The sequence below is a fragment of the Halobacteriovorax sp. genome (genome assembly GCF_048381875.1).
Lineage (GTDB): Bacteria > Bdellovibrionota > Bacteriovoracia > Bacteriovoracales > Bacteriovoracaceae > Halobacteriovorax_A > Halobacteriovorax_A vibrionivorans.
The window spans coordinates 690,956-806,298 of record NZ_JBLXBP010000002.1; the positions used below are offsets into that span (position 1 = coordinate 690,956).

The window sequence follows — 115,343 nt, forward strand, 5'->3', positions numbered from 1 at the left end:
CTGTTAAACCTGAAGCACCAAATAATTTGGCCATCAAAATCTCACGAGCAAAGCCCAGAACGCGACTTGAGAGAGTCGCCATGGCCATTTTTATAGAAGATAATAAAAAATTCTTTCGGTGTTCAGTTGTCATTACAATATTTTGCACCACCCTCTATGACTTAACAAGTTGCCAATGAATGCAATATTTTCTAATCTTGTGGCCATGAGAACAGACATGGAAAAAACAATCAATCACATCAAGACTAAAAGTGCTGTAAACTGGGATGAATACTTCATGCTTCAAGCAATCATGGCCAGTTATAAGAGTAAGGATCCGGCCACAAAAGTTGGATGTGTCTTTGTTGATGATAATAATCATCAAATAACTTTTGGTTACAACGGATTTGTTGCAGGGATTGATGAGTCGAAACTTCCATGGGGAAAAGAGAGAACAGTACCTCTTGAGCATCAAAAATATGGCTACGTTGTTCATGCGGAAGCAAATGCTATCCTTCACTCTAACCGCCCACTCGCTAATACAACTTGCTACGTGACACTCTTTCCATGTCATGAATGTGCCAAGCTACTTGCCTCTTCAAAGATCAAGGAAGTCGTATACTTACAAGATAAGCATGCTGGATCAGAAACAAATCGCATCGCTCGTCGCATCTTTGACCTGACGGGAGTCACTTATCGTCAGCTTGAACTTGGAGAACATGTTCTAGACTCACTCATAGCACACTTTACAGACGCCTTTTACCGCGACTAGAACGTTGCACAATTTTCAGTAAATTCCTAGACAAGTTTGACTAATGAAACTATAGTAAGCCCGTTCAGACAAATGGAGAATACTATGGTTTTATCGAAGGCAAAGAAAGGCGCAAGCGTAAAGATACTATCTTTTAGCAACGAGCTTAAGCACAAAACAATAATGACTGGTTTAGGTATCCTACCTGGTGATTCAGTTTATATTGTTGCTCCTTCATTTCTTGGCTCTCCTTTAACTCTAAGATTAACAGATGGTGAAACAGTTGCTCTTCGTCTAAGTGAAGCAAGCTTCATTAACGTAGAGGAAATGCAATAATGAAAAAGACGCTACTTATAGGGCCAGCAAACTCTGGAAAATCTGCCATCTTCAATATGCTCTCAGGAGCAAATAGAAAAGTTGCAAATTACAATGGTATTACTGTTGATACTGCAACAGCGGGACTTATTTCAAACTCTCGTCATGAAGAACAGCTTGCTATTGTCGACCTTCCAGGGATCTATTCTCTAGTTCCTTCATCAATTGATGAAGCCGTTACAACTTCAACTCTAATTGGAAGAAATAACCAAGTAACAGAGTTTCACGATGTTGTTTGCGTTGTGGACTGTGCACGTCTAGACTCTTCTCTTTCATTAACTCTTGCTATGAAGGATCTCTTCGGTGGAAAGATAAAAGTTATCTTTAATAAGATTGATCTTGATATCGCAAAGAATTATGACTTTGATAAAATTGGTCAGCACCTTGGTGTTCCTTATTTAAAGTTCTCAACAATGAGAGATAGCAGTGCCACTGTCGATCAATTCATAAGAGAAAATGCATCAGCTTCTGTATTAACTCCAGTTAATAAAATTCAACTTTCAAATGAATCAACAGAGTACAATCCTTTTAGTGTTAACTTTGAGGAAGAAGAACATATTCAACTAGAAAATGAAGTTGCAGCTCTTTCAAATATTGAAAAGTATCAAAGAGAAGCACGTGATCTAAAAGCATCATATGCAATAGGAAAGAATAAAGGACTAATTCAATTATCAAATAAGATTGACCATATTGTTCTTCATCCAATTCTAGGTGGAGTTATCTTCCTGGCCGTTTTCTATTTAATCTTTCACTCAATCTATACTTGGTCAGGTCCAGCAATGGATCTCATCGATGGTGGCGTGGGAGCTTTTGGTGAATACGTAAGTTCAATACTTCCTCCAGGCATGCTCAATAGCTTTATTGTTGATGGTGTTATCGCTGGAGTTGGTGGGGTTATTATCTTCCTACCACAGATTATGATCCTCTTCTTCTTACTAAGCCTTTTAGAACAAAGTGGATATATTTCTCGTGCTTCAATTATTACTGACCGTGCAATGTCATACTTTGGACTAAATGGAAAAGCATTCCTTCCTTACCTTTCTGGATTTGCTTGTTCTGTACCTGCAATTATGGCAACGAGAACAATCTCAGATAAGAAGGAACGTCTTGCAACACTTATGACGATTCCTCTTATTACTTGTTCAGCAAGACTGCCTGTTTATATTCTTTTAATCGGAACTTTTGTTCCAGAGAAAACAATATTTGGAATCTTCAATTCACAGGCACTTTCATTCTTCTTCCTATATTTCCTAGGAAGTTTTGTGGCCTTAATTATTGCAAAGATATTTAGACTAACTCTTTATAAAGGTAGTACGACTTCATTTATTATTGAACTACCACTCTATCAACTTCCAACTCTTAAGCCGGCTTTTAAGGCCATGACTTTTAAAGGGAAAATTTTCTTGAAAAAAGCAGGAACGATTATCCTTGGGCTTTCAATGGTAATTTGGTTTCTTTCAACATTTCCAAAACCAGCGGAACAACTACTTGTTGGAAAAACTGATGCAGAAGTTGCTTCGATCTCACTTGAGCATTCAACGATTGGGCAATTTGGAAAACTAATTGAGCCAGTAATTAAACCACTTGGATATAATTGGAAAATGGGTGTCGGTATTACTGTTGCTATGGGGGCCAGAGAATTATTTGTTTCTACACTTGGAACAATCTATGCTCTTGGTGATGTCGATGAAGAGTCCACAACTCTTAGACAGCGCCTACAATCAGAGATCGATCCAGTCACTAATAAACCAGTTTTTAATACGGCCGTAGCTTGGTCACTATTAATCTTCTTTGCCTTTGCCATGCAGTGTATTTCAACACTTGGTATTGTTAAAAGAGAAACAGACGGTTGGGGACATGTCTTTCTCATGTTCGGTTACATGACAGTTCTGGCCTACGGTGGTGCATTCATCACATATCACATTTTAATTTAATTACATTCATATATTCTCACGGCATCGGATAATAAAATTCCGATGTCCAGAGGATCTCTTTCCAATATAACTGAAACCATTGTATCTGGTTCAACACTTTGTTTGCCAAGTGGATACCAACCACCTTTTCCTGATTTCATATTATAATTGATTAACCTTGAGAAGATCTCTATATCCTCTTGAAAGACAGTCACTTTAGCATTGGAGAGACCGCCAATAGTTGTCACTCGATAAATATCAATACAGTAATTTCTATTTTTAGGAATGAAGCTATAAATAGCGTATGCGTATTCATCCTCACTCATTCGCACCGTGCTTTCTTGATAGCCTTTAAGATTACTCTCCTGCCAATCACCATATTCACGATACCCATCATTACTAGTAAATGATTTCTCATCCATTCCTTTGGCAAAGATCACCGCTTCTTTATTCACGTTAACATATTTTCTTCCCTGACAATCTTCATTCTCTTCTAGACGAGAGAAGCGAACTTCATCAGCTCGTAATTTTTTGAGATCTTCAATACCTTTATAAACAATGACCTTAGCTTCTTGTTCATTGGTAAATGTAAACTCGCCAAGAGGATACCAGCCTTTGCGATCCGTCGGTAATGACATATTCACGCTGGCCACTCCAATTTGTTCAGTTCCATCAAAGATATCCACAAATGCACTTTCGGTTGCATCAGGAGATGTTACTCGATAAAGCCATATACAATAAGTCGAATCACCTAGTTGATCTGTTAGATAAATACTTTGTGCCGTTGGGTCTACTGAATAGCGAGAAATACTGCCTCCGGAGCCACGAAGTTCATCCTGAAACCATGCTCCTTCCTGAATAAAGCCATCTGTATCCTCTTTAGAATTATCATTTGTAATGTCAAAGTAATTTCCAATAGTGAGGCTTTCAACACCTTCAACATAGGTACTGGCCGGAGAGCGATCAACTGCCATTGCACCTTCATTAGTTTTCACAACTTCTGAACTTGTTGTTCTAAGATTATGTCCTCTTCCAAGACAAGCGATGAGAACAATTAATGAAATTGGAATAAGAGAATAAGTGAACAATTTTCTAAATTTTGACATATGTGCCTCTGTAGCGTTGTTCTACACACATCTTATCAGCTATTTAGAAAAATTCTAAAATGAAGTTCAGTAAAGATACTCAAGAATTTTTAAGATCACAATATTGTCTGATAGATCTCGTAACTTTCATCATCAAAGCAACAAAAGATCACATCATCAAAAGAATCGATTCCATCAAAACTCTTTACAGCAGAAGTTGCTGTAATGGCCGCTTCAATCTTAGGGTAACCAAAGATCCCTGTAGAGATACATGGAAAAGCAATGGACTTACACTCATTTTCTTGGGCAAGTGAGAGTGCATAGATATAACATTTTTCAAGTAGTGCTGACTCACCGTTATTGCCACCTTCCCATTTAGGACCGACAGCGTGGATGATAAATTCAGCAGGAATATTAAATGCCTTTGTTAAGCGGGCCTCCCCTACAGGGCAACCTCCCATTTCACTTAATTCCTTTTCTAACTCCTCACCGCAAGCTGCGTGAATAGCGCCATCAACACCACCACCGGCCTTGAGTTCAGAGTTTGCGGCATTAACAATAACGTCCACATCTAGAGTTGTAATATCGGCTTTAATAACTTGAATATTTTTCATAAGAGATTTCTAGCATGAATAAAATTAGATTTCATCGTAAAACTTCAAAATTGTACGAGCATACCAATATTTACGATCCCCTGGCTCCCCATTATAGTCCACTAACGCTTGATAATAATTATCCATTAGGTCTTGCTCATAATTCTTGGCCAAAAAGACCTTTAAAAGAATCATGCCGTAGACGATAGAAAGCTGAACATCTTCTAAGAATAATTCTTTCTGATTGCTCCAGCCACGCTCTCTCAACCAAAGCTGCTGCCACTGATCAGTGCAATTTCCAATAATATCGTTTAAATAATTAGTATTGCGAGAATTCGCATATCGCGGGCCTCTCTCCCCTAGTTGGTCAGAGACTTCTTGGGCACCAATAGAAGTAAATTGTGTTAATCCCACTGCTCCGGTGTGGGAAATGGCCGTCATATCAAAATTTGACTCCATTCTCATGAGGGCCACAAAAAGCTTTGCATCCACTTTAAAACACTCAGCAAGAGTGATTGTTTCATAAGCAATCTGAATCACTTGCTCAGTGGGAACTGCTGGATTTTCAGAAAGCATATAAGTGAGAAAATCATTAGGATTGTATTGTTTCTCAATTCGGTAATCCTTAATTAGCTTTTCGTGGTCCACGAAGTATCCCTCTGGAATTGCGGCCACGGCACTTAGTGTTAATAGGCTTAATATAAGTATTTCTAATAATTTTCGCATTTAATAATTATTTCTAATGAAAAACTAAAAGGCAACTTACAAAAAGTTGCCAATAATAGGGTTACATGTAGTGGCCAACGTTCTATAATCGCAGCACAACTAAGAAAACTTCAAAAAGCTATGGAGGCCTTTGTGAAACCATTTATTGTCGTATGTGACGGAATGGATGCTGACGTATTTGCATCATTACAAGCTGTAAGTGAATTTGACGTACATCCAAAAGCAAAATTAACTCAAGATGAGATTAAAGAACTTCTTCCAAAAGCAAGCGCTCTTGTTATCCGCTCTGCTACAAAGGTTCAAGAAGAATACTTAGAGCTAGCACCAAATCTTAAGTACGTTATTCGTGCTGGAGCTGGTACAGATAATATCGATAAAGTTAAATGTGGTGAGCGTGGGGTAAAAGTTTCTAACACTCCAGGTGCAAATAATAACTCGGCAGCGGAGCACGCCGTTGCTCTTATGATGACTGTTCTTAGACATACTGCTGCAGCAGATGCCACAATGAAAAACGGTGGTTGGGACAAATCAAAGTACACAGGAAATGAGCTAACAAATAAGAAAGTTGGTATCGTTGGTTTTGGTCAAATTGGAAAGATCGTTGCTAAAAGACTTCAAGGTTTTGAACCAGAAGTTAAATTCTTTGATCCATTTTGTGAATCAAGTGATCTAGCATACGTATCAAAGGCCCAATCAGTAGAAGAAATTTTTGAAACTTGTGACATCATTACACTTCATACTCCTCTAATGGAAGAGACGAAAGGAATGATCAACAAGGACTTATTTAATAAAATGCAGTCTCATGCTATTTTAGTTAATGCTTCTCGCGGAGGAATTGTTAACGAGGAAGACCTTGTTAGTGCTCTTAAAGAAGGTAAGCTAAAAGCAGCTGGCTTTGATGTATTTGCAACAGAGCCACTTGAAGAAGACTCTCCCCTACGCCAAATCCCAAATCTCGTATTAACTCCTCACCTAGGTGCTGCAACAGATGAAGCACAATTAAGAGTTGGAGAAATGGCAGTAAATCAACTTAAAGAATACTTTTTAAATGATAATTTACTACACGAGGTTAAAGCTTAATTATGAAATCACTTGCGATTATTGGTTCTCAATGGGGAGATGAAGGAAAAGGAAAAATCACTGATCTACTTGGATTAAAATGCGATGTTGTTGTTCGCTACCAAGGAGGAAACAACGCTGGTCACACGATCATTGTTGGTGAAAAGAAAGTGGTACTACACTTGATTCCTTCAGGAATTTTACACGATCACTGTGTCTCAGTTATTGGCCATGGTGTTGTTCTAGATCCAGAAGCATTCTCTAAAGAAATAGAAAATGTTAAAAACTCTGGTCTAACTGTTACTCCTGAGAAACTTAAGATTTCTTCGAATACCTCTGTTATCACTTTTTATAACCGTCTTCTTGACGGGCAACGTGAGGCCAAAGGTCCAGTAAAAATCGGAACAACAGGAAAAGGAATTGGCCCAGCTTATGAAGATAAAATTTCAAGAAAAGGGATCAAAGTAAAAGACCTTTTCGACAAAGAAGTTTTAACTGAAAAGCTAAAGGCAAACCTTTTAGAAAAAGAAACTCTTTTCACTAAATTATATGAGTGTGAATACCCAAGTGTTGAAGAAGAAGTAGAAAGACTTATGAGTCTTGCTAAAGAACTTGAACCATTTGTTTGCGATACATTTAGCTTCCTTGATGAAGCAAAGCGCGCTGGTAAGAAGATTCTTTTTGAAGGCGCACAAGGTGTTCTTCTTGATATCGACTTTGGTTCATATCCATTTGTTACATCATCTTCAACTGCTTATGCAGGAATTTACTCTGGAGCGGGACTTCCAGGTGGTACCGTTGAAGAAGTTCTAGGGATTACAAAAGCCTACACTACTAGAGTTGGAGAAGGTCCATTCCCTACTGAATTATTTGATCAAATGGGTGAAGATATTCAAACTAAAGGTGGAGAATTTGGAGCGACAACAGGACGTAAGAGAAGATGTGGATGGCTTGACCTTCCTCTTCTAAAATACTCTGTTAAATGCTCAAACTTAACTTCCATTGCGCTGACTAAGCTTGATGTTCTAAGTGAGATGGGACCACTTCAAGTTTGTACAGGATATGAGTACGAAGGACGTACAATCGATTGTGCCTATCCAGGAATTGATCTTTCAAAAGTTAAACCAATTCTTAAAGAAGTTGCTGGTTTTAACGATGACTTCAAAGGTGAGCTTTCAAAAGAAGTAAAAGATTATATCGCACTAATTGAAGAGGCGATTGAAATCCCAGTTGGAATCATTGCCTTCGGTCCAGAAAGATCTGAAATTAAATTTCTAAAAGAATACTTCTAATTAATCATTCAAAATAAAAAAGACTTTTGGCCTAGGTTCTACCTAGGCCTTTCTATCTTGAACGTTGTTTTGGGAGATGGCCGTTGCAGACTACCATCATTGAGGCGAGCGCCCTATTCAGAGCAACTCATTGGCGTGTGTGATATAGGTTCTATCGCATCTTTTCTAGAGCGATGTATTTTCTTACTTTCTTAGTCAAAAGGTCTTTGTGCCATACCGGAGAGAGAGAGATGATCGAAATGGCACAAAGCTTTTGTACTCGTCGATAGGGACTTTCTCAGGGAGGGACAAGTTGAGATAAGCACAAGGTGTAAGAGGAGTTTTAAAAGCAGAACAAAATAAAGCTTACTTCCTTTTGCGTTCCCTATCGACAAGATTAGAATACGCAAAAGTTGATATGCATTTGTTCAACTATTGTTAGGAATCGGTTTTAAATTGTTAAAAAATTGTCAAAAGTGCCGTGAGCGGCGCAGCAATCACAGTAACTCTGCAAAAACCTTATTGTCTTTAAATTCTTTAAGCTGCACTTGATGAATTTGGTTCTTCAAATCTCCATCATGAGAAACTTTTACGCGAATAAAGTTGGATGTATAACCTTCCCAAAGTCCGTTCTTATCTTTCTTTTCAAAAAGAACGTTAGAAGTTTCACCAATAGAGTCTTCAGAGAACATATTAAGCTTAGCATCGCCTAACATCATCAGAGTCTTTACTCGACTCTTCTTTACTGGATGTTGGATATGGTCTTCCATACGTGCTGCAACCGTATTCTTTCTCTTAGAGTATGGGAACACATGAAAGTGTGTAATTGGTAATTCTTTTAAGAGGTTAAAAGTATCTTGAAATTGCTCATCTGTTTCACCAGGAAAACCACAAATAACATCGGCCCCAATCCCAGCATTTGGAAAACGTTCAATGATCTTATTTATAATGCGACGATAATCTTCCACAAGATACTTACGCTTCATCTTTGTGAGGATCTCATCATTTCCACTTTGCATAGGAACATGAAAGTGATCAAGAAACTTAGGTGAAGAGGCCATATAATCAAGAAGCTCATCTGTGATAGTATTTGGCTCAACACTTCCAAGGCGAATTCTCTCTAGGCCTTCAAGTGCATTTAACTCTTTCAAAAGATCCAGAAGTTTTTCACCTGACGTTGTTTCGTATTCACCAATATTAACACCAGTGAGAACAATTTCTTTAAATCCTTGAGCAATAACACTCTTTGCTTCTTCAATCGCCTGAGCGATTGAGACGGCCTTAGAGCGTCCACGAGCAAAAGGAATAATACAGAATGAACAAACGTAATTACACCCGTCCTGAATCTTTAGAAACGCTCTCGTGTGACCTTCTTCTTTTGAAGTTGCCGCACCAAAGAAATCCTTAGATTTATCAATATGAATGGTATCGGTTTCATCTTCACTTAAATAATCAAAGACTTTATATTTCTCACTCGTTCCAAGAACAAGATCAACACCAGTCATTTTAGCAATGCGTGGGGCATCCATTTGGGCGTAACAGCCAGCGACGACAATCTTTCCATCAGGAGAAGCTCGATGGGCCTTGCGAATTAAGTTGCGGCACGTAGAGTCCGCACCATCCGTTACTGTACATGTATTAATAAAAGTAACATCAGCACTATCACCAAATTCAACAACCTCATATCCACGCTCAACAAAGCCTTGAGAAATTGTTCCCGTCTCTGAAAAATTTAAACGACATCCTAAAGTGTGGAATGCCACTTTTTTTTGTGAATTATTATCTGTTGAATTTACTTCTGTCGTCACTGAAGTCTACCTTTATAAAGTCCTGTATTAATCGGCTTAAAATAGACTATTTCGGCTTTCGTGACAAGTTAGGCGATAAAAAATACCATGAGTAAATAAATTTAACTTCCTAAAAAAATTACCATTTTTCTTAACTTTTTTGAAAATCAGCATTGACTTCTGAACCAAGAACACTTATATTCTATCTCACCAAAACACAGATGGTCTCTTAGCTCAGTTGGTTAGAGCATCTCCCTTTTAAGGAGAGGGTCCTGCGTTCGAGTCGCAGAGAGATCACCATTTTGGTTTCCAAATCCGGGAAATAAGTTAGCGCTCCCATCGTCTAGCCCGGTCTAGGACACCGCCTTTTCACGGCGGTAACAGGGGTTCGAATCCCCTTGGGAGTACCAGTTTTATATTAGGCCAGATCTTAGATCTGGCCTTTTATATTTTAAGGCCCTATTTATCTGGGGATTCGAACTTTCACTAAATTTATATTTCCCAACTACTAGCTTTGATCCGAAATCACGCGAGCTACGCTCTTTGATTTCTTAAGGCACATTCATCTGTGCTTCAAAACTGCCCTTTGGGGCACTTTTGCCGCACGATGCCCCTTGGGAGTACCAGTTTTATATTAGGCCAGATCTTAGATCTGGCCTTTTATATTTTAAGGCCCTATTTTTCATTCAACCTCTAATTCATCAAATAAAATAACTAGACTAACCATTTCTTTAGAAGATATGTTCGTGAAAAAGTCACTAATAGATCATATGGAGGGGATATGAGATTTCTAGGTTTATTTTTCATCTTAATAACATTAAGCACTCAAGCATTTAATCTACCAGTTGTTGGAATTGGTAGATCGGGAAAAAAACATGAAGCCTATGAGGCCATGATTTCTTGGTGTGATAAAAATAAAGGTCAAATGGATGGTTATATTTGTCGTCGTGTAAGTAGTGAGGCCCACTGCTCATACAACACTTATGTATGCTCAGGGATTTGTATTGTTGGTGAAGAAGCATTAACAGAAGAGGCCCTAAGAGACTTTCAATTTTAATTGAAAACATTTCAATACTTTAGCACTATCAGGTACGAGATTGCGTATAAGAAGTTGCGATACGCGTCTCGTCCTGAAGCTGTATACCCGCTCTATCAGGGGTCTTCAAAGTAACAAAAACTGCATAAATATTTGTCATAACCCTGTTTAAATTACAAAAAGCACGTACCATACTGTGAATAAATACTATATATTGTATAATTAATACTATTTATTAAGGGGTGTACTAAATAGTATGCAAGCGAAAGACTACTTCCATTTGAATCAAAAATATCGTGAGTTCTTTCAAATGCACGTTTTGGCAGCAGTGATGATGATTATCATCTATATTGCCTTCTCATATTTTAATATTGAGCCTCACCTTTTAAAGGCCTTGAATCTTCTTATTCCATTTAATTTATTAATGGCATTTTGTTTTCATAAGAAATACTTTAAAAACCACTTAACGGGCTTCTTTTTTTTCACCGTTGTTGTCGAAAGTTTAATGTGGACTATTTACCCACGTTTGGCCGGATACACTCCAGCCAGCTCTTTTTGTTATATTGCTGCCATTATTATTTTGGCCTTTCATCTTCAGCATACAAATATAAAGTACTGTCTCCTGCACTTTCTTATTATTTCATTTAATAATTTTATGCTTGATGATCCCAATCTCGTATTAATTACATTTCTTCATATATTCATTACAACTGTGAGTTCAATCCAATCGATTATTTTTAGAAATAACGCTACTGAAATTCTACATAAAAAAGAATTCCACAAGAATATTTTAAATCTCAAAAGCTACTTCGCTCATAACTTATTAAATCCCATCAATAATATATTGAATGTCTTTTCTTCTGGGATTAAAGATCGAAAGAAAATAGAAGAAAGCCTAATTAAAAATAGCTCTCGTATCGAAGATTTTTTAGACGAAGACTTCGATGACGTTGACCACCTACTCGACTATCAAGTTGATATTTTCAACATTCCAATTTTCAATAACTTTAAGAAGTCTTCGATTATAGTCATCTTATCGATTTGTTTATTCTATATGCTCTATACAATTGATATCCATGCATCGATTTCAAATATCTCATATACTGGCCTAGCAATCGTTATAAACTTTCTAGTTTTTGCCTTTCATCTTTATAAGACAAAGAATCACTACTCTATTCAGAAAGTAAGTTTCTTTTATCTGCTGATAGCACAAATTCTTTTTTCAGCTAAATATTACTTCAGCCATGAGTCTGCTGTCTCACTCTCTCTACTATTGAGTAGCCTTCTATTTACAATAGTCTTAGCGGCCAATACTCGAGAGAAGTATATTTATATTTTATCGACAACGGCTTGCCTTCTCTCTCTTGTCACTGCAGATACAACACATATTATTATGTTTATTTCCTTTATCATTTACTTTACGAAAGTCGTCCTAGGATTCTATTTTAAGCATGAAATTATAAATGCAAGAATTAAAGACCTTGTTAAACAAGAAATATCTTTTGAATACTCAAATAAAATAGAGAAAAACCTAATTCCACTTTTTAGAAACCTTAAAAAAGATATTGATAACTTTATTATGAATAGTAGTGATAATCTCGATACAGAGGTTTTAAAAAGTGCACAGAGCCTCACCGAAGCGGTCTATATACTTAATCAAACAGACGAAAATGGCCAAACAGATTTCAGAAATTAATTAGATAGAGACTTTGCTAATTCAATGGCCTCTTGTACTTCATTGCCTTTAAAGCCTCGTTTTTCAATATAGCGTCGAAAAAAGCCACTCGCCTTTGCCACTAAAGTCTTGCGCTTAGGAATGACAACTAACTCAGCTCGATCTTCGAGGCCATTTAAGATCTCATCCACAACTTCTTCAACAGTGATCATTTTCCAAGGGCCTTCTTTATTTCCCCCCCATAATTTGTGCCCCACAGGATCACTCGTTACATTATCCATTAATGGAGAAGGAAAGAAAGTTGGATGATAGCTTCCAACATCGACTCCGAGATGTTTTACTTCTAATCTAATACTATTGCATACAGCGAGCATTCCGGCCTTACTAGCAGCATATGATGCCTGCAAAGGACAATGAACAAATGAGGCCATCGAGCAAATTGCAGCGAGGTAGCCCTTGCTTTCTTCAATATACGAAAGTGCAGCCTTAAATGTTCTCCATGAACCATTTAAATTTATATCGATAACTCTTGAGAAGTCTCTTTCATCAGTTGTCGTCATTGGTGCCATTTGAGTTATACCAGCATTAGCAATAACAATATCAATCTGTCCGTAATGATCGTTAACTTTGGCCATTGCTTTTTTAATCGATTCGTAATCTGTTATATCAACTTCTAATCCTAAGGCGTTGAGCTCACTGGCCTGCTTATTAACTTGCTCGACATCAAAGTCCATTAATGCAAGCTTAGCTCCTCGCTTTTCTAATTCAAGACTCAAGGCCTTTCCTAGTCCTCCAGTTGTACCGGTAATAGCAATGACTTTGTTTTTAAGATTACTTTTCATGATTATTCTAGATTGTCTTTAATGATCTCTCCTTTGCTCCTTTATAACATGTCATAAAAGGTAGGGTTTATAACTTGTAAATATGACAGTGTTCATCTTAATTAGGTAAGGACCATTTGCCGACAATAAGAATCAAGTATTAAGAACATCCTTCCTACATTGAGATTCGGGAAATTATTAGTGGTAAACTTTTCTAGTGAGGATATTATCAATACTATTCCTATTTGTAATTTCTCCTTTATCTTTGGCCCAAAGTAAACGCGCCAATGAGCTTTCTATTAAATTTGATAATGATGCTGCCTTTGAAACAGATAAGTACTACTCCAATGGAATTGAACTTATGTATAAAAGGAGGTTTGGTGGTCAAAGCTCATTATCAAAGTTTCGTCTTGGAGTTGCCCACAAGATCTTCACTCCAGAAGCAACTCTGAGTACAGCTGTTGTCGAAGGAGACCATCCATATACAGGATTACTCTATGGAATCTTTGGATTTAGCCACGTCAATAATAGCTATTATCTAAGGGCCGATCTCTGGTATGGAAAACAAGGCCCAGATGCAAAGGCCGGATCACTTCAAAATCTCTTTCATCGTATGACACCATCATCTCAAGTAAATGGATGGCAAAATCAAACAAGTAATCAAACATTTTATAATGGTGAGTTTAAGATTATAAAAATTAATCGAGGTCCCATTTTTGAATTCTCTCCCTGGCTACAAGGGCACACGGGTGGGCTTCTTAGAGATGTAGAACTTGGCCTTAAGATGGCCATCCATCTTGGTTTTCTTGAATTCTTTACAAATGGATCTGTTGTAAATAATTACTTCAATGCCATTTTACAAGGCTCAAAGAAGCAAGATTCTACTTATGTAATTGCCAGCGAGGATATGAATGATATCTACTATAAGGCCGATGCAGGATTTCACCTTCTCCTACAATCATTTCGTCTAACTTTAAAAGTGAATTATTATAGCGCTCAATTTGAAGGAGCAAAAGATCATACCTACGCGACTTTAGAGACAGCTTTCTACTTTTAATCTCTAAGAATTGAGTAATATTTCATATCCCAAAACTTATTGCGATGATAAATCTCACGTCTTAATGTTCCCTCATAGGTCATTCCAAGCTTTTGCATAACCCTCTCACTTGCAAGGTTTTCAGACTTACATCGGCATTGAATTCGCTCGATATCAAAGTGCTCAAAGCAATACTCAATAACAGCATCTGCCGCTTCTACAATTATCCCTTGTCCCCAGTACTCATCATTTAGGACATAGGCCAATTCCATACTCTTATTCTTCGTTGATACCCAAAAGCATCCTACACAACCAATCAACTTTCCCTCACCTTTTAAAGTAATGGCAAAAGGCTCGGGAACTCCTTGCTCGTAATTTGAAAATGCATATTTTTCGATGAAGTCGATACTATCCTGGACAGATTCATGAGGCTCCCAAAGGGTGTATTTTGATATATGTGGCTTCTTGCCATATTCGAAAATGGCATCTTGGTCACTTAGTCTAATTTCTCTAAGCTCAAGTCGTTTTGTTTCAATTTTTGGTGGATGCCACATTTTTACCCTCCCCAGGAGATTCACTAAATATCAGATTTTATTATAAAGACAAAAAATTTACATAGGAAGTGCATTTTTCTATTGTGCGAAATTTGAGACAGGAATATTATATAACCTAGATATATAAATAAGGTATATATCTTGAGTATATACTAATAACTTATGAGGAAATTAATGATGAAAAAGCTTAGCCTACTGTTACTCCTATCTTTGATGTTCAACACTTCTTTAACGTTTGCACAAGAAGATTGGTCAGACTCAACAAGTGAGACTGAAACAGCAACAGAATATGAAAGTTCTGATAATGCACCAGCAACTGATTGCTCGGCGACTGATGATTGTGTAGATACTTCGTCAGAAGAATCATCTGCACTTGGATCAGAGACAACGTCCGATGACTCTGATCTAGAAGTCGAATATTAAACCCTTTTCGCAGCGGCCATAGTGGTCGCTGCCTTCGTTTACTAACCAGCTTTATCGTGTATATAATATGCTTGTGAAAGACTTAGCATTTTCAAGAATACTTTTAGATATTATGCCCTTTATTGTTCGCTCAATTAGAGACGAAGTTAAGGCCGTGGCATCTCCACGTATTTCCTATCCACAATTTAGGGCCTTATCAAATATCGGTCGCGGACTGACGACAGTGGGTGAATTGGCCGAACATCATGGGATTAGCCAACCCGCCATGACAAAGACCATCAATATTCTTGTTGATGAAGGACTTGTTACAAAGAAGAAGTCAGTTGAAGATGGAAGACTAACACTATTAAGCTTAAGCACTAAGGGCCAGGGACTTTACAATGAGGTTTGGTCAGAAGTTCAAGAAAAGATCTCAGTAAAGCTTAAAGACTTTCCTATAAAAAATAGGAAGATGATGGTTTCAAATCTTGAGAAATTAAAAAGTATTATTAGTTAGGACTTTTGAAATCGATTGATATAAGTACAATGCTTACAGAACTCCTCAACTCTCTTATTATTATCAAAGCCTTTTCTCATTGCTATTGCTCTGTCTGACTTTAATATACCAGCAAGGTCTTGTTCAAATGCATTTCCTAGTGGAATCTGACATTCCTTATCCAGACAACAAGGTACGACTGTACCGTCAGCATGAATTCCAATATGTGATTTAAGAGCATGGCAACGTCCGATCTCTCCTTGATTTGGAAGATCCCAAGACGGCCAGTCAAAATGCGTATCAAAATGAAGGTAGACACGATTCCAAATTCTCTTACTTTTAATTGATTCAACTTGTGTACGACGATTTACTTCAATATCGTAAAAGCGCTCAAGAATCTGGAAAACTTCTTCATTTTCTTCCATAATCTGCTCATTTCGACCGAGATTCCAAAGTCGATAATTCACATATGTCTCAGGTGAGACTTCATTTAACTCACGAGAGAAATCAAGAATAGGACGCAAGTAAGTGTAGAAATCGCGATTGGGGAAATTATCTTTATAACTTTGTATTGAAAAGTTTATTTGCCTAAGAACCTTGCTTTTTAGAAGGATCTCTTTTCGATTGGCAATCACCACACCATTAGTCGTTATCTGAACAGGTACGTTATTTTCTTCACATATCTCCATCATCTTAACAAAGTTAGGATGGGCCAGCGGCTCCCCCATTAAATGAAGACATACTTGTTTCGCCAAAGGCTTTGCTTGCTTTAGAACCTTTTCAAAATCCTCAGGGCCCATGACTTTATTATCACGTTCCACCACTGGACAGAATGAGCACTGCAAATTGCAAATATTTGAAATTTCGATAAAGATTCTGTCTAACATAATCCATTTCTAACACGCTTCATCATGGCATGTCATGCTTTTTGACGAATGGCATATAGCACTCGATAATTATTATATTCAACAAAACTTAGGGAGTTCAAAATGAAGCAATTTCTATTGGTATTAGCTATTTTTATAAGCTCGGTATCGGCCCAAGCAAGCCTTGATCAATTCTGTAAATCAAAGAAAGGCGATACTGGTCACTATAAGAATGGTGATAACTACTATATCTACAAAGGAGCTTTTCTCTATAAATTTGAAGAAGATCAAATTAGATTGATCTTTTCAAAATATGAAATCCGGTCAGTAAGAGAATACGATGATAAGATCTATATCCTTACTCCAGACTATGTTTTTGTCCACCGTCTCGGTGACTATGAATTCGTCACAAGTTTTCCAACTACCGATCAGCAAATGACAAAGAAGCATCAAACGGCTCAAGATATGGCAATACTCAATGATAAACTCTTTATCGCTCACGGCTCACTTGGCCTAATAAAGATTGACCTTCTTGGAAATAGCATCGAATCAAATCATCAATTTGACCTACCTCACGAAAGAGGACAAGTATCAACAGCAACAGGAATTGATACTTATAATGGAAGACTTTTTGTGATGCTCGATAATGTTACTTACAACTTCTCAACAAAGAAAAGGGCCTATGAAGGACTGGTTATCTTAGACGAAAATATGAATCAACAAAGAGTTGTTCCAATTCGTCAAAATAGAGAAGCACTACATATGCCAAAGGCCATTATTTCTGGCGGATTCCTTATTTCAAGAAATATGCAAAACCTATATTTTTATAAATTAAGTGAATTAGACCGAGTCAGAACACTCTGGCCCAAGCGTAGACTTTACGACTTTGCAGGAGTGGATTTAGACTCAAATCCTTGGATATCAAATGGACAAGTATATGGATGCTTTAATCGATATGATGGAAAAGGTTTTGAATACATGCACAGAGAATTTCAATTATAAAATAAGAAAGCCTAGCATTTGCTAGGCTCTCCTCTCTTATGAGAATAAAGTTTTATTTAACAAATTCAATATGTCCTTCATTAATTCTCTCCAATTCCTCATCTAAATTAGGAACAGAAAGTTTTAATTTAATATAGGCATCAATTTCTCTATCTCCAAGAAGAGCATTTAAGTCTTCTCCATTAACAACATTTTCATTAATCATATTTCTGATAAGATCACGTAGCCCCGCAAGACCTTCAACATCACCTCTTTCAACCATTTGTTCAATTTGTTCTCTTTCTTTTCTATTGAAATCAAATAAGTGTGAGATTCCAGTTGTTGCTTGTGAAACTAGGTAGAAAGCAGCACCAATCCCTTCTGTAGTTAACGAAATACCATTTCCAGTATACTGTGTACCTTTTTCAAGATTGTCAGCACCAACTAGGAATGTTGTTAGTTCAGAAGATTCTTCACTGGCCTTAGCAATAAGTTCAAGTGCCTCTTCTGTTGCCATTGAAGAAATATCAATTGGCTTCTCGAGTACTTTTGAAAGGAATTCATTTAAGTCCGTTAAAAGCTCTGATCCTTTTGTTGTCGCTTCTAAAGCTAGTTCTACAATTCTCTCAATTCGTGAAAGACGTGTTGCCTTCGATAATAGCTTTGCAACTTCTTCTGTTGCCATCGATGTAATATCAATAGGCTTCTCTAATACTCTTGATAAGAATTCATTAATATTTGTCAGTAGCTCTGATCCTTCTGTTGTACCTTGATAAGCAAGGTCTAGAATATGATCTAGAACCTCACCAGTTTTCTCTAAGCTTGGCTCTAGGAAAATATAGATTTTTCTTGAAGCTTGAAGGCCGGCCTTTGTAGCATCTCCAGATACTTCAAAAACCATCGCAATTCCATCGGCAGTGAAACGGAATACTGGTTTTGAGACTTCAGATATTTTAATAACTTGTTTAGCAATTTGTTCAGATGTACGGTAAGAAGACTGAAGACTCTTTGAAATTAAAGCTTCAAGTTGTTCACCAGTAATATCTGCGACTTCAACTGTTTTATCAATTGAGCTTTTTCCGGCATCATATAATGCCTCTGATACTTTTGAAGAAGCACCTAGAGATGCATCTCTCATTTCAACTGCGTTTGCTTGAAGTGCTATTAATGTAAGCAATACTGCTGCTGTCATCTTTTTCATTTCTATCCTCTCTGTGTATATGTATGTTTTGTTATTTTGTCTTATAAATGGGAGCCTAAAATGGCCCCCCAATAGGAATGATTATTTAATTCCGTATACTTGTTTAAGATTTTCTTCTAAGTTAGGAACTGTAAGCTTAAGCTTGATATAAGCATCTACTGCATTGTCATCAAGTAGAGCATTAAGATCTTCACCATTTGCGATATTTTCGTTGATATTGTGTCTGATTAGATCACGAAGACCTGCTAGACCTTCAACATCACCTCTTTCAACCATTTGCTCAATTTGCTCTCTTTCTTTTCTGTTGAAATCAAATAATTGAGAGATACCAGTTGTCGCTTGAGAAACTAGGTAAAATGCTGCTCCAATTCCGTTAGAAGTTAGAGAAATTCCCTCTCCAGTATACTCAATACCTTTTTCAAGATTTTCAGCACCTAGTAAGAACTCAGAAACCTTAGTTGACTGCTCACTTGCTTTTTCAACTAGCTTTGCAATTTCTTCTAAAGTCATTGTTGTAATATCTAGTGGCTTTTCAAAAACCTCTGATAGGAATCTATTAATATCAGTAATTAGTTCAGATGCTTCTGATGTTCCTTCAAATGCAAGTTCGATGATTTCCATTAAGAATTCACCAGTTTGCTCAAGAGTTGGCTCAAGAAAAATATAGATTTTCTTTGAAACATCAAGACCTGCCTTCGTTGCATCTCCAGATACTTCAAATACCATTGCAAGACCTTTACCAGTTAAACGGAAAGCTGGCTTAGATACTTCTGATAGCTTAACGATCTGTTTAGCGATCGTCTCTGAAGCTCTGTAAGATGACTGTAGATTCTTAGAAATAAAAGCCTCTAATTGTTCACCTGTAAAATCAGCTACTTTAACTGTTTCATCTGTAGCACTTTTTCCTGCATCATAAATAGCTTCTGAAACTTTTGAAGAAGCACCAAGAGATGCATCTCTCATTTCAACTGCGTTTGCTTGAAGTGCGATTAGTGTAAGAAGTGCTGTTGCTGTCATTTTTTTCATTTTGTTCTCCTTTTTTTGTTTTTTGTATTTGTTAAATTATTGGTTTGAATAAATCTTCATTGACATAATTCGTGATTCGTTTCTTATATTTCTAATTAAATCTAGTACTCTTGCTAAATCTTGTACTTCATCTTCATAGTTTGCTTTAACATCTTCTAATAACTGGTTCTCCATCTCTTCTAATTCGTGGGCCTTTGTATTGTGACGTTCAAAGTCTGAGTCCTTAACAACTAGTGGAATTCCATAATCATGGTCATTTGGTTTAACTCTTGTTGATTTACGAAGCTCATTCCATCTGTTGATCCTTTTCCCAAGTTCAGTCTCTTCTTCCATATTCTTATCTAGGAAGTTACCAACTTCTTCATCAATATAAGCTTGCTTAATCTTAAAGATTGCACCTGTTAGAATTGAAAGATTCTTTAAACCCTGCTCAACATCTCTAGTTTCGCCAGCAAGTTTTAACTCTTCATATTTTTCAAATAAGCGATCAACATCAAATTCTTCTAAGATGTCTTTAATAAACTTTTCACGCTTAATCTTTTTATAGCGGTGGTGGTGCTGAGGACCAACTCTTCTGCGATATACTTTGTAGTCAGATTCTTCCATTCCAAATAATGACTTCTTAACATGTTTTAAAAGGTCGATATCACTTGGAAAGAACATTCCTTGCTCTTGGGCCTTTTCAAGGTCATCTAAATCTTCCTCATTTGAAAACTTACTTTCAGTAAACTTATCTAATAGTGAGTAAGGCAGAATTACTCTTTCATGTGCAAAGTCACTACTAGGGAAAGCTGCTTGAAATAATTCATTTGATTCTGAAGCACAATTGTTAGTGATAAACTTATAATCACCTTCGTACTCCCAATATGTTTCTAGAACTTTATGGATAAAGTCACGTTTCTCTTCTTTTGATAAATAGATAGGTTGGCTAATTAGGTCTCTTAACTCTCCACCATTGTACTCATTAAGTACTTCTGGAAATGAAAGCATAAATAATACTGAATCATATCCACCAAAGACACCTTTTAACATGTCACTTTTAATATCTGAAACGTTGGCACGATAAGATAGAACAACATGGTATAATTTATCTTTTAGACAGTTCTCATCGACCTTCTTTCTAAAAGGAGCACAAAGAACAATTCTAAACATTGAGTGACCAAAACCAGAAATTACAGAGTCACCTTTTGAAGCAAGTAAGTAATCAACACGATAAACACGATCTGGGTTTATATCTCTTACTGTTTTAAGATCGTCTAAAACAATCTTAGAATAGATTTCACAATTATTATCTTCAAATGGCCTGTGATTTAATAACTCACTATAGAACTTATAATAACTTGGTCTTTTACACTTATAGTCCTTATCCATTAAAAAGAATTCAAAGTTAACAGCATTATGCTCGTCTAGATTTTCATATTCGTACGAGTCTGCTGATCTCTTATTTGAAAGATTCTTTGTTTTCTTTTTAAAGAATCCCTTCTTCCAATTTGCTAATTTAAAAAATGAATGTAGTCCACTAATCGACTTTCTATTTCTCTCTTGTGAAAGTACAGCACGACATTCTGAAGACACATGATTGCGATCTTCTTTTTCTCTTTCACAAATACGTGCCTTTGATTTATGCTCGTCCGTTCTGACATATTTTAAGTCATAGAGGTGGGCAAGTTCATGTAGAATAGTTGCCTGGGCTTTACGAAGATAATTTCGATGACCACAGTTAAATTGAACTGTGTCTTCTTCATTGTTGATAATCTCGTTTATAAATAGAGAAGATATTTTTATTTCATCGCGATTAAAGAAACTTACTTTTCCATACTTAATCCCAGCTGCATCATCACAACGATTTGTAGGAAATTTTGAAAAGGCTTCATTCTCTTTAAATTTCGTAAAGGTAATTTCAACTGCTTCACCAATGGCATCGCGAACCGTGGCCGGAACTTTCTCATCAACATTAGATAGGAATCTTTCAATATTAGGAACTAGGTCTTTTGGGACACTCTTCTTATTAAGCTTAAACACTGGCCCACTATAAGAGAAAGCCACTGTTGTTAATAAAGTAGTCACTAAGTACTTAAAAGTTTGTTGTTTCATAACATTCCTTAAACAGTTGTCTAAAACTTGTTCAGCTTGAGATAGTTAACTAGCTGAATCTCGTTCTCATTTGTTTGTTTGGAATATTATGTTGCAACCACTGTGCCAAAACTGATTTTGTTCAGTGTTTAATAGTTATTCACCCCACTTTCAATATCTTCGATATTTTCTCCGCATATACGCAATGGAGCCTGACCATTATAGCTAAGAGGAATTGTCTCCAGTAGAGTCCCCACAGCATCATCTTCATCCAGATAGCCTCGACATTCTATTGAGTTATTTCCATAAGTAATAACTTTATAGGAATAGAAGCTGGCAGGAGCCCTTTCACTTAGCTCTGGAGTTTCTTGAATACACGAGAAAAGTATTATCAGTAATATTATCCACTTTGATTTGTTCATAAGGAGCATATCGGTCTAATTCGAATGGTGAGGAGTTAAGAAAAAATGAAAAGGGAGCTTGTGGCCCCCTTTAAAAAAATCTGAATCGCTAAAAGTTACCTGTATTCGAACCTGAACCAAAGCCTTGACTTGAGTTTGCGCTGGCCTCTGAACTAGCAGAGCTAGAACCTAGTCCACCTAAAAGGTGTCGAGAAGTGAAACGTATATAATCAATACTTTCTTCTGCACCAAATGAAGAAGTGTAAGCATGAAAGCTTGATAGGAAGTGGTGCCAAAGCATTCTTCTAAAACCTTCCTCTTCTTCTGTTCGAATAATTATTCCTGCACTTCTAAAAAGCGGTTGAACCCATCCCCAATAGAGATCAATAATCTGAGGAGTTAATCGTGCTCCAACTGAGTCCTTATCTGAGACATTCTTTGTGTTGTATGCCAAAGACAAGAATTCATCCGCTATATTCTTATGAATCATTAACTCTTGGAAGACCTCTTTGTAATTTGCTGTGAGGTTATCTGCATTTGACATCGACTCATCAACCTTGAATGGCCGTTGAGTAATTGCCGCGTTCAGATTCTCTCGAAATAAACTAAAGATAACGTCTTCTTTCGACTTAAAGTAATTATAGTAAGTTCCAATTCCCAATCCACACACCTGGGCCAATTCTCGCATTCCTACTTCATCGACCCCTTTTTGAGTAAATAATTCCATTGAGTTTTTTAGAATCATTTCTCTTGTTCGTTGTTTTTTAATCTCACGTAATCCTGCCATAACACCTCCTTCATGGTCAGCGTCGAACTAGCAGCTCCCGAGCGATTCAGTCGAGAACTCTTTCTATATTGATCATAGTCGATAGATGAATGACGCTCATCTTAATTAAGTTAAAAGATGGTAATTCATTGGTAAAAATTTAGTCAGAACACCTTCATATTTACGAAGTCGAGCTTTTTACCTATAATTTGCGAATGAAATTCCTACTTAAATTAGTTCCGACATTAGTCTCTTGGTATTTACGATTTGTCAGACTGACTTCTAAGATCACTGTTTTGAATAAAGAAAATCTTGAAAAGGCCAAGAGCATGAGCAAGCATGGCAATTATGCTCTCGCTGCTTGGCATGAACACTATCCTACAAGTGTAATTAGTGAGATTGATACAGGTATGATTGTCATGGCCTCTAAATCAAAAGATGGAACACTTGCAGCAGATACTGTTATGAAATTAGGCTTTACTCCAACGCGAGGAAGTTCATCACGAGGCGGTGCCCAGGCCCTCGAGTCCATGATCAGTCAAATTTCGCAAACTAGTCTTTGCGCTGCAATTACGGTGGATGGGCCGCGAGGACCTCGCCACAAACCAAAACGAGGAATAGTTCACGTTAGTCACGAATGTGAAATACCAATACTTCCAATTCAATGTGTTTCCAGTAGACATATCTGCTTTGAAAAAAGCTGGGATAAGACGAAGCTTCCAAAGCCATTTGGTCATATCTACATCAATTACGGTGAACCTTTTTTCGCAAAGGGTCTAAATAAAGAAGACCTCATTAAGTATTCTGAGCAGATTGTCGCATCGCAAGAGCTACTAACTAAAGAAAATCGTCTATACGTCGACTTCTAAATACCTAAATATACGTAATTAAATCAGAGTTTTTGATGAATTAAGTCGTGAAATTATGTGTCGGAAGTGGTAGAAATTTAAGTTAGTATTAAGAGTTCAATAAGAATACATTATATAAATACTTATTAAATATCAGAAAGTGAGATGTTATGGCAGAAAAGTTGCTTGAAATTAAAAACCTAACAGTTGAATTTCAAACTGAAGATGAATCAGTAAAGGCCGTCAAAAGCCTCAACCTATCAATTCCAAAAGGAAAAACTGTTGGACTTGTTGGTGAGTCAGGGTCTGGTAAATCTGTTACTTCCCTTGCAATCATGGGCCTAATCCCTAATCCTCCAGGTCGTATCAGCGAAGGTGAAATCCTTTATCATGGTGAAGACCTAACAAAAGTTTCAAATGAAAGACTTAGACAACTTCGTGGAAATAAGATCGCAATGATCTTCCAAGAGCCTATGACTTCATTAAACCCAGTTTTTACAACTGGTAACCAAATTGATGAAGTACTAATGCTTCACCAAGGGATGAATAAAGAAGAAGCTCGCAAGAGAACAATCGAATTATACGAAGAAGTTGGTATTCCGGAGCCTAGAGAATCAGTAAATAAATATCCTCACCAAATGTCAGGTGGTCAAAAGCAACGTGTAATGATTGCAATGGCAATGGCATGTGAGCCAGAACTTCTAATTTGTGATGAGCCTACAACAGCTCTTGACGTTACAATCCAAAAGCAAGTTCTTGAACTAATGTTTGATCTACAAAGAAAGCACGGAATGAGTATGCTATTCATTACTCACGACCTTGCTGTTATTGCAGACATTGCAGATGAAGTTGCCGTAATGTTTAGAGGTGATCTTGTTGAGCAAAACACTACGAAAGCACTATTTGAAAATCCACAACACCCATATACAAAAGGGCTTCTAGCTTGTCGTCCAAGTCTTGATGAAAACCCAGTTAGACTTCTAACTGTTGATGACTTCTTAAATGCAAAAGAAGATATTGATGTTTCATCACTTGAGATGAAGAAGCCAAGAGCAATTAGCGAAACAGAAAACCCAGTACTTCTTGAAATCAAAAACTTCAATAAGCACTTTCCAATTAAAGGTGGAATCTTTGGGCGTACTGTTGATTGGTTCAAGGCCGTTGATGATGTAAGTCTTCAGGTTAGAAAAGGTCGTACCCTAGGACTTGTTGGTGAGTCTGGTTGTGGAAAGACTACTCTTGGGCGTTCAATTCTTAGACTTCTGGAGCCAACAGCTGGTGAAGTTATCTATGATGGAATTAACGTTACAAACTTAAATAAAAAAGAAATGAGAGAAATTAGAGAGAGAATGCAAATCATTTTCCAAGATCCATACTCATCTCTTAATCCACGTATGACTATTGGTGATATTATTACTGAGCCAATGGTAATTCACGGTATTGGTTCAACAAAGAGAGAAAGATATGATGTTGCGGCCGACCTTCTTGAAAAAGTTGGTCTTAAAGGTGATCACCTTAACCGTTACCCACACGAGTTCTCTGGTGGACAACGTCAAAGAATTTGTATCGCACGTGCCCTATCACTTAAGCCAGAATTTATCATCTGTGATGAGTCTGTATCAGCACTAGACGTATCAGTTCAGGCACAAGTACTTAACCTACTTCAAGACCTTCAAGATGAGCTAGGTCTTACATATATCTTCATTTCACACGACCTATCTGTTGTTAAGTATATCTCAGATGAAATTGGTGTTATGAACAAAGGTCAAATTGTAGAATATGGTCCAGCTGAAGAAGTTTACCATAATCCAAAAGACGAATACACGAAGAAGCTTCTTAGCGCGATCCCTAGAGGGGTTCCGAAAGAGCTACTTCAAGAATAAAAGAAAGTTAAAGTTTAGTTCATAAAAAGAAAGGAGGCACAATGCCTCCTTTTTTTTATTGAGACATTTCGTATATAATAAGTTGATGGAGGTTATATATGCCAGTCATTCAATCTGAATATCAATGTCATCAATCTCTTAAGAATGGCCATATTCAAACATTGATTCCATTCTTTATCCGATGGGGTAAGCCACATGAGCTCCTCACTCGTACCTTAACAACTCCCGATGGAGACTTCTTACGCTATTACGTCTCCAAAGCAGAAAATCCATTAAATCATGTCATTATCATTAGTCATGGCCTAGAAGGCAACGGTCGAGATCGCTATATCATCGATATGAAGAAGAAGTTTACGGCCCAAGGTTATGATGTCATTTCATGGGATATGCGATCTTGTGGAGGAAAGCTCAATCGTACAAAAAAGTTTTATAACGCTAAGGACTTTAAAGACCTCGAATTTTTAATTGAAAATATTGCTGATGACTATGAGAAAGTTTCTTTAATGGGAATTAGTCTTGGTGGGGCGATTACAACAAATTACTTAGGAAGAAATTGCGATAACGTTCATCCTAAAGTCTATCGTGCCTTTATTCTTTCCTCACCACTTGATTTAAATGCAAGTAATAAGAAATTGAGAACTGAATTTTCGCGATTTATCTATCGCCATGCATTTGTCTACTCAATGAGAAAGAAGGTTATTGAAAAAGCCAAGGTAATGGATCTTCCTGTGGATCTAAATAAAGTAAGAAAGATTAAACATATTGATGAGTTTGATGACTATGTAACAGCTCCATTATATGGCTATCGAAATGGCGAGGATTATCGCTCTCAAGCCTCACCACTTGCCCATTTAGAAAAAATAAAAATACCATTTTATATTCTGAATGCTTATGATGATCCATTTCTATCAAAGGAAAGCTATCCCTTTAAATTGGCCAAAGAAAAAGAAAATATATTTCTTGAAGTGCCAAAACATGGTGGGCACGTGGGGTTTGTGAAGTCTTTTCGAGATGAGTACTACTGGTATGAATTGAGAATCTTAGAATTTTTAAAAATGAAAATATAAAAAAAGCCTCCATAATGGAGGCTTTTGTAACTAATTTTTTACTTCTTAAATTTCACTTCGTATTCTGCTGTCGCTCCTCTATAACCATAAACTTTTATATAATAAGCTTTACTTGTTGAAACACGTAATCTTACTCGTTCATCATCTGTTGAAGACTGCTTGCGGCTTACAACTTTAAATGATCCACCTACTTTCTTATAGACAACGAAGTCTAAGTCACCTTGAGCATGAGAGAACTTGATTTCAAAATCCAATACCTCACCTGCTTTCATTTCTACTTTATAAAAATCCATCTCTTGTGAGCTTTCGATTTCAGCTTTAAATGAATCTCCCGACTCTAATTTTGCAGCTGTTTCAAATGTATTATTATCTTGTGATGGAGTTGTTGAACCATCATCACTACTATCACCACTATCAGCTAAGACTGAAGGAAAGTTTGCTTGCATATGAGGTACAATTTTACTCATTGGTACTGCGGCATTCTTGATGCCTCGCCCAGTCCATCCTCCTCCGTAACCAGCATGGTGGATAGCAAAGACCTTATCTGAGTCAGCGTTAAATACTGGTGATCCTGATGAGCCGCCTAAAGTATCAGCATCATAGAATACATCTGTTTCAACTCCGACAACCTTTCCTTCTGATACTTTCTTATTCCAGTTACAATTGTAATCAGAATAGTAGTCACAATTTTGTTGGATGATATAGATACTATCTCCTTCAACAGCTTGAGTTGTCTCTAAAGTAACTTTTCCATATCTCTGTCCAGGACTTCCTTCACATTTAACTAAGGCATAATCTAAAGTTACATCATTTCCGATAAACTCATTACACTTAACCTCTGCATATTCTGACTCAGGCACTCCTTTCTCATGCTTCATAAATACTTTCATCCCAACAACATCTGATGCACTTCCAACACAGTGCTCATTAGTCATTAGAACATCATCTGAAACAAAGAAGCCTGTACATCTTCCACCATTTGCAAATTGCACATCGGCCACGGCCTTCGAATTCTTTCTGATCTCCGATTCAGAATCAAAAGTCGTAACTTCTACCCAATCAACTTCTCCTACAATAATTGATCCCGTCATTGAAGTTGCATTACCTGCAGGAACTGAATCTCCACATGAGACCGTTAAAAATGTGGACATTACGACTAAAAAAACCATGTAACCTTTCACTGACATACCCTCTCCTCAAATCTTCCTGTTTGAACTCACTCCAGATTCCCCTAATGAATCTGTTGATTAGGTAAGTTATAGAAAAATTGAGGCTAAATAAGAATGGCCATGGAGTTTCAGGAGGTTAAAAAGGCCCAAAGTTAAGCAAATGTAAGAAAACTCACATATATTACACCCACTACACATAAGAAATAGGTGCAAAATGATCCCTCTATGAGGGATTTAATCAATTGGAACTATTTCAACATCTGTATTTTTGTAACTTTTTAACTCTTTTGGAATAAGTTTTAAGATAGTTTCTTCAATTGCATCAATTACTTTCTCTTTATAGAAGATACGACTATAGGCAATAGAAACTTCACGCGTCGGCACTGGTTGCTTAAATGGACGAACCATTTTCTTGCGTGCACCAGTTATATCTTGGACATCAAGATGAGGAATAATAGTGTAACCACTATCCTTTGCCACAAGATTCTTTATCGTCTCTAAAGAACCACTTTCAAAATGCTGAAAGCCTTTTACTTTCTTACATAGATTTAAAACTTGGCCTCTAAGACAATGACCTTCTTGTAGAAGCCAAAGGCCATCTTTATCAAGGTCTGAAAAGTCTAATTGGGTCTTGTGGTAAAGTTCATGATCTTTTGAAATGAAACCATATAGTGGCTCATAAAATAATACTCTTTCAATAATCTGATTATTATGAAGCGGAGTGACTAGAAGACCAGCATCAAGCTCATCACGGTCTAATTTATCAATAATTTCTTCAGTTGTTCGCTCTTCAATAATGAGATCAACTTTAGGAAACTCTTTCATAAAACGACTTAAAAAAAGAGGAACGAGATATGGTGCAAGAGTCGGGATAACACCTAATTTAAACTCACCTTCAATTCCAACGATTGGATCACTGGCAATATCTTTTAATTTTTTAAACTCTCTTGTAACAACTCTTGCTTGAGTAATAAAGATCTCACCTTCAATTGTTGGTACAATAGGATTCTTAGAGCGATCAAATATAACAAAACCCAAACTATCTTCGAGCTTCTGGATTTGCATACTTAAAGTTGGTTGTGAAACATGGCATTCTTCAGAAGCTTTTCTGAAGTGGCGGTGTTTATCAACAGCAAGTACGTATTCCAGTTGTGTTATTGTCATAACAAAAAGTCTCCGAAAGAGTTGATTTATAGAATCTATATTATATCATACTTCCATAAGCGGAGCCTATATGCAAAATAAAATTAATCTCTTAGAGAGCCTCTCTACTTTAGATTTATTTATCTTTTTTTCAATACTTGGAATTACAATAGCAAGTGTAATCTACGGTCAGTACCGTATGAATAAAACAAATGAAAAGGAAACTTTTCTCGACCTCTTAATTATGGGAAGACGATTAACACTTCCTCTTTTTATCGCAACTTTAGTAGCAACTTGGTACGGAGGGATTTTTGGGGTTACTGAAATCGCCTTTAATCAGGGGATTTACAACTTTGTTACTCAAGGGGTGTTTTGGTATGTCGCCTATATTATCTTCGCTCTATTTCTTATTCATAAAATTGAACCATATCGTGCCGTAACACTTCCAGACCTGGTAGGAAAAATGTTTGGGCCAAAGTCTGCAAAGATCACAGCAATCTTTAACTTCTTCAATGTTATTCCTATTGCATATGCAATTAGTTTAGGGATTTTTATTCAGCTACTCTTTGGAGGCAGCTTATTTGCCAATACAGCAATAGGCGTAAGCTTTGTTGTTCTCTATTCAATGTGGGGAGGACTTCGCTCCGTTGTTTACTCAGACTTAATTCAGTTCTTTGTAATGTGTGCAGCAGTCTTACTTGTTCTCGTTTTTTCAATATTTGAATTTGGTGGAATAAGCTTTTTGAAGGCCAATCTCCCTGAAAGCTACTGGAGCTTAACCGGTAAGAACTCACTTGCAACGACATTTGTCTGGGGATTCATTGCTCTTTCAACTTTAGTTGATCCAAACTTTTATCAAAGATGTTTTTCTGCTGTTAATGGAAAGGTTTCTAAAAAAGGTATACTTATCTCAACTGCTATTTGGTTTTGCTTTGATATTTGTACAACATTCGGTGCAATGTATGCCAAGGCCGTCATTCCAAATACAGAAAGCTCACAAGCATACTTAACTTATGCCGTACAAATTCTTCCTCACGGACTTAAAGGTTTTTTACTTGCAGGAATTATTGCAACAATTCTATCAACTCTGGACTCATATCTATTTATAGCAGGTACAAATTTAGCTTACGATCTAGCGCCAAAAAAACTTCGCGGTCGGGTTTGGATTCACCATTTTGGTGTTATTTTTGTTGGCGTATTAACAGTAATTATGTCCGTTTATTTTCAAGGAAATATAAAATCTGTTTGGAAAACATTAGGCTCTTTTTCTGCCTCGTGTCTACTGCTTCCAGTCATGTTTGGACACCTATTTCCAAAGAAAATCTCCGACAACCAATTTGTGACGGCATGTATAGCGGGAGTCATCACTACTGCAACGTGGCGACATATACCAAAAACTGGCTTCTACCAAAATATAGATGAGCTGTATATGGGTATTTTTGCAACTAGTCTAACACTGATTTCTTACCACCTAATTAGGGATAAAAAACTGGTCGGATAACTGTCAAAATTGTATCCTAGGGACTTAATTTTATATGCTTTTAAGTATGATTTTAAGTCAAAGGAATACATATGTCGGAAACAAAAACTGATAAGGCGCAAGTGGACGCGCAAAAAATTCAAAAGGCCCTTGATTATCACTCAATGGGTAAACCAGGTAAAATTGAAGTTATTTCAACGAAGCCATGTTTAACTGCTTCGGATCTAACTAAAGCATACTCACCAGGTGTTGCTCATCCATGTCTAGAAATTGCAAAAAACCCAGATGATGTTTACAAGTACACTGCAAAAGGAAACCTTGTTGCTGTTGTATCAAATGGTTCAGCGGTTTTAGGTCTTGGAAATATTGGACCTGCAGCAGGTAAGCCAGTAATGGAAGGTAAAGGTATTCTATTCAAGCGTTTTGCCGACATCGATGTATTCGACATTGAAGTAGATGAGACTTCTGTTGAAGGAATGGTAAACGTTGTAAAATCACTTGAACCAACTTTTGGTGGGATCAACCTAGAAGACATCAAAGCTCCAGAGTGTTTTGAAATTGAAAAACAACTAATAGAAAAAATGGATATTCCAGTATTCCATGATGACCAACACGGGACTGCAATTATTGCAGCAGCTGGTTTCATCAATGCCCTTGAATTATCTGGAAAGAAAATCGAAGATGTAAAAGTTGTCTTCTCTGGTGCAGGTGCCGCTTCAATGGCATGTGCAAATATCTTCTTCGCTCTTGGTGTAAAAAACGAAAACTTGATGATGACAGACTCTCGCGGTGTTATCTACAAGGGCCGTAAAGACGGAATGAACGAATACAAAGAAAAGTACGCAATTGATACCGATGCAAGAACGCTTGGCGATGCCATGAATAATGCTGATGTATTTATTGGTTGTTCAGCAAAAGGTGTTTTAACAAAAGACATGGTTAAAACAATGGCCTCTAATCCAATTATCTTTGCAATGGCCAATCCAGACCCAGAAATTCTTCCAAGTGAAGTTGAAGAAGTTCGCGATGACGCTATTATGGCAACGGGACGCTCAGACTTCCCTAACCAAGTTAATAATGTTCTAGGTTTCCCTTCAATCTTTAGAGGGGCCCTTGATGTTCGCGCTAAGAAAATTAATGAAGAGATGAAACTAGCTGCTGTCTATGCTCTAGCAAATCTTGCAAAAGAAGAAGTTCCTGATGAAGTTAAATTAGCTTATCAAGGTGAAGACTTTAAATATGGAAGAAATTACATCATTCCAAAACCATTTGACACAAGAGTTCTCACAAAGCTTGCACCAGCAGTTGCAAAAGCAGCAATGGATACAGGTGTTGCAAGAACAAATATTACAGATCTTCAAGAGTATTCAGAGCACCTAGCAAGTCGTCTATCGGCATCTGGTGCATTTATGAAAACTGTTCGTGATCGTCTTGCTTCACAAATTAAAGCTCGTGATGGAAAGAAAATTAAGATGGTATTTGCAGAAGGTGTTAATACGAGAATTCTTCATGTTGCTAAAACACTAGCAGAAGGTGATGCAATTCAACCAATCCTTCTTGGTCACCCAGATGATATTAGAGCTAAGATTAAATCACTCAACCTTGATGATGTTCTTGATGATAGCATCGAAATTATTCGCCCACGTAAAGCTCCAAATTTCAAAGAGTTCTACACTGAATATTGTGAAATGAAACAAAGAGAAGGTGTCTCTCTAAATGCAGCTGAAGACTTAATGATCCAAGAGAATTACTATGGATCAATGATGGTTAAAAAAGGTCTAGCAGATACATTTATTGCTGGTCCAAGTCTTAACTATAGTGACTGTCTAAAGCCTGCTTTAAGCGTAATCGGTGCACAGCCAGGAAAGAAAGCAGCCGGTGTCTTTATTCTAGTATTTAAAGACCGTGTTCTATTCCTAGCAGACACTACAGTTCAACCTGATCCTTCAGCAGAAGATCTTGTGGAGATTGCAAAGTCGACTCAGCACTTATACAAGTCTTTAATGAGAAGAGAGCCAAGAATTGCATTCTTAAGTTACTCTAACTTTGGTGACTCAAAACTTCCTGATGCAAGAAAAATGAAAAACGCAACGAAGATGGCAAAAGAGAAGTACCCTGAATTAATTATTGAAGGGGAAATGCAGGCCGACGTTGCAGTTAATGAAAATATTATGAATCACCTATTTGATTTCAGTAAGCTTGGTGGTTCTGCAGATATCCTAATCTTCCCAGAACTTAACTCAGCAAATATTTCATATAAGTTACTTGCACAATTAAGTGAAGCTTCAGCAATTGGGCCAATTCTTGCTCCAATGAATCAAACAGTTAATATCATTCAAAGAACTGCTTCGATTAAAGAAATTGTTGACTCTTGTCGCTTAACAGCTCTAAGAGCACTTGAAGAACCGAAACACTAATAAAAGGATCTAATATGAGTTTTAAAAAGAATATAATCTCAACAGATAAAGCACCAAGTGCAGTAGGTACTTACTCACAGGGTGTCGAATTCAATGGCGTTTTCTACTTTTCAGGACAAATTGGAATTGATCCAGCTGACGGAATTCTTAAAGAAGGATTTGTTCCACAGCTTGATCAAATCATGAAAAATATAGACGGCCTTTTAGAGTCTCAAGAGCTTACAAGAGAAAATATTATTAAAACGACAATCTTCGTTACAGATCTTGCAAACTTCGGTGAAGTAAATGCTGCTTATGAAAAGTATTTTACAGCGCCGTATCCAGCAAGAAGCTGTGTACAAGCAGCAGCTCTTCCAAAGGATGCAGTTGTTGAAATTGAAGTTATTGCTGCAAAAAACTAGTTTAATATATGTTTGATAAGAAGTATGTATTCGAGACCACAGAAACAAGATTTTGGAGAAAGGCAACTAGCCTTTTCTTCAAAGTCTTATTTGTTTTCCTCGGATACTCTCTTCTTTCTTATATCCTCATACTCTACTCACAAAACGAAAACGTAAAAACGAAAGAGACTTTCTTTAAAAAAAGGCCTGACCTTATCGCCGTCTTCACTGGTGATCGCGGACGAATTCAAGAGGCCATAAAACTAGCTAAAGAATACAATCAAGAAAATATTTTGATCTCAGGTGTTCACACAAATAATAATGTAAATATCCTAGTTAGAACTCATGATATAACAGATGAAATTAATCATGACTTTCTTGATATTGATTATAATGCAAGAAATACCCTGGAAAACGTTCTTGAGACACTACAGGCCTTACGTAAGAAGAGTAATATTGAAACTGTTTTAATCGTTTCTCACGATTATCACATCCTTAGAATCAAATCGATTCTAAACTACAGAAGAAGAGAAACTGATAATTACCAATTCTATTACTGGGGGGTCAAGTCTGATCTCGCATCTTTTAGAAGTCTAAAAATCATCTACAAAGAAGTATTTAAATACTTCAGAACACTTACTTACTTAGCTCTTGCAAGTAAAGATTAAAAAATACAAAGGGAGGAATAATGAATATCGTTCCATCAATTATGGCAACTAAGAAAAGTGCCGCAAAAAACCTACGTTCAACAGTAACAAAAGTTTATCTTCTAACTACTGAAGCTCTTAAAGACAGTAAAATTACTCATTCAGAAAGTATTCCAGAATGGATTATTGAGAGAATTGGAGATGAGAAAGAAGTTAGTATCCTTGGTAGTGAAGGACCAATTATCTTTAAGGTTATCGACACTCAAAGCCAAGAAGATCAACACTATAACCTCATTGCTGACAGCAATTACTCTATTGCCAGAGAGGCCCTAGGCTCTCTTGTTGGAAGCATTAAGAAAGAGCGCTCTAAGAAAGTTGAAATCAATTTCTTTGGACTAGATGAAGAAATGGTAACTGGTGCAATCGTTGGTTTAGAACTTGCACTATATCGTTACAACGAAGAGTTAAGTCATGGTTCAATTACATTCCTAGATGATGGGAAGAAAGTTAAAAAATCAATTGCTGATAAAGCACTGGCCATTGCTCAGTCAATTAATACAGCAAGACACCTAGTAAACCTTCCAGCAAACTTACTTAACCCAGTAACTTATACAAATGCTGTAAAGAAACACTTTGCAAAGTCTTCAACAATGAAAGTCGTTGTCTACGATGAAAAGAAGCTAGAAAAAGAAAAGTGCGGTCTAATCCTAAGTGTTGGACAAGCTGCTGCAAATCCTCCAAGAATTGTTCATTTAAAATATAGGCCAACAGGAGCAAAGGGAAAACCTACTGCAATCGTTGGAAAAGGTATCACTTTTGATAGTGGTGGACTTAATGTTAAAAGTGGCGCAGGTATGGGTGTTATGAAAAAAGACATGGGTGGATCAGCAACAGTTATGGGTTTTGCTACATGGCTTGAGAATTCAGGAGTTAAAAAGAAAGTTGATATCTATCTAGCTCTTGCAGAAAATGCAATAAATGAGCACGCTTCACGTCCAGGAGATATCTACACTTCTCGTAATGGACTTAAAGTTGAAATTGGAAACACTGATGCAGAAGGAAGACTAGCTCTTGCAGATGCCATGGATATTGCAATCACTCAAAAAGAAAAACCTGAAGTACTTATCGACTTCGCGACTCTTACAGGTGCAGCAAAAGTTTCAATGGGTGATTTTGTTACAAGCATGTTTGCAAATGATGATGAACTCGCTGATAAGCTTTTAAGAGCATCACAAGCAAATGGTGACCTTTCGTGGCGTATGCCTCTTTACCGCCCATATTATAAAGGATTCAAATCGAATTTTGCAGATATGAATAATATGTCTAAGGTTAAAGGTGGCTCAATTGGTGCTGCTCTTTTCTTAGAAAAGTTCATTGGTGATACAAAGTGGGCACACTTTGATATCTTCGGTTGGACATCAGGATTTAGGCCATCACTTGTTCAACAAGGTGGATCTGGTCAAGGTGTTGAAACGCTAATTGGATATTTTAAAAATTAATTAAATGAGAGGGGCTTTCCCATTGCTCCTGAAACAACAAAGCCGGGCTTGAACCCGGCTTGTTGAATATAAATTTCATTTTATTGCGATGGGAGCTAGCATAGCGAACTATAGACTGGCTTTGGCCAGTCAATTTCGCTATCCTCTAGTAACAGAAATTACGGCATCTAAGGCCTCAAGACCCGAGATGGTCTTTAAAAGTTCAGAATAATCTTTTACTTCAATTTCAAAAACTAAACTTCCCTTTCTATCTTGCGTTGACCTTGCAACAGCAGAGCGAATATTAACCCCTAAGTTACCAAGCTCTTTTGAGATCATCGAAAGAATACCTGGGCGATCATGTGTTAGAACTCTGATATTTACAGGATGCTTAAAGCTGAAATTCTCATTCCATTCTACAGCTATTTGTCTTCCAACATCACCAACATCATAACGTGTACAATCTGAGCGGTGAATTGTAATCCCTCGTCCTCTAGTGATATAACCAATAATTGGATCACCTGGAATTGGATTACAACAACGGGCCATTCTAACCATTAAATCATCAAGGCCATCAACGATAACCGCATTATCTTTATGGGCACGTCTCTTTGCCGTTTTAGAAATTGTCGTAGAAAGAGTATCAATCTCTTTTTTCTTTGTTTCGTCTTTATCGTGATCATCTTTTAGGCCAGGAATACATTCAATAACCTTATCAACGTGAAGCTTACCTGCTCCAACGTTATTGTAGATTTCACTGAAAGTTTTTATATTAGAAAGCTTCTCTTTTGCATTATCTAATTCATTTCTTTTAAGAACCGCTTTTAAGCTTGTTCCTAGAACTTTAAATGCTTTATCTAAAGTTTCTTTACCAACTTCAATATTTCTTTCACGTTCAGCTTTTAAAAGATAAGATTTGATCTTGGCCTTAGCCTTTGATGATCTTACAATATTAAGCCAGTCTTTATTTGGTGTTTGAGTCTTAGAAGTTAGAATCTCAATTGTATCCCCAGACCTTAGAGAATATTTTAGAGGAACCATTCTTCCGTTTACTTTTGCACCAACACAGCGATTTCCGATATCAGTGTGTACACGATAAGCAAAATCTAGTGGAGTTGCATTGTCTTGAAGTTCAAAAACATCACCATTTGGAGTAAAGACAAAGACTCCACCGACATCTAAGTCGTTTTTAACATGTGACATGAATTCAGAACTATTATCTGTATCTTTATTATACTCAAGAAGTTCTTGTACCCAATCAAGCTTAGTTTTACCTGATGAGACACCCTCTTTGTACTTCCAGTGGGCCGCAATCCCTCGTTCAGCAACTTCGTGCATTTCCTGGGTACGAATTTGAATTTCAATTCTCTCAGCCTTAGGCCCGACAACTGTCGTGTGAAGTGACTGATAGTTATTCACTTTTGGAATAGCGATATAATCTTTAAAACGACCAGGAATTGGAGTAAAGGCCGAGTGAATAATCCCAAGGGCCTTATAACATTCAGTGATATTATTTACGATAATTCTAAAAGCAAGGATATCGTGGATTTGTTCAAAGTCGACACCACGAGAAACCATCTTCTTATAAATTGAATAAAAGTGCTTTGAGCGTCCTGTAATATCGGCCCTTACAGAATACTCAAATAGCTTTTCTGTAACAACACCTATCGTTTCACCAATATAATTTTCACGTTCAGACTTCTTCATCGCAACTTTTTCAGCTAAGCGATAATATACATCTGGATGTAAATAGCGAAGACAGATATCTTCAAGTTCAATCTTAACTGAGTTAATACCGAGTCTTGAAGCTAATGGAACATAAATATCCAGAGTTTCTTCAGCTATTCTTTTTTGCTTTTCTTCACGCACATATTGAAGTGTTTTCATATTGTGCATTCTATCTGCAAGCTTAACAATAATAACCCTTAAGTCCTGGGCCATTGCTACAACCATCTTACGAAAGTTTTCTGCTTGAGATTGTTCCTTTGACTTAAATTTCATTTTTGAAATCTTTGTCAGGCCAACAACAATTTGTGCAATCTCTGTCGTAAACTCTTTTTCAATCTCTTCTGGTGTTACATTACAATCCTCTACAACATCGTGTAAAAGACCTGCAATGATAGTATCCAAATCCATGTGTAACTTAACTAAAGTCGCTGCTACATTTAATGGGTGAATAATATACTTTTCACCAGAGCTTCGCATTTGCCCTTCATGTGATTTTTCAGCAAAGAGATACGCTTTTCTCAATAGAGTAAAGTTCGCATCGGGATAATAGGCTTCGACACGTCGACAAAGTTCATCAATATTTAATTCACGCTCGTGAGTGAAATCAAGTTGCTGGTACATTTATCTAAGGATTCCTTCAAAAATATCTTTTAAGTCTAAATATGCTTTTTCTAATTCGTCATTTACGACAAGATAGTCATAGTCATCTTTACGAAGTAATTCTCTCTTCGCATTTTCAAGACGAATATTAAGACTCTCCTCTGTCTCAGTCCCTCTACCTCTTAGCCTATTTTCTAAAGCTTCAACGCTAGGAGGAGCAATAAAGATTACTCTTGCGCGATCTCCAAAGTATTCTTTAAAAGAATCAGTTCCTTGAATATCAAGATCAAAAAGTAAGTTGTGACCTTTTGAAATCTCATCTTCAACAAACTTCTTTGAAGTACCATAATAATTCCCGTGAACCTTGGCCCATTCTAGAAATTCATCATTTTCTTTACGATCAAGAAACTCTTGTTCTGAGATGAAATTATAATGTTGTCCATTTATTTCACCTTCTCGTGCTTTACGAGTTGTAAAAGACACAGATTCAAGTAAATCAAGAAACTCCGCTTTAATTCTCTTTATAAGCGTCGATTTACCTGAGCCCGATGGAGCAACAATTACGATTATCTTTCCTTTATTCATCATATTACTCGAGGTTTAATCCTTGTTCACGAATCTTCTCAAGTTGAACCTTCATTTGAACAACGGCTTCAGAGATCTCTTGTATCGTTGACTTCGAGCCAGTTGTATTTGTTTCTCGGTTCAACTCTTGAACTAAGAAGTCCAGTTGACGTCCAACTTCTCCACCTTTAGATAGAATATCATTTAACTTCGTCAGGTGGGCATTAATTCGGTTAATTTCTTCGTGAATATCCATTTTCTCAAGATAGAAGATTACTTCCTGCATAAAGCGAGGCTCATCTGTAGGCATTGAAGTTTTGTATTCTTCAAACTTCTTTTCTAATCTTTCTTTTACTGTATCTTGAAATTCTTGAGATTTATCTGTGACTACCTTAAAAAAACTTTCATATGCTTGTTGGTGTTTTTCAATTACACTCAGCATCTTCTGGCCTTCGCTTCGACGTGACTCTTTTAAATTTTCAATCGCCAAATCTAGCGCTTCTAAGGCATAGCTCGACATTTTTTCAATAGAAGACTCATCCACTTCTTTCATGAATTCATTTCTTAAGAAATCTGTCGGTTTGATATCAAGTTGAACATCATTAGCATCGGCCAAAATTTTCATGGAACTAACAAATGCGTTCACTTTTTCTTTATCGATATCATCAAAACGTGATTTAGTTTCAAGCTTCTTGTAATTGACATTAATATCAAAACTTCCTCGCTTAAAGTTTTTAGCGATGCGATTTCTCATTTCTAATTCAGTGCTATTAAAAAGTGAGGACATCTTAAATCTAATGTCTTTAAAACGGTGATTAACTGTCTTAATCTCAACAGTTAATTGAAGTTTATCATCTCCAGCTTCGCCTTTACCAAAACCAGTCATTGAATGTATTTCTTTGGCCATTTCCTCTCCCAATGAATGACTTTTTTAACCTAATTAAAAGACCTTATCAACAACAAGCTTTATAATAATATTCAATATTTACTAGCTTATTTATAACGCAGTCCATATCAAATCTATTGCTGCTGAATTGGCCTCTTAGATTACTCTAAAGTCCATCCATCAACCTTGCCTTTACTAAAGAAGACATATTTACTGTCCCCATTCTCATAGAAAGTCCAACGCTCATTGCCAAGTCTAGGATTACCGGCCGTATCAACTCGGTGTGGATTTCCCCATCTCTGTATAACGGCTTTCTTATCCATTCCGATCTCGATTTCACGATGTGCCTGTGCTCTTGGTGAATAATGAAAAACTGAAGCTAAATTACGACTTTTTGCGCTCGTCTTTCTATTATGTCTAAAACTTCTTTGATTGCGGTAAGCATATAGATTCTCATCATATTTCTTTTGTTCATATCGCCCTAAACTTAAATAATAGAGCTTTTGTGAATCATTTTCAAAGTAGCGCTCTTTACGATAAAACTCTTCGCGATCAGCTGGCCTTAGGCTATTAAGCTTACCTTGTAGCTCACGCTTAAGCCTTCGATCCTGGGTCCACTCTGGATAATCTTCTTCACTTGCGGGAGTTCTCTCCATCATCTCTTCACGAGTATAGCGTTCATAACTTGGATCGCCCCCAACTGTATCAAAGGCCTTTCCTGGGCTAAAAAGTGCAAATCCATCATCTTCTTCTGTTCCCATCTCATTTAAGAAACGACGGTCCATAGAAATTGGCCCACACGAAACGATTGCTATTAATGAAAGTAGTGTTAATGCTTTAAGCATAATTTCTCCTTACTTATCTCCCCCATCTTCTGCACTTTACGGTGAAAATAGATGAAATTCTTAAAATTTGCCCACATTTAGCTAAATTTCAGAAAAATCTACCTAGCTAAATGTTTTACTCAGGAATACTTAGGAAATCTCATTTCCTACCGATAAGAATTAGAGAGAATAATGGGGATTTTCCATATGATGGACAAATGGGTCAAACTTGAAAATTTAATCAATGGGCTTTTAATTAAGCTTGTTAACTTCTTTAAAAAGTTAACGCCCAATAGTCTCAAAAATGCATATCTTGGATTTAAGAACTCTATTAGTAAATTCTTTGCAACCTTTGCAAAGATCCCTCTTTTCTTTAAAGAAAATGGAAAACGTTGGTTTATGGCAAAGCTTGCCATCATTATCAGTTTTCTAATGGCCAAGAAAGAGTCTGCGGCGAAACTAGTAGCATCTCTAAAAGGCTTTAAGTTAACGGGAGAACTTCCTCTCCTAATGTATAAAAGCACACAGCAATTTGTATCAAAGAATATTGTCGCAAAAGTTGCTGCACTATCTCCAGCAAAAGCAGTAGGTCTTACTTGTACCCTTACAGTCTTTTCACTTGGAGGAATTTCTGTTTATCAAAATGTAAAAGAAATTGCTGATAAAACATCCCCAAAGCAAGTTAGAAAAATTGCAAGTGTATCCAAAGAAGACAAAGAAAGATGGGGAAGAACAAGATTTCGCAATATTCAAAAACAACGAATCTTTCTAAGAAATGTCTATATTCCAATTTATATCAAGAATAGAAATGGAATGAAGAACTTACAAATTGATGTTTCACTTAAAACAAATAATCGCTACACCGCTCGTTACTTCTACAAGCCAGAAAACGAGATCATGATACGCGATCGATTAAACTCTTCTCTCCAGGCCGTCGTACCTAACTTTCCTCTCGAACCAGAGGGAAAGAAGATTATTAAGGAAAAAATTCGCAGAGAAGTTAATCATCTCATAGAAGACTTAAAGATCGAAGGCCGTGTCGATGAAGTATTCATTCACTCAATTTTAAATGGCTAGAACAGAACGAACGGTCTGATCTGATACCTTCAATAACTTTGATGTCGCCTTCACATTTTGATGACAACGATTATAAACCTTTAAAAAATACTGATATTTAAGTTCTCGATAACTCGGAAGATTTTCTTCGATATCTGAAACGAGATTACTTTTACAAGTAAGCTTCAATAGTGCTTCATCAATTTCACAATATGTTAGTAAACTTCCCTTTGATTTAATTTTCTTCTTTTTTATATGAGCATTGATTTGTCTTATATTACCTGGCCATTCATATCCATGATAAAAACTTTTCAATTTAGGATGAATTGTAATTCCAAATTTCATCTCATATGAATCTAGAATATCTTGTAGCCTGTCTTTATTCTTACGAAGAGGCTTTAAGAAAATAGTTTCCTCAGAACTGATTCGATAATAGAAGTCTCTGCGCATCTCTCCCTTATTCACTAAGTTTAATAAATCTTGACCAGAAGAAACAATAAGACGAGTTTTCACATATTGTGGTTGATTCTCTCCAACAGGATAATAGAGCCCATCATCGAGAAAGAGTAGCAATTTAGTTTGCAGCTCTTTTGATATCGAATCAATCTCATCTAAAAAAAGAGTTCCTCCATTAGCACGCTTTAATGCTCCATCCTTATCATTTACTGCTCCTGTAAAAGATCCTTTTCGATGACCAAATAATTCTGATTCAAGAGTTCCTTTTCCAAAGGCACTTAGATTTAAATGAACAAACTCCCCTTTAACTTGGCTTTCTTCATGTAGTTTTTTGGCAAGAAATGATTTTCCTGTTCCCGTTTCACCTTCAATTAAAACATTCAGACTGGGATGAATTGAGTTAATTAATTCTAAATGAGAGTGATCATAGGAATCGCAATTTATTGGAGCCTTAATCTTAAGTTTATTGCGGTCTATAATAACTTCATCTCCAATTCTTAGATATGCATGAGAAGTATAAACACCATTGACCTTTATAAGATTTCCTCCCTTTTGATTACATGAAATACTGTAAATATCCCCAATATTTGTTGGAATTAAACTAATGCGAAATTTAACTTCAAGAGCTTCATCAGGATTTATTAATTTAGGTAAAGTGATACTTGTGGCCGAAATAATCAGATCCTGACCACTTAAAACCAGATCATACCTTGTTCTCTTGAGCTCAATACGCCTCTTTCGTCCAAAAAGTGGTGTAATTTCTATATGATGGCCGAAATGGCAAAATGTATCTTTTACAAGCTTATCTAACTTTGGTACTTCTATCATGATATAACTCCTTGGAAATTAAGCACACTATAAATAATTGGAAGATAAAAGATATGGAATATAAAGTTGCCAGAGGTACTACAAAATTCAGATACGGAATGACTGATTCAAATCAATTAGTTGAATGGTTAAATGAAGAAAAACCAATTGGAGTAAGCTTTATTGGGCGCTCTAATGCAGGAAAGTCTTCAACTATCAATTCTCTTTTTGGAAAAAATACAGCAGTTACATCAAAAACTCCTGGTCGAACTCGACAAGTAAATATCTTTTCGTTTCAACTTGAAAAGGAAGGAAAACCTGTTGAGGACTTACCTCCATTTTACCTCTTTGACCTTCCTGGATATGGACATGCAAAAGTTTCTAAAGACATGAGTGCACAGTGGGCCCACCTAATGGATGAGTTCTTTAGAAATTGTGGTGATCAGAATCTAATGCTTAATCTGCAAGATGCTAGACACCCAAATCAAAAAGCAGACCTCGTCTTTAGAGATTACCTTGCTCCTTTTGGGCATGAAGCATTTCTACTATTTAACAAATTAGATAAGCTAAAAACTCAAAAAGAAAGAGCGGCGCTTAATAAATTAAAGCCAGAGATCTTTAAGCAACATAAATGGGTTTCGCAAATTCACTTTATTTCGGCATTAAAAGGCAAAGGTCTTCCTCAACTAGAAGATGCCATTGTAAATTATCTACTCTTACAAAATGAGCTTAATAAGCAAGCTTCAATGTAAGAAAGATTATTTCTTAGATTTAATTTTTGAGACATCTTTTTCCATAAGATCGAGCTGATTTTCGTACTCTTCAATTTCTTTTAAGAGTTCATTAACTCTTGGATTTTCCCACTCTAATATTCCACTCCGAAGATGTTTAGCGGCAAGCTGGCCAAGTTCTTGATACTTTTCATTGAGAGCCGCATTAGTATGAGAAGCAGTAAGCATTTTCTTACCAATAACTGTAGCTTTTGACAGTTCCTGAGAGCAGTCATCAACTATTCTCTTAATCTTGGTTTTCCATTCCTCTTTTTGCATAATTCACTCTTTCAGATAGAATAAAGTAAGGGTTTCCCCAATAATTGTTATAGCAACATCTTACAAAAAGTTGAGTATGATTTCATTAGATTTTTTCACTAAAAAATTCATTAGTTTTGAACAAGTTCTTGAAAAAAAGCTCTCAGCTTACTTAGAGATGCTTACCAGTAAAGAAAAAGAACAAGTTGAGAAATCTTATCAAGCACTTCTTGAAAAATACGGTGAAAATGAAGACCCTTGGGGACTAAATATCCCAAAGGCCAGAAAGAGTATCGAAATACTCTACGCCATATATCAGCATTATTTTAAAGTACGCTTCTTTGGTAAAGAAAATATTAAAGACGAACATTATATGGTTATCTCAAACCACTCAGGACAAATCGCGATTGATGGCCTACTAATAGGCTGTGCCTTTGCTTTTGAAGTTGATAAACCAAGAGTCTTAAGGCCAATGGTTGAGAGGTTTTTTACAGCGCTTCCCTTTATAAATAAGTGGTCTGCTGAGTGCGGAGCAGTCTTAGGTGACCGCGACAATTGCCTAAATCTTTTAAGACGAAAAGAATCTCTACTCATCTTCCCAGAAGGTGTTCGTGGAGTATCAAAGAGTACCAGTGACTTTTACAAACTTCAGGACTTTACAACAGGGTTTTATCGTATGGCCCTTAAAAGCGGAGTTAAAATACTTCCCGTTGCAGTTGTTGGAGCTGAAGAAGTTTTCCCTTATGTATATCAAGCTAAAGGGATTGCCCAAGCACTTAATCTTCCCGCATTACCCATAAGTGCCAATTACTTTCCTCTACCTTCTCCTATCGATATTCATGTCGGTAAACCAATAGAGCTTCCAACTGATATTAATTCAGAAAGTGAAGACCATTTGATCACACCACATATAAGAGAGATTGAAAGAACAATTCAAGAGATGATTAATGAGGGAAGAGAAAAAAGAAGACCTTGGATCTTCTCAAAAGATCAAAAAAAGGATGCAAATTAATGAACAAGCAACCTTCAATTCTTATCATTGGTGCCGCTGGTGGACTTGCCAATATTCTCTGTGGAATACTGTCAAAACGCAGAAGTGAATGTCGTGTCATAGGGATCGATACAAGGGCCTTAAAAAATGATATCGACTTTGAGAACTTCTCTTTTGAAAGAATGAGATATACTCGAAGAAATTTTGAGAAGCTTTTTAGAGAAAATAAATTCGATGCCATCTATCAACTTGGACGTCTCACCCCTCCAGGCGGAACAATCGAACAACGCCTAAGTTTTAGTCTCGTCAATACAAATAAGGTTTTAGAATTAGCACAGAAAAATAAAGTAAAGAAATATATCCTATTAAGCTCATACCATGTTTATGGAGCACTTGCAGATAATCCAGTTTTTATTACTGAAGACTTCCCTCTTAGAGCAAGTATCAAACACTCAGAATTAAGAGATGTTACTGAAGTTGATGCTCTATGTACGAACTGGATGTGGAAAAATCAAGATTCTATTGAGACTGTTGTGCTAAGGCCATGTAATATTATTGGGCCTCAAATTGATAATACAATCACAAAGTACCTAACATCACATATGACACCTGTTCCAATTGACTTTAATCCGATTCTTCAATTCATTCACGAATATGATATGGCCAATATATTATTTGAAACATTAGATAAAGTTCCAACAGGTGTATATAATGTTGCTCCAGACCAGACAATCTCCTTACAAGAAGCAAAGAAAATCATCGGTACAAAGAATATCCCATTTCCTATATTCACTGTAGGAGTGGTTTCTAAAGTATTTAAAAAGCTATGGACATTTCCGGGGTACTTTTTAGACTTTCTTATGTATTCATGTGTTATTGATAATTCTAAGATTCAAAAATATATTTCAAAAGATATTTTTAAATACGATACGAAAAAGACTTTATCGTTATTAAGAAAGCCCCTCCCTTAAAAGGAAGGGGCACAAAATCTAGTCTTCTTGCTCACTCGCAATTGAGCGCTCAACGAGCTGCTTAAGAGCGGGATCATTTTGCCAATCATAAATCATATCAAATTTAGAAAAAGCAGAGATCGCTTTTTCATTTGAACCTTCTGTCACAGAAACGAGATCTTGCTGAATTAAATTCTCAACATTATCGAGATTATTATAGATACTCACCCATACTTCAGGCTTCATTCTTAATTCGACAGTTTTTTCCTTTTCGATTCTCTTTTGATCATCAACAAAGTCAACAACTGCATTTCTAATATTTAGTCCATATTTCATACCGTTGCCAAAATCCAGAGAAATAAATTCTCTAGTTCCTACTGACTGCTCTGGATTAATTCTAATCCTAAAGTAGTTCACAAAGTCACCAACATTATTAACAACTTGAGTCTTATCTGCTGGTGCATTCTTAATTATTGCAGCTTTACCTTCAGCTTCTCTTGCTTGGCTAAGGGCCCAGCTTCGAGCTGTTGTCGCAAGACTTCTATATCCAATTTCATTGAGACAATTTGCCTTAATCTTACGATTATCCTTGCTGTCATTAACATCCACTAGATATCGTGCTAACTGACAAGACCACTGGTAATCACCATCACGATAAGCCTTATCTGCAAGATACTTAACACGTGCTTCCCCACCCATAGACATTACCATACGGTTAGCTTCATCTTTTGGGTGAAGCTTAAACAGAGTTGTCGCATCACGATTAAATTGCCCAAAGATTGCTGTAAAAATACGAGGGGCCATTGTCGAAATTGGGCCATAGTTTTGAATCAATGTCGCTTCTTCTGAAAGATATTCAGGAAGTTTTACAAAATAGCGAAGTTCATCAGGCCCCATACCAAGTGCAATGCCCTTGAGAGTTTGATCAAGAACATAAGACAGGCCATCTTGATAATTTTGTAATCTTTGTGCAACTTTCTCTGCTCCAACAACACTTGTCGAATGTGTACTCATAAGAACTTCAGGTTTTAATTTTTTGATTAACTCAACTGACTGTTTCCATCCTAATGGATTTCGATAACGTCCACCACGCAGACTATAAATATTTGGGTACCAGCCCCACATGACATTATTTAAAACTGCCTTCTTAGATGGGATATGTACGAGAACTTGATTATTAGTGTCAGTTCCAACTCCTTCTGTATAAAAGACCATCTGAATTCCAGCCACTGTTAATTTTTGACCATCTTTAACGGGAGTATTTACAGGTACAAATCCAGAGGCTCCTGGAATAATGGTATTTTTAAATCTGGCATCAGGACCTGAGTCTGGAAGATAGAGATTAAATTGTTCAACTGATCTTGCCATAAGAACACCTCCAACCTCTGGATGAAGAGTTGAAACTCCTCCAGTTGTTAGCATTTCTTTATTTGTATCCGGATGGCCGATGATTCGAATCCTTGAATTTCCACGCTTCTTTTCTTCATCAACAATATACTTAGTACCAAGTGCATAATGTTCATGAGAATAGATGATGGCCTTAACAGGATAATTTGTGACCTTTCTCATTTCACTATAGAACTGTTTTGCGTCATGGGCATTATCTCCAGTATCATAGATAATGACTCCACCCTTGCCTACAATGAAATGCGAGTTTACAATACTCTCACTTCCAATAGTGTAAAGACCGTTTCCTAAGTTAACTGTTGTCAACTTATCATAAGAGCCTCTCTTCTCACTTTCTGATGGAAGATTTAAATAATCTTTTGTCTCTTGAGTGACTTTGGCTCCATTTTCAAGTGATACAAGTTTATCTTCTTTAGCATTCATCATTGGATTTTTAAAATACTGCTTGGTTTCAGTGAATGCCGTCGACATGACACTTGTGCCTCGTCCAACAAAGAATGAGATTAGGCATAAAAATACAATTGCAAATCCTAGTTTCATAACTTTTCCTTTTTTATAGTTACGTAAACTTTTTCGGAACTGCATTCACATGCAATAAGTTAAGAAAGGTAAATTATTAAATGAAGGTTTTTTATTTTAAAACAACATTATTAAAAACTCAGTCATGGCGCATGGCGCAAATAAAGACTAATAATATTAATAATTGACTGATATTTCATATATGAATAGACTTATAACTCACGTATCTCTATGCCTTGGTGGTGGAATGGTAGACACGACGGATTCAAAATCCGTTGCTAGCAATAGCGTGCGAGTTCAAGTCTCGCTCGAGGCACCAACCTCTTCTTTTTATAGCAACATCGATAAATCAGAAAATTTCGAAGAAAATCAAACAGAAGAATATAATCCTTTAGAGTGGGCCAAACATATGGCCCAAGTCGCGCCTCGAACCTTTAGAGGTCTTCTATCCATTAAATATCCCATGTAAATTTTTTTTAATTATTGCGACTTTAAGATTTCAATCAGTAAAAATGGGAGTAGCTGAAAACATTACAAGAATTGATCAATCTCTATACAATTTAGTTAACAATCGTTTTGAAATCCTTATATTTCCAGTTAGAATAAAACATAGAAATTATTTACTTAAAATAAGGATACCTATGAAAAATTCAGAAGTTAGCCTACCTAAACTGGCGATAACTCTAATGATTGGTCTCGTACTTTGGTTCATTCCTTCTCCCGAAGGCCTGGAACCAAGAGCTTGGCACCTCTTTGCAATCTTCCTCTCAACAATCTTTGGAATTATCTTAAAAGCACTTCCAATGGGTTCTATTTGTATGACAGGGCTTGCAGTTGCACTCTTTACCGGAATATTGAAAATTAAAGGGGAAGCTCTAACAGGCTTTTCGAATAGTACAATTTGGCTCATCGTTATTGCATTCTTCATTGCGAGAGGTTTTATTAAAACGGGGCTTGGAACAAGAATTGCTTACTTCTTCATCTACCTTCTTGGAAAGAAAACTCTTGGCCTCTCTTATGGATTAGCTCTTACCGATTTAATTCTAGCACCAGTAACTCCTTCTAATACTGCGAGAGCTGGAGGAGTCATTTTTCCAATCATGAAATCACTCTCACATAGCTTTGGTTCAGACCCGCATGAGCCCTCTAGAAAGAAGATGGGTGAATTTCTGACTTTCAGTTGTTTTCAAGTGGATATGGTTACTTCGGCCATGTTCATGACAGCGATGGCAGCGAACCCTCTCATTGCTCAATTTGCAGGAGAACATGGAGTAAAAATCACATGGGGAAGCTGGGCACTGGCCGCATTAGTTCCAGGGATTATTTCACTTATCATTATCCCACTTGTCATTTATAAATTCTTCAAACCTGAAATTACAGAGACGCCAAACGCAAAAGAGCACGCAAAAGAAAACCTACAAAAAATGGGTCCTATGACTAAATCTGAATGGACAATGATTGCAGTCTTTCTCTTTTTAATTGTTTTTTGGATTTTTGGAGGAAGTTTAGGAATTGCTTCAACAACGACTGCATTTGGAGGACTTGCCATTTTACTCATCACGGGTGTCTTGACTTGGGATGATGTGAAAAGCGAAAAAGGTGCTTGGGATACTCTTATTTGGTTTGGAGTTCTTGTGATGATGGCAAGTTTTCTAAATTCACTAGGCTTCATCCCATGGTTTAGCCAATTTGTTTCTAAAGAAGTTTCTGGATTAGCATGGACAACGGCCTTCCCAATTTTACTAGGTGTGTACTTTTACTCTCACTATATTTTTGCATCATCTACTGCCCATGTTACAGCTATGGCATCAGTATTTATGCTCGTAGGTATTAGCGTTGGTGTCCCCCCTGCTCTTATGGCGATTTCATTAGGATTCTTTTCAAATCTTTTTGGATGCTTAACTCACTATGGTTCAGGACCAGCGCCTGTTTTCTTCGGGTCCGGGTTTGTTGATCTTGGAGACTGGTGGAAACTCGGTTTTGGACTCTCAATTTTAAATATTATTATCTGGATGACTGTCGGAGGAATCTGGTGGAAAATTCTAGGACTCTACTAGAATAAATATAGAACTCTCGAAAGAGAGTTCTATTTCTTCAAAATCTTAGCTTTAAGTAAATCAAAATTCATCTTTGCAATATTTGAAATTGAGATATTCTCAGGGCATTCAACTTCACAAGAACCCGTAAATGAGCAATGCCCAAAATCTTCTAACTCCATTTGTTCCGCCATTTTAAGAGTTCTCTCATTTGCCTCAGGTTTTCCTTGTGGCAATGAGTTTAGATGACTAATCTTAGCGGATGTAAAGAGTGCAGCAGCAGAGTTCTTACAAGTCGCTACACAAGCACCACACCCAATACATGCAGCAACATCCATTGCTGCATCTGCAACTTCTTTTCCTATTAGAATTGAATTGGCCTCTGCAGCGGTACCAGTTTTAGCTGTAATAAATCCACCACTTCGAATAATGCGATCAAAAGAGCTTCTATCTACAATAAGATCTTTTATAATTGGAAACGCTTTCGCTCTCCAAGGTTCTACGACGATTGTTTCACCGTCTTTAAAACTTCTCATGTGTAATTGACAGGTCGTTGTATTAGCATGAGGTCCATGTGCTCTACCATTAATGAAAACTCCACATTGCCCACAAATTCCCTCTCTACAATCGTGATCGAATGCAACGACAGAGTCTCCCTTTCTAGCAAGTTTCTCATTAAGCACATCTAATGCCTCTAAGAAAGACATCTCTTCTGAGATATTATCAACTTCGTACGAGACAAAGCCACCTTCAGAATCTTTATTACTCTGTCTCCATATCTTAAATACAACTTTCATTTATACGACCTTACAGTAGGTTTAACGAATTCAAATTCTAACTCTTCTCTATGAAGTTTAAAGTCTCCATTATTATATTCCCATGCAGAAACGTAGCTATAGTCTTCATCATTTCTCACAGCTTCTCCCTCTGCACTTTGAAATTCTTCTCTAAAGTGCGCTCCACATGACTCATCTCTTTGAAGAGCGTCTACACACATAAGTTCAGCAAGCTCAATAAAGTCAGATAACCTGAGACCTTTTTCTAGCTCAGTATTTAACTCTTTATCTGATCCAGAAATACTTACTTCTTTCCAAAACTCTTCTTTAATCTTTTTTATTTTAACAATGGCGTCTTCCAATCCTTTTTGATTTCTACTCATCGCGCACTCTTGCCACATGACTGCACCAAGTTCTCTATGAAAGTCATCAACCGTTTTTGTTCCATTGATATTAATAAGTTTTTCAATTTTCTCTTTCACCATCTTTTCTGCTTTTAAAAATTCTTCGTGCTCCACAGTCGGAATTTCATGATTTAACTCACCAGCGAGGTAGTTATTAATTGTATTAGGAAGAATAAAGTAACCATCAATACTTGCTTGAAGAAGTGAGTTCGCTCCCAGTCTATTAGCTCCGTGATCGGAGTAATTCGCCTCACCAATAGCATAGAGACCATTAACAGTTGTCATAAGCTCGTAATCAACCCAAAGACCTCCCATAGAAAAGTGAGCGGCTGGAGAAATCTTCATTGGCTCTTTATAAGCATCAATTCCTGTGATTTTTAAATACATATTAAAGAGGTTTCCGTACTTATCTTTAATTTTATCTTCACCCTGCTTGGCAATTGCATGCTTGAAATCTAAATAGACTGCATTTTTAAGAGGTCCGACTCCATGTCCAGCATCAATTCTCTCTTTGGCCGCCCTTGAAGCAATGTCTCTTGGACAGAGATTTCCAAAACTAGGATACCTTCTCTCAAGATAGTAATCTCGCTCTTCTTCTGGAATCTCTCCAGGCTTTCTTGTGTCACCTTTCTTTAAAGGCACCCAAATTCGGCCATCATTTCGAAGAGACTCTGACATGAGAGTCAATTTAGATTGTGTATCACTGGACTGAGGAAGAGCTGTTGGATGTATTTGAGTAAAGCTAGGCCCGGCAAAGTACGCTCCCTTTTTATGAGCGGCCCAAATGGCAGAGCCGTTACACCCTATTGCTAGAGTTGAGAGCCTAAAAACTCTCGAATATCCTCCAGTAGCAAGGACTACTGCATGGGCACTATGGCGCTTAATTTCGCCTGTAACTAAATCTCGCGTGATAATTCCTCTCGCTTTTCCATCAATAACAACAAGATCAAGCATCTCTTCTCGAGTATTCATTTTCACTCCGCCACTGGCCACCATTTTTGATAACTGAGAGTAGGCAGCAATTAAGAGTTGTTGACCAGTTTGACCTCTGGCATAGAAAGTTCTTTGAACTTGTACTCCACCAAAACTTCTATTCGTTAAAACTCCTCCGTATTCCCTCGCAAAAGGAACGCCCTGTTGAGTAAAATGATCAATAAGTGGAGCTGAAAGCTGTGCCAAGCGATAAACGTTAGCCTCACGAGAACGAAAGTCTCCACCCTTTAGAGTGTCATAGAACATACGCCAGACACTGTCTCCATCATGTTGATAATTCTTGGCTGCATTAACCCCACCTTGAGCTGCTACAGAGTGCGCCCTTCTTGGAGTGTCCTGATAGCAAAAACAATTTACCTTATATCCTAGCTCCGCTAGAGTTGCTGCTGCTCCGGCGCCAGATAAACCAGACCCCACAACAATGACCTCGAACTTCTTTTTATTGGCAGTATTTACAAGCTTGCATTTATCTTGATAGTTGGACCATTTCTTTTCAAGTTCTCCCTCGGGAATTTTTGCATCTAACTTCACTTAAAGACTCCTTAGGTAAACGACAATTGGAATGATTCCAAATCCAACAAGCACAACTGTGGAAAATATTTTTCCAATAAATGAAACTCTTTTTATATACTTTAAATTGTAGAGACCAAGTGTTCTAAAAGCACTCGAGAAGCCATGCTTTATATGAAGAGCAAGTGGGATCATTAAAAAAGAATAGAATAAAACATATAATGGATTCTTAAAAAGAGATGTAGTTACGATGTAGACGTCTTTTAAACCATTGGAGTCCAATGGGACACTCTCTCCTATTCCTAACTTTATCCTCGCCCAAAAATTTGCCATATGAACAATAATAAAAATTAAAATGGTAAAACCAAGAAGCCCCATATTCTGAGAGGTCCACGAACTACTCTCAGTAGCATGATTAACATGATACTTTTGCCCTCTCGAAGATACATTTCTTCTTGTTATTAAAAAGGCATATATCGAATGTAAGATTATTGATAAGTAGAGTGCTATAGAAACAACTTTTATAAAAATATTCTCTCCTAGTTTATGAGAGTAAATATTATAAAGTTCATGAGAAATATGTGGAGGGAGAAGCAGAATTAAGTTCCCTCCTAAGTGAACAACTAGAAAGACACATAAGAAAAGACCAGTAAAGGCCATAACATTTTTTCTAAAGAATAACATACTTCACCTTAAATAATATTTACTTCCATTATAGATGAAATGACTCATTTGAATAGAGATTATTTTTCTTACCTTTTCACTCTCTTCCTCCTACTAAATTTCAATACATAAAAAGTGTCATTAACAGAGGGCACCATCTTAAGAAATATTAAGTTTTAATGAATAAATGACCTTTATAGTAGATACTCTGATATAGATCCAAATAAGGCCCGGTGGTGGAATGGTAGACACGTGTGATTCAAAATCCGTTGCTAGCAATAGCGTGCGAGTTCAAGTCTCGCTCGAGGCACCATTTATTAAGCTATTCGAACCATTCGGATTGTTTTAAAAAAGCCAGACCTTGAGTCTGGCTTTTTTATTTTTTTTATAGATTCAGGTGTACTGTTTCAAAAGCGAAAAAATTGGTCCATCTTCTCATTCAAAAAGAGAATATAGGCGGAGTAATGCTTGATAGTGGCTTGGCAAAACTCTACGGCCAAGAAAAATACTTTAAGAGCGTTCTTTCAAGATTATCAAGATTAACTTCTGTCGATACTAATAATTTTCCATCTTTCTCAATAATATGTTCACCTGACATCGTTACAGGTGAAATACCAATTTCTAATCGACTTACATCCAATACAAAGCCGCTATCTTTAATTTTTGCAATGACTGATAGAACAAGATCCTTTCCTAAGTGAAATTCATCAGTATTAGACTGGTTATGTAAAAAGAACATCACCCCATCCTCAGTCACAGCTTCAAAACTAAAGTAACCAAGTAGAACTCTTTCTAAACTATCTTCATCAATCGTAATTGAAATTAAAAGCCTTCCATCTTTTAAAACACTCAAACCTTCAGGCATCTTTACTGGGCTAATTCCAATATCTAAACTTGGCTGAACAGGAGTAAACCCATCATCAATAATCCCCTGAATTACAGAATTAACTAACTCACGCCCCCTTAAGAATGCCTTAACATTTGCTCCATTATGAGTTGAATAATGAATCTTTAGCGACTTTACTGAGTCCGTAAGGGCGTATTCCGTCCCATTGTTTTCAGTTAAACTTTGTGCGCTCACACCTTGTGCAATAAGTAAATTCAATAAAAATAGCGTTGTTGTAAGAACTCTTTTCATTTCCCCTCCATACAAGTTAATTAAAAAAATCAGTTGTACTTGTAGCAATAGAAAAAGACTCAGAGTACTTAAAGAAGGTTAATTGTAAGTAAAAAAAAAGGCCCTAAAATAGGGCCTTTCTTTACCTTGTTATTGTTGTTAAATTAGAACATTTATTCTTTTTATAAAACTTTTGTAGGCCAACTGTTCGATCGCGATTATTAACAATCTCCATCATTATTTGACCTAGGCGGTCTGCTCTTAATCCCTTATGACCAAATTTATCATCCAGGTACTCTTGGGCCTCTTCTAATGTCAACTCTTTACCGTAAAAGTTAATCGTACGAGCAACATTATCAGCAACTTCTAATGAGTAAGTCTCTCCTTCAATTTCAACTTCACTTCTTCCTAATTCTCTTTGCATTGAGATTTTCTTTAAGTAATTTCTAGCAGTAATGATTCTTCTTGCTAGAATTGCTGAATCATTATGAGACTTAATTTTTCTGCGATCCTTATTATCTGCATCTCCAAAGATATCATTATTTGTGGCCAAAAAGTCATAACCAAGCTCTGATAACTTTTGAGCATAAACCCATACTTCTCGAGTTGTTTGAACATCAACACAAGCATTTAGTTTTCTATCTTCGCCTAAGTCATCAGACTCACCAGATTTACTAATATTGTAATGCTTTTCTAAATCTTTATACTTATCATTAAAGTTCTTATTTTGATCTTCTGCCATACTTCTCATTTTATCGACAAATTCACGTCCATACTTTCCGTATACATGATTTCTAATGATATCTAATGATTTAATAATTTCTCTTAGATCACCATCTTTAGAGTCTTCAGATGAGTACTCTTTTTTTGCAATAATCGCAGCAAGCCTATTGTCGACATCTGAAATTGCAGCTAAAGCATCAGTGATTCTCTTTTCTCTCTTTTTAAGATCTTCACTCTTTAAAAGTTCCTTATACTCTTTCACTGTTATATTTTCATCACCCAAAGAGATAATATATGTATCATCAAATATAGATCTTGCTTTCTCTCTTTTTGCACTAATGTTTTTAAGAACACGATTGAAAGAGCTTGCCATATCAGCAAGAAATTCTTTGTTAAAGTCTTTCACGCTCATTTTCATAAGTGCCATAGGATTATCCAAAAGACTTAGCTTCTGCTTAAATAAAATATTTAAGAAGCGATCAGCTCCTTTAGACTCTGAAATATAAGAATCTAGATACTCTTCTAATAAATCTTTAGAAAAAGCCAACTCTCCTAAAACCTCAGCTTGCTGATAGCGAGCAGACTTTCCTGGCAGATCTGATAGAGGATTTTTCATTTTCTCATAGAGACCTGAAATTAATTTTTCAACTTCTGCATCTATCTTATTAACTTCCGCCGACTTAATCTTTTCAAACTCTGCTTCAACATTTTCTTTCGCTTTTGCTAATGATTCATAATCTTTTTTAATTTGTGCAACAAGTGCTTTTGAAAGCTCACGGTCTGTATAGTGTCTTTGAGTGTCAATATCAAAAATTTCTAAAGCTTTCACCTGATTACGAACATCATAGTAAGCACAATTAAGTTTTACGAAAGTATTTATATCTTCTTCATTTTCAAACTCAAATCTATCATTAAAGATATTGCTTACAAATCTTAAGATTGAAGCAACTGCTAATCCACCATATGCAACAGTAATTCCAGATGGCGAATATAAACCAAATTGTGAAAATGTTTGAATGATATCTGCTGATCGTTCTAAGAAAGGAGTTCTCTCTAAACTAGAACAACTATTATTTGAAAATAACGTATTTACCCCATTTATTACTTGAGCTACAGGAATACCATCCACAGTTACCTCTTCACTACTTGGGATTACATCTGTCGTTTCTTTTCCTTGCTCTTCTTTCAATTTATTTAATTCAGTTTCTAACTCATTTGAACTATCAATAAGGTTTCCAATTAAAGACTCATTCCCATCAAAACAATCATCTTTAAATACCGTTACAATATTTTTTAGACTTGTTAATGCTTGTTCATATGAGCGAGTGTTATTTAGTGGACAAAACTCTGGACGAGTAAGTGGTAATTTATTTCGAGATACAACATCTTTGATTTCGGCTTCAAGTTGTGAATCTAGCTTTGCATTCTTAATAGTCCTCACATAACTCTCAAAATCAGAAGCATGAGCACTAACTGATGTGGACAAGATAAGAACTGAAAGAACTCCAGACATTACTCTTTTCATTTTATTCTCCCTAAATGATAATGATGCATGGCAGAATTATGACATATTCATGTTTGAGCACGATCATTTCGTAGGAAAATTGTAATAATTACCAGAGCTAAACACCTAAAATTAGGTACCTCTAGATTAATCTCGCTTAAGAAGTAGCTTAACTTCTCTCATGACCTTATTGATTTCATTCTTTGAGAGACCAAGCTTTTCAAGGTGCTTTCTTTCTAAGTGCTTAATAACGACGATATTTCTTTGCAATAGGGCCTTCTTCTCTCGTGCCCTTAAAGTCGATAAAGCTGTTATTGGATAGATACGATATTTTTGAATCAATTGGCAGAAAGTATTCTTCTTAGGGTAATTCATTGAATAAAGAAGCAGACCTACTCCATTAGCATAGGCAATAGCATCTTCAGAAAATTGAGTATTGGACATAAGTGCATATTGAAAGTTTAACTCTGGATTGGCCTCTTTTATATCTAGGTAGCGTGAATGAACATAGAGAGGAATTTTCACATCGTTCTTATAGTATTTGCGATTGTGAAATTTGCATTCACAATATATATCACCATCAGCACGTTCCGCGACGACATCCACTTCATGTAGAACATTCACTCCTTTTTTTAAAACAGAAACTTGAGTTTCATACCCCTTGGCCTTCAGCATCTCTGCACATAAGACTTCAAAAGGATAACCTGTTGGACCTAATTTATAGATGGCCCTTTTGATATTATAATTAGCTGCATCGACTTTGGAGATCTTCTTTAAAGCTCGATATGTTTGCTGATGTATTTTGGTTGTTGATGATAGGGGCTCTAGTCCCTGATAGACCTCATTAACAATATCTTCAGTGTCCTCTTTCGATACACCAGCAGCTTTTAAACTTTTTGCAAACTTCTTCTTATCAAATTCTTCATACGTACGATTCACTTTTCGAATTAAGTACTTAAGCTTTTTATTTTTTCTAGCGCTCATTAACTATCCAAAAGATATGTCTTACCATCTTCAACATTGATGGTCTTAATCTTTAATCGCTCTTCAATACTCTTTGCAAAATGTATAACTGTTTCTTCTTCTCCGTGATTCAAGAAGACTTTCTTTAACGATGGCCCAACTTTTTGAATAAATTCGATTAATTCATCTCGATCAGCATGAGCAGATAAAGACTCGAGTTTCTCCACATGTGCCTTAACCTCCATACTATGTCCAAGTAAGTAAATTTCTCTTTCTTCTTCTACTAACTTCCTTCCGATTGTTCCTTCACCTTGAAATCCAGTTATAAGAATAGTGTTATTTTCATGTTTTCCATACATTTCCATGTATTTGAGAACTTTTCCACCGCTTATCATTCCCGACGAACTAATTAGAATAAATGGTTTCTTTGTTCTAGCTAGCTTTTTTGTATCGGAGCTATATTCTATAAACTTCACAGATTTCATTGCTTCATTAAATTGTTCAGGTTCAACTTTTAGCGATTCGGCCATGCCCATATAGAGCCTTGTGGCCCTTACACCCATTGGAGTATCTAGATAGACAGGTATTTTTACTTGAGGCTCTTTTGTAAATAGCTCTGACAGGAGATACATCAGAACTTGGGCCCTTGCGACAGCAAAAGCAGGGATAAGTAAGACGCCATTTGTCGAGATGACTCGTTCAATATGTTTTTTTAATATTTCAATAGAGTCTTCTTTCTTATGAAGTCGATCACCATATGTTGACTCTAAAACAAGATAGTCCGCTTGAATATTCTTTTGTGGAGGATTATGGATTAGATCATCTCTTCTTCCAACGTCACCAGAAAAGCATATCTTTTTAGCCCCATTATCAAATGTGATATTGGCGGCACCTAGGATATGACCCGCTTCTTCATAGATAAATCGAAAACCTTTATCATACCATTTATTTAAACTTACAGACCTTAGATGACTTAGAGTTGCATCAACATCATCAAGATCATATAGGATCGATTGAGACTTGCCTTCTTTAAACTCGTAGGCTTGAATACTAGCAGAGTCTCTTAAAATAAGCTCAACAATCTTACGTGTTCCCTCTGTACAATAGATCTTGCCTTTAAAGCCATTCTTTATTAGCACAGGTAAGTAGCCACAATGATCGTAATGAGCGTGAGTTAAAAAGATTGCATCTATTTCATTAATATTGAAATTGGGAAGAACTTGATTCTTTTTCGTAGAATCTTTATCACCTTGATACATTCCACTATCAACAAGTACCTTCTTATTATTAATTTCTAATAATGTCTTAGACCCGGTTACTGTTGAAGTGGCACCATAAAATACAAGTTTCATATTATCCATAGGGGATATTATAGCGCTTATTATTCTAATGTTACAAATATAAGAAAGTAAAAAAGCCTCCAAAAAGGAGGCTTATATCATGAAATTAGATGTTTTATATGCTCGCCAATGAAACTAGCAATGAAGTAGTAACTATGGTCATAACCTTCACGGTAATTAACTTGTAAATCCTGATTATTATCAGTGCAAACATCTTCGAAGTTCTTAGTTTTAAGTTGTCCCTCAAAGAATTCGTCAGCTAAACCTTGTTCAATTAAGATTTTCTTAACATGACGCTTCCCACTTTTTACAAGCTCACAAGCATCGTATGCTTTCCATGCTTCACGATCATCACCTAGATAACCAGTGAGCGCTTTTTCTCCCCAAGCTACTGATGTAGGATTAACAATTGGAGAAAATGCAGATATCGCTTTAAAAAGATCAGGGTTTCTTAAACCAATAACAAGAGCTCCGTGTCCCCCCATTGAATGACCTGTGATTGAAAAGTTCTCAGGCTTAAATTCATCCTTAAGCATTGGAATGAGTTCACTCACAATATAGTCATACATATTATAATGATCTTTATATCCTTCAGTTGTGGCATTAAGATAAAAACCGGCGCCAGAACCGAAATCATAACTATCATGCTCACCAGGAAGATCAAGTCCTCTTGGTGAGGTATCAGGACAAACAATCATTGTATTAGTATTTGCAAGATGAAGCTGAGCTCCTGCTTTTGTAATAAAGTTTTCTTCATTACAAGTAAGTCCAGATAACCAAATAATGATATTTTCAACTTTATCTGTCTTAGGTTTGAAGTACGAAAACTTCATATCTGTTTTTGTTACACTTGATGAGTGGAGACAGAAAGCTGTCTCCCCTTCAAAAGATTTATGACTCTTTACTTTTTCAAAGCTCATAGCTTACCCTTCAGTGTTAAAATCAATAACTGTTCTAATGGCCTTCCCTTCGTGCATTAGATCGAAAGCTTCATTGATTTTTTCTAGTGGAAGTTTGAAAGTTACAAGATCATCAAGATTGATTTCTCCTGACATATAACGATCAACGTAGCCTGGAAGTTCCGTTCTTCCTTTTACACCACCAAAAGCACTACCACGCCAAACACGTCCAGTTACTAGTTGGAATGGACGAGTACTAATCTCTTGTCCAGCACCAGCAACACCGATAATGATCGACTCACCCCAACCTTTATGACAACACTCAAGAGCAGATCTCATAAGCTCAACATTACCAACACACTCAAAAGAGTAATCAACTCCACCATCAGTTAATTCAACAATAACTTCTTGGATAGGCTTGTCATATTTTTTTGGATTAACAAAGTCAGTTGCACCAAATTTCATGGCCATCTCTTTCTTATCGTCATTAATATCAATTGCAATAATTCTTCCGGCCTTGGCCATCTTGGCACCTTGGATAACTGAAAGTCCGATACCACCTAGTCCAAAAACTGCAATTGTTGCACCTTCTTCAACCTTCGCTGTATTGAATACGGCACCGATACCAGTCGTAACACCACAACCTAGTAGACATACCTTATCAAGTGGAGCTTCCTTACTTACTTTTGCTAGTGAAACTTCAGCAACAACTGTGTACTCAGCAAAAGTAGAAGTTCCCATATAGTGATGGATCATTTTACCATCTTTAGAGAAACGGCTTGTCCCATCTGGCATCAAACCTCTACCTTGTGTTTCTCTTACAGAAGAACAAAGATTGGTCTTTCCAGACTTACACATTTTACATTCACCACATTCAGCAGTGTATAGAGGAATAACATGATCACCAACTTCTACACTTGTTACGCCTTCACCAACTTCAACAACAACCCCACCACCTTCATGGCCAAGAATTACAGGAAAAAGCCCTTCAGGATCCGCACCAGAGAGCGTATATGCATCAGTATGGCAAACACCAGTTGCGTGCATCTTAACAAGAACTTCGCCTTTCTTTGGTCCTTCTAGATCAACTTCTTCTATTTTAAGTGGCTCATTTGGGCCCCAAGCAACAGCTGCTTTTACTTTCATATATACCTCCGATTAACTTTCTAAATTTTAAGTAATTATTATAGCTAAAAACCTAATTGTTGACAATTGTGACATACTGATACAGATTGTTTACATATGGAAACAATGAAAGATCTTACCCATATTTATAGCTTTATCAAAGTTGCACAATTCCGCTCATTTACAAAGGCAGCAGAAGCGCTCAAGGTTTCTCGCTCACATTTGAGTAAGTCTGTTAAGGAGCTAGAAGAAAAGCTCGGTCAGCCTCTCTTAAAAAGAAATACCCGTTTTATTGACTTTACTGATTTTGGTAAAAAATACTTCGAAACTTGTGCAAATCATATCGAAGAAATAGAAAGATTTACTAAGATTTCTAAAGAAACAGTAAAAGACACCAAAGGTAAGATTAGAATTTCTTTAGCTGGTGCATACGGAGAAGATGTTATCGCACCAATGATATCAAATATCTTATTAAAGCATCCAGGAATAGAAGCGGAATTAGACTTCTCCACAGATCTTGTGGATATAACAACTCATGAATATGATCTTGCAATTCGAGTCGCTGAAAAAAAACCCACAAAGGGATTTGCCATACAGATTTCAGAAAGAAAAGAATTTGTGTGTGCTTCTCCAAACTACTTAAGTAAATTTGGTATTCCAAAAAAACCAAAAGAACTTATTAACCACAATTGTCTAATTGGTAGCAATGAAAAGTGGAGCTTTACTCATGAGAGTAGAAATGAAAAAGTTTCAATAAGAGGAAACTTTAGAAGTTCAAACGGCAGGGCCATCATGAACGCTTCTCTTCAAGGCTTAGGTATTTGTAAACTCCCAGGTGTTTATGTTTTAGACCATATTAGAAATAAAACTCTACTACCACTTCTAAGCGACTACACACAACAATCAATCCCAATTTGGGCAGTAACACCATCAAAGAAATCAATCTCTTCCTCTGTTAAGTTATTACTACAAGAGTTTGGTGTCTTTCTATTTTAAGAACAAGCTAGTAAAGAGCTAGACTCTTCAACTTCACAAAGATATTCAAAGAGAATTTCATTTTCTCGATCCATGTGAATATTAATTCCTAAAACAACTCTCTTGATATCTTTAACAAATTCAGTCCACTCTTTATTTACTTCACCACATAATTCGTATCCCTGAACCTTTGCCATTAACTCTTTTAATTCTAGCTCCTGCTCTTCATGCCCTTCTAATATCTCTTTAATATCCTCACAGCCTTCTAGCTCATCTGATAAAAGAAGAGGAAATAAATGAGACTCTTCTTTTTGCATATCTGCTTCTATAGTAATCCAAAAACGGATGAAGAAATTAGAAAGTCCTTTTGGAATATTTGGATCATCTTGGTACTTCTCTTCAATTTCATATGATCTACGCATTAATGTTTTAAACTCATTTCGAATAATTTGATGATAAGAGATTAACTCTTCTACTTTGGCTTTGAATTCAGCACTCACTTTTACACCCTTGACAAGACAACTATACTTAGCTTCTTATTCTAACTTAATGCGGCGCAAGTAATATGATATTCATCATGGTAAATTTGGTACAAGCTTTTAAACTACAAAGTTATTAAGCCGATGAAATTAAAGAGTTTTTCTTTGTAAGATTAATTTGTTTGCACAAATATTTTATTGATAAAATATGACCTCACTAACTGACTTCAAGCTCAAGTTCAAGTTCTAAATCGAGCTCATCAATTGACTCGCTATCAAAGATAACAATTGTTTTTTTTAAAAAACGATCTTCTTTTTTAACATGGGCCTGTAGATCTTCAACAAAAAGACGTGTTCTCTCAACTAAGTTCTTCCATAAATCACAACTTTTTGTCGCAACTTCATAGTTCAACACTTCATCAATTAATGGTTGTAATTCTTTTTCAAAACAGCGATGTACTGCTAATACCTCTTGTATGTCACCATAACTTTCATCTACACGATCATCTAAGATTAATGGAAATATGGTCCCTTCTTCTTTTTGTATCAATGCCTCAATAGTGACCCAAAAGCGTAATAAGAATGTTGAAATTTCTTTTGGGACATCCGGGTCAACACATTTCACTTCCACTTCTTTGGCCATGATAATGAGCTTTTTAAAGTCATCACGTAATGACTTATGACACTTTTACGTTTTCCCACAATTTTAGTAGAACTGTAACACATAGTATTTATAGGCTTTGAGAGAGATCTTATTTATTAAACATATCTAGTTTCAAACTTAAAACTTCACCCATCCATAAAGTATTTTGAGTATGATCAAGATAATCATTACCAGTGTTAGCGTGTAAGAAAACTGTTAATTCATCTCTATTTTCAAAAAGCCAAGGTATAAAATCATTAAGCTTTTCTTTAGAAAAAAGAAACTGACAACTCCATCGAGGATGAGGACCAACCTCTTTTTGATGGGCCCTTCCAACCTGAATATAGCTGAGATCTCGAGCTTTATTAATAACTCTTAATGCTTTTTCATAAGTTTCTTCGTCGTAATATAGGTGCGCATGATAGTCTAAAATTTTCATGGCCGAATTCTCCCTAATAAAAAGTTAAATTGCAAGCAGTATGAATATCGAATGGCATCAATAAAAACCACTGATTTGGTCAAAGTAATATGTGGAATTAAGTGAATGGTGGAAAATGGATTTATTATTTCTATCGTAAATATTGCGATCTGGATGATAGTAGGCGGTATTTGGTGGAAGTTTTTAGGATTATATTAGGGATAACTCATAAATGAGTTACCCCTAAATGATATTTTAAGCGGCTTTATTATTCTTCGGTGAAGCCTTCTTTGCTTTTGGCATAAAGTTGATCACTTCGCCTTTTCTTACAAAAGAGGTATTCTCAGTAATTAATGTTTTTAAGTTAGTAATATTACCACCAATATTTACTACTGACTGACTTAGATCTGTTGAAGCAGCTTTAAGGTCATGAGCAGATTGACTTGTCTGACTAGCAGAACTCGAAATTTCCTGCATTGCCTTACTAACTTCTTCGACTCCAATAAGTTGTTCTTTTGATGCTGATGCAACCTCATTTGAGTTTGCAGCTACTTCATCAAAGTTATTAATAACTTGTCCAAAAACTTTCTGACACTGGCTACTAATCTCAACACTCTTATTAATTTTATCCTTACTTGCATTTAAAGAATTATTAACTTGACGACTTGAGTCTTCAACAATCTGTGAAACTTTCTTTAAACTATCGACGAGAAGCTTTGAAATCTCATCAGCTGATTCACCACTCATTTTTGCAAGGTTACCAACTTCTTCAGCGACAACTGAGAAGCCCTTACCATTCTCTCCTGCTCTAGCAGCTTCTACAGAAGCATTGAAAGAAAGGAGCTTCGTTTGAAACACAATATCGTTAATAACTTGCGTTTTAACGTTAATCTCTTCAAATACTTTAACAATTTCATTTAGCTCTTCATTACTTTTTTCTACAGTCGTTGCTAATTCAGTCGTACTAAAGTCAACCTCTTTTACACCTTGAGCAAGATCAGAAAGATAACCAACACCATCATTTACAAGTCCCTGACTCTCTTGAATTAGATGAGCTACTTTATTTGATCCATCTGTATTGCTCTTAATCATTTGAGATATTTCATGAAGAGAGCTCGATGTTTCTGTAGCTGCAGCAGATAATTGTTCAGATATAGAACTCAATGCTACAGAACGGCTACTAAATGTTTTTGAAACTGCATCCAGATTATTTCCTTCAGTTGAAATTGAATCAACAATTCCATTAATACGACTATCAATTTTACGGGCCATGAAGACAGCAATAAAGATCGAACCAATAAAGCTGAATATTGAAATAAATGTCATTAAGAAAACTGAACGAGAGTATGTTTTATCAGCCTCTTTAAACTCTGCTGACCCCATACTCATAATAAGTTCCTGTAACTTATTTAAGTCTTCACGGGCATTTTCAAAAGATGTATTTAATGTTGTAAGAGAATGCTTTCTAATTTCCGCCTTAGAAGTGCCTGCTGGTAAATCCCCATTACCATCGATTGCAAAATGCGCCTTTGCAGCTTTTTCAAAAGAGGCAATATTTTTTTCAAAGCCAGCAGAAATTTCTTTTTCAGCTTGAGTGTTAGCGAACTTTTGATACTTATTAAAGCGGTCAACAACTTGTTGTTTGTTATCGAAATAATCTTGTGCAAAAGACTTCTTTTGCTCTGCAGTTAGGCCATCTAATAAAAGAGACCTTTCTGCCACAAGCATCTGTTGAAAATCTCTATCTGCCTGTACTAATGCATCAATACCTGGAAGTCTTTTTGAGAAAACTGTGTATAGATGTGATTTTACGGAAGTAAGAGAAGTATATCCTACGGCCGCAATAATTAATTGAATTAAAAGCATTGTTCCAGACAAAGCAATTAATTGCTTTTTAATAGTCCATTGTTTTTTCATACGTCCCCCAAACTCCTCTTTTCTATTTTATCTTTGATAAGATCTTGTCGGTTATCTTATCAAGGGCCAATGACTCACAGGATGCACCAAGTTCGAATGCTTTTTTCGGCATACCATAAACAACCGATGTGTCTTCATCTTGTGTAATCGTAAATGATTTATTTTCTTTTAGTTTTAATAATCCCTTAGCTCCATCAGCTCCCATACCTGTTAATAATGCAGCAGTAACACAATGAGATTTAACTTTTGCTAAGTTTTCAAAAAGGTAATCAACACTAGGTTTATGACCTGAATATAGTGGTGTTTCCTCATCTAGCTTGATAGCTAAGTTCTTAGTTCCTATTACACCCATATGGATTCCTCCAGGTGCAATATAGACGGTATTATTTTTTAATTCCTCTCCATCAACTGCTTCCTTTACGGTAAATGGACATAATTCATTAAGCCTATTTGCAAAAGCAGTAGAAAAAACTGGTGGAATATGTTGAACAATTAAAATAGGTGGAAATTGTTTTGGCATAGTAAGTAACAATTGTTTAATTGCCTCTGTTCCACCTGTCGAGGCCCCAATAGCAATAAGCTGTCCTTCTTGGAAATTGAAAGTACCTTGACCTTGCCAACTTGATAAACGTCCTCTCTTACTTTTTACAATACTACTATAAGCAAGATTAATTTTTTCCGTTAAGGCTTTTTTGAAATTGAAGATATCGTCAAAAGATGGCTTCTTTATATAATCAAAGGCACCATCTTCAAGACACCTCATAACAATATCACCATCACTCTTACTTACAGAACTAATTAAAATTGTTTCTACCTTCAGATTACTTGGCAGTCGCTTAATTACTTCGTGACCAGACATTTTAGGCATATTAATATCAAGAGTGATAACATCTGGCCTAAGCTCTTTAATCTTATCAAGGCCATCTTGACCATCTACTGCCTCTCCAACAATTTCAAAATCATTATTATCCACAAGACATTTCTTAATAAGCTTTCTAACAGTTGCCGAATCATCTACAATCAGAATTCGTTTCTTTGCACTTTTATTAAGTTGAACTGGTGAATTTACATCAGTATCAGTTCTAAAAAATATGGACTGGCCAATATTTTGGAAACCTTCATATTTTAATAATGTTTCGGATAAGCCAAGAAATAGGTATCCCTTATTAACAATACACCTATTAAGACTTTTCATGACCTTGTTAATTTGCGCTTCATTAAAATATATAAAAACATTACGACAAAGAACAAAGTCAAATTCTTCTTTATATTCAGGACTATCATCATTTACAAGATTATGTGTCTTAAAACGACAATATTTCTTAAGATCATCACTAACTTTTACAAAGTCAGAAATATCTCCACTTCCCCTATACCAATTCCCGGCAAGATACTCTTTTGGTACTTTTTGCAGTTCTTTCCAATAATACACACCCTTTAGAGCATGCTTAATAGATGCTTCGCAAATATCTGTCCCCAAAATTTCAAATGTAAAACTCGGATCAATTTTTTTAAGATGATACTTTAACACCATCGCCAGACTATAGACTTCGTCACCTTTACTACAAGCAGCACACCATATACTAAGCTTCTTGCGACCTTTTGATTTTGCTCTTTCAATTATTTTAGGCAATGATTTAACAATAAAATCAAAATGGCCCTTTTCACGCATAAAGAAAGTGTAATGAGTAGTTAGTAGCGATATAAGAGCATTCTTTTCTTGATTGCCTGGTTTTTTGATGAGAGTTAAATATTCATCAACACCATTCAATTTTAATTCAACGATTCTCTTATCAATACGAGATTTAATCATGGCGTTGTTTTGCGCTGTAAAATGCGCTCCACTCTCTTTTGCCATAACGTCAGCAATCTCAATATAGCTTTTTGCTAAACTACCCATTATCTCTATCTCTCAACTACTTCTTCTTAAACCGCTTTATCAAATCGATCATCATCTTCACTAGGATATTCTTCACTTGATACTTCCATAACAGGATCATCAGCTGTTTCGACAATAGCTACTTGTTCATAACTATCTTCTTCAACAATCTCTGGCTCAAAACTTGGAAAGTCTTCCTCTGTTTTTACAGAGTGACTTGCTGTTGAGTGATAAGTATCTTCTGTTTCAAAACTAGTCGTTCCAATAGAATCAATTAAATCATCTTTTGATACTTGGCTTACATGAACTTTGCCTCCAAGTACTTCACTTTCTAGTTCTTCAACAATATTATTTAAGATAGTAGTCTGTTCAGATAAGCTATCTGCAAACCCAGACGTCTCTTGAGCAATCGTTGAATTAGAATGAGTAACTTCATCTAACTGATTCATTGCTACAGTGATATTATTAATACCTTCTGCTTGTTCTTGAGATGCTGTAGAGATTTCGGCCATTAACTTAGTAACAGCTTCAACATTGCCAACAACCTGGTCAAGAATTCTCCCACAACTTTCAGATACGTCTACACCTCTTTCAACACTAGATTTTGCATCTTTAATAAGTGATTCAACATTTCGCTGTGTCTCTTCTACAATGGATTGTACTTTCTTAATTGATCCACCAAGTAGATCCTCAATCTCAAGTGCAGCGTTTCCACTCATTTGAGCGAGATTACCGACCTCTTCAGCAACAACAGCAAATCCCTTCCCATGTTCACCGGCCCTAGCCGCTTCAACAGAGGCATTAAAAGATAATAGCTTTGTTTGGAAAACAATATCGTTAATAACATTTGTTTTCTCTGAAATTTCCTTAATAACGTCAACGATCTTAACGATCTCTTCGTTACTACGGCTCATTTCTTTCATGATATCTTCATTATTACCGTTGATTTGATCAATAGCATTTACCATATCATTTACGGCAAGCTTACCTTCCTGAGCAACCTTTTGAGACTCATCAGCTTTCTCAGTTGATGTTCTTGCACTCTCAACACTCTTATTTACCATTGCTGAGATTTCATTTAATGTTGCAACAGTTTCCTGAATAGCACTTGCTTGCTCCGTTACAGAAGACGAAACCTTAGAAGAGGCCATCGACATATTAGTACTCGATTTTGCAGTTACTTGTGATGACTCTCTCAATCTCACACTTAGATCAACAATTGCTTTAATTGATTTAGAGAAGTTATATTGGAAACCGAATGCAAATAGAGCAATAACTCCAAATAAACCTAGAACAGTATAAGTGACTTGATTTTCCTTTACCTTAATCCCAGCAACTTTTTCTTCAATTCTCTTATCCACAAGATTTACAACACCATCAATGAGAACGATTGTCTTTCCAGCATACTCTTGTGATAATTTCATGTGACGATTTAATTCAAGTTGATTGTCATATAATTTTTTAAATGTGCTTACATATCCATCAACGGCTTTACTAAAGTCATCGACAATATATTTCTTATAATTTCTCTTAACTAGCTCATCTTTGATTCTTTGTGACTCGGCCATTACACGCTTAACATATTTCTCAGTTCTTATAATGAGAAAATCCTTTTCATATTTTCTTAGAGTTAGGAGAGAAACCATAAAGGAATCACCCAGGTTATAGTTTTTAATATTCTCCTCGATGTCCTGAGCATAACTTCTAAGCTCTCCTCTTAATCCATCTTTAGAATCACCTTCAATCTTAGTATGCCTAGCAATTTCTTTGAAATTGTCTTTATATGCTAAATAGGCTTTATCTATTGCTGGCCAATCGACCTCAGCAGCAAAGTCAAACTTCGTTTCCTTTATTTTATTAAGTAATTTATCATTATAACTTGAAAACTCATGAAACTGTTCTGCTGCAAATTCATCTTTAGTGATCACAAACTCTTTTTCATATGAGATTTGTTCAACGATATTCTTTGCTACAATTCGAAAAGAATCTTTCTTTTCAAGATCTTTATGAATCGTATCACTTAGACTTGCAACTAACCCATTAAAAGAGTAGATTGCAATACCTAAACCAATACCAAACATAAGAAAGATCCCTAAGAAACTAAGAATTGTCTTCTTACTCATTGACAGTTTTGTCTTTGACATAATTTTCCCCAAAATTTTGTTTTATCTTTTCTCTATTAAGCTGCTTTTTTTGCTAAGCCAGTTAACTCGTCAATATTTAAAATTGACTCCAGTTCAACAAGCTGAATAAGAGTATCTGTTTCACTATGTCGATAAACGCGATTTAGACGATCTCTTTTCTTCGTTTCAATTGATGCAACTTCTTGAATTTTATCCTCATCAACAGGAAGAACTTTACAAATATTATCCACAACTATTCCAAGGCATAATTCTCCAAACTCTACGATAATTACGGCCTCTTCATTTGACTCTGAAGGCTGTACACCAAGTCTTGTACGCATATCAATAATAGAGATAACTTGACCTCTAAGATTCATAATACCTACATAATACTTTGGACTAAATGGTACACTAGTCGTCTCTGGTAAAGAGATTAACTCTCTAACTTGTAACAGAGGAATTGCGTAGTGCTCTTCTCCAAGTTTAAATTCTAAGTATCTTTGTGTTACATCTGTCATTTCTTTTTCCATAATATCCCCACATCAAATGCTTAAATTAAGCGACATTTCTTATTGAACTTTTATTTTTTACTTTTGCGACTTTATCAACCACTAATTCTTTTAGATCTAAGATTAAAGCTGGCTTACCATTACCCAAGATAGAGCTTCCCATAAAGCCTTGCGTATTTTTTATGTCATTACCTAAACTCTTAATAACAACTTGTTGTCTTCTTAAAACATCATCTACAATAATAACGAAGTCCATATCTTCTGTTCTAACAACAAGAGCAATTTCATTCTTATTATCTTCTTGTGGCTTATGTCCTAGTAACTTACTTAATCTGAAGGCAGGCATTACTTGTCCTCTAAGAACAACACAACCACCAACATTATTTACCTTGCGATAATTTTCTTCTGTTACAGATAAAGTCTCATGGATTAAATTAAGTGGAACGACGTAGTTTTCACTACCAACTCTCGTTACCATTCCTTCAATAATTGCCATTGTAAGTGGTAGTTTAATTCTAAAAACAGAACCACTTCCTAATACGGACTTAACTTCAACAGCACCAGAGATGTCTTGGATATTTCTTTTAACAACATCCATTCCAACACCACGTCCTGAAATCTCACTTACTGCTTCTTTAGTTGAGAATCCTGGAGCAAAAATTAGATTTATGGCATCTTGATCTGCAATTTTATCGGTGCTTTTAATAATACCTTTTTCAATTGCTTTATTTCTGATAACGGCCGGGTCAATTCCCTTTCCATCATCATTAACTTCAATCACAAGACTATTACCCTCGTGATATGCTTTAATTTGGATTTCACCTTTTTCAGATTTACCGACAGCAAGGCGATCGTCGCTAGTTGCTTCAAGCCCGTGGTCAACAGCATTTCTAACGATGTGGACAAGAGGGTCAGAAAGTTGCTCTAAGATATTCTTATCAACTTCAGTGTCCTCTCCAACAATATTTAAATTTACTTTTTTTCCAAGGGCCTTTGATGTATCTCTTACAATTCTTTGTAGTTTTGAGAATGTCGTCTTTAATGGAACCATTCTCATCTTCATAGAGATATCTTGAATTTCTTTTGTGATTTTTGCTAAGTGGCTCACACTCTTACGTACATGATCATCAATAACTAGATCATCACATTCACTAAGTACTGTTTGAAGAATAACAAGCTCTCCAACATAGTTATTTAATTTTTCAACTCGGCTAACACCAATTCGAATTGTTTCTTCTGGCTTAGCTGTTTTTTTAGGAGCTGCAGCAGCCTGTTTTGGCTCTACCTTTTGTTCTGCTTTCTTCTCTTCTTTTTTAGCTGACTCTTCTTTCTTTACAGACTCAATAGGAATAACATTTTCTTGCGGCTTCTCTGCACTAACAGGTGCTATTAAGTCCACTTCTTCACCAGCGGCATCACCATATAAGAGGCGGTCTAGATCGCTGATATCGTCATTACTTGGACGAGTTGCTAGCGCTTCCTCATCTTCACCATCTTCATCGCTAGCAAAAATCTCTTCTAACTCTTCTTCCTCAAGATCATCAGAGTCCTCAGACTCATGCGAATCATCTTCAGCAACGACTTCCTCGTTAAAGTCTTCAGACTCCTCAGGAAGATTTGATATTTTTAATTCCTCATGCTCAAAGTCAGCACTACCTACGGATTTGATAAGTTCAATAATTTCATCGGATTCAAAACGGGCCTCAATATCTTCTCTAAGGCCTACGATCATATGATTTAAATGGTCAGAACATTTTAGAAAGACATCAATTACATCAGCAGAGATTTCCACCTCTCCTTTCTTAACTTTTAAAATCAACTCTTCCATTTCGTGTGTGAACTCTGCCACATCACTAAACTCAACGGCCCTTGAAGTCCCCTTAAGGTTGTGAGCAAGACGGAAAATCTTATCAACATGATCATCAGGGTTTTCAACACCTGACTCAAGTTCAAGGAAAGATTCCTCACAGTCTTCTAGAAGCTGAATTGCCTCTTCAAGGAAATCCATTTTTAATTCTAATTCAAACTCATCCATAAATCACATCTCGTTTGGTTTTTATCTCATCTATTTTTCGGACATATTGAAAAATAAATTAGTGTTTTTGGGCACTTATTAAAACTTTCTGTAAATAATCTTTACTTCTTAAATACTTATCATTTCATTCAAAACCTAAGTTATTAACTATTCGTTAACACCTAGGAGAATATAAATATAAAATGAACCCATTTTAGTTGCTAAAGGGATCATTAGTGATTCATATTTGTTTAATTCAATCTCATCAAAGTTTTCTCTCAGTAAAACTGATGGTATCGCTCGGTCTATGACAATTCCTTTATTTTGATTTAGTGTGGCCTTGGCCTGCCCAAGAGTAATATTTGTGAATTCAGCAATAGCGTCCTTCACATCTTCATTAAGTTCCATATACTCTTCACCAAAAATGGCATTATAAATACTAATGAATACAGCATCGGGAAAACAAATCAGTAATCTTCCTTCAAACGCCTCATTTTGAATATCAATTGATCCAATTATTCCTATTTCATAACTTTCAAAGTCCTTGGCCTTAGAGACTTTCCCAGGTAAAACCTTCAAATTTGCCTGAACTCCAAAAGTATCAATAGCTGCTTGAATAAATGGATTTACAAAGTTTACATCAAGAACAATTCTCTTCTTTTTAAGATTAAGTTCTTCTAACTTACTAGTAATTGAGTCTGTAAAATTGAATTTCTGATCAACGAAATCACTCTTTAATTCTCTAACTAGCTTTGGCTTTGCATTGATTGTATAAATTAAGATCTTTCTTTCCTGCGCAGAAGAAAATAACCTAAAAATCTCATTATAAATATTTGGTGAGATATACTCGACTTTTTTGAAGTCTAGTATAATCAACTTATCCTTTTCATCTTCTAAGATAGCATCAAAGATCATTGCAAGTGACTTAACACAATCCTGATCGATATCTCCCGAAAAGACTAATACGGAAAAGTGGTTTTTGGTAATCCTCTCTACCATGCCCATTACAAGCTCTCCTCGTTATCCTTGTGGGAACCTTTTTTTCAGTGCTAACGACAGTCTCTTTTTAAAAGAATCTGAGTCGAATGGTTTAATTACGTATCCATCAACGTCACTTGCAATAGCTTCTTGAATTTGGGCAACATCTTGTTCGGCAGTAACCATAACAAATGGCATTTCTTTGAAGTTCTCACTCCCTCTTATTGTTTTTAACAAATCAAGTCCGGTAGCATTTGGCATACTCCAGTCAGAGATAATAAATGTGATTTCGTGAGGTCCACCTTTGTTTTCGACAATCTTTTTTAAAGCATCTTTTCCATCAACAGCCTCTACAAACTTGTCAGCACCTAGATCACGCAACAGCTTCTTAACGATCTTTCTCATTGTGCTCATGTCGTCCACAATTAAGAAAGAGAACTTCTTTAAATCGTACATTTCTTTATCTCCTGGGGAATGTATATTTCCTACTATAACACCGTGATATCACTCTAAATATTTGGTACGTTCTTTCCCATAAATATTTATCAATGAGATTTTCACTGAAAACTTAGTAACTATGATGACTTATCGGAGATATTGAGATTTTTTTTATATTGATTTATGTCAATGTTTTACTTTTGCTAACATTTCTATAAACAAATTCCCTTACAAACAATGAGACTTATTTTGACTCTAATTATTCTCACCAAAAATTACTGTTATATAAGTTCAATATGTTACGGCCGTTTACACATATACAGCTATAGATAAGGTTTACACACCTACAGTTATATTAGTTAGTTATGTGATACAACCTAAGAATGAAACGATTCACTATCCTCACATTATTCTTAATTAGTTTAACGACCTCTGCTGCAAACCCTGAAATTTCAGAACCAGTGAAGGAACAAAAAGAGAGTAAGTTTACTTATTTTTTAAAGAATTACCTAACCAAAGAGAATATAAAGCGTAATCTTGTGGATGCTTTTAATAGTTTAACTATTAGCCTCGATACCGATATCTTCAAGATCGACTTATATGATGGCCTAAGTTTGAAAGGTAAGTATGAATACGAAGTCGACAAGTCTTATATTCCAGGCCAATACACAAGACGTGACAGATTTGAATTTAAAATAGATCACGATAGCAAAAGAACATTTTTTCCTGAATTACAATCACCTCTATTTTTAAAGGGGAATCGTAAAAACGAAGTTATTATTTCACGTCAATATGTTAAAAAGATTGATGCTATGAAGGCACTACCATTTAACGTTGCCAAGCTTCCTATTAGAGCAAAATACGTTGATCGTTTAAATGAAGGAGACTTCATTTCCATACCGGCTTCAATGGCACTTACTACGGGTTTTTCATATAGTGACGTTGCTCCTGTCTTAAAAACTGGTCTAACAGGTTTTTATACATTTGCAGGAGAATTTCTTATTCAAGTCTATAAACTTGAAGATCAAAAAGTAAGAGTTAAGATTATTGCAGAAAAGAAGAAGGCCAGAGGACTTAGTTTTAAAAGTAGCTTTGGTGTCGAATTATTCAGCTTCGAAATTCTAGGATTTGATGTTGATCATGAATATAAAATAGACTGGATCAAACTCGATACATCGAAAACAAAAGGTAATATTATTCTATCTGACTATGTTTTTGATCTCAAAGATGAAGAAGTTCGTAAGGTCTATAATAATCTATTCAATAATGTATTCAAATTCAAAGAAGCAAAACTTCTTGCTGAATCATTAAATACAGATCTACTTGATCGCTACTACGTAGTAAACCTTGAAGATGTCGATCGTCTTGCAGTTGCAGACAAAGACCTAGAAGCTCCAAGAGTTGAAAGAGTCTTTAAAGGTCATAACCGCTATACCTCAAATTCATCAGGGGTCACTCTAGACTTAGATTTTCTAAAGCTTAGCTCACGTGGCCACTATATTAACAACCGATTCAACTTCGAGAGATTAGATGGCTCTACAATCGCCTTCTATTATCCTAATTATACGAAGAGATCAGAATCCAAAATCACAATTCAAATTTTTGATACAAAAGAAGAAAAGGTTCTCTCTTATTATGGCCTTACTTCTTCTCATGAGGATCATAAATTTTTAAATGTCGGGATGAACTTCATAAGACGTGACAATGAATTTAGAAAATCAGAGCAAAGAAGATATAAGAAGGTTCTGGAAGGGATTGTACCTGAACGTTTCAAGAAGGATGTACTAGATAGTATCTCACTAGAGAGGAGATACGTTAACTTTAGTTCAAATCTTAAGATGATTTTTAAAGGCCCTGCCTTTTCAGTATTTGATAAATACACTCTGGAAGAATTCATCTCAATCATGCAAGAAAAGTTAAAAGGTAAAGACGTTATTCGTTTATCAAATCGTCACCTTCATAAGACAGATCACTTTTACACGTGGCAACTTGAGCGTGAGTACTTAAGGAAATCAAAAAAGTTAGCTGAGTACTTCTACAATATTATTAAGAGTGATTCTCCATACCAAGAGAAAGTGGAGAAGTTCACAAAGAAGCTCAAGAGATTAAGAAATGAATACCATGTTATGCAAATACTTGCAGATCTCCTACCACAAGATAATCTAGAGGATTACCTCTATTTTGACTTACTAATTACAGATGATTCTGAAACATTAGTTGATCTACAATTTGGAACTAATGACTATAAAGAAATTTATGGGCAATTAGAATACCTCGATCGATATATTCGACGAAATGGTGAAGACTTAAGAATTGACACAAGAATAGAAGATATCCAAATGTCCATAAATGATTAAAAAAAAGCCGCTTTAATAAGCGGCTTTTTTTATTATTTAACAAATTCAACGTGAACTGGTTTTTCATTAAGCTCTTTCTTAGCAATTCGAGCCTTCTTCTTTTCCTGTCTCTTCTTATGAGCAGCTTCTTTTTCTTCCCAAGCTTGACGACGAATTTCTTTCTCTTTCGCCTTCTTAGTCTCAGCAATATCAGTTAATGATTTGTAATATGTTTCTTTTCTGAATTTAGTGAAGGCCTTATCATCAGCTGCAGTACAGTTTTGATGACCTTTCTTTTTAAGGTTTACTGATTTTTTACTTGAAATATATTCAACAGCTTTTGCCGTTTTATTACCAACGTTATCGATACCAATAGCAGCAAGAAGACTCTTCTTTGAAACTAAACGATATGAACCTGGAGCAATTCCATCAACTGTTAGTCCACCAATTGCAACACGCTTTAGTTTATCAACAGTTAGTCCCGCACCTTCACACATACGACGAATCTCACGATTCTTCCCTTCAGTAATTCTAAACTCTAACCAAGTCTTTGTTTCAAGTTGCTTAATAACTCGAACCGCCTTAGGTTTTGTCATAACACCATCAATATAAACACCAGCTCTTAGTTTCTTAAGAAGGAATTCATTAACAGCACCAAAGATTTTAACTTCATAGACTTTAGTTAAATCTGAACTTGGGTGAATAACAAGGTTTGCAAAATCACCATCATTTGTCATGAGAAGCAGACCTTCTGAAAGGTAATCGAGGCGACCTACAGGATAGATCCTTTCACTGATCTCTTTACAAAGATCAATAACAGTCTTTCTACCTTCTGGGTCATTAACAGTTGTCATAACACCACGAGGCTTATTCATAACCATATAGATTTTTTCAACAGCACCAAGATCAGCTGCTTTACCGTCAACTACAACCGCATCAACTTCAGGTGCTACTTTTGTTCCTAATTCTCTAATTGTGATTCCATTAACTTTCACACGACCTTGAACAATTAAATCTTCGGCCTTCCTACGTGAAGTAATTCCACAATCAGCAATAAATTTTTGTAAACGTACTAGTTTAGACATTTGATACTCCTATCTGCCATCACGGCGGTTAAAAGGTTATAAAGAAAAAGCTTACGCATAGATAGAACTAAACGTAAGCTTTTACAAGTATTTAAGTAATTATTTCTTGATTATATATTACTCAGGACGTGAGTCTGAATCTTCTAAGTCCTTGTTATTTAAGAAATCAAGGTCCAGATCCAAATCACGGGCCCCATTAATTAAATTCTGAGTTGTTTCATTGATGCTATCATCAAGGTCAACGGCCATCTCATCTTGAGGTAGTGAAGTCTCTCCACCAAAAAGTTTAGAAAAGGCATCATCAAGGGCCTGGGCCAGCTCATTGGCTTCATTATCCGTTTTCGTTTCATCAATAATTGCAATTTCTTCAACTTCCTCAACTTTCTTCTCAGTTGATTCAGGAGTTAAGATTGCTTCGGCCACTTCACTAAGGGCCTCATTAACAGAATCTTGAGCTTCAACTTCTTGTGCCTCTATCTCAGACTCATCTTCATTATTATCTTCAAATTCTATTGGCTCATCTTTTATGACTTCACCAGAATCTAGATCGATCATTTCAAAGTCATCTTCCTCTTCTTCAGGTACATTAAATGGACCTTTAGAAAGATCTTCAATAACTTCAGGACAAGTAATGGCCGTGAATATTTCAGAGCTAGCTGACTCTTTATTAGCACCAGTAACAAGAGAATTATCAAGATGCTGCTCAAGTAGGTCAAAGGCAGTTAGAGATACTTCATCTCCTTCCCCTTTTTTACGTTTTCTTTCTTGAACTCTAAGTGATTTTGTAAATGCTGTTTCAGAATCAATCGACTTAATTGATGCTGCAATATTATCAAGTTCTTCAATTTCATCTTGGTCAAAGCGCGACTTAAGGTCAGCATTAACAAGAGTTTTAATATCTTCAATTTTCCCCACACCTTGAGTAGCAATTTCAGATAGCTCGTGCTCAGGTGGTAGTTGATCAATATTTGCAAGATTAAATACTTCTAAAAACTCTGGAGTCGTTCCATAAAGAACTGGTCTACCGACTTCATCAGAGCGTCCTGCAACTTTAACAAGTCTCTTATCCATAAGTCCGCGCACAATATGAGAACTATCAACACCACGGATCTTTTCAACTTCAATTTTTGAAACTGGCTGCTTATAAGCAATAATAGCGAGTACTTCAAGAGCTGTTGGAGATAAAACAAGCTCGTTAATTTTAAATAAATCTTGAACATATTTAGAGAAAGTTGCTTTCGTTCTAAATTGATAACCATTAGCAACTTCTTGCAGTCGAATACCATGATGCTTTAACTCGTATTCTTCCTGAAGTCTTGAAATTGCTTCGTGAACTACTCTCAGAGGAATATCATCATCAATTAGAGCCTTAATCTTCATTAATGGAACAGGCTTATCGCTCATGAAAACAATTGTTTCAATTGCACCACAAATTGTCTCTTCGTTAAGGCCAGTTCTCGCCTTCCAAAGCTTATCTTCTTGAAGTTTTTCATCTGCAAAGTCTGACTCTAATTTTAAGTATTCTTCTGGATACTCAAGATCATCATCTGAAGGCATAAGGGCCATCTCAAGCTCTTCAAGCATCTCTTCATCTGTCGATACAAACTCTAAGTTTAAATCTTCATTCATTGTGTTGTTTTCCATCATAAATCTCTCTAAATATGTATGCTATTGTTGTATTGCTTGTTCTAGTTCTTGAGCATCAATTTGCTCAGCTGTATTTTCATCTTCAAAGCCATCTGCCTGAGTTACGTCAAAGTCATCGAGTGATCTAACAACATCAACATAGACTTGACCAAAGTTTTCATTTTGAAAGATCTCTAGTCGCTTAAGTCTTGCTAGCTCTAATAATGAAATAAAAGTGATAACAACGTTATCAATCGTATTCTTACCATCGGCCGAAACTTTTGCAGTACTCTCACCAGTCGTTGTTGCAATTCGACTATTGCTATCGTTTTCTAAAAGCTCTTCTAAATTAGTTTTCTGACCAACTGATAAATAACTCTTTAAGAATTCTAGTTTTTCTTTAATCGATAAACGATCTCTTTTAACAACCGTGTACTTACGATTTTGACGGAAAATAAAGTCAATCATCGTATCAGTTAACTTCTCGAGATCCATTGGTGTAAGAATTGAGTTTACAATCTCTTTGCGATTAATCTTTGGCTTAACAAAGATATCAACACCTTTTTGTGGTAGCTCCATCAGGCGTTGTCCCATTTTTTGATAAAGGGCTAACTCCTCAAGGCGGCGAACAAGTTCTGCATGAGAAGTGATATTAAGAGAGCCTTCTGCTCCCAATTGATTGTGCAGTTTTGCCTGCTCTTCTTCTGTGACGGCATTCTTAGATTTAAGTAAAACAAGAGTTGCAGCTAAGAATAAATAATCACCTGCAATATCGAAGTTTAACTCTTTCATATTTGCAAGATAATCCAGGTACTGCTTTGTGATCTTTGTAAGATCAAGCTCCTTAATTGACATCTGCTCCTTCTGAATTAATAGAAGAAGTAGAGACAAGGGGCCATCAAACGTATCCGTTTTAACCTTAATCGTTGTGTCTAACATGTGTTAATCCCTCAAAATCCTATTGCTAGGAAAGAATAGCTGCAAAACCATTCATTAAAATCAATCCAAGCCCCATTACTGGTCGAATCACATAGCCTAAAATTGGTGTAAACCAAAGTACTAGGATGAAAACGAAGCTAAATCTTTGGAGCTCTTCATATTTGCGTGCTGTATTGTAGTCTAAGTATGCTGCTACCATCTTTGAGCCATCTAATGGCGGAAATGGAATCAAGTTGAATACTGCTAAGACGACATTAATCATTACAGAGTATTCAAGCATTTGTATGAATTGTGATTTCAGTGAGAATGTTGCAGGAACATAGGCGTAAACCATTCCAAAAAGAAGAGCAGAAAACACCATCAGCAACAAATTTGCTCCAGGGCCTGCAAAGCTAACCCAAAAAAGTCCTGACTTAATATTTTTAAAGCGGCGAACATCCACAGGAACTGGTTTTGCCCAACCAAATGGGATCCATCCAGCAAAAATAGCAACAAGTGGAAAGATAACTGTTCCCACAAGATCAATATGTGGAGCTGGATTTAAAGTTAAGCGCCCAAGTCTATCGGCCGTATCATCTCCATATCTCTTGGCCATCCATCCGTGACCAAACTCATGAAACGAGATTGCCAGTAAGAAGCCTGGTAAGGCCAACGTCAATTTATTTATTATCTGCATTAAATCCATCGCAATAATCTACCAAAAACCACGGGAATCGACAAAAAATTGCGACGCAAAATGAACGGAATGTAAGACAAATTAAAGAAATTTACCCATTTTTTGCCCAAGCCACTGTAATTTCAAAATTTTGCTATAATAAAGATATGAATTCACTGCATAAAAAAGTCCAAATTATCACTCTGCATAAAGAGAAAAAGGCCCTCCTTCTCCTTGAGATGAAAGCCGATCGAGGATTTGGTTGGCAAAATGTAACAGGATCTGTTGAGTCTGGAGAAGATATTTTCACTGCGGCCAAAAGAGAACTCTTAGAGGAAACGGGAATTGAGGAAGCTGAATTAGTTCAACTCTCCCAAGAATTTAAATTTCATGATCGCTGGGGAAAGGATGTTATTGAATATTGTTTTGCGGCCCTCACTAACAAGGATGAAATAACAATATCAAAAGAAGAACACCAAGGATTTAAATGGCTTCCTATAAACGAAGTCCAATCCAAAGATTTTAAATACGAAAGTAATTTTCTAGCATTTCAAGAGGCCATAAATTGTCTAAGTTAATTCTTCTCCAATTATTGATGACTACTCTTCTCTTTTCAAATGCAAGCCATGCAAATGAAGAGAAGCTCTTTAACGACCTACTAGAGCTTGGTCGAGAAGATAATGCTCAAAAAATCAACTATCGTAAGCGCTTTAAATACACTAAGAATAATTTCAAAGTACGTACATTTCGAAGTGTTATTTTAAAGAACTCTCTCGTTGAAAACCTAGAGGGAACAAAGTTTTACCGAGTGCCAAAGAATACAATTATTCGTACACAAGAAATAAGACCAGGATCAAAATACTATTACCTTGTTCCTAAAAGCGGTGAAATGAAGGATGTTAAATATGTCACACAAGGACAAAATTTAAATCACTTAGAGAATATCCTCACCTTCCATGAGAAAACATTTAAACCCTTTAATCGAGATAAATTTAAGGCCGTGGAATTTGATAAAAAACAGATCCATACCTACTTACACCTTCAAGCAGGAGTTGGTTCTTCATCGCCTAATTTCTTCACAGATGGCCTATCTCTTAATGCTACAAACTTCACTCTTGAAGCAGGTGTCGAGACATTTAAGGACCTTCCAGTATTTGTAAACTTCGAGTACCTCTCACAAAATAGCGGACAAGAAGTTCAATTCAATACTTACTCTATAGGCTTAAGAATTGAATACCGATATCGTATTAACGATGATTCATTTATTACGGCCGGACTTGGCGCCAGTCGTTCACTATATTCTTCGGCCGAAGTATTTGGTCAGTCAGTAGACCACTCTCTTGACTCTTTTGGGGCCAACTTTAGCTATAATTACAAAAGTTATTTCTTAAATTTTGACTTAAAAAAACAAACATATACATTTGATGCAAATGTCTTCTTTCCAAATACATCACTTACTGATGATAATTCAGCGACTATGCTAAGTCTCAGTATAGGAAAGGAGTTTGAGGTTTCCATATGATAAAAGTATTCCTAATACTCTTACTGACTTTTAATACTCTTGCAACTCAAGGAATTATACGAGTTCATGAAGCACCAGTTGTAAGCGAGCCCAATGCTAGTGGAAGAATTCTTATGCGCATCAGAAAGGGTGACAGTGTTTATTTACATCCGAACTATCTAAATAATGAAAACTATTATGTTACGTTAACGAGAGATGGACGAAAGGCCTATATTAGGAAAGACTTCATTAAGCTGGTATTAAATAATGACTCAGAGGAAATTGGAAACACAATCTATGTAAAGAACGACCCTACTGATTATGTAATAGATGAACCAATTCCTGATGAATATCCCCTAAAGGGCCACCCTACAAACCGGGCCCAAGTGGACCTCATATTTAAGCAAGGGCCAACTTCGCGTTACGGCTACACCTCTCAAGTTCAAAGAGAGAGCAATGGTTTTGAGGGTAGTCTAAATATCAAATACTTAAGACCTGCAAGCTTTGATGACGAGAACCGCCTCTACTTTGGCTTCTATGGTGGTATCTCAACAGGACAGAGTGAGTATCAGTTAAATGGAGATATTTTTACGAAAGAAAGTAGTTCAATTTTTACATTAGGACCTGTTGTTTCATACACCTTTCATAAAAGACAATACTTTGAAATCGAATCGATGCTTCAAGTAGGTGTTAATTATCAAAGACGTTTTATTTCTCAGGATGACCAGACAAATTCCATTGCTGAAGAGAAGTTATTTTCTGGCATGATGTTCAATATTCGCCTTGCAGTTAATCTATCTCATAAAAGAGCATTCAGCTCAAAACACACCTACTTCTATCACGGCCCAGTGATTGATATTAAGCTTCCATCAACACTTGAGTCTGATGCTCAGTTTACTCATGGGCAACTATGGTCCTCACCTTCCGTTTCAACAGAGCTTGAAGGAACCTTTGGCTATAATGTCGGAATCACCTATCGTTACTAGGGTTTAGACGACCTAGGTAGTTTTTTCCCCGTCTAAAAGAAAACTCATATATTTTTAATTAATAAATTTAAGTGTCGATATAGTTAGTGTCATTGTTTTAGCAAGGATTGCTAAGCATAAATCAGGAGGAAGATTATGACAGTTTCATACAAAGGCACAGAAGTACTATTCCAAAAATTAGGTAATAACTGGTTTATTTTCGCTGAGATTAACGATGAGGTTGTTTACTCAACTATGCCAGACGGAATGGATCCTTATTCAACAAAATTAGAACTATATGAAGTAATTGAAGATCACATGAAAAGAGTATCATCAATGAAAAAGAGCTCAGCTGAAGCTGCAGCTTAGGATATCCAATGGGTGTAAAAAAATACACAAATTTATACATGGGTGCTCGCTCACACGAGCATGAAGCACCCACTACATCAAAAGAGCACAATAAGCAGCAAGACAAACTTGAGATCGAACAATTAAAAAAAGCTATTGCTGATCGATTCAAAGATCCAGAACAAGTCAAAAAAGCTGCACGCATTATTGAAGAAATGCTCAATCGCTAAGAGTTCAATAAAATTCTCTTAATCCAAGTATGTAGAATCTCTTAATAGAGCCTATAATACCTTGCCTGAGCGACTTGAATTTGATAACTAGGTGCAATAATCATTTAGGAGTTCAAGTTGCCAGTAAAATCAGACGCTCAAGAAGCGACAAACGATCCATTTGCTTATGAACAAAATAAGGATAAGTCTTTTTCAAAAGACTTCCAATACAAGCATCGTAATCCATACCACGATAAATTAACTGAATTTAGTGAGTTCGTTCTTCGAGATGAAGAGGCCGAAGAATACCAAGGGAAATGGAATAGCGAAGTTTTCAAACAAGATGGTGAATTATGTCTTGAGATTGGATCTGGTTACGGACACTTCATGCTCCAATACTGTGACACATATCGCGACCAAAACTTTGTCGGACTCGATTATCGTTTTAAGAGAAGCTACGCCCTAGCAAAGAAATTAAAATCACTACCATATAGAAATTTCAAATACTTAAGAGCAAAAGGTGAAAGAATTGAGCATCTCTTTGCTGAAAACGAGCTTGATAAGGTTTTCTACTTCTTCCCTGATCCATGGCCGAAGGCACGTCATCACAAGAAGAGACTTTTTCAACTTCCTTTTTTAGAGAGAGCTTACAAAGTTATCAAGCCAGGTGGATACTTCTTTGTTAAAACAGATCACGATGGATATGCTGAGTGGATGAAGGAAGTTATTGAAAAACAGGATCTATTTGAACTTGAATTAGAAACTAAAGACCTTTGGAATGATGCTCCAGATCACTTACTTTGCCAATTTAAGACGAAGTTTGAGAAAATATTTATCGAGCAAGGTGTAAATATTAAAGCTTTTGTTCTAAAATCCAAAAAAGCAAATTAATTAGCTAGGTTAGTCACACACATGTCTTTACAACAACTGCGCGAAAAAATCGTCAACGAGATCCCGATTTCAGATTTAATCGAGCGCTATGGTGTGCACTTAGTTCGAAAGGGAAATAATCTCTATGGAGTCTGCCCTTTCCATGATGACACAAACCCTTCTATGTCTGTCGTCAACGATAAACGAATGTATAAATGCTTCTCATGTGGAGCCGGTCACAGTCACTTTGATTTTGTTATGAACCTGCAAAGCATGGAATTCATTGAAGCAATGAAGGATATATGTGACAAATTTGGAATTGATTTTGACTCTTACACAAATAAGAAAGAGAAATCCAAAGAGTTCATTTATGCTGAAAAACTACTTAAGGTGGCATCAACTATATATTTTCAATCTGGCCGAAACCTCAAGCCAGAACAGTATCTAGACTTTCTAAAAAATCGTCACTTGAGTGATGAAATTGCTGACCTCTATCAACTAGGGTTTGCCCCAAAGAAGAATAGTGTCTATGACTATGTATGCTCTCTTCCCAAAAAAGACCGAAATGAAATTCTTCAAACGGCCTTAAAAATAGGAATTATTAAACACAATAAAGATAATGGGTCCCATTATGATACTTTCAGGGAGCGCATTATGTTTCCTATTTGGGACCACTACGGTAAAGTTATTGGCTTCACAAGCCGAAGAATTCACGAATATCAACACGCTAAGTACATGAATTCTATAGAATCGTTCATATTTAATAAGAGAAACCTACTCTATGGCCTCCATCTTGCAAAATCTTTCATTAGAAAGCGCGATAGCGTTATCGTCGTAGAAGGAAATATGGACCAAATTGCAACTTACAAGAAAGGATTCGAAAATAGCGTTGCCATCATGGGTACGGCCCTTGGTGACAATTCCCTGCGTACACTTAAGTCTATGACGAAAAATATTTATCTTGCTCTGGATAATGATGAAGCAGGATATAAAGCATCGCAAAGAACAAACCGCCAATTCTTGGAACACGGTATTTTACCTAAGTTTGTCGACTTATCTCCACATAAAGATCCTGATGACTTTCTTGATAAAGAAGGTACTCTTGCTTTCCAAGATCGAATTGATAATGCCCAGGCCTTTATTGACTATGAATTTAACAAGTTGCTTCCTCAGCGACCAATAGAGATTCTCGACGAAAAGTTAAATCTTCTTAAACAAGCCTTTGATATTGTTTCACCTCTTGGCAATGACCTTAATGCGAATGAAAGGCTTGTGTCATGGGCAAAGAAACTTGGCCTAGAGTCTAGTAAAGAGAGTATTCTCGACAACTATGGACAATTCTTAAAAGATTCGAAGAGCTCAACTTTTCAACCTAAAATTACTAATCAAAATACCCCGCAAGAGGAACCTCCTGCATACGATGAAGATTATATGGCAAACTTTGTGGAAGACTCTGCAAACGGGATGCCAAGTTACCCTGAAGAAGAGGATAAGATTTCCAAAACAGAGGAAACTTTATTGCTTGCTATCATTGAACATCCGGATTGCCTTGAGTATGATGAAATGACCGATCTACTTGATTTTATGCAGTCAGATAGGGTAAAAGAATATATTTTGAATCTAAAAAATTTAATCTTTGAGATAGATCAGAGGGAATTTAAAAACTTTGCACTTTCGAGTTCTTCCGAATACGGCCTTGAAGAAATTATCAAAAAAGGCATTATAAAAAATAAAGGAATCCAACTAGAAAAAGAGAAAGCTGTAAAAATAATTAATGACCTTCGAAAAAAATTAATTAAAGAAAATCTTAGAGAAAAAAGACAACTCCTAAAGTTAAAAAGAAGTGAGATAAAAACTCAATCTGAATTAACTGAGTTGTTAAAAGAGATTCACGACATCGAAAAAAAGTTATTTACTTTGAAGTAAAAATTGGAGAAACCGAACATGTCAAGTGCTGCACAATTTTTAAAATCAAAGGGGTTTGAAAAACTTATCTCTAGAGGTAAGGATCAAGACACCCTGACTCCAGAAGAAATCAATGATGCGATTCCAGCAAGTATCATTGCTCCTGAAGAACTTGACCTCATCATGCTTGCTATCAACGAAGCTGAAATCGAAATTACAGAGCAAGAATTTGAAGAAGAAGATGAGGGGATCAAACTTGATGGTACAGAAATTATCGAAGAAACACTTTCTAAAGAAGAGAAAGCTGAACTTAGAAGTGCCTCAACTGATCCAGTAAAATTATATTTAAAGAGAATGGGATCTGTCGCTCTTTTAACAAGAGAAGGCGAAGTTGTGATTGCAAAAGAAATTGAAGAAGGTGAAAGAGAAATTATTCTTTCATGTCTAAAGTCTTCACACGCAATCGCAGAGATCATCACTCTAAAAGATCGTATTACTGAACTAGAAAACCCGACAGAGTTTGTTAGAGAGCTTGTACGTGGTCTTGATGACGAATCAACTCAAAAAGATGTTGATAAGGTTAAGAAGACAATCATCAACCTTTGTGATGAATTAACAAGTATCTACAATGAAAACGTTAATGAAGATGATGGAACATTTGAAAAATTCTCTAAATCAGAGAAAGAAAGAATGGACCGTATTGCAACAGATCTTGCTGATCTAACTTTCAATAGAAAAATCATTAATAGCTTTGTTGAGCCAGTTAAGAAATACTATCTACAATTTAAAGACCTTTACGAACAACAAGATCGTATCTTTAAATTCCTTGAAGTAGAGACAATTGAAGCATACCGTGAACTTCATGAGAAGATTATGGAAGACGATGCATTTAAACGTGCATTTGCAAAAGAGCTTTTCACAACAGATGCTAAAGTAGAACAACTTGTTCGTAACCAGGAAGATATCCTTAGAAAACTAAGAAGATTATCTCAAGAAGCTGGAATGAGCTTTGATGATATCGAAACAGTTTATAAGATTATCACTAATGGTGAAGAAAGAGCTGACCGCGCGAAAGCTCAACTTGTTGAAGCCAACTTAAGACTTGTTGTTTCAATTGCTAAGAAATATACAAACCGTGGACTACAATTCCTTGACCTAATTCAGGAAGGAAATATTGGTCTAATGAAAGCAGTTGATAAATTTGAGTACCGTCGTGGTTATAAGTTCTCAACTTATGCAACTTGGTGGATTCGTCAGGCAATTACTCGTGCCATTGCTGACCAAGCAAGAACAATCCGTATCCCAGTTCACATGATTGAAACGATTAACAAGATGGTTAGAACTCAAAGACAACTTATCCAAGAACTTGGGCGTGAGCCGACTCCAGAAGAAATTGCTGAGAAAATGGAAATGCCAGTAGATAAGGTTAAGAAAGTTCAAAAGATCTCTAAAGAGCCAATTTCTCTTGAAACTCCAATTGGAGAAGAAGAAGATTCATCTCTTGGAGACTTCATTGAAGATAAGAAGATCATTTCACCTGCCGATGCTGTAATGAGTATTACATTATCTGAGCAAACTCGTTCAGTACTTTCAACTCTTACACCAAGAGAAGAAAAAGTTCTTAGAATGAGATTTGGTATTGGTGAAAAGTCAGACCACACTTTAGAAGAGGTTGGTCAAGACTTCTTCGTTACTCGTGAGCGTATTAGACAAATTGAAGCAAAAGCGCTTCGTAAGCTAAGACACCCATCGAGAGCAAAACTTCTAAAATCGTATATCGAAAATAGTTAAGTATTTTAGGCCCCTATTCAGGGGCCTTTCTTTTTAACAGAACAATGACTATTACATTCTCTAATTTTACGTTATAATAAGACTTTTAAAGATAAAGCTTATTTATGACACAAGAACCTGGACTCGATCTAGCAAAAAAATATTTTACGACGTTGGCCATTTCTAAGGCCAGAAAACTTCTCGGCCATGGAAAAGTATCCCTTTCATTTAAGAAAGGTAGTCTTGATGGTTACCTCATCACAACAGGAATCATTAAAGAAGATCGTCCTTACGAATCTAAAGTCGTCTATAAAAAACGTCTTGAAGGTACTGATGAGCCACCTCTTTCAACCACTTGTGATTGTTTAGAGTGGACAGCTGAGAAACATTGTCATCATACTGCGGCCCTATTTATGTATTATATGGCCACTTCTGGCGACCAAAGTGACAATAGTACACAACTTCCCCCAATCGGAGGATATGGTGTCTACCCTCTTGAGTACGGAACTATTGTTAATGGCCCGCATGAATTAGAAAATGCTCCACATGGGCCAACATATTCAACTCTTAATTATTCACTTACTAATAAGAAGACGATTGAATTTCCAATTCCTGAAACATTGAATGGAAAACTTGTCTTTAATATCGCTCCTAATAAAGAGCAGCGAATTGATTTTCAGGATGACTTAAAGTCTAGTATTCGCTTTGCCATTAAAGATGACGATAAAACTCATCGCAATATAAGCGTTTTTGAAAACCTTTATCTCTTTAACTGGGATACAGGTGAACTCTTCTCTCTTCCAAGTGAAGTTAGAGAATTTGTATCATCTCTAAGATCTAATATTCACTCTTATAAAATTGATGATGCACTAAATCTCGCCTACTCAGAAAGATTAAAAAAGTATATTTCCTTTGAAGTAGAAGGTAATGAATTTGATATTAATGAAATTGAGTCCCCTGATTTAAGAGTTTATATCAATAACTCTCAAAGAAAGGGATATAATAACTTTTCTGTAGAGTTCTTTAATAAGGAAGATAAGAGAACAAGACCACCACAATTCTTCTCTTCCCTTACTTTTGAAGGTGGATACCTCGATTTATTTAGAAAGAAAAGTGAAGCATATAACTTCTTAAGAGAAGTTCAGCACTATTTTGAAACAGGTGTTGATGGTTATAAGAAATCTCTTTCTGGTAAGAGTAAAAAGTCAGCTTGGATTCGTATCATCTCTGAAGTTGTAAGCAAAGAATATACACTTAGCTTTGATCATGAAAATCATAAACTCTATAAATATGACAATAAACTTCAACGATTAATTTTTAAAATCATGGTTACAGAGTTTGGAGATCATTTCTTCCGCTACTCTTATCATTATAGAGATAGTAACGAAGTTATTTTTCAAGTTTCCATGTCTCAAATCACTCAAGGACTTTCAAAACTATTTAGTGTGACTAAACCTTATGGTGTTGAGATTTTTTACGATAATAATGAACTCAAAAGCTGGAACTCTCGTATTCGCTTTGAAAGAAAGCAAATTGGACGTTCAGGATGGTTTGATCTCGAGCTTGAGATCGATGAGCTCGATCAAGATGTTATAAAAAATGTCGATCTAGAAAATAATATCGCCATTACAAAAAGTGGCGTCGTCCTTTTAAATAATGAGCAAAAGGATCTTTTAAAATTTGTTCAAAAATATACAAAGTTTGAAGCAAAAGAAGAAATACAGGAAGGTAAATTCAAAAAATTCATCCTACCATTTTCTCGCGCAAGAATATTTGAACTTTTTGAACTCAAAAAGATTGGGCTTGAGGGAGCTCTAACAGATGAAGAAGTTGCACTTTGTGAACGTCTACAAAATCTCGAAGGAATCCCTGATTACCCACTATCAAAGCACTTTGATGATATTTTAAGGCCATACCAAAAAACAGGATATAATTGGCTAAACTTTCTTTATGAAAATAAGCTTGGGGCCTGTCTTGCCGATGACATGGGTCTTGGTAAGACTATTCAGACAATTGCTTTTATCGATAGTATCTATGACGAAATCGATAAGGTTCTAATTGTTTGCCCTGTCTCTCTCCTACTGAACTGGGAGAATGAGTTTAAGAAATTTTCAAATATTGATGTCCATATTTATCATGGCGCAGATAGAGAGCTTCCAGAAGATGGTAAAGCAAAAGTTATTCTAACTTCATACGGTATCTTAAAGAGAGAGCTTGAAGCTGAATTTGAAGAAACAAATTATGATATTCTGGTTCTTGATGAAGTCCAGCATTTAAAGAATATGAGATCTCTCGGCGCTCATTCAGCTAGAAAGATTAAAGCAAACTTTAGAGTTTGCCTCACAGGTACCCCTGTCGAAAATGATTTGGCAGAATTCTATAATATTATCGACTTAAGTATTCCTGGAATTTGGGGAGATCTACGATTTATAAGATCGAGCTCAACACCTAAGTCACGAGTATATGCTAGAAAAACAGCTGCACCTTTTATTCTTAGACGAACAAAGAGCCAGGTTCTGACAGACTTACCTCCGAAACTAGAAAATAATGTTCTTCTTAGCTTCAATGATGAGGAAGAAGAGTTTTATAAGAATAAACTTCAGTCAATTAAGAACAATATTAATAATGCTCCAAAGAATAAGAAGTATGGTGAGATTCTAAAAGGTCTTCTCGAGCTTAGACAAAGTTGCCTTTGGCAAAATCATTCGAATAAGATGACAAAAAATATTCGAAGCTTGGCCTCTACTAAAGTAGACTATCTCATTGAAAGTTTAGAGCAAATTGTTGAAGAAGGTCATCAAGTCATTATCTTCTCACAGTTTACAACATATCTTGATATCATTGGTTCGGCCTTTGACGAGCAGACTTGGAAGTACTCTAGAATCGATGGCTCTCTTAACGTAAAAAAACGTCAAGCGGCAGTTGATGAGTTCCAAAGTGGAAAAACGAAGTTATTTTTAATCTCTCTTAAAGCCGGTGGTGTTGGTCTAAACCTAACAGCAGCAAGTTATGTATTCATAATGGATCCATGGTGGAACCCAGCAGTAGAATCTCAGGCCATTGACCGAGCTTACCGTATCGGTCAGAAAAATACTTTAAACGTTTTTAGGCCAATTATTAAAGGCTCAGTTGAAGAGAAAGTCTTAAAGTTACAAGAAATCAAAAGAGAGCTATTTAAAGAACTTCTTCCTGAAGATGAAGATGAGTTATTTAGCGGTAAATTAACAATGAAAGACTTTGAAGAGCTCTTTAACTAGACTTCAAGCGCTCAATTTCTTCATGGACAATATCTTTTAGCTCATCACGGCAAAAAATGAATGGCCCATTAAGCTTCTTGTCTGCTAGATCAGTGATTTCATCAGAATAAATTCCTCTAGAATGACATATCACTACTCCAGCGGCGATATCCCAAATATTCTTATCACGAAATGAGATGACACATTCACATGCGCCTGCGGCAAGAAGTCCAAGTTTAAAAGCGATTGAGCCGAGTGGAGCAATACGGAAATTCTTCGAGAAATCCTTCTTATATGCACCCTTCTCCCACTCTGAACGAGAAATCATTATATTTATAGCATCAGCATGAGCATGTCGACTTCCCAATGGAAACTTCACATCACTTGTAATTTCAAACCCTGTAAATGGATTATAGATCCAGCCAAAGTTTCTTTCATCTTTGATATCTGCCGAATACAATATCGCCATCGAAACTGCACATTCACCATAACCTTTGGCAAACTCACGTGTTCCATCAATTGGATCAAGCACAATGACAGGAAATTCAAAACGTTCCTGATCTTCTTCTGAAAAAAAATTATAATTATGACCAGACTCTTCAAAGACCTTCTTTATATAGTCCGAAACAAAAATATCAAATTCAGTAACAATACTCTTATCTGCTTTTCTTTCAATGGACATATCGCCCCAAGACAAGCTTTCTAGTTTATCGTGAATACCTTCTTTTATTTTATCTAATTCATTTCGATACATATCTACCTTATGTGAAAGACGATCTCATGCTTAAAAGTTTTTTCTTGTTCAAGATCAACAAGTCCTTCTTTCATATAGAAATCATTATTTGAGTCTAGAGCATCAGTAACTCCAAATGCTGGTGAAATACGAACAAATTTTGCACCAGGATAAGTCCATATCGATAGATATGGTATATTTCCAAAGTCTATATTTACTGATTTTTCATTAACTAAGTTCTTAAGAGTAACGTTTGAAGAAATAATGTCCTTAAAGACCATCTCTTCGCCTCTGAAGTTCTCTTGATTAACAAAAATCCTTCGATTATTCATAATCTTCTTATTATCGGCATCATGAAAATTAACGAGATCATTCTCTAAAAAGTAAGCTCCTCTTTCTTCTTCACGATCTAATTCAATAAAGCAGTCTTCGACACTTTCATACCCTAATGGGAGATTGAATGTAGGCCCAAATCCAAGGGAGAAGAACATCTCTTTCTTATCTAGATTTTTAATAACAAATGAAACAGTAAGTTTTGGCCCATAGACCATATAAGTTATTTCTATACTATAACGAAAAGGAAAGATAAGCTCTGTGTCATTAGTATTAGTGTGGACAAAGGTTATACGATCGCGCCTCTGGTTCTTTACTTCAAATAGAAGCTCTTTTAAATAACCATCCTTTTGCATGCGATAATACTTACGGCCAAGCCAGTATTGATCATCCTTTAGCTTTCCTACTATTGGAAATTGAATTTGAGGCTTCCATGGATGTAAAGTAGGATGCCCCTGCCAAAGGTATTCAACATTTGACTCGAGGTCAAAGATAGAAAGAAGTCCCGCCCCAAGAGACGATACTGATACGCGAATAAATTCACTTTCTAAATGATATACTTGATTCTCTTCCATCGATGAATCCTCACTTATTACTATCATATCAGCTTTTCTTTCAACATGAAACTCATAAACCCCTGATAATACTTATATTATTCCAATATGAAATCACCTCTGCATTCCAAATAGAGAAAATATACGAAATCGAAGAGTCCTTAGATAAAACATCTTCAACAAATTGATGGATTTATTTAAATAAATTTTCCCTCATTCGTCCTGCCTCAATAGTCTAAAAATTCAAATTACTCAGATTCATTCGAATTAACCTAAGGCCTCAAAACTTGAGGCCCCTACCTTCCCTTAAAGCTTTATTTATCGCTTATAAATGATTAAAATAAGGTTTCACAACAAGTACATAGGGATTTAGATTTAATGAAAGTAATTGAACACATCGATAAGGCCACAAGTCCATTATTTAGTTTTGAAATTGTTCCTCCACCAAGAGGAAAGAATATTTCTGCAGTAACTGATATTGTAAAAAAACTTTTACCATTCAATCCTTCATGGGTTGATGTAACAGCTCATTCAGCTGGTGCATATTATAATGAAAAAAGTGATGGTTCTGTTGAAAGAAAAATCTATAAAAAACGTCCAGGTACTGTTGGTATTTGTGGAGTTATTCAAAATCGCTTTAAGATCGATACTGTAACTCACCTTCTCACTCAAGGCTTCACAAAAGAAGAAACCGAAGATGCTCTAATCGAACTTAACTACCTAGGGATTCACAATGTATTAGCATTGCGAGGCGATGCTCTTAATTACAATAAGAAATATGATCTTTCTCGAAAGAGAAATTTCTATGCCAAAGATCTTGTTGAGCAAATAAGTGATGTAAATAAAGGTGTATACCTCGACGATATTTCAAATAGTTTTCCACTAGACTTCTGTGTTGGAGTTGCTGGATACCCTGAAAAGCATTTCGAGGCTCCTAATCTTGCAACAGATATCCATTACTTAAAACAGAAAGTAGATGCTGGTGCTGATTATATTGTAACTCAGATGTTTTTTGATAATAGCAAGTACTTTGAATTTGTTGATAAGTGTCGCGAAGCAGGCATTACTGTTCCAATCGTACCGGGAATAAAAGTTATTAAGAGAATGAATCAATTCTCAAATGTACCTCGTCACTTCTACGTTGATTTTCCTGATGAATTTGTAGCAGAGGCCCATGAAAACCCTGATCACATTATTGAGATTGGAATCAACTGGGCACGAAAACAAACAGAAGAATTATTAAATGCAAATGTTCCTTCTGTTCACTTCTATGTCATGAATGATTGTGACAATGTATCAAAAGTTTTAAAGGGCCTATACTAAAATGACAAATGTAACTGATATTCGTAGTCAGCTTGAAGACAAAATAAAAAACCGAATTCTATTTCTTGATGGTGCTATGGGAACAATGGTTCAACAATACCATCTAAAAGAAGAAGACTTCCGTGGTGATATTTTTAAAGATACTAAAATTGATCTTAAGGGAAACAATGATCTATTAAATCTGACTCGTCCTGAAATTATAAAGGAAATTCACCTTAAATATCTCGAAGCCGGTGCTGATATCATTGAAACAAATACATTCTCTGGAACGCGAATCGCACAAGACGATTATAACCTCAGTGAATATGCCTATGAAATAAATGTTCAAGCTGCAAAGATTGCAAAAGAAGCTTGCCTTGAATTTATGGATAAGAATCCTGATAGGAAATGCTATGTAGCAGGGGCCCTTGGGCCAACAAATAAAACGGCTTCGATCTCTCCTGATGTTAATAATCCTGCATTCCGCGGGATTACTTTTGATGAGCTCGTGGATAATTACTACGAACAAACAAAAGGGCTAATTGATGGTGGCGCCGATTTACTTCTTGCAGAAACTTCCTTTGATACTTTAAATCTAAAAGCAGCAATTTTTGCAATGAGAAAGTATCTCGACGACAATAATCTTGATACTCCTATTATGCTTTCAGTTACAATTACTGATGCCTCGGGAAGAACTCTATCCGGACAAACAGTTGAAGCCTTTTGGAATTCAATTGAACACGCAAGGCCATTTAGCGTTGGTATTAACTGCGCTTTAGGTGCAAAGGAGATGCGTCCATATATTGAAGAATTATCAAGAGTTTCAAATTGTTATATCTCTTGCTATCCAAATGCAGGGCTGCCTAATCCTCTAAGTGATACTGGTTATGATGAAAAGCCAAATGAAACAGCTTCCCTTCTAACTGATTTTGCGGAGTCTGGGCTTGTTAATATTGTGGGTGGATGTTGTGGAACAACACCAGAGCATATCAATGCAATTTATAATCATTTAAAAGATATTAAGCCTCGTAGTATTCACGATTTACCTGAGACTCAAAGACTATCAGGACTTGAGCCACTGAATTTAAATCACCATGGGCAAAGACCTTTTATCATGGTTGGAGAGAGAACAAATGTAACCGGCTCTCCCCGCTTTGCTCGATTAATACGAGAAGAAAATTTTGAAGCCGCACTAGATGTTGCTCGCCAACAAGTTGAAAATGGTGCCAATATAATTGATATCAACTTTGACGAAGGTCTTCTGGACTCTAAAGCCTGTATGGTGAAGTTTCTAAACCTTATCGCTTCTGAGCCAGATATCTGCAAAGTACCAATTATGATCGATTCTTCAAAATGGGAAGTTATCGAAGAAGGTCTAAAGTGTGTCCAAGGAAAAAGTATTGTGAATTCAATCTCGCTAAAAGAGGGGGAAGAACAATTTAAAGAACATGCTAAGAAGATCCTTCAATATGGAGCTGCCGTTGTTGTTATGGCCTTTGATGAAAAAGGACAAGCTGCTTCAAAAGAAGAAAAAGTTTCAATCTGCCAAAGAGCATTCAAGATTCTAACAGAAGAGGTTGGTTTTCCAGCAACAGATATCATTTTCGATCCAAACGTTCTAACTGTTGGAACAGGAATTGAAGAACATAATGATTACGCAATTAACTTCATCGAAGCAGTACGCGAAATAAAAGAGACTTGCCCTGGTGCACTTACGAGTGGTGGGATATCAAATATTTCATTTTCTTTCCGAGGAAATAATGTCGTTCGCGAGGCAATGCATAGCTCTTTTCTCTATCATGCAATTAAAGCAGGTCTCGATATGGGGATTGTTAATGCTGGAATGCTTGAAGTTTATGAAAATATTAAACCTGAGCTATTAGAAAAAATTGAAGACGTTCTCTTTAATCGTAAAGAAAATGCAACAGATGAACTAATAGACTACGCCGAACAATTTAAAGGCGTCAAATCAAAAGCTAAAGAAGATGACTTATCTTGGCGTGAAGGCACTCTTCAAGAAAGAATCTCTCACTCTCTTGTAAAAGGGATTGGAAAGTTTATTGAAGAAGATGTCGAGGAAGCAAGACAAGAGCTAGGCTCACCTCTTGATGTTATTGAAGGCCCATTAATGAATGGTATGGGTATTGTTGGAGAACTTTTCGGTGAAGGGAAAATGTTTCTCCCACAAGTAGTTAAGAGTGCTCGAGTCATGAAACAAGCTGTCGCCTATCTTGAACCATACATGGAAAAAGATAAGGAAGGTAAAAGCAAGAAGAATACTTTTGTTATCGCAACAGTAAAGGGTGATGTTCACGACATCGGTAAGAATATTGTTGGTGTTGTAATGGCCTGCAATGGATATAACGTTGTCGACCTAGGTGTTATGGTAAGCTGTGAAGATATAATAAAGGCAGCAAAAGAACATAATGCAAAAATCATTGGCCTTAGTGGTCTGATTACTCCTTCACTTGATGAAATGATCCATAATGTTGCAGAATTTAATCGTCAAGGACTTGAAACACCAGTTCTAATTGGTGGTGCCACAACAAGTAAGACACACACTGCAGTAAAAATTGCACCAGAATGTACAAGTCCAGTCGTTCATGTAGGAGATGCATCTCAAACAGTTGGAATATGTAACAGCTTATTAAATGAAAAGCTTCGCGAAAACTTTATTAAGGATCTTAGAGATAATCAAAAAAGAACAAAAGAGTATTTTGAAAATAAAAAAGACTCTGTTCAGGCGACAATACCTCTTGAGGAAGCTCGTAAGAGAAACCGCATTAATCCAGAGGATACCTTTAAGGAATTTACCCCTCCGTATATCGGTGAAAGAAAGTTCGACGATATTGAAGTAAAAGAAATTGCCAAGTATATTGATTGGTCTCCTTTCTTCTGGACTTGGGAGCTTAAAGGAATTTATCCAAATATTCTCTCTCATAAAGATTATGGTGAAGAAGCTAAGAAGTTATATCAAGAGGCCCAGGATATTCTCGATGATATTATCGATAATAATCGTTTTAAACCCAAAGCCGTTCTTGGATTCTGGCCAGCATATTCAAAAGAAGAGGAAGTAATCCTGCTCGATGAAAATAAGAATGAATTTGGTACTTTTAATTTCTTACGCCAACAAAAAGAGAAAACACAAAACGATCGACCTTATTTATCTCTAGCAGACTACATTCTTCCTAAAGGAGATAAACAAGACTATATTGGGTCTTTTGTCGTTACAATTGGTAAAGAGGTTGAAGAGTATGCAAAAACTTTTGAAGACAAAGGTGATGACTATACTTCAATTATGGTTAAGGCCGTTGGAGATCGTTTAGCAGAAGCTTATGCTGAACTAATCCACGAAAGAGCACGACAAATGTGTGGAATTGAAAAAGAGCGAGAGCTCTCACTTGAGGAGCTTATAAAAGAAAAGTATACAGGAATTAGACCTGCCGCTGGTTACCCTGCTTGCCCAGATCACACTGAAAAAAGTAAAATCTGGAAATACCTAAAGGTTGAAGAACATACTGGTGCAATCTTAACTGAAAGCTATGCGATGTATCCAGCGAGCTCAGTATCAGGCTACATCTTCTTTAACCCTGGCGCAAAATACTTTAATATTTTGAATATTGCAAAGGACCAAGTTGAGTCTTATGCCAAACAAAAAAATCAGAAAGTAGAAGAAATTGAAAGATGGCTAAGGCCAATTCTATAGGAATTAATATGCACGTTTGTATTCATCATCACACCGCTCTTCCAATCAAAACATATGGTGGTGTCGAAAGACTTGTTTTTTGGCATATGAAAGAACTCATTAAGTTCGGACATAAGGTTACATTTATTGGACCAGCAGAGAGCCAGGTTACAGAATACGGTATTCAACATATACCTTGGTCAAAGAAAGATAATTGGCAACAACTTGTACCTGATAATACAGATGTTATTCATCAATTTTTCAATGATGATATAAAACTTGATATTCCTTATTTAATTAATATTGGAGGCAATGGTTTTCCTGGTGAAAAGTTTGATCTAAACACTGTTTTTGTTTCCAAGTCCCACGCAAGGAATCATGGATCAACAAGCTACGTAAACAACTGCCTTGATATGGAAGAGTATCCTGCAATCTATAAAGAAAAAGAGATTAAAAATATTAAGAATCTTCTATTTCTAGCAAAAGCATCTTGGCGAGTTAAGAATTTAAAACAATCAGTAAAGATAGCAAGACAGACAAATAAGCATCTTCATATTTGTGGCGGTGGTTCAAAGTTATTTGGTTGGCATCCTCTCATTCATAACCATGGAATGGTAGGTGGACAACACAAGCTTGATCTAATGCGCGAATGTGATGCACTCTTGTTTGCAGTTCGATGGCATGAGCCTTTTGGACTAGCAATTATTGAGGCCATGACTCAAGGTCTACCAGTATTTGGCTCAAGTTTTGGCTCACTTCCTGATTTAATTGTGGAAGGTACAGGAAGAACATTCTATTCTCATGAAGAGATCATCGAATACTTTAATACAACTAAAGACATTTATGATCGTGAATATATTAGAAATTATGCTTTAAAAAACTTTTCCATGGAAAACTTCACAAATGACTTTTTAGAAAAGTATAAAATTGTCATGTCTGGTGAAAAGCTAAATAAAGTGGCTCCAGAGTGGATACACCCATTTAGAGCAGGAAAAAGGCTACCATTCTAGGTAGCCTTCACTATCTTAAGATCTCATACTTAATTCATATAGTTTTTTGTACTCTCCACCTAAGGCCATCAGTTCTTCGTGACGACCCTGCTCAATCTTTTGTCCATCTTTTAGAACAATTATTTTATCGTAATTTTGAATTGTTGAAAGCCTATGAGCAACTGCAACAACTGTCTTATTCTTTGCAAGATCATTTAATGATTCTTGAACGACTTTTTCAGATTCATTATCTAAGGCAGAAGTAGCTTCATCAAATAAAAATACATCATTATCTTGAAGATAAGCACGGGCTATCGTTAACCTCTGAGCTTGACCTCCTGAAAGCCGCACTCCTCGATCACCTATAATAGTCTCAAGCCCTTCAGGTAGTTCATTAATATAATCTGTTGCATGAGCAACCTTTAGTGCTTCCTCCAACTTCTCTTCCGATACATTTTTACCTAACATCAGGTTTTCTCTGATTGTAGTGTTAAATAAGAAAATATCCTGAGAAACAAGGCCAAAGTATTCGCGTAAGCCTTTAAGTGTAAAGTCAGAAGAGTCAACTCCGTCAATCTTATAACTTCCCTTTTTAACTGGATAAAGGCCTAAGAGAACATTAATCAAGGTCGATTTACCTGATCCAGAAAGTCCAACTAACGCTACTTTCTCACCTTTTTCAATATCAAAGCTTAAGTTATTGATGACTTGGTTCTCACCATACGAGAAGTCTAAGTTTTTGAATGAAATTCTTTCTTTTAATTCAAAGTTTTCTTGAGTTCCAGGATCAGCTTCATTTTCAACTTTTAAAAACTTAAAAATTCTTTTCTCTGCCGCTTGTGCCTGATTAATCTTCAGGTTTCCGTCATTAGTTTTTCTAATCGGATCTTGAATCATTGCCATGATACCAATAAAAGTAATAAAGTCTCCCGTACTCATTGAACTTCCAGAAATCTTAATCTGAGCAAAAACAATAACGGCAGAAAGAGTTAAAGTTGTAATGAATTCAACTAAAGGATGAGAAAACTGCCTCATCACTTCTGCTTTCATTTGAAAATCAAAAAACTCTCTCTGATAACTTTTGAAAAAATTTCTTGTATAGTCTTGAAGATTGAAGGCCTTGATAATTTTTTGTCCACCAACACCTTCACCAATAATATGAGTCATGTCAGATAGGCGCCTTTGAACATCCTCTTGATGGGCACGTACCCTTTTTCCAAAGAATGTAAAAACAAAGAGCATTAGAGGTAAGATTGCAAAAGTAACTAAAGTTAGTTGCCAGTCGATATAAAATGCATAACCAAGAAGTACAATCAGCGTCACTGGTTCACGGACCATAGTGATAATCCCACTAATCCCCTGAGAGTAGATCATTGTATCATTTAAGATTGTTGAAATGACATCACCCTGCTTTGTTGTTGTATAAAATGAGATTGGAATATCCTGGATTTTTGAATAAATCTTCATTCTAATCTCACAGATAGCATCATTCATTGAATATTCCATCCAATAAAAATGAAAGAATCTTACCGGCAAGTTAATCAAGGCAAGTAAACATAGAAGACCCACAAGACTCAAGATATCTTCCATAGTCGAATCAGGTGATAAACCTTTATTAAATAAAGGACCAATGAGCGCAACTTGCCCACCTTTAATCAAGGCCATTCCAACACCAAAGAGCATACTTCCGATAACTCGTAAGCGATGGCGATGTATCAATGGCCATATATTTTTAATAGTTTCAAACATGTAAAACCCTTGCTAAATTATAAATAGATAACTTCGTTAGTTTAGAACAAAATTATTAATTTGCACACCATGTTAGGTACTATGACTGAAAACTATTTCCAAAGACTCAGGGCACAATACCCAATTAGCTTTTTATCTGATGAAAGGCTGGAATTATTACTAAATAATATAAGAAGCGAAGATGAATTAAAAACAATCTTTAGTTACCTACAAAAGCATCTAAAGTCATCGCCGAATCATAAAGAAAATGGAGAGCTCCTTTTTTCTTATATTGATAAAACTCAATACTCTGTTCGTGAATGGATTGAAGCTATAATTCTATTTGATAATTGGTTAGAAAATCAAGGCCGAAAAACTGACTTCAAAAAAATGATTGGATATATTGAATGTTCAACAATGTCTCCGGAAAATAAAATGCTAAAATATAATTTAAAAGAGCTCGTTGAAAAAATGCTCAACGAATTTGGATTCGTTGGTTAATTTTTTGAATAGACTACTTTTCCATTTTTAATTGTCTCAATTACTTGAATATCCTTAATTTCATCACCTGTTATCCTCATCGGATCCTTATCTAGAATGACATAATCCGCTAAAAATCCAACCTTGATTTTCCCCTTTCTTTCTTCTTCAAATACTTGATAAGCTGGCCCAGTTGTCAATCCCTGTAATGCGGTATACATATCGACACGTTGTTCCTCACCTAAGATAACTCCTTCTCGTGTTTTCCTTGTTGTAGCTGTCCAAAGAATAAAAAATGGATCCAGAGGAGTTATATTAAAGTCAGAATGATTCGAGTATATTAACCCTTTATCAACAGCGGCTTTTATTGGGCTTATAAAGCTTGCTTTAGATTTCCCAATATTCTTAATATGAACATCTCCCCAAAAGAATGTGTGATTAGTAAAATAAGATGGAGTCAGACCTAATTTTACATATTCATCTAATTGATCAGGACGCTGAAATTGAGAATGAATAACGACAAAGCGTCGATCATTTGATGCATCTATACCGGAAAATTTTGTTGCCTCAATAACTTCATCAATAGCAGCAACAAAGTGCCCATGAGAATCAAGAAAGCTTGGTAACATCGCCTTACCTTCTAAGTTTACTCTATTTGCATCAGGATACTTTTTAAATGCCTCTTTTTTTTCTCCTGTAAAAATTGTTTTTCCATCCTTCTCTACAACAGCTTCAATATATGCTGGAGACTTCCCATCCATTGTTAGAATCCTCCCTCCAAAGTACAAAGTCTCTTTCTCTTTTGTTTGACAGCTCAAAATTGTAATTATTATTAGGAAAATAGGTAAAAAACTCATAAAAAAACCTCGTGAAATGAAATATATAAAGATTATTTCATTCCACGAGGCGACTCAATTAAACATAATTTAAGTTTTCTTATTTTATCTCGCTAATTGAAGAGAGCTTTCAATTAAATCGTTATAATTACCGTGTCCCCACATAAGAACCTTTTGTTTTTTTACGATATTTCTTGAGTTTTTCTTATGATTTTTCTGTAAGTCTTCAACGAAGCGATTTAATTGATCAAGCATTGAGTTTAAAATTAATTCTTCTGTTTTATCGACATATACTTTTTGTAGTTTAAGAGAGCGATTTTCTTTTCTTGTAAAGTAATTCTCAATCATTGAATTTGTTACTTCGCGAACTTCTTTTCTAATATTCTCTGGAGAATTCGCAACGACTAAGCTATTTGCATCTTTATTTATATAATAGTGATTCTGATTTCTCGCTAGTATTCCTTTTTTCTTCAAGCGAATACAAAGGGTACCAATTATGGAAATATCAATACCTGTTTCATCAGCGATCTCAAATATTGTTTTTTTACTATTTCCACAAGATTCTAAAATAGCTCTTTCAATCATAAGTAAACGTGTCATATCAGCTCCCTAAGCACCAATTAATTTTCTAAGAAATAATTTATTTTCAATTTCACTTTTAAACTCAATACAATCATTACGACTTAAGCCAAATGAATGCTTTTCTAAGAACTGGATTAATTCTCCAATCTCCGATGAATTCGATTCTAATTTTTCTTTGATAATAAAGTATTCACTGGCCTTTAAATCACACGCACCAGTCATCAAGCGAAATAGTCGTGTTTGTTGAATTTCAAATAAAGCTGATAACTTTTTATAGGTATAATCAGGGTACCTTTTTCTTACTTCATTAAATAATTCGATTTGTTTAGACATCAGTCCTCCTTAGTTAAAAGGAAAGTAAATGTAAGAGATAATTAAGGCCAAGAGTGCTGAATCTGGTGTTTTCTATTTTTCTATTGATGAAAAATATGTTTTCATTAATGAAATATGTTTAAGTTCACAGTAATTACATCAAATATTCGCTTCGATAATCCAGCAGATGGAGAGCACGATTGGCACAATAGAAGAAAGCTTCTGGCATGCGCAATTAATGGGTATCATCCTGATATTATTGGAACCCAAGAAGGATGGCAACCTCAACTAAAGGACCTTGAAGGACTGCTCCAAGGACTTAAGATTGTTGAAGAAAATCGTCAATGGATCGATGATCGAATGTATCCTTCTATATATTATAGGCCTTCAAAATTTAAACTTATTCACTCTGGAGACATCTGGCTATCTGAGACACCGTATATAGCAGCTTCAAAATCATTTGGAAGTGCGTTTCCTAGAGTATGTACATGGGCAATTTTAGAAGCAAGAGCAAATAATAAGAAATTCTTTGTTGTGAATGCTCACCTTGACCATTTAAAGACTAATACAAGACAAGAGCAAATAAATGTTCTTATCAATGAAATAAACCGTCTAAGGTCTGATTATCCAGTCATACTGACAGGAGACTTTAACGAATCACCTTTTGAGCAAGTGCGCTCAATTATCAATCAAAGAATCCCCGAGCTCATAGACCCATGGCTTGAGCACAAGCATGAAGAATGTGAAAGTCACCATAGCTTTAAGGGACAACGAGAAGATGGCTCACGCATTGATTGGATTCTTTGTTCAAAAGATAAATTAAAATGCGAAGAGATCTTAATGCACAAGGAAGAAAGTGATGGGATATACCCGTCGGATCACTTTCCTGTAGTTGCAACGATATCTGCTAAGTGAATATAAGTTTCAATACCATTTTTTGTATTATTGATTATATCGTCTGAAGGTGACCACTTACCTTTTTCACCTAATACAATTATAGTCGATCCACCAAAGAGGAAGTAACCTTTTTCCTGACCTTGCTTACATTCTTTAAGATCACTTGTTTGAACAATACGGCCAACCATCGTGGCCCCTACTTCAACATAAGCTAATTTTCCGAACTTTTCAGTCTCGATAATCGTTACTTCACGTATATTCGTAGAAAAAATATCATTTTTCATTTTTAAAGCAATGGGATTTACCGAGTGATAAGTACCATCAACTTTATAATAGTCAATGACTCGTCCATCTAGTGGATAGTGGAATCGGTGGTAATCAACTGGACACAATCTTGCCAATAATAGTGGGCCATCATTAAAGACATCCTGCCACTTCTTATTCTGGAGTAATTCAGTTGAATTTAAATACTTTCCTTTTACTGGAATTTTATAACTATTCTGAATTGATTCATATCCAAAATATCTCGCTTCACTAAAAGCAGGCATTTCATTTTCAGCAGCATTAAATTCACGCTTACCATCTTTGAATCGTCTGATAAAGAATTCGTTGAAGCTACCATATGGATCATCTAATGAACGGCCTTCAGCTGGCAAATAGTCATCAAGGTTAATTTCAAAATCTTTTACAAATTTTGGAATTTTATTCTTTGTAAATGTCATACTTTGTAATTCACCATAGAAAGTCGACACTATTGATGAAGTAACAGCACCAGACAAAAGCTTTCCAATAGGGTTTGAGTATAAAAAACGAACAGCACCATCTCCATAAACCTTTTCAACTTCAACCTTATTCGTATATCGATTATAATAGCGTATATCCACTTATCCCCTCAGAGTTCTTACAAAAATTTGACATTTATCTGAATCAAGAATTCATTAAATATGATTATATATGTATAATGGGATAAGCGTCAAAAGAGTTAATAAAAAGAATATGAGGATTATTATGAGAACAAAAATAGGACATTTTTTCTTAACTTTTTTATTACTAGCTTCGTTTAATACACATGCATTATTTAACGAAGGCCAAGCAAGATTAGAGTCTGAAAAGAATACCATTTCTATATTTAAAGATTCAGTGAATTCTGTTGTGAATATCTCTAGTCTTGGCAAACTAAGAGCACGTCGCGGCTTTTTCTTTAGCTCATCAACAAGAGAAGTCGTAAAAGGTGAAGGTTCTGGATGGATCTGGGACAAAAATGGACATATTATTACCAATTATCATGTCGTTGAAGGCGCCGATAATTTCTTAATTCGTTTTAATAATAATAAAAAAGAATACAAAGCAACACTTGTCGGAACTGAGCCAGCAAAGGATATCGCTGTATTAAAGTTACTAGAAGTCCCTAGAGATATTACTCCATTAAAGACCGGAGATTCAAATAATGTTCAAGTCGGTCAAAAAGCAATTGCCATAGGATCACCATTTGGTCTGGATGCAACAGTGACGACAGGAATAATTTCAGCAAAACAAAGAGGAATACAAGGAATTGGTGGAGTAGAAATTCGCGGAATGTTACAAACAGATAGTTCAATTAATCCAGGAAACTCTGGTGGACCACTTATTGATTCTTCTGGAAATGTTATTGGTGTTAACACAATGATCTTTTCAAGCTCAGGATCATCTGCAGGAGTTGGATTTGCTGTTCCAATTAATATCGTTAAGAAAATTGTCCCTCAAATAATCAAGTTCGGAATGGTTAAAAGACCAGGACTAGGAATTGCTATTGCTGAAAAAAGAGAGCTTGCTTACTTCTACGGAATAGACCTAGAAAAAGGGCTCCCAATACAAAGTGTAAGGCCAGGCGGGCCATCTGAGAAGGCCGGACTAAAAGGTCTTTCACAAAATCCTAGAACAAGAGAAGTGAAGCTAGGAGATGTTATCTTAAAAGTAGATGGTAAAGAAATTAATGATTTTGATGATATTTTTAATATTCTCTACGAATACAAAGTTGGTGATATTGTGGAAGTTCTTTACCGTCGCGGTAGCGCACTTAAGAAAGCAAAAGTTAAACTAGAAGAAATTAAGCGCTAGGCTTTTTAAACAGTTGGAGTACTAATACTGGTGCTCCAACACATGCTGTAATCGCACCAATTGGAATAATACTATTCTCCAATATAACCCTAGATAAGAGATCACAAAGAACTAAGAATGCGCCTCCAAAAATAAAAGTTGGAAGTAGATTCTTTTGATAATTTGCACTTATCAAGCGTCTTGTAATATGCGGAATAATAAGCCCAACAAAGCCAATTGGTCCACATTGCCACACAATGATTGCAACAAGAAGATTTGAAATTAAAATCAGAGTTGCATTAACTTGACGAGTTTTAACTCCTCTTGTTTTTGCAAAGTCTTCACCAATTGATATCATGGCCAAATTTCTTCGATTCGCGATAAAAAAGACGAGGCCGATTAAGTAGAGAGGTAATGTATAAGTAAAGCTTTCAAAACCAACAATTGAAAGGCTTCCCATCATCCATCGTATTAGACGTGCTATACTTTCATTTCCAAGTAGACTTTGAACAAAGACGATAGCGCTTGAAGAAAATATTGATAAGCACACTCCAAAGAGAAGAACTTTTTGAGACGAAAACTTATTTAAATATAGGAATAGAAGAATAAATAGAAATGTTGAAGATAGGGCAATATAAGCACCTAATGAGTAACTTTCAAATCCGAGTTCAGCAATTGCTAATCCGAGTGCAGCAACACTTGAAAAACCTAATGTATAAGGTGTCGCCAAAGGATTTCTAAAAATGACTTGTGTAGTATTTCCAATAATAGAAAGAAGTCCACCAACAATAAAGGCCAAATAAACGCGAGGAAATCTTAAATTTTCTAATATATAGAGACCCTGCTTATCAAAATCAATAAATCCGCTACGTCCTAAAAAAGGCGCAAGAGCGATTACTATAATAGCGACAAAATAAAGCAGGATACCTTTTTTCATAAAATATACCTTCTTTCATCAAAGCTTTGATAATTGAATTCTTTTAAAAAGACTTTATCAAATGCTTTGTCATCTAAAGCTTTTGAAGTTTTTCCATCAAAGCTCACACAACCATCATTGAAGGCAAGAAGTTGTTGGCAATTATCAATTACAAAATTTAGATTATGACTAACGATAAAAAGAGACTTCTCCCAGCTCTTTAAAAATTCAGAAAGTAAGTCAACGTATATAGGATCTAAATAATTAGTTGGCTCATCTAAGAGCGTATAATCACAATCATAATAAAAAATTGAAATTATATTTAATCGCTGTTTTTCACCACCACTTAATGTTGAGACAGGGCGATTGAGTAATGTTGTGAAATTAAAATGTTTTATAAGATGATTTAAAAAGTCTGAATTTTGGGCCTTATTTCCACGTGCATAAAAAAGAACCTCACTAGCAAGCATATCACTCTGCAAAGAGGTTGCGTCACCACAATAGGCAACATCACCTTCACATATGATACTCCCTTGAAAGTCTTCAAGTTGTGCAATCATTTTCAAAAAGCTAGACTTACCTGCTCCATTTGGACCGATGACACCACAGCTTTTCTCGCTCAACGTGAAGCGCTCCACTTGAACTCGACTGTCAATGGATGCATTTTCTAGTTTAATCATTTTAATATTTCTCTGAAATCTTCTATTAAATTTAAAGTTCGAGGTCCAAGAACAACAGCATAGTCCTTTTCGTATAGGTATATTTTATCCTTAAATATTGAAGATCTCCAATTCTTTGCATTTTCAATCTTTCGATCTGAGACTCTAATTAGAATATCGAATTTGAGCTTTAAAAGGTTTTCAAGATCTAACAAAGGATAACCATTACTAGAAATAACATTTGTTGCGCCAAGCCTGGTAATAATTTCATTGAAGTAATTACCAGTTCCAATGGCCCTCAATTCATGAAGTTTAGAGTTTTTAAACTTCTCATCGATAACCATTAAGACCTTTTTCTTCTTCTTTAAAGGACTTAATAATGAACTCATTTTTGATTGAAATAATTTTATTTGCTTATCTTTATCTAAATTGAAATTTTTATTAATAGTTTCAAACATTGCCGTTGCATCAGCTAACTTCTTATATGGTATTACAATTGTCTTTATTCCTACCTTTTCAAGATTTTCTTTTATTCGACTCCCTTGAACTTCGGCCAATAGGACAGTATTCACATTTTCTTTAATGAGCTTCTCTAGGCTAATTTCAAAAGAAGTACCAAAGCGCGGTAACTTCTTAGCATCAGACGGGTAATTACAATAATCCGAAACACCAACAAGAAGATCTTGTGCATCTAGAAAATACATTGCTTCTGTGTAACTAGGAAGTGTTGAAATCACTCTAAATTTTTGTGCGAAAATATTAAAGAAAAAGAGAGCGGAGAATATTAAGATGAATATTCTCACGCTTACCTCTTATTGCATTTTTGGATCAAGTGCGTCTCTTACTCCGTCTCCAACGAGTACAAGTAAGAAGAGACTTGTAAATAGTGCAGCTGATGGATAAACAGCTAGCCACCAAGCAATTCTAAAGTTCTGATGTGCCTGATTTAATAACTCACCCCAAGATGGCGTTGGAACAGCAAGTCCAAACCCTAGGTAATCAAGTGAAGCTAGTCCTGAAATACCAGCAGCAATTGAAAATGGAGCAAAAGTAATAATTGGCCCAAGTGAATTTGGTAGAATATGTTTTACAATAATTCTTGAAGTCGATGCTCCCATTCCACGAGCAGCTTCAACAAATTCTTGCTTTCTATTCTTCAAGAACTCTCCACGAGCATAGTAACTCATTCCCATCCATCCAAAGATAGAAGAAATGAAAATTAGAAGTGTTAGAGTCGGCTTAAAAATTGAAATCATTGTTAGAAGTAATAAGAATACTGGAACTGTACTGAAGATCTCAACAACACGTTGTCCGAAGAAGTCAACTTTCCCACCAAAGTATCCCATGATACCACCAAAGAAGACTCCCATTACAGTCGAAAGAAGCCAAACTAAGAATGCATAAGCGATTGAATACTTATAACCGTAGAGAAGTCTTGTGAATACGTCACGTCCTCGATCATCTGTCCCCATGATATTTTCATCACTTGGAGGAGCTGGATACTCATATACATCTTTATTCGATTCGTATGGGTCCCATCTAACAATTGGCCAAATAGCACTATCCATATCAAGCTTTCGGTAGTCAGTTACATAAACATTTGTGATACCAAAATCTCTTGGATGATAATCTTTAAACACAGGGAAATATGACTTTCCTTGGTATGTCATATAGATAGGCTTACTATTTGCAATTAAAGGTGCAGCTGCCGTTAGGAGCAATGATGCAAATAAGAAAATACAAGCTGCGATAGCAGATTTTCTTTTCTTAAAGCGTCTCCATCTTTTAAGTGTAAGTTCATTTTCAATAAATTTTTCAATCATGAGAAATCAATCCTTGGATCAACAACAGTGTATAGAACATCACTGATTAAGTTTCCGATGAACATTAGAACAGTCTGAATGAAGAACAGTCCCATAATTACGTTATAATCTCTTTCTAAAAGTGACTGATAACCAAGTAGTCCAATACCATCAAGGTTAAAAATACGCTCAATTAGAAGTGATCCAGCAAAGAATAGTGATAGGAAGTGTCCAAAACCTGTAACAATTGGAATAAGAGCATTTCTTAAAGCATGCTTCATATAGACCATCTTATCAGATAGACCCTTCGCTCTTGCAGTACGTACATAGTCTTGAGAGATAACATCTAACATTGAGTTTCTCATAAGAAGAGTAAGAACAGTGAACTGACCTACCATGTATGCGATTAAAGGAAGCACAAAGTGCCAAATACGATCTGTAATTTTTCCAAAAATCCCTAGATCATCGTAGTAGTCTGAAACGAGGTCTCCGATTGGGAACCAGTCAACAAAAGTACCACCGGCAAAGTAAACTAAAAGAAGAATACCAAGCATGAAAGGAGGGATTGAGTAAAGCCCTGATAAAATGAAAGATGATACAGCATCAAACTTCGTTCCACTCTTAACGGCCTTAATTACTCCAAGCGGAATACATATCAAATAAGACATGATGAATGAAACAAGTCCAAATTGAATTGAGACCGGAAGTTTACTCATGACAACATCAATAACTGGCTCTTCATAAGTAAACGATTCACCAAAGTCTAACGTTGCTAAGTTTTTAAGCCAAATTACATAACGAATATGTAATGGTTTATCAAAGCCGTATTGCTTCTTGAGTGCTTCAACTACTTCTTGTGAAACAGCTCCATTATTTGAACTTGTATCCGATGTTGTTTGTCCTACTCCACCAAATCTCATTTGCTGAAGTTTTTGCTCGATTGGAGAACCTGGTGCCAGGTTAACCATCGCAAACATAAGGATACTGACCCCGATCAACGTCGGGACCATAATCATTAATCTTCGTACGATATAGTTAAACAACTTCTACTCCTACCTATTTAACTTCTACTTAGGTTGCTTAATTGACCACTTACTTCCGTAACCAATTCCGTAAGTGTAAGTGTCTTTTTCTTTTTGCATACGCTTAGTGTTTCCATAGAAAGCAAAGCGATCGTTAAAAAGGAAGATATATGGATAATCTTCTGCAATTAACTTATAAACTTTCTTAAGCATCTTCTTTCTCTTTTCTTTATCAAGAGTAAGCTGTGCTTGATCAATTAACTTATCAACTTCTTTATTTGAATAAGAAATGAAGTTAGATCCATTATTTGCTGCTGAGTCTGAGTGCCAAATTTGTTTTGGATCCCAATCTAGAGAACCACCTGACCAAGCAAGTGTTACAGCATCAAAGTTTCTTTCATCAAGAGCCTTAATGAATGAGTTCCACTCAATATACTTAACTTCAATATCAACACCAGCTTGTTTAGCATCTTGCTGATACATCGTTAGGTATTTAGAAAAAGTTTTTGAAGGATTTAAGATTGTAAAAGAAAGCTTTGTCTTCTTTCCATCAATTACCTTATCTAGAATAGCGTCTTGATCAGTATCGGCCCAACCGTCAGCTTTAAGAATCTTAATTGCCTCACCAACATTAAAAGGAATTGGCTTAACATCTTTGTTTGCATATTCAGACTGAAGGTAAAGTGGACCTGTCGCAAGTGCAGAGTATCCAAAACGGAACTTCTTATTCATCTCTTTACGATTCATTAAGTAGTTCATTGCTTTACGAACTTGCTTTGACTTAAAGATTGGATGCTTAAAGTTCCAACCAACAAAACCGTAACCTTTAACTGCTTTATTTTCTACTTTTACTTTTAAAACGTCTTTACCCCATTTTGGGCCATTCGTTTTCTGCTCATATTCCTCTGGAGAAAGAGCATTGAAGTCTAGGTCACCTTTTTCAAGTCTTTGAATAGCAACTGAAGACTCTTTAATAAATCTCATGAAGATTTCGTCATATGAGTAATCATCTTTATAAAGGTCTGTTTTATAACCCCACCAATCTTTATTCTTAACTAGAGAAATACCTTTCCCTCTTTTAAGCTCTTGAAAGATATAAGGACCTGTACCAATAAGAGTCTTATTTAACTCTTTTTCTTGTTCTTCTGTTGGGTTCTCATAAATATGCTTTGGTACGATGGCAAGGTATCCACCACTTGCAACAGACATTAAGTTACCAAAGTACTTTTTCTTGGCCTTAAAACGGATTGTTCTTGGACCTTCAATGACAGCTTCTTTGAAGTTAGCAAAGTATGACTTCATGTGAGCTGTTTTGTATTTATTTTCAGGGTGCATAATTGCATCAAAAGAAAACTTAACATCTTCTACTGTTAATGGTTTTCCATCATGCCACTTAACGCCTTCTCTAATTGTGAAAACGAAATCAAAACCGTCATTTTCAATTTTCCAAGACTCAGCAAGCCCAGGCTCCCACTCATTTGTGTCAATATTCTTATTTAGAAGTCCTTCTAAAACATAAGAATGTACATTTGATGAGTAAGCATCAGTTGAAGATAATGGATTTAAAGTAGTAGGTGTACCACTAAGATTGTAATAGAAAGTGTTATTAGCCTTTTTTGGTCCACCTTTATTACAGCTTACAACTGAAATTAAAAGTGTACTTAATAGAGCTAAAAAGATTCCTTTTTTCATAAACTTATCCCTTTTTATGTTTAGCGAGTCACGATATAAGATTTTACACCAATTGACTAGAGGCCACATTAAGATGCGTGCTCTTGTCTGTCTAGAGGCAAAAAATATTAAATATTTAGATGATTATTTTATGATGTAATTTCTTGGATCCAAGGACCAACGGTCTTCTTTTAAATTCTTAGACTCAACGCGATATTGCTGAAGCTTAAAGTCCACTTCATTTAAACGTGTTTGAATTCCCTCAGTATTTCGAACAAGCTGTTGATGGTCTTCTTCGAGGCGACGCAGCTCGTCGCGCCATTCTTTCTCAAGCTTTTCACGAAGAACAGCATACCTTGTATTAACAGTTTCGACTCTCTGCGCATACGTCGTTAGACTTTTTTTATTGCGTTTAATTTTTGATTTAAGTGCCAATCTTTTCTTGGCCAAAATCTCAATTAATTCTTTACCCATCGCAATATTATTTACAAGATCTTGTGAGTAAAAATTATAGTAGCGGCCTGTCACAAATGTTGAGTGTCGATTACAAGAGTCAAATTTTGGAACCCTAACTAAGAGGTAATCACTTGTTCTACCCATTACTATTGCACGACATTTCTTATCTTCTTGGTGAAGTCCCCAAAGATCTATTTCGTCCAACTTATTTACATACTTAATATTATCAAAATCAAGCTTGAATCGAACAAGCCTCGCCGCTTCTTCAACATGCGAAACTCTACCAGAGAAATACCCCAACTCTTTATTGAATTCCAAAGTACTGGAAAAACCAACTTGATTGCTAAGGAATATAGAAAATAGAATGAAGTACTTCACACTTTTATTTTGCCACAGATGTAACTTATTAAAAGATAAGGAAAGAGATGCCCTTCTACATTGGTTTTCGGGCAATAATTGATTGAGTTAACTCAGAACCATGCACAGGCTCCTCAAACTTCAAGATTTTAAAGTCATTAAACATATTAAGTAACTCAGCAGACTTTAAAAAATAAGAATCAATGCTATCGTCATTGAACTTCTTCTTATGGGCGACAGTATAACCTTCGTAAATGATTACACCACCTGGCTTTAACCATTTCTTTAGTTTTTCAGAAATTTCTCTGTCTACAAAATAAAAGCAGATAATTGCATCTAATGAATTATCGGCAATTTTTAAATGATCAACTGACTTGTGAATTGTTTTAATTCGGACACCTGCTTGTCTTGCAAGTTTTAATGACTTTTCAATTGCTACAGAGCTAATATCAACACCTGTAACTTTATATCCTTTTGTAGCAAGAAAAACCGCATTTCTTCCTTCACCCATTCCAATATCAAGAACGGTTGAGCCGCGAGGGATAAATTGATAATTCTTAGCAAGAAATTGTGCCGGAGATTTTCCATAAATATAGTCATGATTAGCAAATTTCTTATCCCATACATTAGAGATTTTTTCTTTTGCTTTTTGCCCCGTTAATATTTCAAAGCGACTTCCAGAAATAACTCCTCTGGCGCTAACGATTTGAACGAGAAAAATATTTATCAGAATGAATTTAAGCAACATCGCTTTCTTCATGAGTCTCCAGCTCAGCATTGAGATATAAATTTAATTGATCATACTTGTTTTTTACATCTCTTACCATAGCATGGACTCTATCTTCAATAGTAGCAGGCATATCTTCCGTATGAACTAAATACCAATGCATATCGTCGATAGTATTGTAGAAGTCTTCTAGATTTATAATGAGCTCTTCAGATAAGAGCATTAATTGTTGAACGGTTATTGTTTTAAAATTTGAACGAAAAACAGCATTAAAGTGTTCACGCGTTCGCTTCATTGAAAGTATATGGAGGTATTCTTTTTCACGAGTAATAATTCGATCCGCAAGCCTAGCTGCATCTTGCCTCAATATAATCAATAAACGGCTAGTATCTTTTGAAACTCTCATTCTCTCCCACTTTTTTCTAAGGCTTCCCGATTAGTATTCTGGAAGCTTCGCCCTACGGCCACCTGGCCAGCGGCTTGAATTGGTAACAAGCTTACTAAACATGTTTTGGCCAATAAGATCGGCCATACGAAACATACTAACAGGCAGTCTTTCTTGAAAAACGCGCTTTGTTTTTAAGATTGAATCATCATGAACAATAGAAAATGAACTAAATTCAAATAGAGTTACACTTCCTTGTCTGAGCATATAATTCAGATATCTCTTCAATAACTTATTGTAATTTACGAATGATCGAATATCGCGAACAGAAGCAATAATAAATTGATGCTCACGCATTCTGATAGACTTAAAGTCACCTAACTTCATTGGAACAAGCTTTATTCCAAATTCAGAAAATACTCTCGACATATAGAGGAATTCCTCGCCAAGCTTCTTTTCAAATTGCAAATAGATTACATAGTTAGACTTTCTCACAATGAACACATCGGTTCTATTGGAGTGGATGTTTATGTTGAAATACTAAGGGGAAAAAATTGCCGGTAAATAATAGAAAAGCCGAGAGCAAGATTAAATAAATACCACACACATTGCTCTCGGCTTCTTAAGCTTTGGATTAAATCATAGGGAGAGAGGGATGTATCTCCAAAGCTTTATAACTTCCATGTTTCTTCTGTGTCCATCCGTGGACACCAAGTTTTATCAATGTTTTAAAAGGGCCTAGAGGTGGATTAATTTCAAGCTTCGTGCTTTTTACAATTCTGTCGCCCTAACCTCTAGGCCCGTTTTTTTCCGAAAGATACCTTAAATTCATAAGTGTAACTTCTCAGTAACCACTGCAACGTCCTATTGCAATTAACCCAAAATCGTCCTAATTTTGGAAGGGTCCCGATGCCCCTTGGTTACTTATATATAAGCAGGAATTGTGCCAAAATTAACTAATAGTAGATTCAATAACTTACAAAAAGTTGACATCTAAAATGAGCAAAACGCCCCACAGGCCGCGCCAAAGAAGATTAAGCGGTCCTACAAAAACAGGGACTTACGGTAGGACCAAAAGGAAACTAGTACTTGAGTAGTTTCCTTTCTGGCACCATAGAAAATTTATTGTCAGGTTTTCTTAAAGAGATGTACCGATTCGTTCTGGCCTAAAATGAAATGGTTTATCTGACCAAGGGTAGACAAGAGACATCCAAACCATGAACGCCTTCCCTCTAATATTCTTGATAGGAACAAATCCCCAAACTCTGGAATCACTTGAGTAATCTCTATTGTCACCCATCACAAATACATGGCCATCAGGAACAGTCACCTTATCTTGATTAAGGTGTCTAAAAAATGTTGGGTTCTCACCAATTGTAAATTTCTTATCACCAATTTTTTGATAGTAGAATTTGATATCTTCAGGATTAAGAGTTGGCTCTTTGTCATAAAGGTCTCGAAGTTCTTTCTCCTTCTCACCACTTATAACTTCTTTCTCAATCTCTTTCCCATTTATGAAGAGCTTATTTTCATAAACCTCAACAGTATCACCTGGAAGAGCAATTGTTCTTTTTACAAAAAGAATCGCTGGGTTTATTGGATATTCAAATACAATAATATCTCCTCTTTCTGGAAGAGACTGACCACCGAGATAAATAGGGTTAAAGAATTCAGTGAAAGGAAGTTTAAATCCATAGGACATTTTATTTACCACAATTGAATCACCAATTGCATTTGTAGGAAGTAGAGAGCCTGTTGGGATATGATAGTGATCAACAAATGTCGATCTAAAACCAAAAACAATTAAGATGATTTTGATCCATGACCACGCTTCATCCTTAAACCATTTCGCAGATAAGAATGCAGGTTTTTCAACCTCTACTTTACTCTCTTTATTAAACATAATTCCTCACTTGATAATGCTAAGTATTATAACCCCCAAAGTCTTCATTGTAAGGCTTCACGCGTTAGAAAACTTAAGTTGCCGAATGATTTTCTTTAATCATAAAATTGTATTTATAAATAATTAGGGAGGATTTATGAAGAAATATCTATTAGTTTCAATTTTTTCACTATTAGCATTTGTTTCTGTTAGTGCAAGTAATGCCGAAGAAGAATCATTTTTTCCATCACACTGTTCTAACTATGGAAGTACAGTAAGCTTAAGTTTCACGAATTGTATTAATTCAAACTTTCGTCGTTTAACATTTGATCTACCAAGAGAGTTCTTTTCTTACTGTAATAATTTTGGAGATGATTTAAGCTTCTCATTTGAAAGCTGTGTAAATAACAACTTCAATAAAGTAGAAAGAAGCCTTGGTTTATTTTTAAGCCACTGTATGAATTTTGGAGATGGTGTTAGCTTTTCTTACCAGAGTTGTATCAATTCGAACTTCAGGGAAATTCAATACGAATTACGTCGTCAAGAATAAGATAAATTTCATGTGGCTTATCTCTTAAGCCACATGATCTACTTTTAATACACTGTGAATTTTCTTTTCTAAATTATCCGAAGTGAAAGGCTTTAATAAGTAGCTATCTGCCCCCATCAAAATAAGCTTTTTAATTATCGACACATCCGATTCAGAACTAACCATAAGTACAGGAACATTCGCGACCCTCTTATCTGAGCGGATTCTTTCCAACAGTGAAATTCCATCACAATTTGGCATATGAACATCACACAGAATCACCTGAAAAGGGGCTCCGCTTTCATATTCATTAAGAATCTTTTCTAAGGCAATTTCTCCATCTTCTGCTTCTTGGATA

Annotated in this window: 105 protein-coding genes, 4 tRNA genes and 2 pseudogenes (2 of these 111 running past the window's edge); 47 read left to right on the forward strand and 64 right to left on the reverse strand. The window is 36.0% G+C overall.

What is annotated here, in order from left to right; all coding sequences use genetic code 11:
• On the reverse strand, positions 1-133 hold the start of the coding sequence (murJ, locus tag ACN5L8_RS07635; protein WP_419172753.1) for a murein biosynthesis integral membrane protein MurJ. It extends 1,445 nt beyond the left edge of the window; the window shows 133 of its 1,578 coding nt (coding positions 1-133); the start codon lies at positions 131-133; its stop codon lies beyond the left edge, outside the window.
• Between the two features lie 42 nt (positions 134-175).
• Between murJ and ACN5L8_RS07640 the strand changes: the two genes are divergently transcribed.
• From ACN5L8_RS07640 to feoB, 3 genes are all read left to right on the forward strand, one after another.
• Positions 176-751 (forward strand): deoxycytidylate deaminase, encoded by a 576-nt coding sequence (locus ACN5L8_RS07640; protein WP_419172754.1) that lies wholly within the window; start codon positions 176-178, stop codon positions 749-751.
• An 84-nt stretch (positions 752-835) separates the two neighbouring features.
• Positions 836-1,066: a FeoA family protein gene (locus ACN5L8_RS07645; RefSeq protein ID WP_158536869.1), complete on the forward strand. Its 231-nt coding sequence runs from the start codon at positions 836-838 to the stop codon at positions 1,064-1,066.
• The gene (gene feoB, locus ACN5L8_RS07650) at positions 1,066-3,039 is read left to right on the forward strand and encodes a ferrous iron transport protein B (RefSeq protein WP_419172755.1); all 1,974 of its coding nucleotides are present in this window, start codon (positions 1,066-1,068) and stop codon (positions 3,037-3,039) included. Before ACN5L8_RS07645 ends, feoB begins: the two co-directional genes overlap by 1 nt.
• Here feoB and ACN5L8_RS07655 read toward each other — a convergent pair.
• From ACN5L8_RS07655 to ACN5L8_RS07665, 3 genes are all read right to left on the reverse strand, one after another.
• Positions 3,036-4,124: a hypothetical protein gene (locus ACN5L8_RS07655; protein WP_115361975.1), complete on the reverse strand. Its 1,089-nt coding sequence runs from the start codon at positions 4,122-4,124 to the stop codon at positions 3,036-3,038. The genes feoB and ACN5L8_RS07655 overlap by 4 nt on opposite strands.
• A 95-nt stretch (positions 4,125-4,219) precedes the next feature.
• On the reverse strand, positions 4,220-4,717 hold the full coding sequence (locus ACN5L8_RS07660; protein WP_115361977.1) for a macro domain-containing protein: 498 nt from the start codon (positions 4,715-4,717) through the stop codon (positions 4,220-4,222).
• A 24-nt stretch (positions 4,718-4,741) separates the two neighbouring features.
• Positions 4,742-5,422, reverse strand: coding sequence for a transglycosylase SLT domain-containing protein (locus ACN5L8_RS07665; RefSeq protein ID WP_419168869.1), 681 nt, complete (start codon positions 5,420-5,422; stop codon positions 4,742-4,744).
• Between the two features lie 132 nt (positions 5,423-5,554).
• On the opposite strand from ACN5L8_RS07665, the gene ACN5L8_RS07670 reads away from it, so the two are divergent.
• Together ACN5L8_RS07670 and ACN5L8_RS07675 are read left to right on the forward strand one after the other, a co-directional pair.
• Entirely contained in the window at positions 5,555-6,502 is a 948-nt protein-coding gene (locus ACN5L8_RS07670) for a hydroxyacid dehydrogenase (protein ID WP_158536870.1), read from the forward strand.
• Positions 6,503-6,504: 2 nt separating this feature from the next.
• On the forward strand, positions 6,505-7,773 hold the full coding sequence (locus ACN5L8_RS07675; RefSeq protein WP_115361983.1) for an adenylosuccinate synthase: 1,269 nt from the start codon (positions 6,505-6,507) through the stop codon (positions 7,771-7,773).
• Between the two features lie 476 nt (positions 7,774-8,249).
• On the opposite strand, the gene mtaB is transcribed toward ACN5L8_RS07675, so the two are convergent.
• Complete coding sequence (gene mtaB, locus ACN5L8_RS07680) at positions 8,250-9,560, reverse strand: tRNA (N(6)-L-threonylcarbamoyladenosine(37)-C(2))-methylthiotransferase MtaB (protein ID WP_419172756.1); 1,311 nt, start codon at positions 9,558-9,560, stop codon at positions 8,250-8,252.
• A gap of 202 nt (positions 9,561-9,762) precedes the next feature.
• Between mtaB and ACN5L8_RS07685 the strand changes: the two genes are divergently transcribed.
• The 4 genes from ACN5L8_RS07685 to ACN5L8_RS07700 all read left to right on the forward strand — a co-directional run bounded on the left by ACN5L8_RS07685 (position 9,763) and on the right by ACN5L8_RS07700 (position 12,271).
• Positions 9,763-9,839, forward strand: a tRNA-Lys gene (locus tag ACN5L8_RS07685).
• Positions 9,840-9,871: 32 nt separating this feature from the next.
• A tRNA-Glu gene (locus ACN5L8_RS07690) sits at positions 9,872-9,949 on the forward strand.
• Positions 9,950-10,320: 371 nt separating this feature from the next.
• Positions 10,321-10,596, forward strand: a complete 276-nt coding sequence (locus tag ACN5L8_RS07695; protein WP_115361987.1) for a hypothetical protein — start codon at positions 10,321-10,323, stop codon at positions 10,594-10,596.
• Positions 10,597-10,831: 235 nt separating this feature from the next.
• Entirely contained in the window at positions 10,832-12,271 is a 1,440-nt protein-coding gene (locus tag ACN5L8_RS07700; RefSeq protein ID WP_419172757.1) for a hypothetical protein, read from the forward strand.
• Here ACN5L8_RS07700 and ACN5L8_RS07705 read toward each other — a convergent pair.
• Positions 12,268-13,092 carry an SDR family NAD(P)-dependent oxidoreductase gene (locus ACN5L8_RS07705; RefSeq protein WP_419172758.1) on the reverse strand — a complete coding sequence of 275 codons (825 nt, stop codon included), beginning with the start codon at positions 13,090-13,092 and terminating at the stop codon, positions 12,268-12,270. The genes ACN5L8_RS07700 and ACN5L8_RS07705 overlap by 4 nt on opposite strands.
• A gap of 196 nt (positions 13,093-13,288) precedes the next feature.
• Here ACN5L8_RS07705 and ACN5L8_RS07710 point away from each other — a divergent pair, with 196 nt between their 5' ends.
• Positions 13,289-14,128, forward strand: coding sequence for a lipid A-modifier LpxR family protein (locus ACN5L8_RS07710; protein ID WP_419172759.1), 840 nt, complete (start codon positions 13,289-13,291; stop codon positions 14,126-14,128).
• Here ACN5L8_RS07710 and ACN5L8_RS07715 read toward each other — a convergent pair.
• Entirely contained in the window at positions 14,125-14,661 is a 537-nt protein-coding gene (locus tag ACN5L8_RS07715) for a GNAT family N-acetyltransferase (protein ID WP_115361999.1), read from the reverse strand. The genes ACN5L8_RS07710 and ACN5L8_RS07715 overlap by 4 nt on opposite strands.
• Before the next feature lie 177 nt (positions 14,662-14,838).
• Between ACN5L8_RS07715 and ACN5L8_RS07720 the strand changes: the two genes are divergently transcribed.
• The gene (locus ACN5L8_RS07720; protein ID WP_334678778.1) at positions 14,839-15,084 is read left to right on the forward strand and encodes a hypothetical protein; all 246 of its coding nucleotides are present in this window, start codon (positions 14,839-14,841) and stop codon (positions 15,082-15,084) included.
• Between the two features lie 73 nt (positions 15,085-15,157).
• Positions 15,158-15,580 (forward strand): MarR family winged helix-turn-helix transcriptional regulator, encoded by a 423-nt coding sequence (locus ACN5L8_RS07725; RefSeq protein ID WP_158536871.1) that lies wholly within the window; start codon positions 15,158-15,160, stop codon positions 15,578-15,580.
• Here ACN5L8_RS07725 and ACN5L8_RS07730 read toward each other — a convergent pair.
• Positions 15,577-16,446: a radical SAM/SPASM domain-containing protein gene (locus tag ACN5L8_RS07730; RefSeq protein WP_120404153.1), complete on the reverse strand. Its 870-nt coding sequence runs from the start codon at positions 16,444-16,446 to the stop codon at positions 15,577-15,579. The two genes, ACN5L8_RS07725 and ACN5L8_RS07730, sit on opposite strands and share 4 nt — an antisense overlap.
• A 102-nt stretch (positions 16,447-16,548) precedes the next feature.
• Here ACN5L8_RS07730 and ACN5L8_RS07735 point away from each other — a divergent pair, with 102 nt between their 5' ends.
• Positions 16,549-17,427 (forward strand): hypothetical protein, encoded by an 879-nt coding sequence (locus ACN5L8_RS07735; protein ID WP_334678777.1) that lies wholly within the window; start codon positions 16,549-16,551, stop codon positions 17,425-17,427.
• Positions 17,428-17,479: 52 nt separating this feature from the next.
• Here ACN5L8_RS07735 and ACN5L8_RS07740 read toward each other — a convergent pair whose 3' ends face one another.
• The 5 genes from ACN5L8_RS07740 to ACN5L8_RS07760 form a co-directional block, all read right to left on the reverse strand.
• A complete protein-coding gene (locus tag ACN5L8_RS07740; RefSeq protein ID WP_419172760.1) occupies positions 17,480-18,607 on the reverse strand; it encodes a hypothetical protein in 1,128 nt (375 codons plus the stop codon).
• An 81-nt stretch (positions 18,608-18,688) separates the two neighbouring features.
• A complete protein-coding gene (locus ACN5L8_RS07745; protein WP_115362005.1) occupies positions 18,689-19,633 on the reverse strand; it encodes a hypothetical protein in 945 nt (314 codons plus the stop codon).
• Between the two features lie 36 nt (positions 19,634-19,669).
• On the reverse strand, positions 19,670-21,727 hold the full coding sequence (locus ACN5L8_RS07750; protein ID WP_120404150.1) for a DUF4105 domain-containing protein: 2,058 nt from the start codon (positions 21,725-21,727) through the stop codon (positions 19,670-19,672).
• Between the two features lie 128 nt (positions 21,728-21,855).
• Positions 21,856-22,128, reverse strand: coding sequence for a hypothetical protein (locus ACN5L8_RS07755; RefSeq protein WP_419172761.1), 273 nt, complete (start codon positions 22,126-22,128; stop codon positions 21,856-21,858).
• 88 nt (positions 22,129-22,216) lie between these two features.
• The gene (locus tag ACN5L8_RS07760; RefSeq protein ID WP_115362008.1) at positions 22,217-22,894 is read right to left on the reverse strand and encodes a TetR/AcrR family transcriptional regulator; all 678 of its coding nucleotides are present in this window, start codon (positions 22,892-22,894) and stop codon (positions 22,217-22,219) included.
• Positions 22,895-23,088: 194 nt separating this feature from the next.
• On the opposite strand from ACN5L8_RS07760, the gene ACN5L8_RS07765 reads away from it, so the two are divergent.
• The 3 genes from ACN5L8_RS07765 to ACN5L8_RS07775 all read left to right on the forward strand — a co-directional run bounded on the left by ACN5L8_RS07765 (position 23,089) and on the right by ACN5L8_RS07775 (position 26,671).
• Positions 23,089-23,742 (forward strand): lysophospholipid acyltransferase family protein, encoded by a 654-nt coding sequence (locus ACN5L8_RS07765; protein ID WP_115362009.1) that lies wholly within the window; start codon positions 23,089-23,091, stop codon positions 23,740-23,742.
• A gap of 149 nt (positions 23,743-23,891) precedes the next feature.
• Positions 23,892-25,604 carry an ABC transporter ATP-binding protein gene (locus ACN5L8_RS07770; protein ID WP_419172762.1) on the forward strand — a complete coding sequence of 571 codons (1,713 nt, stop codon included), beginning with the start codon at positions 23,892-23,894 and terminating at the stop codon, positions 25,602-25,604.
• 98 nt (positions 25,605-25,702) lie between these two features.
• Entirely contained in the window at positions 25,703-26,671 is a 969-nt protein-coding gene (locus tag ACN5L8_RS07775) for a YheT family hydrolase (protein ID WP_120404148.1), read from the forward strand.
• Positions 26,672-26,709: 38 nt separating this feature from the next.
• Here ACN5L8_RS07775 and ACN5L8_RS07780 read toward each other — a convergent pair whose 3' ends face one another.
• Together ACN5L8_RS07780 and ACN5L8_RS07785 are read right to left on the reverse strand one after the other, a co-directional pair.
• The gene (locus ACN5L8_RS07780) at positions 26,710-27,858 is read right to left on the reverse strand and encodes a serine protease (protein WP_334678774.1); all 1,149 of its coding nucleotides are present in this window, start codon (positions 27,856-27,858) and stop codon (positions 26,710-26,712) included.
• 216 nt (positions 27,859-28,074) lie between these two features.
• Positions 28,075-29,004, reverse strand: coding sequence for a LysR substrate-binding domain-containing protein (locus tag ACN5L8_RS07785; RefSeq protein WP_115362013.1), 930 nt, complete (start codon positions 29,002-29,004; stop codon positions 28,075-28,077).
• Positions 29,005-29,074: 70 nt separating this feature from the next.
• Here ACN5L8_RS07785 and ACN5L8_RS07790 point away from each other — a divergent pair, with 70 nt between their 5' ends.
• The 5 genes from ACN5L8_RS07790 to ACN5L8_RS07810 all read left to right on the forward strand — a co-directional run bounded on the left by ACN5L8_RS07790 (position 29,075) and on the right by ACN5L8_RS07810 (position 35,406).
• Positions 29,075-30,484 (forward strand): sodium:solute symporter family protein, encoded by a 1,410-nt coding sequence (locus ACN5L8_RS07790; RefSeq protein ID WP_419172763.1) that lies wholly within the window; start codon positions 29,075-29,077, stop codon positions 30,482-30,484.
• Between the two features lie 71 nt (positions 30,485-30,555).
• Positions 30,556-32,880 (forward strand): NADP-dependent malic enzyme, encoded by a 2,325-nt coding sequence (locus tag ACN5L8_RS07795; protein WP_419172764.1) that lies wholly within the window; start codon positions 30,556-30,558, stop codon positions 32,878-32,880.
• Positions 32,881-32,894: 14 nt separating this feature from the next.
• Entirely contained in the window at positions 32,895-33,281 is a 387-nt protein-coding gene (locus ACN5L8_RS07800; RefSeq protein ID WP_419172765.1) for a Rid family detoxifying hydrolase, read from the forward strand.
• 8 nt (positions 33,282-33,289) lie between these two features.
• Complete coding sequence (locus ACN5L8_RS07805) at positions 33,290-33,928, forward strand: YdcF family protein (RefSeq protein ID WP_115362019.1); 639 nt, start codon at positions 33,290-33,292, stop codon at positions 33,926-33,928.
• A gap of 20 nt (positions 33,929-33,948) precedes the next feature.
• Positions 33,949-35,406 (forward strand): leucyl aminopeptidase family protein, encoded by a 1,458-nt coding sequence (locus tag ACN5L8_RS07810; RefSeq protein ID WP_419172766.1) that lies wholly within the window; start codon positions 33,949-33,951, stop codon positions 35,404-35,406.
• Positions 35,407-35,544: 138 nt separating this feature from the next.
• Here ACN5L8_RS07810 and ACN5L8_RS07815 read toward each other — a convergent pair whose 3' ends face one another.
• From ACN5L8_RS07815 to ACN5L8_RS07830, 4 genes are all read right to left on the reverse strand, one after another.
• Positions 35,545-37,734: a RelA/SpoT family protein gene (locus ACN5L8_RS07815; protein WP_115362023.1), complete on the reverse strand. Its 2,190-nt coding sequence runs from the start codon at positions 37,732-37,734 to the stop codon at positions 35,545-35,547.
• Positions 37,735-38,301, reverse strand: coding sequence for a guanylate kinase (gmk, locus tag ACN5L8_RS07820; protein ID WP_115362025.1), 567 nt, complete (start codon positions 38,299-38,301; stop codon positions 37,735-37,737). It lies immediately after the preceding gene.
• A 1-nt stretch (position 38,302) separates the two neighbouring features.
• A complete protein-coding gene (locus ACN5L8_RS07825) occupies positions 38,303-39,184 on the reverse strand; it encodes a YicC/YloC family endoribonuclease (protein ID WP_115362027.1) in 882 nt (293 codons plus the stop codon).
• A 140-nt stretch (positions 39,185-39,324) separates the two neighbouring features.
• Entirely contained in the window at positions 39,325-40,008 is a 684-nt protein-coding gene (locus tag ACN5L8_RS07830; protein ID WP_334678770.1) for a hypothetical protein, read from the reverse strand.
• Between the two features lie 186 nt (positions 40,009-40,194).
• Here ACN5L8_RS07830 and ACN5L8_RS07835 point away from each other — a divergent pair, with 186 nt between their 5' ends.
• On the forward strand, positions 40,195-41,064 hold the full coding sequence (locus ACN5L8_RS07835) for a flagellar basal body-associated FliL family protein (protein ID WP_419172767.1): 870 nt from the start codon (positions 40,195-40,197) through the stop codon (positions 41,062-41,064).
• Here the strand turns inward: ACN5L8_RS07835 and ACN5L8_RS07840 are convergent.
• Entirely contained in the window at positions 41,053-42,327 is a 1,275-nt protein-coding gene (locus ACN5L8_RS07840; protein WP_419172768.1) for a sigma-54-dependent transcriptional regulator, read from the reverse strand. The genes ACN5L8_RS07835 and ACN5L8_RS07840 overlap by 12 nt on opposite strands.
• 53 nt (positions 42,328-42,380) lie before the next feature.
• Here ACN5L8_RS07840 and yihA point away from each other — a divergent pair, with 53 nt between their 5' ends.
• Positions 42,381-43,058, forward strand: coding sequence for a ribosome biogenesis GTP-binding protein YihA/YsxC (gene yihA / locus ACN5L8_RS07845; protein WP_334678767.1), 678 nt, complete (start codon positions 42,381-42,383; stop codon positions 43,056-43,058).
• Between the two features lie 6 nt (positions 43,059-43,064).
• Here the strand turns inward: yihA and ACN5L8_RS07850 are convergent, their stop codons facing one another.
• The gene (locus ACN5L8_RS07850) at positions 43,065-43,355 is read right to left on the reverse strand and encodes a hypothetical protein (RefSeq protein ID WP_115362037.1); all 291 of its coding nucleotides are present in this window, start codon (positions 43,353-43,355) and stop codon (positions 43,065-43,067) included.
• 76 nt (positions 43,356-43,431) lie between these two features.
• On the opposite strand from ACN5L8_RS07850, the gene ACN5L8_RS07855 reads away from it, so the two are divergent.
• Together ACN5L8_RS07855 and ACN5L8_RS07860 are read left to right on the forward strand one after the other, a co-directional pair.
• A complete protein-coding gene (locus tag ACN5L8_RS07855) occupies positions 43,432-44,346 on the forward strand; it encodes a lysophospholipid acyltransferase family protein (RefSeq protein ID WP_419172769.1) in 915 nt (304 codons plus the stop codon).
• Positions 44,346-45,296, forward strand: coding sequence for an NAD-dependent epimerase/dehydratase family protein (locus tag ACN5L8_RS07860; RefSeq protein WP_115362041.1), 951 nt, complete (start codon positions 44,346-44,348; stop codon positions 45,294-45,296). The genes ACN5L8_RS07855 and ACN5L8_RS07860 overlap by 1 nt, the downstream gene beginning before the upstream one ends.
• 18 nt (positions 45,297-45,314) lie before the next feature.
• Here ACN5L8_RS07860 and ACN5L8_RS07865 read toward each other — a convergent pair whose 3' ends face one another.
• Positions 45,315-47,222, reverse strand: a complete 1,908-nt coding sequence (locus ACN5L8_RS07865; protein ID WP_419172770.1) for an alkyl sulfatase dimerization domain-containing protein — start codon at positions 47,220-47,222, stop codon at positions 45,315-45,317.
• Between the two features lie 212 nt (positions 47,223-47,434).
• Between ACN5L8_RS07865 and ACN5L8_RS07870 the strand changes: the two genes are divergently transcribed.
• Positions 47,435-47,520, forward strand: a tRNA-Leu gene (locus tag ACN5L8_RS07870).
• Positions 47,521-47,842: 322 nt separating this feature from the next.
• A complete protein-coding gene (locus tag ACN5L8_RS07875) occupies positions 47,843-49,258 on the forward strand; it encodes an anion permease (RefSeq protein WP_419172771.1) in 1,416 nt (471 codons plus the stop codon).
• 29 nt (positions 49,259-49,287) lie between these two features.
• Here ACN5L8_RS07875 and ACN5L8_RS07880 read toward each other — a convergent pair whose 3' ends face one another.
• Genes ACN5L8_RS07880 through ACN5L8_RS07890 form a run of 3 tightly spaced genes read right to left on the reverse strand, consistent with a single transcriptional unit; the run spans position 49,288 to position 52,604 of the window.
• Positions 49,288-50,034: a succinate dehydrogenase/fumarate reductase iron-sulfur subunit gene (locus tag ACN5L8_RS07880; protein WP_419172772.1), complete on the reverse strand. Its 747-nt coding sequence runs from the start codon at positions 50,032-50,034 to the stop codon at positions 49,288-49,290.
• Positions 50,031-51,941: a fumarate reductase/succinate dehydrogenase flavoprotein subunit gene (locus tag ACN5L8_RS07885; protein WP_419172773.1), complete on the reverse strand. Its 1,911-nt coding sequence runs from the start codon at positions 51,939-51,941 to the stop codon at positions 50,031-50,033. Before ACN5L8_RS07885 ends, ACN5L8_RS07880 begins: the two co-directional genes overlap by 4 nt.
• On the reverse strand, positions 51,942-52,604 hold the full coding sequence (locus ACN5L8_RS07890; RefSeq protein WP_419172774.1) for a succinate dehydrogenase cytochrome b subunit: 663 nt from the start codon (positions 52,602-52,604) through the stop codon (positions 51,942-51,944).
• 207 nt (positions 52,605-52,811) lie between these two features.
• Here ACN5L8_RS07890 and ACN5L8_RS07895 point away from each other — a divergent pair.
• Positions 52,812-52,896 (forward strand) — tRNA-Leu (locus ACN5L8_RS07895).
• A gap of 177 nt (positions 52,897-53,073) precedes the next feature.
• Here the strand turns inward: ACN5L8_RS07895 and ACN5L8_RS07900 are convergent.
• The 6 genes from ACN5L8_RS07900 to ACN5L8_RS07925 form a co-directional block, all read right to left on the reverse strand.
• Entirely contained in the window at positions 53,074-53,721 is a 648-nt protein-coding gene (locus ACN5L8_RS07900) for a hypothetical protein (RefSeq protein ID WP_419172775.1), read from the reverse strand.
• Positions 53,722-53,842: 121 nt separating this feature from the next.
• Positions 53,843-55,948, reverse strand: a complete 2,106-nt coding sequence (locus tag ACN5L8_RS07905) for a hypothetical protein (RefSeq protein WP_419172776.1) — start codon at positions 55,946-55,948, stop codon at positions 53,843-53,845.
• Between the two features lie 126 nt (positions 55,949-56,074).
• Complete coding sequence (locus ACN5L8_RS07910; RefSeq protein ID WP_334678763.1) at positions 56,075-56,911, reverse strand: restriction endonuclease; 837 nt, start codon at positions 56,909-56,911, stop codon at positions 56,075-56,077.
• Entirely contained in the window at positions 56,911-58,251 is a 1,341-nt protein-coding gene (locus ACN5L8_RS07915) for an MBL fold metallo-hydrolase RNA specificity domain-containing protein (RefSeq protein ID WP_419172777.1), read from the reverse strand. The genes ACN5L8_RS07910 and ACN5L8_RS07915 overlap by 1 nt, the downstream gene beginning before the upstream one ends.
• A 77-nt stretch (positions 58,252-58,328) precedes the next feature.
• Positions 58,329-59,150, reverse strand: coding sequence for an S-formylglutathione hydrolase (gene fghA, locus ACN5L8_RS07920; RefSeq protein ID WP_419172778.1), 822 nt, complete (start codon positions 59,148-59,150; stop codon positions 58,329-58,331).
• A 3-nt stretch (positions 59,151-59,153) separates the two neighbouring features.
• The gene (locus ACN5L8_RS07925; RefSeq protein WP_419172779.1) at positions 59,154-60,275 is read right to left on the reverse strand and encodes an S-(hydroxymethyl)glutathione dehydrogenase/class III alcohol dehydrogenase; all 1,122 of its coding nucleotides are present in this window, start codon (positions 60,273-60,275) and stop codon (positions 59,154-59,156) included.
• A 96-nt stretch (positions 60,276-60,371) separates the two neighbouring features.
• Between ACN5L8_RS07925 and ACN5L8_RS07930 the strand changes: the two genes are divergently transcribed.
• Positions 60,372-61,250 carry a LysR substrate-binding domain-containing protein gene (locus tag ACN5L8_RS07930; RefSeq protein WP_419172780.1) on the forward strand — a complete coding sequence of 293 codons (879 nt, stop codon included), beginning with the start codon at positions 60,372-60,374 and terminating at the stop codon, positions 61,248-61,250.
• Here ACN5L8_RS07930 and ACN5L8_RS07935 read toward each other — a convergent pair.
• From ACN5L8_RS07935 to ACN5L8_RS07980, 10 genes and pseudogenes are all read right to left on the reverse strand, one after another.
• Complete coding sequence (locus ACN5L8_RS07935) at positions 61,247-61,729, reverse strand: hemerythrin domain-containing protein (protein WP_419172781.1); 483 nt, start codon at positions 61,727-61,729, stop codon at positions 61,247-61,249. The genes ACN5L8_RS07930 and ACN5L8_RS07935 overlap by 4 nt on opposite strands.
• Before the next feature lie 196 nt (positions 61,730-61,925).
• Positions 61,926-62,381, reverse strand: a pseudogene (locus ACN5L8_RS07940) (hemerythrin domain-containing protein); the annotation flags it as partial.
• Positions 62,382-62,460: 79 nt separating this feature from the next.
• Positions 62,461-62,790 (reverse strand): DOPA 4,5-dioxygenase family protein, encoded by a 330-nt coding sequence (locus ACN5L8_RS07945; RefSeq protein WP_419172782.1) that lies wholly within the window; start codon positions 62,788-62,790, stop codon positions 62,461-62,463.
• A 234-nt stretch (positions 62,791-63,024) separates the two neighbouring features.
• The gene (locus ACN5L8_RS07950; protein ID WP_419172783.1) at positions 63,025-64,686 is read right to left on the reverse strand and encodes a HAMP domain-containing methyl-accepting chemotaxis protein; all 1,662 of its coding nucleotides are present in this window, start codon (positions 64,684-64,686) and stop codon (positions 63,025-63,027) included.
• Positions 64,687-64,708: 22 nt separating this feature from the next.
• The gene (cheB, locus tag ACN5L8_RS07955) at positions 64,709-66,586 is read right to left on the reverse strand and encodes a chemotaxis-specific protein-glutamate methyltransferase CheB (protein WP_115362067.1); all 1,878 of its coding nucleotides are present in this window, start codon (positions 66,584-66,586) and stop codon (positions 64,709-64,711) included.
• 26 nt (positions 66,587-66,612) lie between these two features.
• The gene (locus tag ACN5L8_RS07960) at positions 66,613-68,709 is read right to left on the reverse strand and encodes a methyl-accepting chemotaxis protein (protein ID WP_419172784.1); all 2,097 of its coding nucleotides are present in this window, start codon (positions 68,707-68,709) and stop codon (positions 66,613-66,615) included.
• 35 nt (positions 68,710-68,744) lie between these two features.
• Positions 68,745-69,218, reverse strand: a complete 474-nt coding sequence (locus tag ACN5L8_RS07965) for a chemotaxis protein CheW (RefSeq protein WP_115362070.1) — start codon at positions 69,216-69,218, stop codon at positions 68,745-68,747.
• Positions 69,219-69,243: 25 nt separating this feature from the next.
• On the reverse strand, positions 69,244-71,232 hold the full coding sequence (locus tag ACN5L8_RS07970) for a chemotaxis protein CheA (RefSeq protein WP_419172785.1): 1,989 nt from the start codon (positions 71,230-71,232) through the stop codon (positions 69,244-69,246).
• A gap of 147 nt (positions 71,233-71,379) precedes the next feature.
• On the reverse strand, positions 71,380-72,216 hold the full coding sequence (locus ACN5L8_RS07975; RefSeq protein WP_115362074.1) for a chemotaxis protein CheX: 837 nt from the start codon (positions 72,214-72,216) through the stop codon (positions 71,380-71,382).
• Between the two features lie 15 nt (positions 72,217-72,231).
• Positions 72,232-72,645 (reverse strand): response regulator, encoded by a 414-nt coding sequence (locus tag ACN5L8_RS07980; protein ID WP_115362076.1) that lies wholly within the window; start codon positions 72,643-72,645, stop codon positions 72,232-72,234.
• A 365-nt stretch (positions 72,646-73,010) separates the two neighbouring features.
• Here ACN5L8_RS07980 and ACN5L8_RS07985 point away from each other — a divergent pair, with 365 nt between their 5' ends.
• Positions 73,011-74,984, forward strand: a complete 1,974-nt coding sequence (locus ACN5L8_RS07985; RefSeq protein ID WP_419172786.1) for a hypothetical protein — start codon at positions 73,011-73,013, stop codon at positions 74,982-74,984.
• Positions 74,985-75,016: 32 nt separating this feature from the next.
• Here the strand turns inward: ACN5L8_RS07985 and ACN5L8_RS07990 are convergent, their stop codons facing one another.
• The 4 genes from ACN5L8_RS07990 to ACN5L8_RS08005 all read right to left on the reverse strand — a co-directional run bounded on the left by ACN5L8_RS07990 (position 75,017) and on the right by ACN5L8_RS08005 (position 79,271).
• Positions 75,017-76,048, reverse strand: coding sequence for a pseudouridine synthase (locus ACN5L8_RS07990; RefSeq protein WP_115362080.1), 1,032 nt, complete (start codon positions 76,046-76,048; stop codon positions 75,017-75,019).
• 117 nt (positions 76,049-76,165) lie between these two features.
• Entirely contained in the window at positions 76,166-77,695 is a 1,530-nt protein-coding gene (scpB, locus tag ACN5L8_RS07995; protein WP_334678751.1) for an SMC-Scp complex subunit ScpB, read from the reverse strand.
• Between the two features lie 21 nt (positions 77,696-77,716).
• Positions 77,717-78,613 carry a segregation and condensation protein A gene (locus ACN5L8_RS08000; protein WP_115362084.1) on the reverse strand — a complete coding sequence of 299 codons (897 nt, stop codon included), beginning with the start codon at positions 78,611-78,613 and terminating at the stop codon, positions 77,717-77,719.
• 25 nt (positions 78,614-78,638) lie between these two features.
• Entirely contained in the window at positions 78,639-79,271 is a 633-nt protein-coding gene (locus ACN5L8_RS08005; protein WP_158536875.1) for a site-2 protease family protein, read from the reverse strand.
• Positions 79,272-79,435: 164 nt separating this feature from the next.
• On the opposite strand from ACN5L8_RS08005, the gene ACN5L8_RS08010 reads away from it, so the two are divergent.
• The 10 genes and pseudogenes from ACN5L8_RS08010 to ACN5L8_RS08055 all read left to right on the forward strand — a co-directional run bounded on the left by ACN5L8_RS08010 (position 79,436) and on the right by ACN5L8_RS08055 (position 90,093).
• On the forward strand, positions 79,436-79,846 hold the full coding sequence (locus ACN5L8_RS08010; protein WP_115362087.1) for an NUDIX domain-containing protein: 411 nt from the start codon (positions 79,436-79,438) through the stop codon (positions 79,844-79,846).
• Positions 79,834-80,790, forward strand: a complete 957-nt coding sequence (locus ACN5L8_RS08015) for a hypothetical protein (protein WP_419172787.1) — start codon at positions 79,834-79,836, stop codon at positions 80,788-80,790. Before ACN5L8_RS08010 ends, ACN5L8_RS08015 begins: the two co-directional genes overlap by 13 nt.
• A complete protein-coding gene (locus ACN5L8_RS08020) occupies positions 80,787-81,755 on the forward strand; it encodes a hypothetical protein (RefSeq protein WP_419172788.1) in 969 nt (322 codons plus the stop codon). Before ACN5L8_RS08015 ends, ACN5L8_RS08020 begins: the two co-directional genes overlap by 4 nt.
• 135 nt (positions 81,756-81,890) lie before the next feature.
• Positions 81,891-82,103 (forward strand): hypothetical protein, encoded by a 213-nt coding sequence (locus tag ACN5L8_RS08025; protein ID WP_115362092.1) that lies wholly within the window; start codon positions 81,891-81,893, stop codon positions 82,101-82,103.
• 8 nt (positions 82,104-82,111) lie between these two features.
• The gene (locus tag ACN5L8_RS08030) at positions 82,112-82,312 is read left to right on the forward strand and encodes a hypothetical protein (protein ID WP_115362094.1); all 201 of its coding nucleotides are present in this window, start codon (positions 82,112-82,114) and stop codon (positions 82,310-82,312) included.
• A gap of 117 nt (positions 82,313-82,429) precedes the next feature.
• Positions 82,430-83,182, forward strand: a complete 753-nt coding sequence (trmB, locus tag ACN5L8_RS08035) for a tRNA (guanosine(46)-N7)-methyltransferase TrmB (RefSeq protein ID WP_419172789.1) — start codon at positions 82,430-82,432, stop codon at positions 83,180-83,182.
• A gap of 21 nt (positions 83,183-83,203) precedes the next feature.
• Positions 83,204-85,087, forward strand: a complete 1,884-nt coding sequence (gene dnaG, locus ACN5L8_RS08040; RefSeq protein ID WP_115362098.1) for a DNA primase — start codon at positions 83,204-83,206, stop codon at positions 85,085-85,087.
• Positions 85,088-85,105: 18 nt separating this feature from the next.
• Positions 85,106-85,447: pseudogene (locus ACN5L8_RS08045) on the forward strand (RNA polymerase sigma factor region1.1 domain-containing protein); the annotation flags it as partial.
• On the forward strand, positions 85,421-86,857 hold the full coding sequence (rpoD, locus tag ACN5L8_RS08050) for an RNA polymerase sigma factor RpoD (RefSeq protein WP_233500263.1): 1,437 nt from the start codon (positions 85,421-85,423) through the stop codon (positions 86,855-86,857). The pseudogene ACN5L8_RS08045 and the gene rpoD, both read left to right, overlap by 27 nt.
• A gap of 104 nt (positions 86,858-86,961) precedes the next feature.
• Positions 86,962-90,093, forward strand: a complete 3,132-nt coding sequence (locus ACN5L8_RS08055; RefSeq protein WP_419172790.1) for a DEAD/DEAH box helicase — start codon at positions 86,962-86,964, stop codon at positions 90,091-90,093.
• Here the strand turns inward: ACN5L8_RS08055 and ACN5L8_RS08060 are convergent.
• Entirely contained in the window at positions 90,086-90,826 is a 741-nt protein-coding gene (locus ACN5L8_RS08060; RefSeq protein WP_419168893.1) for an inositol monophosphatase family protein, read from the reverse strand. The genes ACN5L8_RS08055 and ACN5L8_RS08060 overlap by 8 nt on opposite strands.
• Before the next feature lie 2 nt (positions 90,827-90,828).
• Entirely contained in the window at positions 90,829-91,713 is an 885-nt protein-coding gene (locus ACN5L8_RS08065; RefSeq protein WP_158536876.1) for a hypothetical protein, read from the reverse strand.
• Positions 91,714-92,070: 357 nt separating this feature from the next.
• Here ACN5L8_RS08065 and ACN5L8_RS08070 point away from each other — a divergent pair, with 357 nt between their 5' ends.
• The 3 genes from ACN5L8_RS08070 to ACN5L8_RS08080 are packed head-to-tail and all read left to right on the forward strand — an operon-like array spanning position 92,071 to position 97,689.
• Positions 92,071-93,015, forward strand: a complete 945-nt coding sequence (locus ACN5L8_RS08070) for a methylenetetrahydrofolate reductase (protein ID WP_115362108.1) — start codon at positions 92,071-92,073, stop codon at positions 93,013-93,015.
• A 1-nt stretch (position 93,016) separates the two neighbouring features.
• Positions 93,017-96,700 (forward strand): methionine synthase, encoded by a 3,684-nt coding sequence (gene metH, locus ACN5L8_RS08075; protein WP_419172791.1) that lies wholly within the window; start codon positions 93,017-93,019, stop codon positions 96,698-96,700.
• An 8-nt stretch (positions 96,701-96,708) separates the two neighbouring features.
• Entirely contained in the window at positions 96,709-97,689 is a 981-nt protein-coding gene (locus ACN5L8_RS08080; protein ID WP_162929491.1) for a glycosyltransferase, read from the forward strand.
• Positions 97,690-97,704: 15 nt separating this feature from the next.
• Here the strand turns inward: ACN5L8_RS08080 and ACN5L8_RS08085 are convergent, their stop codons facing one another.
• A complete protein-coding gene (locus ACN5L8_RS08085) occupies positions 97,705-99,417 on the reverse strand; it encodes an ABC transporter ATP-binding protein (protein WP_419172792.1) in 1,713 nt (570 codons plus the stop codon).
• 81 nt (positions 99,418-99,498) lie between these two features.
• Here ACN5L8_RS08085 and ACN5L8_RS08090 point away from each other — a divergent pair, with 81 nt between their 5' ends.
• On the forward strand, positions 99,499-99,897 hold the full coding sequence (locus ACN5L8_RS08090) for a hypothetical protein (protein WP_115362116.1): 399 nt from the start codon (positions 99,499-99,501) through the stop codon (positions 99,895-99,897).
• Here the strand turns inward: ACN5L8_RS08090 and ACN5L8_RS08095 are convergent.
• The 3 genes from ACN5L8_RS08095 to ACN5L8_RS08105 all read right to left on the reverse strand — a co-directional run bounded on the left by ACN5L8_RS08095 (position 99,894) and on the right by ACN5L8_RS08105 (position 101,627).
• Positions 99,894-100,694: an amidohydrolase family protein gene (locus tag ACN5L8_RS08095; protein ID WP_419172793.1), complete on the reverse strand. Its 801-nt coding sequence runs from the start codon at positions 100,692-100,694 to the stop codon at positions 99,894-99,896. The genes ACN5L8_RS08090 and ACN5L8_RS08095 overlap by 4 nt on opposite strands.
• 123 nt (positions 100,695-100,817) lie before the next feature.
• Positions 100,818-101,312 carry a hypothetical protein gene (locus tag ACN5L8_RS08100; RefSeq protein ID WP_419172794.1) on the reverse strand — a complete coding sequence of 165 codons (495 nt, stop codon included), beginning with the start codon at positions 101,310-101,312 and terminating at the stop codon, positions 100,818-100,820.
• A gap of 9 nt (positions 101,313-101,321) precedes the next feature.
• Positions 101,322-101,627, reverse strand: coding sequence for a hypothetical protein (locus tag ACN5L8_RS08105; RefSeq protein ID WP_115362122.1), 306 nt, complete (start codon positions 101,625-101,627; stop codon positions 101,322-101,324).
• 114 nt (positions 101,628-101,741) lie between these two features.
• On the opposite strand from ACN5L8_RS08105, the gene ACN5L8_RS08110 reads away from it, so the two are divergent.
• Entirely contained in the window at positions 101,742-102,521 is a 780-nt protein-coding gene (locus ACN5L8_RS08110; protein WP_115362124.1) for an endonuclease/exonuclease/phosphatase family protein, read from the forward strand.
• Here ACN5L8_RS08110 and ACN5L8_RS08115 read toward each other — a convergent pair.
• Positions 102,485-103,387, reverse strand: coding sequence for a phosphatidylserine decarboxylase (locus tag ACN5L8_RS08115; protein WP_419172795.1), 903 nt, complete (start codon positions 103,385-103,387; stop codon positions 102,485-102,487). The two genes, ACN5L8_RS08110 and ACN5L8_RS08115, sit on opposite strands and share 37 nt — an antisense overlap.
• Before the next feature lie 124 nt (positions 103,388-103,511).
• Between ACN5L8_RS08115 and ACN5L8_RS08120 the strand changes: the two genes are divergently transcribed.
• Positions 103,512-104,600 (forward strand): S1C family serine protease, encoded by a 1,089-nt coding sequence (locus ACN5L8_RS08120; protein WP_158536878.1) that lies wholly within the window; start codon positions 103,512-103,514, stop codon positions 104,598-104,600.
• Here ACN5L8_RS08120 and ACN5L8_RS08125 read toward each other — a convergent pair.
• The 11 genes from ACN5L8_RS08125 to lepB all read right to left on the reverse strand — a co-directional run bounded on the left by ACN5L8_RS08125 (position 104,590) and on the right by lepB (position 114,477).
• On the reverse strand, positions 104,590-105,516 hold the full coding sequence (locus ACN5L8_RS08125) for a FecCD family ABC transporter permease (protein WP_120404111.1): 927 nt from the start codon (positions 105,514-105,516) through the stop codon (positions 104,590-104,592). The genes ACN5L8_RS08120 and ACN5L8_RS08125 overlap by 11 nt on opposite strands.
• On the reverse strand, positions 105,513-106,175 hold the full coding sequence (locus ACN5L8_RS08130; RefSeq protein ID WP_419172796.1) for an ATP-binding cassette domain-containing protein: 663 nt from the start codon (positions 106,173-106,175) through the stop codon (positions 105,513-105,515). The genes ACN5L8_RS08125 and ACN5L8_RS08130 overlap by 4 nt, the downstream gene beginning before the upstream one ends.
• Positions 106,172-106,891 (reverse strand): ABC transporter substrate-binding protein, encoded by a 720-nt coding sequence (locus ACN5L8_RS08135; RefSeq protein ID WP_334678739.1) that lies wholly within the window; start codon positions 106,889-106,891, stop codon positions 106,172-106,174. Before ACN5L8_RS08135 ends, ACN5L8_RS08130 begins: the two co-directional genes overlap by 4 nt.
• A gap of 75 nt (positions 106,892-106,966) precedes the next feature.
• Entirely contained in the window at positions 106,967-107,977 is a 1,011-nt protein-coding gene (locus ACN5L8_RS08140) for an ABC transporter permease subunit (protein ID WP_115362136.1), read from the reverse strand.
• A complete protein-coding gene (locus ACN5L8_RS08145; protein WP_233500257.1) occupies positions 107,974-108,933 on the reverse strand; it encodes an ABC transporter permease subunit in 960 nt (319 codons plus the stop codon). Before ACN5L8_RS08145 ends, ACN5L8_RS08140 begins: the two co-directional genes overlap by 4 nt.
• A 90-nt stretch (positions 108,934-109,023) precedes the next feature.
• A complete protein-coding gene (locus ACN5L8_RS08150; RefSeq protein ID WP_115362140.1) occupies positions 109,024-110,670 on the reverse strand; it encodes an ABC transporter substrate-binding protein in 1,647 nt (548 codons plus the stop codon).
• A 123-nt stretch (positions 110,671-110,793) separates the two neighbouring features.
• Positions 110,794-111,483: a hypothetical protein gene (locus ACN5L8_RS08155; RefSeq protein WP_133296941.1), complete on the reverse strand. Its 690-nt coding sequence runs from the start codon at positions 111,481-111,483 to the stop codon at positions 110,794-110,796.
• Between the two features lie 55 nt (positions 111,484-111,538).
• A complete protein-coding gene (locus ACN5L8_RS08160) occupies positions 111,539-112,222 on the reverse strand; it encodes a class I SAM-dependent methyltransferase (protein ID WP_158536879.1) in 684 nt (227 codons plus the stop codon).
• The gene (locus ACN5L8_RS08165; RefSeq protein ID WP_115362146.1) at positions 112,200-112,595 is read right to left on the reverse strand and encodes a hypothetical protein; all 396 of its coding nucleotides are present in this window, start codon (positions 112,593-112,595) and stop codon (positions 112,200-112,202) included. The genes ACN5L8_RS08160 and ACN5L8_RS08165 overlap by 23 nt, the downstream gene beginning before the upstream one ends.
• A 30-nt stretch (positions 112,596-112,625) precedes the next feature.
• Positions 112,626-113,003 (reverse strand): hypothetical protein, encoded by a 378-nt coding sequence (locus ACN5L8_RS08170; RefSeq protein WP_115362147.1) that lies wholly within the window; start codon positions 113,001-113,003, stop codon positions 112,626-112,628.
• A gap of 709 nt (positions 113,004-113,712) precedes the next feature.
• The gene (lepB, locus tag ACN5L8_RS08175; protein ID WP_419172797.1) at positions 113,713-114,477 is read right to left on the reverse strand and encodes a signal peptidase I; all 765 of its coding nucleotides are present in this window, start codon (positions 114,475-114,477) and stop codon (positions 113,713-113,715) included.
• A gap of 136 nt (positions 114,478-114,613) precedes the next feature.
• Between lepB and ACN5L8_RS08180 the strand changes: the two genes are divergently transcribed.
• On the forward strand, positions 114,614-115,006 hold the full coding sequence (locus ACN5L8_RS08180; RefSeq protein ID WP_120404105.1) for a hypothetical protein: 393 nt from the start codon (positions 114,614-114,616) through the stop codon (positions 115,004-115,006).
• 24 nt (positions 115,007-115,030) lie between these two features.
• On the opposite strand, the gene ACN5L8_RS08185 is transcribed toward ACN5L8_RS08180, so the two are convergent.
• Positions 115,031-115,343, reverse strand: partial view of a response regulator gene (locus ACN5L8_RS08185; RefSeq protein WP_419172798.1) — the 3' portion only. It continues 95 nt past the right edge of the window; the window shows 313 of its 408 coding nt (coding positions 96-408); its start codon lies off the right edge, out of view; the stop codon is at positions 115,031-115,033.

What these genes read in the sequence shown, in the direction of transcription:
- ACN5L8_RS07640 (WP_419172754.1), top strand. Translation starts at nt 176, where the DNA reads ATGAATGCAATATTTTCTAATCTTGTGGCCATGAGAACAGACATGGAA.
- ACN5L8_RS07645 (WP_158536869.1), top strand. Translation starts at nt 836, where the DNA reads ATGGTTTTATCGAAGGCAAAGAAAGGCGCAAGCGTAAAGATACTATCT.
- feoB (WP_419172755.1), top strand. Translation starts at nt 1,066, where the DNA reads ATGAAAAAGACGCTACTTATAGGGCCAGCAAACTCTGGAAAATCTGCC.
- ACN5L8_RS07655 (WP_115361975.1), bottom strand. Translation starts at nt 4,124, where the DNA reads ATGTCAAAATTTAGAAAATTGTTCACTTATTCTCTTATTCCAATTTCA.
- ACN5L8_RS07660 (WP_115361977.1), bottom strand. Translation starts at nt 4,717, where the DNA reads ATGAAAAATATTCAAGTTATTAAAGCCGATATTACAACTCTAGATGTG.
- ACN5L8_RS07665 (WP_419168869.1), bottom strand. Translation starts at nt 5,422, where the DNA reads ATGCGAAAATTATTAGAAATACTTATATTAAGCCTATTAACACTAAGT.
- ACN5L8_RS07675 (WP_115361983.1), top strand. Translation starts at nt 6,505, where the DNA reads ATGAAATCACTTGCGATTATTGGTTCTCAATGGGGAGATGAAGGAAAA.
- ACN5L8_RS07695 (WP_115361987.1), top strand. Translation starts at nt 10,321, where the DNA reads ATGAGATTTCTAGGTTTATTTTTCATCTTAATAACATTAAGCACTCAA.
- ACN5L8_RS07700 (WP_419172757.1), top strand. Translation starts at nt 10,832, where the DNA reads ATGCAAGCGAAAGACTACTTCCATTTGAATCAAAAATATCGTGAGTTC.
- ACN5L8_RS07705 (WP_419172758.1), bottom strand. Translation starts at nt 13,092, where the DNA reads ATGAAAAGTAATCTTAAAAACAAAGTCATTGCTATTACCGGTACAACT.
- ACN5L8_RS07715 (WP_115361999.1), bottom strand. Translation starts at nt 14,661, where the DNA reads ATGTGGCATCCACCAAAAATTGAAACAAAACGACTTGAGCTTAGAGAA.
- ACN5L8_RS07720 (WP_334678778.1), top strand. Translation starts at nt 14,839, where the DNA reads ATGAAAAAGCTTAGCCTACTGTTACTCCTATCTTTGATGTTCAACACT.
- ACN5L8_RS07730 (WP_120404153.1), bottom strand. Translation starts at nt 16,446, where the DNA reads ATGTTAGACAGAATCTTTATCGAAATTTCAAATATTTGCAATTTGCAG.
- ACN5L8_RS07735 (WP_334678777.1), top strand. Translation starts at nt 16,549, where the DNA reads ATGAAGCAATTTCTATTGGTATTAGCTATTTTTATAAGCTCGGTATCG.
- ACN5L8_RS07740 (WP_419172760.1), bottom strand. Translation starts at nt 18,607, where the DNA reads ATGAAAAAGATGACAGCAGCAGTATTGCTTACATTAATAGCACTTCAA.
- ACN5L8_RS07745 (WP_115362005.1), bottom strand. Translation starts at nt 19,633, where the DNA reads ATGAAAAAAATGACAGCAACAGCACTTCTTACACTAATCGCACTTCAA.
- ACN5L8_RS07750 (WP_120404150.1), bottom strand. Translation starts at nt 21,727, where the DNA reads ATGAAACAACAAACTTTTAAGTACTTAGTGACTACTTTATTAACAACA.
- ACN5L8_RS07755 (WP_419172761.1), bottom strand. Translation starts at nt 22,128, where the DNA reads ATGAACAAATCAAAGTGGATAATATTACTGATAATACTTTTCTCGTGT.
- ACN5L8_RS07760 (WP_115362008.1), bottom strand. Translation starts at nt 22,894, where the DNA reads ATGGCAGGATTACGTGAGATTAAAAAACAACGAACAAGAGAAATGATT.
- ACN5L8_RS07765 (WP_115362009.1), top strand. Translation starts at nt 23,089, where the DNA reads ATGAAATTCCTACTTAAATTAGTTCCGACATTAGTCTCTTGGTATTTA.
- ACN5L8_RS07770 (WP_419172762.1), top strand. Translation starts at nt 23,892, where the DNA reads ATGGCAGAAAAGTTGCTTGAAATTAAAAACCTAACAGTTGAATTTCAA.
- ACN5L8_RS07775 (WP_120404148.1), top strand. Translation starts at nt 25,703, where the DNA reads ATGCCAGTCATTCAATCTGAATATCAATGTCATCAATCTCTTAAGAAT.
- ACN5L8_RS07780 (WP_334678774.1), bottom strand. Translation starts at nt 27,858, where the DNA reads ATGTCAGTGAAAGGTTACATGGTTTTTTTAGTCGTAATGTCCACATTT.
- ACN5L8_RS07785 (WP_115362013.1), bottom strand. Translation starts at nt 29,004, where the DNA reads ATGACAATAACACAACTGGAATACGTACTTGCTGTTGATAAACACCGC.
- ACN5L8_RS07790 (WP_419172763.1), top strand. Translation starts at nt 29,075, where the DNA reads ATGCAAAATAAAATTAATCTCTTAGAGAGCCTCTCTACTTTAGATTTA.
- ACN5L8_RS07795 (WP_419172764.1), top strand. Translation starts at nt 30,556, where the DNA reads ATGTCGGAAACAAAAACTGATAAGGCGCAAGTGGACGCGCAAAAAATT.
- ACN5L8_RS07800 (WP_419172765.1), top strand. Translation starts at nt 32,895, where the DNA reads ATGAGTTTTAAAAAGAATATAATCTCAACAGATAAAGCACCAAGTGCA.
- ACN5L8_RS07805 (WP_115362019.1), top strand. Translation starts at nt 33,290, where the DNA reads ATGTTTGATAAGAAGTATGTATTCGAGACCACAGAAACAAGATTTTGG.
- ACN5L8_RS07810 (WP_419172766.1), top strand. Translation starts at nt 33,949, where the DNA reads ATGAATATCGTTCCATCAATTATGGCAACTAAGAAAAGTGCCGCAAAA.
- ACN5L8_RS07815 (WP_115362023.1), bottom strand. Translation starts at nt 37,734, where the DNA reads ATGTACCAGCAACTTGATTTCACTCACGAGCGTGAATTAAATATTGAT.
- gmk (WP_115362025.1), bottom strand. Translation starts at nt 38,301, where the DNA reads ATGATGAATAAAGGAAAGATAATCGTAATTGTTGCTCCATCGGGCTCA.
- ACN5L8_RS07825 (WP_115362027.1), bottom strand. Translation starts at nt 39,184, where the DNA reads ATGGCCAAAGAAATACATTCAATGACTGGTTTTGGTAAAGGCGAAGCT.
- ACN5L8_RS07830 (WP_334678770.1), bottom strand. Translation starts at nt 40,008, where the DNA reads ATGCTTAAAGCATTAACACTACTTTCATTAATAGCAATCGTTTCGTGT.
- ACN5L8_RS07835 (WP_419172767.1), top strand. Translation starts at nt 40,195, where the DNA reads ATGATGGACAAATGGGTCAAACTTGAAAATTTAATCAATGGGCTTTTA.
- ACN5L8_RS07840 (WP_419172768.1), bottom strand. Translation starts at nt 42,327, where the DNA reads ATGATAGAAGTACCAAAGTTAGATAAGCTTGTAAAAGATACATTTTGC.
- yihA (WP_334678767.1), top strand. Translation starts at nt 42,381, where the DNA reads ATGGAATATAAAGTTGCCAGAGGTACTACAAAATTCAGATACGGAATG.
- ACN5L8_RS07850 (WP_115362037.1), bottom strand. Translation starts at nt 43,355, where the DNA reads ATGCAAAAAGAGGAATGGAAAACCAAGATTAAGAGAATAGTTGATGAC.
- ACN5L8_RS07855 (WP_419172769.1), top strand. Translation starts at nt 43,432, where the DNA reads ATGATTTCATTAGATTTTTTCACTAAAAAATTCATTAGTTTTGAACAA.
- ACN5L8_RS07860 (WP_115362041.1), top strand. Translation starts at nt 44,346, where the DNA reads ATGAACAAGCAACCTTCAATTCTTATCATTGGTGCCGCTGGTGGACTT.
- ACN5L8_RS07865 (WP_419172770.1), bottom strand. Translation starts at nt 47,222, where the DNA reads ATGAAACTAGGATTTGCAATTGTATTTTTATGCCTAATCTCATTCTTT.
- ACN5L8_RS07875 (WP_419172771.1), top strand. Translation starts at nt 47,843, where the DNA reads ATGAAAAATTCAGAAGTTAGCCTACCTAAACTGGCGATAACTCTAATG.
- ACN5L8_RS07880 (WP_419172772.1), bottom strand. Translation starts at nt 50,034, where the DNA reads ATGAAAGTTGTATTTAAGATATGGAGACAGAGTAATAAAGATTCTGAA.
- ACN5L8_RS07890 (WP_419172774.1), bottom strand. Translation starts at nt 52,604, where the DNA reads ATGTTATTCTTTAGAAAAAATGTTATGGCCTTTACTGGTCTTTTCTTA.
- ACN5L8_RS07900 (WP_419172775.1), bottom strand. Translation starts at nt 53,721, where the DNA reads ATGAAAAGAGTTCTTACAACAACGCTATTTTTATTGAATTTACTTATT.
- ACN5L8_RS07905 (WP_419172776.1), bottom strand. Translation starts at nt 55,948, where the DNA reads ATGAAAAGAGTAATGTCTGGAGTTCTTTCAGTTCTTATCTTGTCCACA.
- ACN5L8_RS07910 (WP_334678763.1), bottom strand. Translation starts at nt 56,911, where the DNA reads ATGAGCGCTAGAAAAAATAAAAAGCTTAAGTACTTAATTCGAAAAGTG.
- ACN5L8_RS07915 (WP_419172777.1), bottom strand. Translation starts at nt 58,251, where the DNA reads ATGGATAATATGAAACTTGTATTTTATGGTGCCACTTCAACAGTAACC.
- fghA (WP_419172778.1), bottom strand. Translation starts at nt 59,150, where the DNA reads ATGAGCTTTGAAAAAGTAAAGAGTCATAAATCTTTTGAAGGGGAGACA.
- ACN5L8_RS07925 (WP_419172779.1), bottom strand. Translation starts at nt 60,275, where the DNA reads ATGAAAGTAAAAGCAGCTGTTGCTTGGGGCCCAAATGAGCCACTTAAA.
- ACN5L8_RS07930 (WP_419172780.1), top strand. Translation starts at nt 60,372, where the DNA reads ATGGAAACAATGAAAGATCTTACCCATATTTATAGCTTTATCAAAGTT.
- ACN5L8_RS07945 (WP_419172782.1), bottom strand. Translation starts at nt 62,790, where the DNA reads ATGAAAATTTTAGACTATCATGCGCACCTATATTACGACGAAGAAACT.
- ACN5L8_RS07950 (WP_419172783.1), bottom strand. Translation starts at nt 64,686, where the DNA reads ATGAAAAAACAATGGACTATTAAAAAGCAATTAATTGCTTTGTCTGGA.
- cheB (WP_115362067.1), bottom strand. Translation starts at nt 66,586, where the DNA reads ATGGGTAGTTTAGCAAAAAGCTATATTGAGATTGCTGACGTTATGGCA.
- ACN5L8_RS07960 (WP_419172784.1), bottom strand. Translation starts at nt 68,709, where the DNA reads ATGTCAAAGACAAAACTGTCAATGAGTAAGAAGACAATTCTTAGTTTC.
- ACN5L8_RS07965 (WP_115362070.1), bottom strand. Translation starts at nt 69,218, where the DNA reads ATGGAAAAAGAAATGACAGATGTAACACAAAGATACTTAGAATTTAAA.
- ACN5L8_RS07970 (WP_419172785.1), bottom strand. Translation starts at nt 71,232, where the DNA reads ATGGATGAGTTTGAATTAGAATTAAAAATGGATTTCCTTGAAGAGGCA.
- ACN5L8_RS07975 (WP_115362074.1), bottom strand. Translation starts at nt 72,216, where the DNA reads ATGGGCATGGTAGAGAGGATTACCAAAAACCACTTTTCCGTATTAGTC.
- ACN5L8_RS07980 (WP_115362076.1), bottom strand. Translation starts at nt 72,645, where the DNA reads ATGTACGATTTAAAGAAGTTCTCTTTCTTAATTGTGGACGACATGAGC.
- ACN5L8_RS07985 (WP_419172786.1), top strand. Translation starts at nt 73,011, where the DNA reads ATGAAACGATTCACTATCCTCACATTATTCTTAATTAGTTTAACGACC.
- ACN5L8_RS07990 (WP_115362080.1), bottom strand. Translation starts at nt 76,048, where the DNA reads ATGTCTAAACTAGTACGTTTACAAAAATTTATTGCTGATTGTGGAATT.
- scpB (WP_334678751.1), bottom strand. Translation starts at nt 77,695, where the DNA reads ATGATGGAAAACAACACAATGAATGAAGATTTAAACTTAGAGTTTGTA.
- ACN5L8_RS08000 (WP_115362084.1), bottom strand. Translation starts at nt 78,613, where the DNA reads ATGTTAGACACAACGATTAAGGTTAAAACGGATACGTTTGATGGCCCC.
- ACN5L8_RS08010 (WP_115362087.1), top strand. Translation starts at nt 79,436, where the DNA reads ATGAATTCACTGCATAAAAAAGTCCAAATTATCACTCTGCATAAAGAG.
- ACN5L8_RS08020 (WP_419172788.1), top strand. Translation starts at nt 80,787, where the DNA reads ATGATAAAAGTATTCCTAATACTCTTACTGACTTTTAATACTCTTGCA.
- ACN5L8_RS08025 (WP_115362092.1), top strand. Translation starts at nt 81,891, where the DNA reads ATGACAGTTTCATACAAAGGCACAGAAGTACTATTCCAAAAATTAGGT.
- ACN5L8_RS08030 (WP_115362094.1), top strand. Translation starts at nt 82,112, where the DNA reads ATGGGTGTAAAAAAATACACAAATTTATACATGGGTGCTCGCTCACAC.
- dnaG (WP_115362098.1), top strand. Translation starts at nt 83,204, where the DNA reads ATGTCTTTACAACAACTGCGCGAAAAAATCGTCAACGAGATCCCGATT.
- rpoD (WP_233500263.1), top strand. Translation starts at nt 85,421, where the DNA reads ATGGGATCTGTCGCTCTTTTAACAAGAGAAGGCGAAGTTGTGATTGCA.
- ACN5L8_RS08055 (WP_419172790.1), top strand. Translation starts at nt 86,962, where the DNA reads ATGACACAAGAACCTGGACTCGATCTAGCAAAAAAATATTTTACGACG.
- ACN5L8_RS08060 (WP_419168893.1), bottom strand. Translation starts at nt 90,826, where the DNA reads ATGTATCGAAATGAATTAGATAAAATAAAAGAAGGTATTCACGATAAA.
- ACN5L8_RS08065 (WP_158536876.1), bottom strand. Translation starts at nt 91,713, where the DNA reads ATGGAAGAGAATCAAGTATATCATTTAGAAAGTGAATTTATTCGCGTA.
- ACN5L8_RS08070 (WP_115362108.1), top strand. Translation starts at nt 92,071, where the DNA reads ATGAAAGTAATTGAACACATCGATAAGGCCACAAGTCCATTATTTAGT.
- metH (WP_419172791.1), top strand. Translation starts at nt 93,017, where the DNA reads ATGACAAATGTAACTGATATTCGTAGTCAGCTTGAAGACAAAATAAAA.
- ACN5L8_RS08080 (WP_162929491.1), top strand. Translation starts at nt 96,709, where the DNA reads ATGCACGTTTGTATTCATCATCACACCGCTCTTCCAATCAAAACATAT.
- ACN5L8_RS08085 (WP_419172792.1), bottom strand. Translation starts at nt 99,417, where the DNA reads ATGTTTGAAACTATTAAAAATATATGGCCATTGATACATCGCCATCGC.
- ACN5L8_RS08090 (WP_115362116.1), top strand. Translation starts at nt 99,499, where the DNA reads ATGACTGAAAACTATTTCCAAAGACTCAGGGCACAATACCCAATTAGC.
- ACN5L8_RS08100 (WP_419172794.1), bottom strand. Translation starts at nt 101,312, where the DNA reads ATGACACGTTTACTTATGATTGAAAGAGCTATTTTAGAATCTTGTGGA.
- ACN5L8_RS08105 (WP_115362122.1), bottom strand. Translation starts at nt 101,627, where the DNA reads ATGTCTAAACAAATCGAATTATTTAATGAAGTAAGAAAAAGGTACCCT.
- ACN5L8_RS08110 (WP_115362124.1), top strand. Translation starts at nt 101,742, where the DNA reads ATGTTTAAGTTCACAGTAATTACATCAAATATTCGCTTCGATAATCCA.
- ACN5L8_RS08120 (WP_158536878.1), top strand. Translation starts at nt 103,512, where the DNA reads ATGAGAACAAAAATAGGACATTTTTTCTTAACTTTTTTATTACTAGCT.
- ACN5L8_RS08125 (WP_120404111.1), bottom strand. Translation starts at nt 105,516, where the DNA reads ATGAAAAAAGGTATCCTGCTTTATTTTGTCGCTATTATAGTAATCGCT.
- ACN5L8_RS08130 (WP_419172796.1), bottom strand. Translation starts at nt 106,175, where the DNA reads ATGATTAAACTAGAAAATGCATCCATTGACAGTCGAGTTCAAGTGGAG.
- ACN5L8_RS08140 (WP_115362136.1), bottom strand. Translation starts at nt 107,977, where the DNA reads ATGATTGAAAAATTTATTGAAAATGAACTTACACTTAAAAGATGGAGA.
- ACN5L8_RS08145 (WP_233500257.1), bottom strand. Translation starts at nt 108,933, where the DNA reads ATGTTTGCGATGGTTAACCTGGCACCAGGTTCTCCAATCGAGCAAAAA.
- ACN5L8_RS08150 (WP_115362140.1), bottom strand. Translation starts at nt 110,670, where the DNA reads ATGAAAAAAGGAATCTTTTTAGCTCTATTAAGTACACTTTTAATTTCA.
- ACN5L8_RS08160 (WP_158536879.1), bottom strand. Translation starts at nt 112,222, where the DNA reads ATGAAGAAAGCGATGTTGCTTAAATTCATTCTGATAAATATTTTTCTC.
- ACN5L8_RS08165 (WP_115362146.1), bottom strand. Translation starts at nt 112,595, where the DNA reads ATGAGAGTTTCAAAAGATACTAGCCGTTTATTGATTATATTGAGGCAA.
- ACN5L8_RS08170 (WP_115362147.1), bottom strand. Translation starts at nt 113,003, where the DNA reads ATGTCGAGAGTATTTTCTGAATTTGGAATAAAGCTTGTTCCAATGAAG.
- lepB (WP_419172797.1), bottom strand. Translation starts at nt 114,477, where the DNA reads ATGTTTAATAAAGAGAGTAAAGTAGAGGTTGAAAAACCTGCATTCTTA.
- ACN5L8_RS08180 (WP_120404105.1), top strand. Translation starts at nt 114,614, where the DNA reads ATGAAGAAATATCTATTAGTTTCAATTTTTTCACTATTAGCATTTGTT.